Origin of the sequence: Mesorhizobium sp. PUT5 (assembly GCF_052216645.1) — a bacterium.
Taxonomy (GTDB): Bacteria; Pseudomonadota; Alphaproteobacteria; order Rhizobiales; family Rhizobiaceae; genus Mesorhizobium.
This window is the reverse complement of the sequence record NZ_JBQOSO010000003.1, coordinates 618,706-732,877: the sequence shown is the minus strand read 5'-3', so window position 1 is coordinate 732,877 and position 114,172 is coordinate 618,706. Positions and strand designations below refer to the sequence as shown.

Annotated in this window: 98 protein-coding genes, 11 pseudogenes and 1 other annotated feature (2 of these 110 running past the window's edge); of the genes and pseudogenes, 49 read left to right on the top strand and 60 right to left on the bottom strand. The window is 65.3% G+C overall.

What is annotated here, in order from left to right; all coding sequences use genetic code 11:
* Both wecB and ACTDI4_RS05040 read right to left on the bottom strand, forming a co-directional pair.
* Positions 1-565, bottom strand: the 5' portion of a protein-coding gene (gene wecB, locus ACTDI4_RS05045) for a non-hydrolyzing UDP-N-acetylglucosamine 2-epimerase (RefSeq protein WP_442840106.1). The gene continues 548 nt to the left of window position 1, outside the view; the window shows 565 of its 1,113 coding nt (coding positions 1-565); its start codon is at positions 563-565; its stop codon lies beyond the left edge, outside the window.
* Positions 562-2,685, bottom strand: a complete 2,124-nt coding sequence (locus tag ACTDI4_RS05040; protein WP_442840105.1) for a bi-domain-containing oxidoreductase — start codon at positions 2,683-2,685, stop codon at positions 562-564. The genes wecB and ACTDI4_RS05040 overlap by 4 nt, the downstream gene beginning before the upstream one ends.
* A 104-nt stretch (positions 2,686-2,789) precedes the next feature.
* On the opposite strand from ACTDI4_RS05040, the gene ACTDI4_RS05035 reads away from it, so the two are divergent.
* Positions 2,790-4,133 (top strand): DUF2793 domain-containing protein, encoded by a 1,344-nt coding sequence (locus tag ACTDI4_RS05035; RefSeq protein ID WP_442840104.1) that lies wholly within the window; start codon positions 2,790-2,792, stop codon positions 4,131-4,133.
* On the opposite strand, the gene ACTDI4_RS05030 is transcribed toward ACTDI4_RS05035, so the two are convergent.
* The 4 genes from ACTDI4_RS05030 to pgi all read right to left on the bottom strand — a co-directional run bounded on the left by ACTDI4_RS05030 (position 4,094) and on the right by pgi (position 8,631).
* A complete protein-coding gene (locus tag ACTDI4_RS05030; protein ID WP_442840103.1) occupies positions 4,094-5,389 on the bottom strand; it encodes a hypothetical protein in 1,296 nt (431 codons plus the stop codon). The two genes, ACTDI4_RS05035 and ACTDI4_RS05030, sit on opposite strands and share 40 nt — an antisense overlap.
* Positions 5,390-5,504: 115 nt before the next feature.
* Positions 5,505-6,023: a transcription termination/antitermination protein NusG gene (gene nusG / locus ACTDI4_RS05025; RefSeq protein ID WP_442840102.1), complete on the bottom strand. Its 519-nt coding sequence runs from the start codon at positions 6,021-6,023 to the stop codon at positions 5,505-5,507.
* A 226-nt stretch (positions 6,024-6,249) separates the two neighbouring features.
* Positions 6,250-6,972 (bottom strand): HAD family hydrolase, encoded by a 723-nt coding sequence (locus ACTDI4_RS05020; protein ID WP_442840101.1) that lies wholly within the window; start codon positions 6,970-6,972, stop codon positions 6,250-6,252.
* Positions 6,973-6,987: 15 nt separating this feature from the next.
* Positions 6,988-8,631, bottom strand: a complete 1,644-nt coding sequence (gene pgi / locus ACTDI4_RS05015) for a glucose-6-phosphate isomerase (protein WP_442840100.1) — start codon at positions 8,629-8,631, stop codon at positions 6,988-6,990.
* Between the two features lie 254 nt (positions 8,632-8,885).
* On the opposite strand from pgi, the gene pdxR reads away from it, so the two are divergent.
* The gene (gene pdxR / locus ACTDI4_RS05010) at positions 8,886-10,376 is read left to right on the top strand and encodes a MocR-like pyridoxine biosynthesis transcription factor PdxR (RefSeq protein ID WP_442840099.1); all 1,491 of its coding nucleotides are present in this window, start codon (positions 8,886-8,888) and stop codon (positions 10,374-10,376) included.
* A gap of 190 nt (positions 10,377-10,566) precedes the next feature.
* Entirely contained in the window at positions 10,567-12,156 is a 1,590-nt protein-coding gene (locus ACTDI4_RS05005) for a trimethylamine methyltransferase family protein (protein WP_442840098.1), read from the top strand.
* Positions 12,157-12,209: 53 nt separating this feature from the next.
* On the opposite strand, the gene ACTDI4_RS05000 is transcribed toward ACTDI4_RS05005, so the two are convergent.
* Positions 12,210-14,015, bottom strand: coding sequence for an IlvD/Edd family dehydratase (locus tag ACTDI4_RS05000; RefSeq protein ID WP_442840097.1), 1,806 nt, complete (start codon positions 14,013-14,015; stop codon positions 12,210-12,212).
* A 170-nt stretch (positions 14,016-14,185) separates the two neighbouring features.
* On the opposite strand from ACTDI4_RS05000, the gene ACTDI4_RS04995 reads away from it, so the two are divergent.
* Positions 14,186-14,650: an SRPBCC family protein gene (locus tag ACTDI4_RS04995; RefSeq protein WP_442840096.1), complete on the top strand. Its 465-nt coding sequence runs from the start codon at positions 14,186-14,188 to the stop codon at positions 14,648-14,650.
* A 50-nt stretch (positions 14,651-14,700) separates the two neighbouring features.
* Here ACTDI4_RS04995 and ACTDI4_RS04990 read toward each other — a convergent pair whose 3' ends face one another.
* The 3 genes from ACTDI4_RS04990 to ACTDI4_RS04980 form a co-directional block, all read right to left on the bottom strand.
* Positions 14,701-15,873 carry a P-loop NTPase gene (locus tag ACTDI4_RS04990; protein ID WP_442840095.1) on the bottom strand — a complete coding sequence of 391 codons (1,173 nt, stop codon included), beginning with the start codon at positions 15,871-15,873 and terminating at the stop codon, positions 14,701-14,703.
* A gap of 79 nt (positions 15,874-15,952) precedes the next feature.
* Positions 15,953-16,957: an anion permease gene (locus tag ACTDI4_RS04985; protein ID WP_442840094.1), complete on the bottom strand. Its 1,005-nt coding sequence runs from the start codon at positions 16,955-16,957 to the stop codon at positions 15,953-15,955.
* Positions 16,958-16,966: 9 nt separating this feature from the next.
* Entirely contained in the window at positions 16,967-17,608 is a 642-nt protein-coding gene (locus tag ACTDI4_RS04980) for a DUF47 domain-containing protein (protein ID WP_442840093.1), read from the bottom strand.
* 180 nt (positions 17,609-17,788) lie between these two features.
* On the opposite strand from ACTDI4_RS04980, the gene ACTDI4_RS04975 reads away from it, so the two are divergent.
* From ACTDI4_RS04975 to guaA, 10 genes are all read left to right on the top strand, one after another.
* Positions 17,789-18,688 carry a LysR family transcriptional regulator gene (locus tag ACTDI4_RS04975; RefSeq protein ID WP_442840092.1) on the top strand — a complete coding sequence of 300 codons (900 nt, stop codon included), beginning with the start codon at positions 17,789-17,791 and terminating at the stop codon, positions 18,686-18,688.
* A 132-nt stretch (positions 18,689-18,820) separates the two neighbouring features.
* Positions 18,821-19,300, top strand: coding sequence for a formate dehydrogenase subunit gamma (locus tag ACTDI4_RS04970; protein WP_442840091.1), 480 nt, complete (start codon positions 18,821-18,823; stop codon positions 19,298-19,300).
* On the top strand, positions 19,297-20,853 hold the full coding sequence (locus tag ACTDI4_RS04965; protein WP_442840090.1) for a formate dehydrogenase beta subunit: 1,557 nt from the start codon (positions 19,297-19,299) through the stop codon (positions 20,851-20,853). Before ACTDI4_RS04970 ends, ACTDI4_RS04965 begins: the two co-directional genes overlap by 4 nt.
* 10 nt (positions 20,854-20,863) lie before the next feature.
* Complete coding sequence (gene fdhF, locus ACTDI4_RS04960) at positions 20,864-23,734, top strand: formate dehydrogenase subunit alpha (RefSeq protein WP_442840089.1); 2,871 nt, start codon at positions 20,864-20,866, stop codon at positions 23,732-23,734.
* A gap of 57 nt (positions 23,735-23,791) precedes the next feature.
* Positions 23,792-24,562 carry a formate dehydrogenase accessory sulfurtransferase FdhD gene (gene fdhD / locus ACTDI4_RS04955; protein WP_442843267.1) on the top strand — a complete coding sequence of 257 codons (771 nt, stop codon included), beginning with the start codon at positions 23,792-23,794 and terminating at the stop codon, positions 24,560-24,562.
* Positions 24,552-24,854, top strand: coding sequence for a formate dehydrogenase subunit delta (locus tag ACTDI4_RS04950; RefSeq protein WP_442840088.1), 303 nt, complete (start codon positions 24,552-24,554; stop codon positions 24,852-24,854). Before fdhD ends, ACTDI4_RS04950 begins: the two co-directional genes overlap by 11 nt.
* A gap of 173 nt (positions 24,855-25,027) precedes the next feature.
* Positions 25,028-26,317, top strand: coding sequence for an RsmB/NOP family class I SAM-dependent RNA methyltransferase (locus ACTDI4_RS04945; protein WP_442840087.1), 1,290 nt, complete (start codon positions 25,028-25,030; stop codon positions 26,315-26,317).
* Positions 26,318-26,422: 105 nt separating this feature from the next.
* Positions 26,423-26,881 carry a PaaI family thioesterase gene (locus tag ACTDI4_RS04940; protein WP_442840086.1) on the top strand — a complete coding sequence of 153 codons (459 nt, stop codon included), beginning with the start codon at positions 26,423-26,425 and terminating at the stop codon, positions 26,879-26,881.
* 32 nt (positions 26,882-26,913) lie between these two features.
* The gene (locus tag ACTDI4_RS04935; RefSeq protein WP_442840085.1) at positions 26,914-27,576 is read left to right on the top strand and encodes a 5'-methylthioadenosine/S-adenosylhomocysteine nucleosidase; all 663 of its coding nucleotides are present in this window, start codon (positions 26,914-26,916) and stop codon (positions 27,574-27,576) included.
* 47 nt (positions 27,577-27,623) lie between these two features.
* A complete protein-coding gene (guaA, locus tag ACTDI4_RS04930; protein ID WP_442840084.1) occupies positions 27,624-29,180 on the top strand; it encodes a glutamine-hydrolyzing GMP synthase in 1,557 nt (518 codons plus the stop codon).
* Positions 29,181-29,228: 48 nt separating this feature from the next.
* Here guaA and ACTDI4_RS04925 read toward each other — a convergent pair.
* Positions 29,229-29,387 (bottom strand): annotated as a pseudogene (locus ACTDI4_RS04925) (IS66 family transposase); the annotation flags it as partial.
* Between ACTDI4_RS04925 and ACTDI4_RS04920 the strand changes: the two are divergent.
* Positions 29,379-29,630 (top strand): annotated as a pseudogene (locus ACTDI4_RS04920) (helix-turn-helix domain-containing protein); the annotation flags it as partial. The pseudogenes ACTDI4_RS04925 and ACTDI4_RS04920 overlap by 9 nt on opposite strands.
* Before the next feature lie 399 nt (positions 29,631-30,029).
* Here the strand turns inward: ACTDI4_RS04920 and ACTDI4_RS04915 are convergent.
* Complete coding sequence (locus ACTDI4_RS04915) at positions 30,030-31,118, bottom strand: alkene reductase (protein WP_442840083.1); 1,089 nt, start codon at positions 31,116-31,118, stop codon at positions 30,030-30,032.
* Here ACTDI4_RS04915 and ACTDI4_RS04910 point away from each other — a divergent pair.
* Positions 31,108-32,130 (top strand): LysR family transcriptional regulator, encoded by a 1,023-nt coding sequence (locus tag ACTDI4_RS04910; protein WP_442840082.1) that lies wholly within the window; start codon positions 31,108-31,110, stop codon positions 32,128-32,130. The two genes, ACTDI4_RS04915 and ACTDI4_RS04910, sit on opposite strands and share 11 nt — an antisense overlap.
* A gap of 40 nt (positions 32,131-32,170) precedes the next feature.
* Here the strand turns inward: ACTDI4_RS04910 and ACTDI4_RS04905 are convergent, their stop codons facing one another.
* Positions 32,171-33,055 (bottom strand): aldo/keto reductase family oxidoreductase, encoded by an 885-nt coding sequence (locus ACTDI4_RS04905; protein WP_442840081.1) that lies wholly within the window; start codon positions 33,053-33,055, stop codon positions 32,171-32,173.
* Between the two features lie 94 nt (positions 33,056-33,149).
* On the opposite strand from ACTDI4_RS04905, the gene ACTDI4_RS04900 reads away from it, so the two are divergent.
* Positions 33,150-33,998: a LysR substrate-binding domain-containing protein gene (locus tag ACTDI4_RS04900; RefSeq protein ID WP_442840080.1), complete on the top strand. Its 849-nt coding sequence runs from the start codon at positions 33,150-33,152 to the stop codon at positions 33,996-33,998.
* A 117-nt stretch (positions 33,999-34,115) separates the two neighbouring features.
* On the opposite strand, the gene istB (ACTDI4_RS04895) is transcribed toward ACTDI4_RS04900, so the two are convergent.
* A complete protein-coding gene (gene istB, locus ACTDI4_RS04895; RefSeq protein ID WP_442840079.1) occupies positions 34,116-34,844 on the bottom strand; it encodes an IS21-like element helper ATPase IstB in 729 nt (242 codons plus the stop codon).
* A pseudogene (gene istA / locus ACTDI4_RS04890) lies at positions 34,777-36,343 on the bottom strand (IS21 family transposase). Before istA (ACTDI4_RS04890) ends, istB (ACTDI4_RS04895) begins: the two are co-directional and overlap by 68 nt.
* A 104-nt stretch (positions 36,344-36,447) precedes the next feature.
* Here istA (ACTDI4_RS04890) and ACTDI4_RS04885 point away from each other — a divergent pair.
* Positions 36,448-36,552, top strand: a pseudogene (locus ACTDI4_RS04885) (LysR family transcriptional regulator); the annotation flags it as partial.
* A 132-nt stretch (positions 36,553-36,684) separates the two neighbouring features.
* On the opposite strand, the gene ACTDI4_RS04880 reads toward ACTDI4_RS04885, so the two are convergent.
* From ACTDI4_RS04880 to ACTDI4_RS04860, 5 genes are all read right to left on the bottom strand, one after another.
* Positions 36,685-38,001 (bottom strand): epoxide hydrolase family protein, encoded by a 1,317-nt coding sequence (locus tag ACTDI4_RS04880; protein WP_442840078.1) that lies wholly within the window; start codon positions 37,999-38,001, stop codon positions 36,685-36,687.
* 132 nt (positions 38,002-38,133) lie between these two features.
* A complete protein-coding gene (locus ACTDI4_RS04875; RefSeq protein WP_442840077.1) occupies positions 38,134-39,333 on the bottom strand; it encodes an alpha-hydroxy acid oxidase in 1,200 nt (399 codons plus the stop codon).
* 289 nt (positions 39,334-39,622) lie between these two features.
* A complete protein-coding gene (locus tag ACTDI4_RS04870) occupies positions 39,623-40,585 on the bottom strand; it encodes a 2-hydroxyacid dehydrogenase (RefSeq protein ID WP_442840076.1) in 963 nt (320 codons plus the stop codon).
* 22 nt (positions 40,586-40,607) lie between these two features.
* A complete protein-coding gene (locus ACTDI4_RS04865; RefSeq protein ID WP_442840075.1) occupies positions 40,608-41,744 on the bottom strand; it encodes a mandelate racemase/muconate lactonizing enzyme family protein in 1,137 nt (378 codons plus the stop codon).
* 111 nt (positions 41,745-41,855) lie between these two features.
* Positions 41,856-42,626, bottom strand: a complete 771-nt coding sequence (locus ACTDI4_RS04860; protein WP_442840074.1) for a FadR/GntR family transcriptional regulator — start codon at positions 42,624-42,626, stop codon at positions 41,856-41,858.
* Between the two features lie 95 nt (positions 42,627-42,721).
* On the opposite strand from ACTDI4_RS04860, the gene ACTDI4_RS04855 reads away from it, so the two are divergent.
* From ACTDI4_RS04855 to ACTDI4_RS04825, 7 genes and pseudogenes are all read left to right on the top strand, one after another.
* Positions 42,722-43,708 carry a Bug family tripartite tricarboxylate transporter substrate binding protein gene (locus ACTDI4_RS04855; protein WP_442840073.1) on the top strand — a complete coding sequence of 329 codons (987 nt, stop codon included), beginning with the start codon at positions 42,722-42,724 and terminating at the stop codon, positions 43,706-43,708.
* Entirely contained in the window at positions 43,705-44,223 is a 519-nt protein-coding gene (locus tag ACTDI4_RS04850; RefSeq protein WP_442840072.1) for a tripartite tricarboxylate transporter TctB family protein, read from the top strand. Before ACTDI4_RS04855 ends, ACTDI4_RS04850 begins: the two co-directional genes overlap by 4 nt.
* Positions 44,224-45,686: pseudogene (locus ACTDI4_RS04845) on the top strand (tripartite tricarboxylate transporter permease).
* Positions 45,687-45,811: 125 nt separating this feature from the next.
* Positions 45,812-46,546, top strand: coding sequence for a transporter substrate-binding domain-containing protein (locus ACTDI4_RS04840; RefSeq protein ID WP_442840071.1), 735 nt, complete (start codon positions 45,812-45,814; stop codon positions 46,544-46,546).
* On the top strand, positions 46,543-47,403 hold the full coding sequence (locus tag ACTDI4_RS04835) for an HpcH/HpaI aldolase family protein (protein WP_442840070.1): 861 nt from the start codon (positions 46,543-46,545) through the stop codon (positions 47,401-47,403). The genes ACTDI4_RS04840 and ACTDI4_RS04835 overlap by 4 nt, the downstream gene beginning before the upstream one ends.
* The gene (locus ACTDI4_RS04830) at positions 47,403-48,185 is read left to right on the top strand and encodes a 2-keto-4-pentenoate hydratase (RefSeq protein ID WP_442840069.1); all 783 of its coding nucleotides are present in this window, start codon (positions 47,403-47,405) and stop codon (positions 48,183-48,185) included. Before ACTDI4_RS04835 ends, ACTDI4_RS04830 begins: the two co-directional genes overlap by 1 nt.
* Positions 48,186-48,213: 28 nt before the next feature.
* A complete protein-coding gene (locus ACTDI4_RS04825; protein ID WP_442840068.1) occupies positions 48,214-49,314 on the top strand; it encodes an isocitrate/isopropylmalate dehydrogenase family protein in 1,101 nt (366 codons plus the stop codon).
* A gap of 345 nt (positions 49,315-49,659) precedes the next feature.
* Here ACTDI4_RS04825 and ACTDI4_RS04820 read toward each other — a convergent pair.
* Positions 49,660-49,820 (bottom strand): annotated as a pseudogene (locus tag ACTDI4_RS04820) (IS5/IS1182 family transposase); the annotation flags it as partial.
* Between ACTDI4_RS04820 and ACTDI4_RS04815 the strand changes: the two are divergent.
* Positions 49,781-49,984: pseudogene (locus ACTDI4_RS04815) on the top strand (IS3 family transposase); the annotation flags it as partial. The pseudogenes ACTDI4_RS04820 and ACTDI4_RS04815 sit on opposite strands and share 40 nt — an antisense overlap.
* On the opposite strand, the gene ACTDI4_RS04810 reads toward ACTDI4_RS04815, so the two are convergent.
* From ACTDI4_RS04810 to ACTDI4_RS04785, 6 genes are all read right to left on the bottom strand, one after another.
* Entirely contained in the window at positions 49,976-51,148 is a 1,173-nt protein-coding gene (locus ACTDI4_RS04810) for a M20 aminoacylase family protein (RefSeq protein ID WP_442840067.1), read from the bottom strand. The pseudogene ACTDI4_RS04815 and the gene ACTDI4_RS04810 overlap by 9 nt on opposite strands.
* A gap of 65 nt (positions 51,149-51,213) precedes the next feature.
* A complete protein-coding gene (locus ACTDI4_RS04805) occupies positions 51,214-52,014 on the bottom strand; it encodes a transporter substrate-binding domain-containing protein (RefSeq protein WP_442840066.1) in 801 nt (266 codons plus the stop codon).
* Between the two features lie 40 nt (positions 52,015-52,054).
* Positions 52,055-52,786: an amino acid ABC transporter ATP-binding protein gene (locus ACTDI4_RS04800; RefSeq protein ID WP_442840065.1), complete on the bottom strand. Its 732-nt coding sequence runs from the start codon at positions 52,784-52,786 to the stop codon at positions 52,055-52,057.
* Between the two features lie 29 nt (positions 52,787-52,815).
* A protein-coding gene (locus ACTDI4_RS04795; RefSeq protein WP_442843237.1) for an IS5 family transposase occupies positions 52,816-53,570 on the bottom strand; the annotation gives its coding sequence in 2 pieces (ribosomal slippage) (positions 52,816-53,237 and positions 53,237-53,570; 756 coding nt in all).
* A gap of 71 nt (positions 53,571-53,641) precedes the next feature.
* Positions 53,642-54,280 (bottom strand): amino acid ABC transporter permease, encoded by a 639-nt coding sequence (locus ACTDI4_RS04790; protein WP_442840064.1) that lies wholly within the window; start codon positions 54,278-54,280, stop codon positions 53,642-53,644.
* The gene (locus ACTDI4_RS04785; RefSeq protein ID WP_442840063.1) at positions 54,280-54,963 is read right to left on the bottom strand and encodes an amino acid ABC transporter permease; all 684 of its coding nucleotides are present in this window, start codon (positions 54,961-54,963) and stop codon (positions 54,280-54,282) included. Before ACTDI4_RS04785 ends, ACTDI4_RS04790 begins: the two co-directional genes overlap by 1 nt.
* 95 nt (positions 54,964-55,058) lie before the next feature.
* Between ACTDI4_RS04785 and ACTDI4_RS04780 the strand changes: the two genes are divergently transcribed.
* The 4 genes from ACTDI4_RS04780 to ACTDI4_RS04765 are packed head-to-tail and all read left to right on the top strand — an operon-like array spanning position 55,059 to position 57,817.
* The gene (locus ACTDI4_RS04780) at positions 55,059-55,865 is read left to right on the top strand and encodes an SDR family oxidoreductase (RefSeq protein ID WP_442840062.1); all 807 of its coding nucleotides are present in this window, start codon (positions 55,059-55,061) and stop codon (positions 55,863-55,865) included.
* Positions 55,858-56,778: a 3-keto-5-aminohexanoate cleavage protein gene (locus ACTDI4_RS04775; RefSeq protein WP_442840061.1), complete on the top strand. Its 921-nt coding sequence runs from the start codon at positions 55,858-55,860 to the stop codon at positions 56,776-56,778. The genes ACTDI4_RS04780 and ACTDI4_RS04775 overlap by 8 nt, the downstream gene beginning before the upstream one ends.
* Complete coding sequence (locus tag ACTDI4_RS04770; protein ID WP_442840060.1) at positions 56,775-57,164, top strand: acyl-CoA thioesterase; 390 nt, start codon at positions 56,775-56,777, stop codon at positions 57,162-57,164. Before ACTDI4_RS04775 ends, ACTDI4_RS04770 begins: the two co-directional genes overlap by 4 nt.
* Positions 57,165-57,223: 59 nt before the next feature.
* Positions 57,224-57,817, top strand: coding sequence for a TetR/AcrR family transcriptional regulator (locus ACTDI4_RS04765; RefSeq protein ID WP_442840059.1), 594 nt, complete (start codon positions 57,224-57,226; stop codon positions 57,815-57,817).
* An 82-nt stretch (positions 57,818-57,899) separates the two neighbouring features.
* On the opposite strand, the gene ACTDI4_RS04760 is transcribed toward ACTDI4_RS04765, so the two are convergent.
* The 15 genes and pseudogenes from ACTDI4_RS04760 to ACTDI4_RS04690 all read right to left on the bottom strand — a co-directional run bounded on the left by ACTDI4_RS04760 (position 57,900) and on the right by ACTDI4_RS04690 (position 74,134).
* Positions 57,900-58,424: an IS5 family transposase gene (locus ACTDI4_RS04760; protein ID WP_442843266.1), complete on the bottom strand. Its 525-nt coding sequence runs from the start codon at positions 58,422-58,424 to the stop codon at positions 57,900-57,902.
* 38 nt (positions 58,425-58,462) lie between these two features.
* Positions 58,463-58,669, bottom strand: a pseudogene (locus ACTDI4_RS04755) (transposase); the annotation flags it as partial.
* 336 nt (positions 58,670-59,005) lie between these two features.
* A complete protein-coding gene (locus tag ACTDI4_RS04750) occupies positions 59,006-60,376 on the bottom strand; it encodes an aspartate aminotransferase family protein (protein WP_442840058.1) in 1,371 nt (456 codons plus the stop codon).
* A gap of 14 nt (positions 60,377-60,390) precedes the next feature.
* On the bottom strand, positions 60,391-61,884 hold the full coding sequence (locus ACTDI4_RS04745) for an NAD-dependent succinate-semialdehyde dehydrogenase (RefSeq protein ID WP_442840057.1): 1,494 nt from the start codon (positions 61,882-61,884) through the stop codon (positions 60,391-60,393).
* Between the two features lie 121 nt (positions 61,885-62,005).
* A complete protein-coding gene (locus ACTDI4_RS04740; RefSeq protein ID WP_442840056.1) occupies positions 62,006-62,500 on the bottom strand; it encodes an Lrp/AsnC family transcriptional regulator in 495 nt (164 codons plus the stop codon).
* Between the two features lie 46 nt (positions 62,501-62,546).
* Entirely contained in the window at positions 62,547-63,554 is a 1,008-nt protein-coding gene (gene doeB / locus ACTDI4_RS04735) for a N(2)-acetyl-L-2,4-diaminobutanoate deacetylase DoeB (RefSeq protein WP_442840055.1), read from the bottom strand.
* A 2-nt stretch (positions 63,555-63,556) separates the two neighbouring features.
* Entirely contained in the window at positions 63,557-64,750 is a 1,194-nt protein-coding gene (doeA, locus tag ACTDI4_RS04730) for an ectoine hydrolase DoeA (RefSeq protein WP_442840054.1), read from the bottom strand.
* Between the two features lie 36 nt (positions 64,751-64,786).
* Positions 64,787-65,776 (bottom strand): ectoine utilization protein EutC, encoded by a 990-nt coding sequence (eutC, locus tag ACTDI4_RS04725; protein ID WP_442840053.1) that lies wholly within the window; start codon positions 65,774-65,776, stop codon positions 64,787-64,789.
* Positions 65,773-66,759, bottom strand: a complete 987-nt coding sequence (eutB, locus tag ACTDI4_RS04720) for a hydroxyectoine utilization dehydratase EutB (RefSeq protein WP_442840052.1) — start codon at positions 66,757-66,759, stop codon at positions 65,773-65,775. Before eutB ends, eutC begins: the two co-directional genes overlap by 4 nt.
* Positions 66,756-67,283, bottom strand: coding sequence for a sarcosine oxidase subunit gamma (locus tag ACTDI4_RS04715; RefSeq protein WP_442840051.1), 528 nt, complete (start codon positions 67,281-67,283; stop codon positions 66,756-66,758). The genes eutB and ACTDI4_RS04715 overlap by 4 nt, the downstream gene beginning before the upstream one ends.
* Positions 67,276-70,227 (bottom strand): sarcosine oxidase subunit alpha family protein, encoded by a 2,952-nt coding sequence (locus tag ACTDI4_RS04710; RefSeq protein WP_442840050.1) that lies wholly within the window; start codon positions 70,225-70,227, stop codon positions 67,276-67,278. The genes ACTDI4_RS04715 and ACTDI4_RS04710 overlap by 8 nt, the downstream gene beginning before the upstream one ends.
* A complete protein-coding gene (locus ACTDI4_RS04705) occupies positions 70,224-70,490 on the bottom strand; it encodes a sarcosine oxidase subunit delta (protein WP_442840049.1) in 267 nt (88 codons plus the stop codon). The genes ACTDI4_RS04710 and ACTDI4_RS04705 overlap by 4 nt, the downstream gene beginning before the upstream one ends.
* Positions 70,491-70,502: 12 nt before the next feature.
* Positions 70,503-71,759 (bottom strand): sarcosine oxidase subunit beta family protein, encoded by a 1,257-nt coding sequence (locus ACTDI4_RS04700; RefSeq protein ID WP_442840048.1) that lies wholly within the window; start codon positions 71,757-71,759, stop codon positions 70,503-70,505.
* Between the two features lie 9 nt (positions 71,760-71,768).
* Entirely contained in the window at positions 71,769-72,956 is a 1,188-nt protein-coding gene (locus ACTDI4_RS04695) for a M24 family metallopeptidase (RefSeq protein WP_442840047.1), read from the bottom strand.
* Positions 72,957-72,967: 11 nt separating this feature from the next.
* Positions 72,968-74,134 carry a M24 family metallopeptidase gene (locus ACTDI4_RS04690; protein WP_442840046.1) on the bottom strand — a complete coding sequence of 389 codons (1,167 nt, stop codon included), beginning with the start codon at positions 74,132-74,134 and terminating at the stop codon, positions 72,968-72,970.
* A 250-nt stretch (positions 74,135-74,384) separates the two neighbouring features.
* Between ACTDI4_RS04690 and ehuB the strand changes: the two genes are divergently transcribed.
* The 9 genes and pseudogenes from ehuB to istB (ACTDI4_RS04645) all read left to right on the top strand — a co-directional run bounded on the left by ehuB (position 74,385) and on the right by istB (ACTDI4_RS04645) (position 82,163).
* The gene (gene ehuB / locus ACTDI4_RS04685; RefSeq protein WP_442840045.1) at positions 74,385-75,245 is read left to right on the top strand and encodes an ectoine/hydroxyectoine ABC transporter substrate-binding protein EhuB; all 861 of its coding nucleotides are present in this window, start codon (positions 74,385-74,387) and stop codon (positions 75,243-75,245) included.
* Positions 75,246-75,296: 51 nt separating this feature from the next.
* Positions 75,297-76,025 (top strand): ectoine/hydroxyectoine ABC transporter permease subunit EhuC, encoded by a 729-nt coding sequence (ehuC, locus tag ACTDI4_RS04680; protein WP_442840044.1) that lies wholly within the window; start codon positions 75,297-75,299, stop codon positions 76,023-76,025.
* Positions 76,022-76,681, top strand: a complete 660-nt coding sequence (gene ehuD / locus ACTDI4_RS04675) for an ectoine/hydroxyectoine ABC transporter permease subunit EhuD (RefSeq protein ID WP_442840043.1) — start codon at positions 76,022-76,024, stop codon at positions 76,679-76,681. Before ehuC ends, ehuD begins: the two co-directional genes overlap by 4 nt.
* Positions 76,678-77,457 (top strand): ectoine/hydroxyectoine ABC transporter ATP-binding protein EhuA, encoded by a 780-nt coding sequence (ehuA, locus tag ACTDI4_RS04670; protein ID WP_442840042.1) that lies wholly within the window; start codon positions 76,678-76,680, stop codon positions 77,455-77,457. The genes ehuD and ehuA overlap by 4 nt, the downstream gene beginning before the upstream one ends.
* Positions 77,454-78,170, top strand: coding sequence for a GntR family transcriptional regulator (locus ACTDI4_RS04665; protein WP_442840041.1), 717 nt, complete (start codon positions 77,454-77,456; stop codon positions 78,168-78,170). The genes ehuA and ACTDI4_RS04665 overlap by 4 nt, the downstream gene beginning before the upstream one ends.
* Positions 78,171-78,388: 218 nt before the next feature.
* Positions 78,389-79,273 (top strand): universal stress protein, encoded by an 885-nt coding sequence (locus tag ACTDI4_RS04660; RefSeq protein ID WP_442840040.1) that lies wholly within the window; start codon positions 78,389-78,391, stop codon positions 79,271-79,273.
* Positions 79,274-79,508: 235 nt separating this feature from the next.
* A pseudogene (locus tag ACTDI4_RS04655) lies at positions 79,509-79,808 on the top strand (helix-turn-helix domain-containing protein); the annotation flags it as partial.
* 119 nt (positions 79,809-79,927) lie between these two features.
* Positions 79,928-81,496 (top strand): IS21 family transposase, encoded by a 1,569-nt coding sequence (istA, locus tag ACTDI4_RS04650; protein WP_442839288.1) that lies wholly within the window; start codon positions 79,928-79,930, stop codon positions 81,494-81,496.
* Positions 81,429-82,163: an IS21-like element helper ATPase IstB gene (gene istB, locus ACTDI4_RS04645; RefSeq protein WP_442839287.1), complete on the top strand. Its 735-nt coding sequence runs from the start codon at positions 81,429-81,431 to the stop codon at positions 82,161-82,163. Before istA (ACTDI4_RS04650) ends, istB (ACTDI4_RS04645) begins: the two co-directional genes overlap by 68 nt.
* A gap of 153 nt (positions 82,164-82,316) precedes the next feature.
* On the opposite strand, the pseudogene ACTDI4_RS04640 reads toward istB (ACTDI4_RS04645), so the two are convergent.
* Positions 82,317-83,032: pseudogene (locus tag ACTDI4_RS04640) on the bottom strand (IS3 family transposase); the annotation flags it as partial.
* Positions 82,635-82,751 (bottom strand) — a sequence feature (AL1L pseudoknot). (Overlaps the previous pseudogene by 117 nt.)
* A gap of 23 nt (positions 83,033-83,055) precedes the next feature.
* Between ACTDI4_RS04640 and ACTDI4_RS04635 the strand changes: the two are divergent.
* On the top strand, positions 83,056-83,751 hold the full coding sequence (locus ACTDI4_RS04635) for a hypothetical protein (RefSeq protein WP_442840039.1): 696 nt from the start codon (positions 83,056-83,058) through the stop codon (positions 83,749-83,751).
* 200 nt (positions 83,752-83,951) lie between these two features.
* On the opposite strand, the gene ACTDI4_RS04630 is transcribed toward ACTDI4_RS04635, so the two are convergent.
* The 3 genes and pseudogenes from ACTDI4_RS04630 to pyc form a co-directional block, all read right to left on the bottom strand.
* The gene (locus ACTDI4_RS04630) at positions 83,952-84,212 is read right to left on the bottom strand and encodes a DUF2312 domain-containing protein (protein ID WP_442840038.1); all 261 of its coding nucleotides are present in this window, start codon (positions 84,210-84,212) and stop codon (positions 83,952-83,954) included.
* 101 nt (positions 84,213-84,313) lie between these two features.
* Positions 84,314-84,469: pseudogene (locus ACTDI4_RS04625) on the bottom strand (GapR family DNA-binding domain-containing protein); the annotation flags it as partial.
* 179 nt (positions 84,470-84,648) lie between these two features.
* Entirely contained in the window at positions 84,649-88,107 is a 3,459-nt protein-coding gene (gene pyc, locus ACTDI4_RS04620; RefSeq protein WP_442840037.1) for a pyruvate carboxylase, read from the bottom strand.
* A gap of 150 nt (positions 88,108-88,257) precedes the next feature.
* On the opposite strand from pyc, the gene ACTDI4_RS04615 reads away from it, so the two are divergent.
* Positions 88,258-89,691, top strand: a complete 1,434-nt coding sequence (locus ACTDI4_RS04615) for an alginate export family protein (protein ID WP_442840036.1) — start codon at positions 88,258-88,260, stop codon at positions 89,689-89,691.
* Positions 89,692-89,782: 91 nt separating this feature from the next.
* On the top strand, positions 89,783-91,009 hold the full coding sequence (locus ACTDI4_RS04610; RefSeq protein ID WP_442843265.1) for a serine hydrolase domain-containing protein: 1,227 nt from the start codon (positions 89,783-89,785) through the stop codon (positions 91,007-91,009).
* A gap of 25 nt (positions 91,010-91,034) precedes the next feature.
* Here the strand turns inward: ACTDI4_RS04610 and ACTDI4_RS04605 are convergent, their stop codons facing one another.
* A complete protein-coding gene (locus ACTDI4_RS04605) occupies positions 91,035-91,301 on the bottom strand; it encodes a hypothetical protein (RefSeq protein ID WP_442840035.1) in 267 nt (88 codons plus the stop codon).
* 205 nt (positions 91,302-91,506) lie between these two features.
* On the opposite strand from ACTDI4_RS04605, the gene typA reads away from it, so the two are divergent.
* Entirely contained in the window at positions 91,507-93,333 is a 1,827-nt protein-coding gene (gene typA, locus ACTDI4_RS04600) for a translational GTPase TypA (RefSeq protein WP_442840034.1), read from the top strand.
* Positions 93,334-93,436: 103 nt separating this feature from the next.
* Positions 93,437-94,051, top strand: a complete 615-nt coding sequence (locus ACTDI4_RS04595) for a LysE family translocator (RefSeq protein ID WP_442840033.1) — start codon at positions 93,437-93,439, stop codon at positions 94,049-94,051.
* Between the two features lie 326 nt (positions 94,052-94,377).
* Here ACTDI4_RS04595 and ACTDI4_RS04590 read toward each other — a convergent pair whose 3' ends face one another.
* The 8 genes from ACTDI4_RS04590 to ACTDI4_RS04555 form a co-directional block, all read right to left on the bottom strand.
* The gene (locus ACTDI4_RS04590; protein ID WP_442840032.1) at positions 94,378-94,785 is read right to left on the bottom strand and encodes a F0F1 ATP synthase subunit epsilon; all 408 of its coding nucleotides are present in this window, start codon (positions 94,783-94,785) and stop codon (positions 94,378-94,380) included.
* A gap of 5 nt (positions 94,786-94,790) precedes the next feature.
* A complete protein-coding gene (locus tag ACTDI4_RS04585; protein ID WP_442840031.1) occupies positions 94,791-94,985 on the bottom strand; it encodes a glutathione S-transferase in 195 nt (64 codons plus the stop codon).
* Between the two features lie 3 nt (positions 94,986-94,988).
* A complete protein-coding gene (atpD, locus tag ACTDI4_RS04580) occupies positions 94,989-96,536 on the bottom strand; it encodes a F0F1 ATP synthase subunit beta (RefSeq protein ID WP_442840030.1) in 1,548 nt (515 codons plus the stop codon).
* Positions 96,537-96,606: 70 nt separating this feature from the next.
* The gene (locus tag ACTDI4_RS04575) at positions 96,607-97,485 is read right to left on the bottom strand and encodes a F0F1 ATP synthase subunit gamma (RefSeq protein ID WP_442840029.1); all 879 of its coding nucleotides are present in this window, start codon (positions 97,483-97,485) and stop codon (positions 96,607-96,609) included.
* Between the two features lie 30 nt (positions 97,486-97,515).
* Positions 97,516-99,045 (bottom strand): F0F1 ATP synthase subunit alpha, encoded by a 1,530-nt coding sequence (atpA, locus tag ACTDI4_RS04570; RefSeq protein ID WP_442840028.1) that lies wholly within the window; start codon positions 99,043-99,045, stop codon positions 97,516-97,518.
* A complete protein-coding gene (locus tag ACTDI4_RS04565) occupies positions 99,045-99,605 on the bottom strand; it encodes a F0F1 ATP synthase subunit delta (RefSeq protein ID WP_442840027.1) in 561 nt (186 codons plus the stop codon). Before ACTDI4_RS04565 ends, atpA begins: the two co-directional genes overlap by 1 nt.
* 226 nt (positions 99,606-99,831) lie before the next feature.
* A complete protein-coding gene (locus tag ACTDI4_RS04560; RefSeq protein WP_442840026.1) occupies positions 99,832-100,227 on the bottom strand; it encodes an AGROH133_08824 family phage infection protein in 396 nt (131 codons plus the stop codon).
* A gap of 90 nt (positions 100,228-100,317) precedes the next feature.
* Entirely contained in the window at positions 100,318-102,501 is a 2,184-nt protein-coding gene (locus ACTDI4_RS04555; RefSeq protein ID WP_442840025.1) for a primosomal protein N', read from the bottom strand.
* A gap of 90 nt (positions 102,502-102,591) precedes the next feature.
* Here ACTDI4_RS04555 and fsa point away from each other — a divergent pair, with 90 nt between their 5' ends.
* Entirely contained in the window at positions 102,592-103,245 is a 654-nt protein-coding gene (fsa, locus tag ACTDI4_RS04550) for a fructose-6-phosphate aldolase (RefSeq protein WP_442840024.1), read from the top strand.
* Between the two features lie 61 nt (positions 103,246-103,306).
* On the opposite strand, the gene lptE is transcribed toward fsa, so the two are convergent.
* The gene (gene lptE / locus ACTDI4_RS04545; RefSeq protein WP_442840023.1) at positions 103,307-103,873 is read right to left on the bottom strand and encodes an LPS assembly lipoprotein LptE; all 567 of its coding nucleotides are present in this window, start codon (positions 103,871-103,873) and stop codon (positions 103,307-103,309) included.
* Complete coding sequence (leuS, locus tag ACTDI4_RS04540) at positions 103,860-106,487, bottom strand: leucine--tRNA ligase (RefSeq protein ID WP_442840022.1); 2,628 nt, start codon at positions 106,485-106,487, stop codon at positions 103,860-103,862. The genes lptE and leuS overlap by 14 nt, the downstream gene beginning before the upstream one ends.
* 154 nt (positions 106,488-106,641) lie before the next feature.
* On the opposite strand from leuS, the gene ACTDI4_RS04535 reads away from it, so the two are divergent.
* Positions 106,642-107,304, top strand: coding sequence for a YggS family pyridoxal phosphate-dependent enzyme (locus tag ACTDI4_RS04535; protein ID WP_442840021.1), 663 nt, complete (start codon positions 106,642-106,644; stop codon positions 107,302-107,304).
* Between the two features lie 81 nt (positions 107,305-107,385).
* On the opposite strand, the gene ACTDI4_RS04530 is transcribed toward ACTDI4_RS04535, so the two are convergent.
* Entirely contained in the window at positions 107,386-108,492 is a 1,107-nt protein-coding gene (locus tag ACTDI4_RS04530; RefSeq protein ID WP_442840020.1) for a branched-chain amino acid ABC transporter substrate-binding protein, read from the bottom strand.
* 130 nt (positions 108,493-108,622) lie between these two features.
* On the bottom strand, positions 108,623-108,895 hold the full coding sequence (locus ACTDI4_RS04525; protein ID WP_442840019.1) for an usg protein: 273 nt from the start codon (positions 108,893-108,895) through the stop codon (positions 108,623-108,625).
* A gap of 267 nt (positions 108,896-109,162) precedes the next feature.
* Between ACTDI4_RS04525 and acs the strand changes: the two genes are divergently transcribed.
* Positions 109,163-111,118: an acetate--CoA ligase gene (gene acs, locus ACTDI4_RS04520; protein ID WP_442840018.1), complete on the top strand. Its 1,956-nt coding sequence runs from the start codon at positions 109,163-109,165 to the stop codon at positions 111,116-111,118.
* 52 nt (positions 111,119-111,170) lie between these two features.
* On the opposite strand, the gene ACTDI4_RS04515 is transcribed toward acs, so the two are convergent.
* Complete coding sequence (locus tag ACTDI4_RS04515; protein ID WP_442840017.1) at positions 111,171-112,760, bottom strand: peptide chain release factor 3; 1,590 nt, start codon at positions 112,758-112,760, stop codon at positions 111,171-111,173.
* A 142-nt stretch (positions 112,761-112,902) separates the two neighbouring features.
* On the opposite strand from ACTDI4_RS04515, the gene dut reads away from it, so the two are divergent.
* Positions 112,903-113,388, top strand: a complete 486-nt coding sequence (dut, locus tag ACTDI4_RS04510; protein WP_442840016.1) for a dUTP diphosphatase — start codon at positions 112,903-112,905, stop codon at positions 113,386-113,388.
* Positions 113,389-113,505: 117 nt separating this feature from the next.
* Positions 113,506-114,172: the 5' portion of an isocitrate lyase/PEP mutase family protein gene (locus tag ACTDI4_RS04505; RefSeq protein WP_442840015.1), read on the top strand. The gene runs 134 nt beyond the window's last position; 667 of the gene's 801 nt are visible here — the first part of the coding sequence; its start codon is at positions 113,506-113,508; the stop codon falls past the right edge of the window.

Below are 114,172 nucleotides of genomic sequence, written 5' to 3'. Positions count from 1 at the left end.
TTGCCAGCAGCGTGTCGGCCATGGTGTTGCCGACGAAGAAGATGCGCTCCTTCTCCACGCCTTCGCGGACGAGGTTTTCGCCGGCGCTGCGGCTGGTGGTGAAGAACCAGTCGCTGACCGCGTCCACCACCTTGCGGTTGATCTCTTCCGGCATGGTCCTGTCGCCGCAGCGCAGACCGGCCTCGACATGGGCGACCGGGGTCTGCGCCTTCCGTGCGGCGAGGGCGCAGGCCATGGTGGAGGTGACGTCGCCGACGACGAGGCAGAGCCGGCAGGGCTGCGCCAGCAGGAGTTGCTCGTAGCGCACCATGATCGCGGCCGTCTGCTCGGCCTGCGTGCCGGAACGGGCCGCCAGATCGACGTCGGGTCCGGGAACGCCGAGCTGGGCGAAGAAGGTGGCCGACATGCGGGCATCGTGGTGCTGGCCCGTATGCACCAGCCGGTAGCGCAGATGGCCGCCCGCCGCCCGCCGCGTTTCCAGCGCGCGAATGATCGGTGCGACCTTCATGAAATTCGGCCGCGCCCCGGCGACGATATCGATCAACGGCCCTTGCCCGGCGCTCATCGGCGGGCGGCCTCCGCGATCTCGACCGCAGCCCTGCTGACCTCCAGCAGTTCGTCGAAGGCGACAGGCGCTGCCTCGCCGGCCGCGACCGCCTGGACGAAAGCCTCCACGCAGGCGCGGTGCCCCTTGTCCTGCCGCCACAGGGGCATGGTGCGGAAGCCCGGCCAGCCGAAGCCGCGCATGCGCCGGAAATTGTCGAGCCTGATCACGCGGCCGCCGCAGAACACCTCCAGCCGCTCCTTGGGAAAGGCCCTCGGGCCATTGGCGAAATAGTGGACGGTGCCGATTGACCCGTCTGCGAAGGACAGCGCGACGGAGGCGGTGTCTCCCGTCGGCGCCTGCATGGTGTGGATATGGTGCGCGGAGATCGGCGCGCCGGCCAGGAAGCGCAACAGGTCGATGAAATGACAAGCCTCGCCGACGATGCGGCCGCCGCCGGCCTCCGTGTCCTGTGTCCAATGGCCGGGCGGCACGGGCCCGGCATTTACCGTCATCACCATGGCCTTCGGACCGGGCAGACCGTCGAGCAGCGCCTTTGCCCGCCGCGCCTGCGGCGCAAAGCGGCGGTTGAAGCCTGCCATGACGACCGGCGCGAAGCCGGAAGCGGCTGCCTGGGCATGGGTGGCCTCCATCTCCGCAAGCTCTTCGTGCGAGAGCGCCAGCGGCTTTTCCACGAAGACATGCTTGCCGGCTCGCAACGCCCGGCAGACGAGGTCGGCATGGCTGTCATGGCGGGTGGCCACCACCACCGCATCGATTTCGGGATCCTCCAGCAGGGCATCCGCTTCGGTGGTGACGGTCTCGAAACCGAATTTCCGGCCTGCATGTGTGCCGCTGACGCCGGTCCGGCAGGCCACGCCGGCAAGGCGGGCGCCGGCCGCCCTGAAGGCCGGCATCAGCACGGCGGCGGCGTGGCTGCCCGACCCGATGAAGCCGACGCAGGCCTGGCCGCACCCGCGCGCGGCAGGCGTGAGCCGCACAATGCGGCGCATCAGCACCAGGGCCGGAAGCTCCGACGGGTAGTCCAGCAGGATACCGAGCGAGGGCTCGCAACCGGTCACGATATCATAAGCCTTCCGCGCCGCGGCCAGCGGAAAGCGATGCGAGACCAGCGGCTTAACGTCCAGCCGACCGTCAGCCATCATGTCGAGGACGGCCTCGAAGTTGCGCTGCGCGGTCCAGCGCACGAATCCTGCGGGATAGTCCTGGCCGTTCTCCTCATAGGCCGGATCGTGGCGGCCGGGGCCATAGGAGCAGGAGACCTGGAAGGTCAGTTCCTTGTCGTAGAAATCGGCCCGAGACAGCTTGAGCCCGGCAACGCCGACGAGCACGATGCGGCCGCGCTTGCGGCACATGCGGGCGGCCTGTCGCACCGGCTCGCTGCTTGGCGTGGCCGCGGCGATGATGACGGCATCCACCCCGCGCCCGCGCGAAAAGGCGAAAGCCGCAGCCTCGGGATCGGCTCCAGCGGCGGGTTCGACCGTGTGCGCACCGAAGCCGGCCGCCAGCCGTAACCGGGCGGGGTCCGGATCGATGCCGAGCACCCGGCAGCCATGGGCGCGCAGAAGCTGCACCGTCATGAGGCCGACCAGGCCGAGCCCGATCACCACCACGGCCTCGCCGAGCGTCGGCCGCGCAAGCCTTATGCCCTGGAGCGCGACGGCACCCAGAACCGTGAAGGCCGCCTCGTCGTCGGCGACCGTGTCGGGCACTTTCGCGCAGAGATTGGCAACTACGGCAACGGCTTCGGCATGACCGCCCGCACAGGCGACGCGCTCGCCGGGGGCAAGGCCCGACACGGCCGCGCCCACCTCCAGCACCGTGCCGACATTGCAGTAGCCGAGCGGCAGGGGCCGATCGAGCCTCGAAAATACCCGCTCCAGCGTCGGGGCGAGGCCATCGGTCCTGATGCCGTCGAGCGCCTGGCGGACCCTTTCCGGTTGCCGGCGCGCCTTGCCGACAAGGGAGGCTCGGCCGAAATCGACCAGCATGCGCTCCGTGCCCGCCGAGATCAGCGTGTGCGAGGTGCGCACCAGCACCTGCCCGCGTGCAGGCAAGGGACAGGGCACCTCGGCGACCAGGGTTGCGCCGCTGCGCAGCGATTGGAGGATCTGCCTCACCGCGCCCCGGACCCCGATGCCGGGCCGGGATGCCCGTTCGACATGTTCACACCCATGCGCAAAGCCGCACAATGCAAGGCGATGGATAAAGAAGGACCATGTGCATGGAAACGACCGAAAATCTCGCCCTGCCCTACATCCTGCCGGCGCAGGCACAAAAGCATGTCACCCACAACGAAGCGCTGCGGATGCTCGATGCGGTCGTCCATCTGGCGGTGGAAAGCCGCAACCTGGGCAATCCGCCTGTCGCGCCCGTGGAAGGGGAACGCCACATCGTCGCAGACGAAGCTTTTGGCGAATGGGCGGGGAAATCCGCGCGGGTCGCGGCCTTCCAGGACGGCGGCTGGGCATTCTTCGCACCGAACGAAGGCTGGATCGCCTGGGTGAAGGACGAGGGCGCGGCCTTCGTCTTCAACGAGACGGGCTGGGCGCAGTTGTCGAGGGCCGACAGCGTCGCCGCCTTGGGCGTCAACGCGGCCGCCGATGCGACCAACCGGCTCGCGGTCAAGGCCGACGCGGTGCTTTTCAGCCACGACGACGTCACCCCGGGCACCGGCGGCGTGCAGTTCAAGCTCAACAAGGCTTCCGCCGCCGACACGGCCTCTGTGCTCTACCAGACCGGCTGGTCGGGCCGCGCCGAATTCGGCACCGCCGGCGACGACGACTTCCACGTCAAGGTCAGCCCCGACGGGAACGCCTGGTTCGAGGCGCTCGTCATCGACCGCGCCAACGGCGCCGTGCGCATGCCGGCCACGGTGCCTGTTTCGGCGCCCTTCAACCTGCTCAAGGACGGCGGCCGCTTCGGCGGCAGCCCGGAATCGCAGGCGGCCACGGTGGGCGCCTTCACGGTGCCCGCCTATGTTTCCGCCGCCAACGGCGCCGTGCTTTCGGCCGGGCCGAAATTCATCACCAACAACACCGATTACGGCGGCGCCGGCGGCGCGCTGCACGCCGACGTCAAGGCGCTGATCGATAAGCTGAAGGATGCGGCCAACCGGCGCTACGGCGTCGAGTTCCACACGCTGCGCGTCGTCGCCGGCAGCGGCACCTCGACGGCGCGCAGCATCGGCGGCGTCAACTACTATCTGCCGTTCTCGCTGCTGTCGGCGCCGCTGCCGCCGCAATGGGCGTTCAACTGCCACGTACTGGTGCGCTCCGGCAGCCTCGGCCTGACGGTGGGGACGGCCGCGCTCGGCCGCCTGTTCGTCGACGGACAGGAGAAGACGGCCAACCAGCAGGTCCTGCCCGCCGACGGATGGCGGCAGGTGACGCGGCTGTTCGACCGCGCGCCCGATCAGTTCGTCGGCTACGACAACATCTTCCACAATCTGTTCACGACCCCGGCAACCGAGTTCCTGCTTGCCGCGCCGCTGCTGACGCCCGGCGCCATTGCCGTGGCCCCTGGTCTCTACCATGGCGTGGTGCCCAGCCTGGAGACGTGGCGGTAGGCCGCCGCAAACCGACCGGCTTCCCACAGGCGGCCATTGCGGCGCAGGGCCGCCTGCCCCAGCCTCTGCCGATAGAGCCTCCAGCGCGTCTCGATGATGGCGATCAGCACGCCGATGACGATCCACATCTGGATCTGGCGAAAAGCGGCCGAGATGAAGAAATAGACGAGCAGCGCGACGAGACAGAGCCAGGTGGCTTCCGCCTCGCGGTCCCGTCCGCGGAAGGCGGCAACCGATCCGATCCACAGCGGCCGCGCGAAGAACAGGCCGTAGGCGGCAAGGCCGGTGAGCCCCATGGTCATCAGCAGATAGGCGGCGAAATTGTGGATGTAGCCGACAGCGCCGTCGCCGACCGGCGGCAGCATGCCGGAGCGGGTGGCGTCCCACGGCACGCGGAAGCCCAGGCCATTGCCCAGAGCCGGAGCCAGGGCAAAGCTTTCCAGGGCGAAGGCCCGTTCGGCCGCGCGAACCTGGTCGCCCGTCGAAGCCTGCATGCGCTGGACAAAGACCTCGACGAAGCCGGGATTCACCATGAGATACCAGGCAAGGAGCGCGCCAAGCCCGGTAACCGCCGCCAGGCTCCCGGCGCTCCATATCCTTCGCTGCGAAAAGGCGGTGACGGCGGCGACCAGCAGGATCTGCGAGCGATAGCCCGATGCCAGGATGAGGACGAGGAACAGGGCGAGCAGCCCTGCCCGCAATGGCAGAGCGAGGCGCCGCTCGTAAAGAACGAGGATGAAACCGACGAGGCCGAAAGGCACGAGCAGGTCGCCGACCGCGTAGGTCAGCCGCGCAACCTCCCCGCGAACGGCCGCAACAAGGTCCGTGGCGTTCAGTGCGACGATCTGGACGGCCCATGCGGCCGCGGCCAGCAGCAGCGGACCGCTGGCGCGCGCGCTCAACCTCGCCGGCAGGTTCAGATGGACGATATAATAGAGAATGAAAACGAAGGGCACCGCCCCGCGGATGAAGTCTTGCGTCTTTATTTCATTGTTCACGGAGACCAGGAAATTTATCGGCATCCATAGAAATACCATCGCCACCGCCTGCAAGGCCGTGGCGTCGAGCCTGATTGTCCCGTTGAACGAAACACAAAGCGCCAGCAGGAAAAGCGTCAATATGAAAGCGATGGAGTGGGAAGAAAAAGGAGACGGCACGAACGGCATGGTGCCGACCAGAACGAAGAGCACGTGGACGAGGATCGCCTGAGCCGGAACCTTCCCGGTGGCCGGCGCGCTGCTGGCCGCTTCACTCACGGTGCCGATGCCCCCGTGCGCATCGGCACAGCTACCGCACACCGGGTGTAGCCGAGACACCGGGGGCATGCTTCCCGACAGGTGCGCAACGCGCGCCTTATCTCCTACTCCCCCCTTATGCCGGCAACAGATTGGCGGCCGTCGTGCGCACAGGTCTGCACGCGGCCAGAAATTCCATCAAAACGGTGACGCGGCCCCGGTCGTCCAGGTCGACGAGACTGCCTATGCGCCTGGCAAACGGACCCTGCGCCAGTTCCACGCAATCGCCGCGCTTGAACTGGCCGCTGAAATCGATGACGTCTTCACGATCGGCCCTTGCCTGCAGCGCCTCGATGAATCCGGGCTCCACTGCAACCGGGCTGTCGTTGCTGGTGATGATGCACTTCGCGCCGATCGTTCCGTTGACCGAGCGCCAGCGGGCGGCGGTGGACGCCTCCACGAACAGGTATGTCGGAAACAGAGGCATCAGGCGAACAAAGGTTCGACGCGCATGACGAACCGACCTGCGCATGCGCGGAAGAAACACTCGAAAGCCTTGATTGCTCAGATTATCTGCCGCAACCGCTTCTTTCCAAGATTTGGTCGCAACGACGTACCAATCTTTTCTTTCCGCAGGGCACACGAGACGCGACATGCCTACCAAAGGTGCTTGGCACCCCTCCCCCAGTCCGGCATTCTAGCTCACTAAGATTGATTAATATTCACAACAAATTCGAAGCGTCAAGAACGCTCGCTGGGAAGTTGAGGCGGGTTGCACCCACGCGCGGAAGGAGTGGCCCGTTCCGGGCCGCTCGTGATGACGCGATATGGCTGCCGGAAAGCGGCCAAAATCCCGTTCCAAAAAACCGGGCGCCGGTGCGCTACCGGTCGGCCAGATAGAGCGGCAGTTCGGCCACCGAGCCCAGCACGACGTCGGCCATCGGCGCCAGGGAATCGCGCGTGCCGGTGCCCGAGAGCACGCCGATCGCAAGGCCGCAGCCGCCGGCGCGTGCCATCTCCAGGTCGTGGCGGTTGTCACCCACCATGGCGATCTCGGAAGGCTTCAGCCCGGTGAGATCGCAGAAGGCGCGGATCGTATCGGGCGCCGGCTTGGAATTGGCCACCGCGTCGTAGCCGTAGGCGGCGTCGAAAAGCTGGGCGATGCCGAGGGCAGCCAGCGTCTTTTCCGCCCCCGCGGTGGAATCGTTGGTGGCCAATCCCAGCCTGTAGGGGGCGGCATGGAGGGCTGCCAGCGCATCGGCCATGCCCGGCAGCGGAACCGCCATGGCCGAGCCCTGCTCGGCGGTGATGCGATCAAAGCGCGCCAGCGCCTCCTTCTGGGCGGTCGCCGGCAGATGGGGAAACCAGAGCTCGATGATGTCCATGTTGGTGCCGGCGGCAAAGACCGAATCCGGCTTGAAACGCCGGGCCTCGAAATCGAGCCCGGCCGCCGACAGCAACGCGTCGGCGCGGCCGCGATCGCCTTCGGCCGCCTCCATCGCCATCAGGTCCGCTACCACCGACCATGTCGCATCGAAATCGACCAAGGTGCCGTCCTTGTCGAAAAGAATGCCCTTGATCCCCGCCGCTTTGTTCCCCGCCAAGCCGCCTGCTCCCGTCTATCGCGATCCGCACAACCTATGGATATGTTCCACCAGGCCAACGGTGGAGGCATCCCTGTTTCCGGCATCTTCCTTGCCTTCCACGACGGGCAGAAGGCTGGTGGCCAGTTCCTTGCCCAGTTCCACGCCCCATTGGTCGAAGGAGTTGATGTCGTAGAGCGTTCCTTCCACGAATACCCTGTGCTCGTAAAGGGCGATCAGCCGTCCGAGCATGCGCGGGTCGAGCCTGTCGTAGAGGATCGTCACCGAAGGCCGGTTGCCGGAAAAGACCCGGTGCGGGGCGATCCTGTCGACCTCCGCGGGTTTCATGCCCTTGGCCAGCATCTGGGCGCGCGCCTCTTCCAGCGTGCGGCCCTTCATCAGCGCTTCCGATTGGGCCACGCAATTGGCCAGAAGCAGGTCGTGATGATGCTCCAGTCCCGGCTCGTGGCCATGGGCAGCGGCCAGGAACTCGACCGGGATGATGTCGGTTCCCTGGTGCAGAAGCTGGAAGAAGGCGTGCTGGCCGTTGGTGCCCGGCTCGCCCCACACCAGCGGGCCGGTGGGCGTCGGCGCCGCGCCGCCTTCCAGCGTCACGCTCTTGCCGTTCGATTCCATGTCGAGCTGCTGCAGATAGGCCGGCAGCCTGGACAGGCGCTGGTCGTAGGGAATGACCGCGCGCGCCGGATAGCCGCACACCACCCGGTTCCACCAGCCCACCAGCCCGAGCAGCAGGGGCAGGTTCTTCTCCGGCGGCGCGTTCAGGAAATGCGCGTCCATCTCCGCGCCGCCGGCAAGAAAGGCGCGGAAATTCCGCGGGCCGACCGCGATCATGACCGGCAGGCCGATCGCGCCCCACACGGAGTAGCGGCCGCCGACCCAATCCCAGAAACCGAAGACGCGATCCTTTTCGATGCCGAACTTCGCCACAAGGTCGAGCGCGGTGGAGACGGCGGCGAAATGCTTTGCGACGGCGGCCTCGCCGAGCGCCTCCGCCACCCAGCGGCGCGCCGTCTCGGCATTGGTCATGGTCTCGACCGTGGTGAAGGTCTTGGAGGCGATGATGAATAGCGTCGTCTCCGCCGAGAGATCCTTCAGCGTGTCGTGGATATGGGCGCCGTCGATGTTGGACACGTAATGGGCGCGCGGGCCGTCATGGTAGGGCGCCAGCGCAAGCGTGGCCATGGCCGGGCCGAGATCGGAGCCGCCGATGCCGATATTGACCACGTCGGTGATTTTCTTTCCGCTGGCGCCGGCCGCCTTGCCGGAGCGCACCGCGTCGGCGAATGCGGCCATGGAGCCGAGCACGGCCAGCACGTCCGCGTTCACGTCCTGCCCGTCGACGACGAGATCCTTGCGGTCGAGGTCGCGCAGCGCCGTGTGCAGAACGGCTCGGTTCTCGGTGACGTTGATGTGCTTGCCGGAAAACATAGCCGCCCGGCGCCCCGCCACGTCGGCCGCGCGCGCGAGCGCAAACAGCATGTCCATCGTCTTGCTGTCCACCGCGCATTTGGACCAATCAAGCAGCAGGTCGCCATCCGTGGCCGAAAAGCGGGCGAAGCGGCCGGGATCGTCGGCGAAGGCCCGGCGCATGTCCATCGGTGCTGCGGCGCGATGGGCGCGCAGCGCGGCGAGTTGCTTGTCGAAAGCGGCGTGGTCCACGGCGGTCTCCGGACGGTTGAGAGGTGGCTCGGCCCAGCAATGTAGCAGACGAAATGAGGCGGGCGAGGGTCGCGACCGCCACGCGGCCAAAATTAAATCGATTCACGAGCTATGATGGATGCGCCGGAAGCCGGATGGATCACTGGCATAGATCGCTGCGATCAGAAAAATTGATTGGCGCAAATGCTTATGCCACCGATACAGTCGACTGGTCCACGCAAGCAGAAAAGACTGGCCATCGAGGAGGGTTCGTGATGCCACAGAGAAACGACACCGCGATCTGGTCCGGCCTGTTCCGCATTTCGGCGGATTCCGGCCAGACGCTGCAGGCCCAGATCCGCCAGGCCATCGTGGCCGCCATTCTCGACCGGCAGATCGCCGCTTCCATGCCGCTGCCCTCCTGCCGCATCCTGGCGGAAAAGCTCGGCGTCGCGCGCGGCACCGTGGTGCTGGCCTTCCAGCAGCTCGTGGACCAGGGCTTCCTCGTGGCGCGCGAGCGGCGCGGCCACTTCGTCAATCCCGACGTGCTCGCGACCCCGGCCAAGCCGCAGAAGGCCCCCGAACAGCAGAACGAGATCGACTGGAAGGCGCGGCGCCAGATCGCGGCCTCCGACATGCCGCCGCCGGCCAAGCACGAGAACTGGATCAAGTCCTCCTACCCCTTCGTCTACGGCCAGTTCGACCCGGCGCTGTTCCCGACCGCCGAATGGCGCGAATGCAACCGTATGGCGCTCGCCGTGCTGGAAATCCGCAACTGGGCGTCCGACATGGTCGACCGCGACGACCCCCTGCTAATCGAGCAGATCCAGGCGCGGCTTCTGCCGCGGCGCGGCATCTTCGCCAACCCGGACGAGATCATCGTCACGCTCGGCGCCCAGAACGCGCTCTATATGCTGGCCTCCCTGCTGATGGGCAAGGGCTCGAAGGTAGCGATGGAAGACCCCGGCTATCCCGACGCGCGCTCCATCTTCAAGCTGTCCGGCGCCGACGTGCAGCCGGTGCCGGTGGACCAATCGGGTATCGTCACCTCGGCGATCCCCGCCGACGCCGGCTTCGTGTTCGTCACGCCCAGCCATCATTGCCCCACCATGGTGGCGCTGTCGCAGGAGCGGCGGCAGGACCTTCTGGCGCGTGCCGCCCGCAACAACCAGATCATCATCGAGGACGGCTACGACAGCCAGCTCCTCGACGAGGCGCCGCAGCAGGCGCTGAAGAGCATCGACCGTTCGGGGCGCGTCATCTATGTCGGCTCCATGTCGAAGACGCTCGCGCCGGGACTGCGCCTGGGCTACATCGTCGCCTCCGCCGGCCTGATCGCGGAGTTGCGGGCGCTGCGCCGCTTCATGCTGCGCCATCCGCCCGCCAACAACCAGCGCGCGGTGGCGCTGTTCCTCTCGCTCGGCCATCACGAGGCACTGGTGCGGCGGCTTTCCGCCGCCTTCGAGGAGCGGCGCAAGCGCCTGGTACAGGCGATTTCCGCCTTCCTGCCCGAATGGCGGCCGACCGATTCCGCCGGCGGCACCTCGCTGTGGCTGGAAGGGCCGCGCGGCATCGACGCCCGCGACCTGGCGAGCGCGGCGGCCAGCCGCAGCGTCATCATCGAGCCCGGCGACCGCTTCTTCGACCGCAGCGACAAGCCCACGCGCTTCATGCGCCTCGGCTTCTCCTCCATCGCGCTGCAGCATATCGAGCCCGGCATACGCGAACTGGCCACCGCCGCAGGCCGCCGGCCCGCGGCCGCCTGAGGCCTCCCGGCCCTGCTCCAATCCTGCGCCAAGGGCCGGCCGGCCGTGACCGGCTGGCCCATGCGGCGGAAATGGCTGGCCCATGGTCTGTACCAATGGCGGCGTCATAGTCGCGGCTGAGGAAGGAAGCCGCGGGCTGCTGGACCAATCGGCACCGTGCCGGGCTTCACCGGGAAAGGTGGAGGTTTCGATGTCTGTGGTTGCGGAAAAGCAGGAAGCCGCGGCGGATCAACGCGGACGGCGTGCCGGCGGGCGCGAGGCGCGCCGCGCCATGCGGGCGGCGCCGCTGGCCGACGACGTGCGGCCTGTGCGGCCGGGGCTGGAGGGCGGCCGCTATGCGCCGCTGGCCCACAACGATCTGGAGCGCATCCACGAAGCGGTGCTGACGCTGCTGGAGACGGTGGGCTTCGCCAATGCCATCCCGTCCTGCATCGAGGCGCTGACCCGCGTCGGCGCCGTCCACGGCGCGGACGGCCGCATCCGCTTCCCGCGCAACCTGGTGCTCGACACGATCCGCAAGGCGGCCCGCCACTTCACGCTGCACGGGCAGGATCCGAAGCACGACATGCTGATCCAGGGCAAGCGCGTGCACTACGGCACGGCGGGTGCGGCGGTGCATCTGGTCGACGTCGAGAAACGCGAATACCGCGAGTCGCTGCTGCAGGACATCTATGACGCGGCCCGCCTGGTGGACGGGCTCGACAACATCCATTTCTTCCAGCGGCCGATGGTGCCGCGCGACATTCCCGACCCGCTCGATATGGATTTCAACACGCTCTACGCCTGCGTGATGGGCACGTCGAAGCATGTCGGAACCTCGTTCACCGTTCGCGAGAACGTCGCGCCGGCACTGGAAATGCTCTATGCGATCGCCGGCGGCGAGGAGAATTTCCGCGCCCGGCCCTTCGTCTCCAACTCCAACTGCTTCGTCGTGCCGCCGATGAAATTCGCCGAGGACGCCTGCGGCGTGCTCGAAGCCTGCGTGGAAGGCGGCATCCCGATCCTGCTCCTGTCGGCCGGGCAGGCCGGCGCCACGGCACCCGCAGCGATCGCCGGCGCGGTGGTGCAGGCGGTGGCGGAAGTCCTGGCGGGACTGGTCTATGTCAATGCCATAAAGCCCGGGCATCCGGCCATCTTCGGCACCTGGCCCTTCGTCTCGGACCTGCGCACCGGCGCCATGTCCGGCGGCTCGGCCGAGCAGGCGCTGCTGACGGCAGCCTGCGCGCAGATGGCGCAGTTCTATGACCTGCCGGGCGGCTCGGCCGCAGGCATGGCCGATTCCAAGCTGCCCGACATCCAGTCCGGCTTCGAAAAAGGCATAACCGACGTCATGGCCGGGCTGTCGGGGCTCAACCTCGTCTACGAATCGGCCGGCATGCACGCCTCGCTGCTCGGCTTCTGCCTGGAAAGCCTCATCATCGACAACGACATGCTGGGCTATTGCCAGCGCTGCGTGCGCGGCATCGAAGTCACGGACGCGGCCCTTTCGGTCGAGACCATCGCGGACGTCTGCCTGAACGGCCCTGGCCATTATCTCGGCCACGAGCAGACGCTCAAGCTGATGCAGACCGAGTATTTCTATCCGGCCGTGGGCGACCGGTTCTCGCCGAAGGAGTGGAACGAGAAGGGCAAGCCCGACATATTGCAGCGCGCGATCGCCGAGAAGAAGCGCGTGCTGGCGGAGCGCTTCCCTCGGCATGTGCCGCGGGCCGTCGACGACCGCCTGCGCGCCCGCTTCGCCAACCTCATCCAGTTGCCGCGCAGTTCCATGGGCTGGTGAGACCCGGCCTTTCCTCCCCCTCACCCCGAGGGGGAAGGAGGCGACATCGCCGCCTAGTGATTGTCCCGCGGCATCCCCTTCGTGTGGGCGACGTCCTGGTATTTGACCGCCGGCTTCAGCACCATGCCTTCCGAGAACTGGTCGACTATGGCTCGCTGGATCTCCTGCCAGGGCGTCTGGTGCTGCGGATAATGGTAGCCGCCATCGGCGGCGAGCGCGCCGCGCCGCGCCGCAAGCTCCTCGTCGGAAATGAGGATGTCGGCCGTGCCCTTCCTGAGATCGATGCGCACCCGGTCGCCGGTCTTCAGCAGCGCCAGCCCGCCGCCCACGGCCGCCTCCGGCGAGGCGTTGAGGATCGACGGCGTGCCCGACGTGCCCGACTGGCGGCCGTCGCCGATGCAGGGCAGCGAATGGATGCCGCGCTTGATGAGGTAGGCCGGCGGCTGCATGTTCACCACCTCCGCCCCGCCCGGATAGCCGACAGGGCCGGCGCCGCGCATGAACAGGATGGTGTGCTCGTCTATTCCCTCGGCCGGGTCGTCGATGCGGGCGTGGTAGTCCTCCGGCCCGTCGAACACCGCCGCCTTGCCCTCGAACGCCTCCGGGTCCTGGGGGTTCGACAGGTAACGGTCGCGGAACTCCTTGGAGATCACGCTGGTCTTCATGATGGCCGAGTCGAACAGGTTGCCCTTGAGGTTGATGAAGCCTGCCTCCTTCACCAGCGGGTCGGAGACAGGGCGGATGACCTTGGTGTCCATGTTCTCGGCGTTGGCGCAGTTCTCGCCCATGGTCCTGCCGTTGACGGTGCGGGCGCCCGGATGCGGCAGCAGCCCGGCCTTCATCAACTCGGCCACGACCACCGGCACGCCGCCGGCATGGTGATAGTCCTCGCCCAGATATTCGCCGGCCGGCTGGAGGTTGACCAGAAGCGGGATCTTGTGCCCGACGGCCTGCCAGTCGTCGTTGGTGAGCGGCACGCCGAGATGGCGGGCGATGGCGTTGAGGTGGATCGGCGCATTGGTGGAGCCGCCGATGGCGGAGTTGATGACGATGGCGTTCTCGAAGGCTTCGCGCGTCATGATGTCGGACGGCTTCAGGTCCTCGTGCACCATCTCCACGATGCGGCGGCCGGTCTCGTAGGAGATCTGGCCGCGCTCGCGATAGGGCGCGGGGATGGCGGCCGAGCCTGGAAGCTGCATGCCCAGCGCCTCGGCCAGGCTGTTCATCGTGGTGGCGGTGCCCATGGTGTTGCAGTAGCCGGTCGACGGCGCCGAGGAGGCGACGATGTCCATGAACTCGTCATAGTCGATCTCGCCGGCCGAGAGCCGCTGGCGCGACTCCCACACGATAGTGCCGGAGCCGGTGCGCTTGCCCTTGTGCCAGCCGTTAAGCATCGGCCCGACCGACAAGGCGATCGCCGGGATGTTGACGGTGGCCGCCGCCATGAGCAGCGCCGGCGTGGTCTTGTCGCAGCCGACGGTCAGCACCACGCCGTCGATCGGGTAGCCATAGAGAACCTCGACCAGCGACAGATAGGCGAGGTTGCGATCGAGCGAGGCGGTGGGACGCTTGCCCGTCTCCTGGATCGGATGGCAGGGGAACTCGAAGGGGATGCCTCCGGCGGCCTCGATGCCGGCGCGGATGCGCTTGGCAAGCTCCAGATGGTGGCGGTTGCAGGGCGACAGGTCCGATCCGGTCTGGGCGATGCCGATCAGCGGCTTGCCCGATTGCAATTCCGCCCGGGTCAGGCCGAAATTCAGATATCGCTCCAGATAGAGCGCCGTCATGCCAGGATTGTCGGGGTTGTCGAACCATTCCTGCGAGCGGAACTTCTTGGTCCGGGTGGGTGCGCCTGCCATGGGAGAGTCTCCGTATTTGTAAGACAAATGGTTATGGCAAGCGGGGCGCGCAGGCAAGAGGCAGCGCGCCGCAGGGCCGACGCTCCGGGCGCCGCCCCGGACTTTGGTGCGATAGACACAAGCCGTGCCGCAGGCTACGCCTGATCCGCTAGCAAAGGGAGGTTTTTCTCATGGCGTTGGTGATCGAAGGCGAGGAGCGCATCGCCGCCCCCATTCAGAAAGTGTGGGAAGCGCTGAACGACCCGGACGTGCTCAGGGAAAGCATTCCCGGCTGCCAGAGCCTGGAGAAGAAGTCCGACACGGAACTGGCGGCCACCGTGGTTCTCAAGATCGGGCCGATCAAGGCGACCTTCCAGGGAGAGGTCACGCTGTCGAACCTCAACCCGCCGCATTCCTACACCATCCAGGGCGAGGGCAAGGGCGGCATCGCCGGCTTCGCCAAGGGCGGGGCCGACGTTACGCTGAGCGAGGACGGCGCGGACACGACCGTGCTGAAATATGCAGCCAAGGCGGATGTCGGCGGCAAGATCGCCCAGCTCGGCAGCCGGCTGATCGATTCCACCTCGCGCAAGCTGGCGGGACAGTTCTTCTCCACCTTCGGCGAGAAGGTAGGCGGAACAGACGCCACCGCCTGAGGTGCCGCAGGCTCCCGCCATCGAGGGAGCCGCGGGCACGTTGGGGGCAGCTATTCGAACACGATAGACGGCACGGCGCCGTCCGCCGCCGTCTTTTCCTCCTGCAGGCGCTCCCAGACCTTGGCGGCGATGGCGCGGTAGATTTTCGCCTCGGCCCCGTCCGGCTTGGCGGCGACCACGGGGCGGCCCTCGTCGGAGCTTTCGCGGATGCCCATCTCCAGCGGCACCTCACCGAGGAAAGCCACGCCCAGCCGCTCGGCTTCCTTGCGGGCACCGCCGTGGCCGAAGATGTCGTAGCGCTTGCCGGTGTCGGGGGCGATGAAATAGCTCATGTTCTCCACGATGCCGATCACCGGCACGTTGACCTTGCGGAACATGTTGAGCCCTTTGCGGGCGTCGATGAGCGCCAGGTCCTGCGGCGTGGAGACGATGACGGCGCCGGCCAGCGGCACTTGCTGGGCCATGGTGAGTTGGGCATCGCCTGTGCCGGGTGGCATGTCGACCACCAGCACGTCGAGCGGACCCCATTCGACCTCGCGCAGCATCTGCGTCAGCGCCGAGACCACCATGGGCCCGCGCCAGATCATCGGCGTCTCCTCGTCCACGAGGAAGCCCATGGACATGACCTTGAGGCCGTAGTTGAGCATCGGCTTCAGCACCTTGCCGTCGGCGCTTTCGGGCCGGCCGCGAATGCCGAGCAGGCGCGGCATGGAGGGGCCGTAGATGTCGGCGTCGAGCACGCCGACCTTCAGACCGTTGGCGGCGAGGCCCAGCGCGATGTTGACGGCGGTGGTGGACTTGCCGACGCCCCCCTTGCCAGAGGCGACCGCCACGATCGCCTCGATGCCCGGTACGCCGCGCTTGCCGGACGTGCGCGAGGCAGGCGCCGGCGCATGCGAAGGGCGCGCGGGCGGCGGTGCCGCGGGGCGGACGGGGGCCGGGCGCGGCGGCGGGGCGCTTTCCATGCCGCCGCCCTTCTTTTCGGCCGTCAGCGCCACCATGACGCTGGCGACGCCGGGAATGGCCTTGACTACGCGTTCGGCGGCCGCACGCAGCGGTTCCATCTCGTTGGCGCGGGCGGCCGGCACGGTGATGGAGAAAAACACCTTCGCGTCGGCGACGAAGATTTCCGAGACAAGGCCGAGATCGACGATGTTGCCGGTAAAATCCGGGCCGGTCACTGTCCGCAGGCGCTCTATGACGGCTTCCCTGGAGACGGACATGGCGGTTTCCTCATGCTGGCTTGCGGCTATGGGTGACATAGAGCACTTTCCCGGCCGCTCCAAGCGCCAGACCGCGCCTTCAGCCTGCCAGCGACACCATGACATAGACCAGCGCCGAAATCGCGGCTGTGGCCGGAAGCGTGACGACCCAGGCGACGACGATGTTGGCGGCTATGCCCCAGCGCACCGCCGACACGCGCCGCGCGGCGCCGACGCCGACGATGGCGCCGGTGATGGTGTGCGTGGTGGAGACGGGAATGCCGAGCCAGGTCGCGGCAAACAGCGTGATCGCGCCGCCGGTTTCGGCGCAGAAGCCCTGCATGGGGTTCAGCCGCGTGATCTTGGAGCCCATCGTGTGCACGATGCGCCAGCCGCCGAACAGCGTGCCCAGCGCCAGCACGGCCTGGCAGGTCAGCACCACCCATAGCGGCACGTAGAACGTATCGCCGAGCATGCCTTGCGAATACAGCAGCACCGCGATGATGCCCATGGTCTTTTGCGCATCGTTGCCGCCGTGGCCCAGCGAATAGAGCGAGGCCGACACGAACTGCAAGACGCGGAAGGTGCGGTCCACCGCGAAGGGGGTCTGGCGCACGAACAGCCATGAGACCGTCAGGATCAGCACCAGGGCCAGCACGAAGCCCGTCAGGGGTGAAAGCACGATTGCCGACGTGGTCTTCAAAAGCCCCGACCAGACGACCGCGCCGGTGCCGGCCTTGGCCACGCCGGCGCCCACCAGGCCGCCGATCAGGGCGTGGGAGGAACTGGAGGGGATGCCGAGCACCCAGGTGAGGATGTTCCACACGATGGCGCCGGCAAGGGCCGCGAAGATGACCGTCGGGGTGACGGTATCGGCGTCGATGATGCCGGTGCCCAGCGTGTTGGCGACATGCAGGCCGAAGAACAGGAAGGCGATGAAGTTGAAGAATGCCGCCCAGAACACGGCATAATGCGGCCGCAGCACGCGTGTGGAAACGATCGTCGCGATGGAGTTGGCCGCGTCGTGCAGCCCGTTGAGGAAGTCGAAGAACAGCGCGACGGCAATCAGGCCGGCCAGCAGCGGAAGGGCGAGCGTAGCGTCCATGGGCGCGGGTCAGACGTTCTCGATGACGATGCCGTGGATCTCATCGGCCACGTCCTCGAACCGGTCCACGACCTTTTCGAGCTGGCTGTAGATCTCGGCGCCGATCACATAGGCCATGGGATCGGTGGCGCCATGACGGCGGAACAGGTCCTTCAAGCCCTTTTCGTGCAGCGCGTCGGAGCGCTCCTCGGCGCGCGTCACTTCTTCGGTGATGGCCACGAGCTGCTGGGCGTTGGCGTTTGCCTTGGCCAGCAGCGGCACGGCCTTGGCCACGAGCCTGGCCGCATCGGCGATGACGACGCCCATCTCGCGCATGATCGGATCGAATTCCGTCGCCTCGAACAGCCTCACCGTCTTGACCGTCTTGTTCATCATGTCGATGGCGTCGTCCATCGACTGGATCAGGTCCTGTATGTCCGTGCGGTCGAAGGGAGTGATGAAGGACCGCCGCACGGCCAGCATCACCTCGGCCGCAATGACGTCGGCCTCTTTCTCCAGCGCCACGATCCTGTTGCAATTGGCTTCGACGTCCTGGCCGGCCAGAAGCATCTGCAACGCCTCGGCGCCGCCGACGACTGCGCGGGCATGCTGATCGAACAAATCGAAGAAACCATCCTCGTGCGGCAGCAATTTGCGAAACCAGCCCAGCATCTTCTACCTTTCGGCCTTGGTGGAAGGCCTCCCAATAGCCTCCCTCGAGGCAACGGGGAACCATTTGTCGGCAAAAAATACGGGGATGGCGGAAAATATGGGTGGCGCGCATTTGCGGCGAAGGCTTGCGGTCGAGAGCGGATGCCGCGAACCTGCGGATGACAGTCGGGTACCTGGCTCATGATCGACAAGCTGGAATTCTTCATCGCGCTGGCCAGCGAAAAGCATTTCGGGCGGGCGGCGGAAATGTGCGGGGTGACGCAGCCCACCCTTTCGGCCGGCATCAAGCAGCTCGAGGGGCAGCTCGGCGTCATGCTGGTCAAGCGCGGCTCGCGCTTCCAGGGCCTGACGCCGGAGGGCGTGCAGGTGTTGCGCTGGGCGCGGCGCATCGTCGGCGACACGCGTTCCATGAAGGAAGAGATGCGCGCCGCCCGCCACGGCCTGTCGGGCCATATCCGCATCGCCGCCATCCCGACCGCGCTCGCCATGGTGGCGCGGCTGACCACGCCCTTCCGCGAGAAGCACCCCGGCGTCACCTTCTCCATCCTGTCGCGCACCTCCATCGAGGTGCTTACCCTGCTCGGCAATTTCGAGATCGACGCCGGCATCACCTATCTCGACAACGAGCCGCTCGGCCGGGTCGCGAGCGTACCGCTCTACGAGGAGCGCTACCAGCTCATCACCTCGACCGGAAATCCGTTCGCAGACCGCGACCGGGTGACATGGGCCGAAGTCAGCCGTCTGCCGCTGTGCCTGCTCACGCCGGACATGCAGAACCGCCGCATCATCGACCAGCATCTGGCCGAGGCGGGGGTACAGGTGCGGCCGACGCTGGAATCGAATTCGATGATCCTGCTGTTCTCGCATATCCGCACCGGCAAGTGGTCGTCGATCATGCCGCTCAACCTCACGGAAACGCTGGGTTTTTCCGAACCGATCCACGCCATCCCGATCGTCGAGCCGGATGCCAGCCACATGGTCGGGCTGGTGGCCGCCCCGCGCACGCCGCAGACGCCGCTGGTTTCGGCGCTTCTGGACGAAGCGATGGCGCTGGCAAGCGATTTCCGCAGGACGAGCTAGGCTAAAAGGGATTGTCGGCGCATCGATAGAAAATCTCTATCAACTGACGGGACGGCTTTATTGATGTCGCGGGTTTTCTCTGGCTTATTAAGCACTTAGCGAAGCCCCACATACCATCAGGGAGGGCGCTGCATGACAGTGCAGGCCGCAGGTACCGAGATAGCGACGCGCACGGCGTCGATCGTGCAGGAATTCCAGACGCTGGAAGGCCCGCTGCTGCCGATCCTGCACGGCATCCAGGAAGAATTCGGCTACGTGCCGCAAGAGGCGCTGCCGGTGATCGCATCCGCGCTCAACCTGTCGCGCGCCGAGGTGCACGGGGTCGTCAGCTTCTATCACGATTTCCGCCGCGAGCCGGCCGGACGGCATGTGCTCAAGCTGTGCCAGGCCGAATCGTGCCAGGCGATGGGCTCCGATGCGGTCGCCGCCCGCATCAAGCAGCTTCTGGGCATCGACTTCCACGAGACCACGCCCGACGGCGCGGTGACGCTGGAGCCGGTCTACTGCCTGGGCCTGTGCGCCTGCTCGCCCTCGGCCATGCTGGACGGCGAGGTGATCGGCCGGCTGGACGCCGAAAGGATCGACGAGATCGTCGCGGAGGTACGCTCATGATCCCGCGCATCTTCATTCCCGGCGATTCGGGCGCCGTGGCGCTCGGCGCCGACAAGGTGGCCGCAGCCATCGAGAAGGAACTCAAGGAACGCGGCATTGAGGCCAGGATCGTGCGCAACGGCTCGCGCGGTGCCTATTTCCTCGAACCGATGGTGGAGGTGGCCTGCGCCACCGGCCGCACCGCCTACGGACCCGTCAGGCCGGCCGACGTGAAGAGCCTGTTCGACAGCGGCTTCCTGTCCGGAGGCCATCACAAGCGCTGGCTCGGCGCGCCGGACAAGATCCCCTTTCTGGCCGGCCAGACGCGGCTGACCTTCGCCCGCTGCGGCATCATCGACCCGCTGTCGCTCGATCACTACAGGAAGCATGACGGCCTCAGGGGGCTGGAGAAGGCCGTGGCCATGGCGCCGGCCGAGATCGTCGCGCAGGTAACCGAATCGGGCCTGCGCGGACGCGGCGGCGCCGGTTTCCCCACCGGCATCAAATGGAAGACCGTGCTCGATACGAGCGCCCCCCGGAAATACATCGTCTGCAACGCCGACGAAGGCGATTCGGCCACCTTCGCCGACCGCATGATCATGGAAGGCGACCCCTTCGTGCTCATCGAGGGCATGGCGATCGCCGGCATCGCCACCGGCGCCACCAAGGGTTTCGTCTATATCCGCTCGGAATATCCGCACGCGGTCGACAAGATGAGCAAGGCCATCGAGGTCGCCCGCAGGGCCGGCGTGCTCGGGCCCAGCGTGCTGGGTTCGCCGCATGCCTTCGACATGGAAGTGCGCGTCGGCGCCGGCGCCTATGTCTGCGGCGAGGAGACCTCGCTGCTCAACTCGCTGGAGGGCAAGCGCGGCGTTGTGCGCGCCAAGCCGCCGCTGCCGGCGATCGAGGGCCTGTTCGGCAGGCCGACCGTCATCAACAACGTGATCTCGCTGGCGTCCGTGCCAATCGTCATGGACAAGGGCGCCGCCTTCTACAAGGATTTCGGCATGGGCCGCTCGCGCGGCACCATCCCGATCCAGATCGCCGGCAACGTCAAGCGGCCCGGCCTTTATGAGGTCGCTTTCGGCCTGACGCTGGGCCAGATCGTGGACGAGATCGGCGGCGGCACCGCCAGCGGCCGGCCGGTCAAGGCCGTGCAGGTAGGAGGGCCGCTCGGCGCCTATTTCCCGCGCGCCCTGTTCGATACGCCCTTCGACTACGAAGCGTTCGCGGCCAAGGACGGGCTGATCGGCCATGCCGGCATCACCGTGTTCGACGACACCGCCGACATGCTGAAGCAGGCGCGCTTCGCCATGGAGTTCTGCGCCGTCGAAAGCTGCGGCAAGTGCACGCCCTGCCGGGTCGGTGCGGTGCGCGGCGTGGAGACGCTCGACAAGCTTGCCCATGGAATCGAGCCGGACAAGCAACTCGCGCTGGTCACGGATCTGTGCAACACGATGAAATTCGGATCGCTTTGCGCGCTGGGCGGTTTCACCCCATATCCCGTTATGAGCGCGCTGACCCACTTCCCTGAAGACTTCAAGCCAGCGCCCGTCGCCGAAGCAGCGGAATAGGAGGACCGACATGGGTCTCATCACCGAAATCGACTTCGGCACGCCGGAATCGAATGCCGAACAGCAGGTCACGCTGATCGTCGACGGCAAGGCCGTGACTGTGCCGGCGGGCACCTCCATCATGCGCGCCTCCATGGAGGCCGGCATCGAGATCCCGAAGCTGTGCGCCACCGACATGCTGGACTCCTTCGGCTCCTGCCGGGTCTGCCTGGTGGAGATCGAGGGCCGCAACGGCACGCCCGCCTCCTGTACCACGCCGGTGGGAGAGGGCATGGTGGTGCACACCCAGTCGGACCGGCTTTCGGCGCTGCGGCACGGAGTGATGGAGCTTTACGCCTCCGACCACGCCATCGGTCGCGGCGAGCAGGCCGGCACCGGCGCCAGCGAGTTCGACAAGGTGGCCGCCCAGGTGGGCCTCGGCGAGAACCGCTACGGCACCGACGGCCGCAATCATGTCGCTCCCGGCAACGGCACGCTGAATGTCGACTACCTCGCCCGCGACACCACCAATCCCTATTTCGAATATGATCCGGCGCAGTGCATCGTGTGTTCGCGCTGCGTGCGCGCCTGTGAGGAGGTGCAGGGCACCTTCGCGCTGACCATCGAGGGCCGCGGCTTCGAAAGCCGCATGGTGGCCTCGATGAACGAGGACTTCATCGAATCCGAATGCGTGTCCTGCGGCGCCTGCGTGCAGGCATGCCCGACGGATGCGTTGCGCGAGAAGTCGATCCTGGAAAAGGGTTTGCCGGAGCGCTCGGTCGTCACCACCTGCGCTTATTGCGGCGTCGGCTGCTCGTTCAAGGCCGAGGTCAAGGGCGACGAGGTCGTTCGCATGATGCCCTATAAGGCCGGCCAGGCCAATCATGGCCATAGCTGCGTGAAGGGCCGCTTCGCCTATGGCTACGCCACCCACAAGGACCGCGTCCTCAGCCCGATGATCCGCGAGAAGGTCACCGACCCCTGGCGCGAGGTGAGCTGGGAAGAGGCGCTGACCCACACCGCCAACGAATTCCGCCGCATCCAGTACCAATACGGGCGCGGCGCCGTGGGCGGCATCACCTCCTCGCGCTGCACCAACGAGGAGACCTATCTCGTCCAGAAGCTGGTGCGCCAGGGTTTCGGCAACAACAATGTCGATACCTGCGCGCGCGTATGCCATTCGCCGACCGGCTATGGGCTGGGCCAGACCTTCGGCACGTCGGCGGGCACGCAGGATTTCGATTCCGTCGAGCACACCGACGTTATCTTGCTGATCGGGGCCAACCCGACCGACGCGCATCCCGTCTTCGGCTCGCGCATGAAGAAGCGCATCCGCGAGGGCGCCAAGGTGATCGTCATCGACCCGCGCCGCACCGACCTGGTGCGCTCCGTGCATGTCGAGGCGTCCTATCACGTGCCGCTGCGACCCGGCACCAACGTCGCCGTGCTGACGGCGCTCGCCCATGTCATCGTCACGGAGGGGCTGTTCAACGAAGCCTTCATCCGCGAGCGCTGCGACTGGAGCGAATTCCAGGACTGGGCATCCTTCGTGGCCCTGCCGGAAAACAGCCCGGAGGCGGTCGGGAAGCTCGCGAATGTCGATCCCGAACTGATCCGCGGCGCGGCCCGCCTCTACGCCACCGGTGGCAATGCGGCGATCTATTACGGCCTCGGCGTGACCGAGCACAGCCAGGGCTCGACCTCGGTGATGGCCATCGCCAACCTTGCCATGGCCACCGGCAATATCGGCCGGCCGGGCGTGGGCGTGAACCCGCTGCGCGGCCAGAACAACGTGCAGGGCTCGTGCGACATGGGCTCGTTCCCCCACGAATTGCCCGGCTACCGCCACATCTCCGGCGATGCGGTGCGCGAGATCTACGAGAGCCTGTGGGGCGTGAAGCTGGACGAAGAGCCCGGCCTGCGCATTCCCAACATGCTGGACGCGGCCGTGGACGGTTCCTTCAAGGGGCTCTACGTGCAGGGCGAGGACATCCTCCAGTCCGACCCCGACACCAAGCATGTGGCCGCCGGGCTCGCCGCCATGGAATGCGTGGTCGTGCACGACCTGTTCCTCAACGAGACCGCCAACTACGCCCATGTCTTCCTGCCCGGCTCCACCTTCCTGGAGAAGGACGGAACCTTCACCAACGCCGAGCGCCGCATCAACCTGGTGCGCAAGGTGCTGGAGCCCAAGGCCCGCTATGCCGACTGGGAGGCCACGCAGGAACTGGCCCGTGCCCTCGGGCTCGACTGGAACTACACCCATCCCGCGCAGATCATGGAAGAAATCGCGGCGACGACGCCCAGCTTCGCCGGCGTCTCCTTCGACCTCATCGACCGCGTCGGCTCGGTGCAGTGGCCCTGCAACGAGAAGGCGCCGCTCGGCACGCCGATCATGCATGTCGACGGCTTCGTGCGCGGCAGGGGCAAGTTCATCCGCACCGAATATGTGGCGACCGACGAGAAGACCGGCCCGCGCTTCCCGCTGCTTCTCACCACCGGACGGATTCTGTCGCAATACAATGTCGGGGCCCAGACGAGGCGCACCGGCAACGTGGCCTGGCACGGCGAGGACCGGCTGGAAATCCATCCGCACGACGCGGAGGATCGCGGCATCCGCGACGGCGACTGGGTGCGGCTCGCCTCGCGCTCCGGTTCCACCACCTTGCGCGCGCAGATCACCGACCGCGTGTCGCCGGGCGTCGTCTACACCACGTTCCATCACCCCGACACGCAGGCCAATGTGGTGACCACGGACTTTTCCGACTGGGCCACCAACTGTCCCGAATACAAGGTCACCGCCGTGCAGGTGGCGCCTTCCAACGGGCCGAGCGACTGGCAGCTCGAGTATAACGAGCAGGCGCGGCAGAGCCGCCGCGTCTCGCTGGAAGCGGCGGAGTAGGTCGTGGCGCGGCCCCCCGTCACCACCACGCAGCGCCTGGCGCGCCGTGCCGGAGGCATGGCCGCGGCTGCGCGCATGGTGCCGGAGGAAACCCCGGTGGCGCTCAGCTATGCCGGCACCACCCATGCGGTGATGATGGCGAGCCCAGCCGACCTCGAGGATTTCGCGCTCGGCTTCTCGCTGACGGAGGGCATCGTGGCCGGGCCGGACGAGATCGAGACTATCGAGGTGCAGGACCTCGGCGCCGGCATCGACATCCAGATCCGGCTGAAGGACCAGGCCAACACGCGTTTCCAGGCGCGGCGGCGGCGGCTCGCCGGCCCGGTGGGCTGCGGCCTGTGCGGCATCGAATCCATCGAGGAGGCGATGCGCGCAGTGGCACCGGTCGCCGCCTCGAAGCTCGCGCTCACCGCGAAAGACGTTGCTCTCGCGGTGCGGCTGCTTTCCCGCCAGCAGAAGCTGCATGAAGAGACCGGCGCCGTGCACGCCGCCGGCTTCTACGTGCCCGGCAAGGGCGTGGTCGCGGCGCGCGAGGATGTCGGCCGCCACAATGCGCTGGACAAGCTGGCCGGCGCGCTGGCCAGGGGCGGCATCGACGGCGCTTCCGGCGCGGTGGTGATCACCAGCCGCGTGTCCGTCGAGATGGTGCAGAAGACGGCGGCGCTTGGAGCGCCGGTCGTCATCGCCGTGTCGGCGCCGACGGCGCTGGCCGTGCGCACGGCCGAGGCCGCCGGAATGACGCTGGTGGCGCTGGTGCGCGGGGACGAGTTCGATATCTTTTCGCGCCCCGAACGGGTGAACTGCGAGGTTTCCAGGCATGTCGCATGACGAGGACCACATCCTGTCCACGAAGGAAAAGCTGGTGATGATGGCCAACCAGATCGCCACCTTCTTCCGCTCCAAGCCGCACGAGGAAGGCGTGGCCGGCGTGGCCGAGCATATCAACAAGTTCTGGGAACCCAGGATGCGGCGCCAGTTCTTCGAGATGATCGACGCCGGCGGCAAGGGCTTCCAGCCGCTGGTGCTTGAGGCTGCGTCCAGGATCAGGCGTCCCAAGCCGGAAGCTCCGCCGCCCGGCAGGGCCGCCGGCGCGCCGGGAGCGGCGATGCCGCAGGCATAGGCGCCCTCTCCTGCTGAAGCTCTGCGCGCCACGGCCGGTGGCGCGCGGACGATCCCAGCGCGGCAGCGGAAGGCTGTTCCAAACCCGCCCCCCGGCATCCGGAGCTTGTGTCGGCCGCCGCCTGGCGCTACTCAAGCGCCAATTCGGGTACGCCGACATAGGGATCACCAAAGATGCGACTTGGCGGGCGGCTGGCTGCGGCCATGGAAGTGCTGGAAGATATCGGCCGACGTCATCGCCCCGCGGCCGATGCGCTCAAGGACTGGGCGCTGTCGCATCGCTTCGCCGGCGGCGGCGACCGCGCGGCGATCGGCAACATCGTCTATGACGGCCTGCGCCGCAAGCGCTCGGCCGCCTGGCTGTTCGGCGAGGACACCGCGCGCGCGGTGGCATTCGGCGCGCTTCTGCTGGAGTGGGGCAAGGCGCCCGAGGCGCTGAATACGGCGATGCAGGAAGACAAGTTCGCCCCGCCTCTGCTGACGGAGACCGAACTTGCCAGGCTTGCCGAAGCCAGGCTTGCCGAAGCCCCGCCGGCCGAGCGCGCCGACTGCCCGGACTGGTGCGCGCCCCTGCTGGAAGGCGCCTTCGGACAGGACTGGGTGCAGGAGGGAGCGGCGCTCGCCCAGCGCCCGCCGCTCGACCTTCGCGTGAACACGCTGAAGGCAAGCCGCGAGCAGGTGCTGGCGGAACTGCGCGACACCGGCTGCCAGCCGACCGAACTCGCCCCGCACGGCATCCGCATCGCGCCGATCGAAGGCGACGGCCGCCATCCCAATGTCCAGGCCGAGACGGCCTTCCAGCAGGGCTGGTTCGAGGTGCAGGACCAGGGCTCGCAGATCGCCGGCGAGCTTGCCGGTGCCGCCCCAGGCATGCAGGTGCTGGACTATTGTGCCGGCGCAGGCGGCAAGGCGCTGGCATTGTCTGCGGCAATGCAGAACCGCGGCCAGATCTTCGCGCATGATGCGGAAAGGCAAAGGCTGGCGCCGTTGTTCGAGCGCATGCGCCGCGCCGGCAGCCGCAACATCCAGGTGATCTCGCGGCCGGGCGAGCTTGCCGGGCTGGACGCCCGCATGGACCTGGTGCTGATCGACGCGCCCTGCACCGGCAGCGGCACATGGCGCCGCCGGCCCGACGCCAAATGGCGGCTGACGCGCAAGCAGCTCGACATCCGCATGACCGAGCAGGCCGCAATCCTCGACACCGCCGAGGCCTTCGTGAAGCCGGGCGGGCTGCTGGCCTACGTCACCTGCTCGGTGTTTGCCGAGGAGAACGACGCGCAGATCGCAGCCTTCCGCGCCCGGGCGCCGCAGTTCGAGGCGGTCGACCACCATGGCCTGTGGAACGAGAAATTCCCGGGCCACCCGGCGGCGGCGCGCATCGACGGCCAGGGCGGCATTGCGCTTTCGCCCGCGCGCAGCGGCACGGACGGCTTCTATTTCTGCGCTCTGCGCCGGCGGGGCTGATCCTGCGCGGCTTGCTGCGCTGCAACATAATCATTGCCGGCCGGCGCCGGCTCTGCGATAAGCCGGCTACCGGGCAGTCTGCCCAATGGCGCAAGGGCGAGGACAATGGCAGCCAAGATCGTACCGGCCGCGGACTATGAGGAGCGCGTGCGCGCCTCCTTCGCGCGCCAGCAGGCCATGGCCACCATCGGCGCGGAGCTGACGCTGGTGACGCCTGGCATCGTCGAGATCGAGATGCCCTATTCGCCGGCACTGACGCAGCAACACGGCTTCCTGCATGCCGGTGTCATCTCCACCGCGCTGGATTCGGCCTGCGGCTACGCCGCCTTCTCCCTGATGCCCGAGAATTCGGGCGTGCTCACCATCGAGTTCAAGGTCAACCTTTTGGCGCCGGGCCGCGGCGAGCGCTTCCTGTTCCGCGGCTCGGTGACGAAGCCCGGCCGCACCATCGTGGTCGCCGACGGCCAGGCCTATGCGATCGCCGCAGACGGCGAGGCCCGGCTGATCGCCACCATGACCGGCACGATGATGACCGTCCTGGGAAGAGAGGGCATAGAGGGATAAGCAGCGATGCGCGGGCCCGGAGACGTCGACCGATGAGCGCGACCAGCCGTCCTGAAAAACCCGTCACCATCGCCGGCAGGTCCGTGCTGTTCGTCATGGCGGCGGAGGCCGAATACGGGCCGCATCTGCAGCGGCTCTTCGTCCCGCTTATGACCGGGGTGGGTCCGGTCGAGGCCGGCGTGGGGCTCGGCGCCAGACTGGCGCAACTGGCCGCCGCCAGGGCGCTGCCAGACCTCGTGGTGTCGCTCGGCTCCGCCGGCTCCCGCAGGCTGGAACAGGCGCAGATCTACCAAGCCGTGTCGGTTTCCTATCGCGACATGGATGCCTCTGCGCTCGGCATCGAAAAGGGTGTCACACCCTTTCTCGGCCTGCCGGCCACTCTGCCGCTGCCCCACCGCATTCCCGGCATCGCCGAAGCCACGCTCTCGACGGGCGCGGCGATCGTCTCCGGCGCGGCCTATGATGCGATCGGCGAGGACATGGTCGACATGGAAACCTTCGCCTGCCTGCGCGCCTGCCAGCTTTTCGACGTGCCGCTGGTGGCCTTGCGCGGCATTTCGGACGGTGCGGCCGAACTCGGGCATGTTGACGACTGGACCGCCTATCTCCACATCATCGACGAGCGGCTGGCGGCCGCAATCGGCCTGCTGGAAGAGGCGCTCGCCTGTGGCGCCATCCGCCTCGCCGAACGATGAATGCCATACCCATTGCACCCGCCTGCGTTCTTCTTTAAAGCCTCGCCATGACGACACATCCCGACTCCATTCTCATCATCGACTTCGGCAGCCAGGTCACGCAGCTCATCGCCAGGCGCGTGCGCGAGGCCGGCGTCTACAGCGAAATCGTGCCGTTCCAGTCGGCGCAAGACGCCTTCGCGCGCATCCGCCCCCGTGCGGTCATCCTGTCCGGCAGCCCGCATTCCACCATCGACATCGGCAGCCCGCGCGCGCCGCAGGCGATCTTCGAAGCCGGCATTCCCGTGCTCGGCATCTGCTATGGCGAGCAGACCATGTGCGCCCAGCTCGGCGGCAAGGTGGAGGCCGGCCACCATCGAGAGTTCGGCCGCGCCTTCCTGGAGATCCAGGACGACTGCACCCTGTTCGACGGCATCTGGGCCAAGGGTACCCGCCACCAGGTGTGGATGAGCCATGGCGACCGAGTGACGGCGCTGCCGCCCGGCTTCCGCATCGTCGGCACCTCTCCCGGCGCGCCGTTTGCGGCCATCGCCGACGAGAAGCGCAAATTCTACGCCGTGCAGTTCCACCCCGAAGTGGTGCACACGCCGGACGGCGCCCGGCTCCTGGCCAATTTCGTCCACAACATCGCCGGGCTGAAGGGCGACTGGTCGATGGCCGCCTATCGCGAGCAGGCGGTGGCTTCCATCCGCAGCCAGGTGGGCAAGGGCAAGGTGATCTGCGCGCTGTCGGGCGGGGTCGATTCCTCGGTGGCCGCGCTGCTGGTGCACGAGGCCGTGGGCGACCAGTTGACCTGCATCCTCGTGGACCACGGGCTGATGCGCAAGAACGAGGCGGCGGACGTGGTGGCCATGTTCCGCCAGCACTATAACCTGCCGCTGATGCTGGTCGACGCCTCGGATCGCTTCATCGACGCCCTGGAGGGCGAAACCGATCCCGAGAAGAAGCGCAAGACCATCGGGCGCCTGTTCATCGAGGTGTTCGAGGAGGAGGCGAAGAAGCTGGGCGGCGCCGACTTCCTGGCCCAGGGCACGCTCTATCCCGACGTGATCGAAAGCGTGTCCTTCACCGGCGGCCCGTCCGCCACGATCAAGTCGCATCACAATGTCGGCGGCCTGCCGGACCGCATGAACATGAAGCTGGTGGAGCCGCTGCGCGAACTGTTCAAGGACGAGGTGCGCGCACTCGGCAAGGAACTGGGCCTGCCCGAAAGCTTCATCGGCCGCCACCCCTTCCCCGGCCCGGGCCTGGCGATCCGCTGTCCCGGCGGGGTGACGCGCGAGAAGCTCGACATTCTGCGCGAGGCCGACGCCGTCTATCTGGACGAGATCCGCAAGGCGGGGCTCTACGACGCCATCTGGCAGGCTTTCGCGGTGCTGCTGCCGGTGCAGACGGTGGGCGTGATGGGCGACGGGCGCACCTACGAATATGTGTGCGCGCTGCGGGCGGTGACCTCGGTGGACGGCATGACGGCCGATTTCTACCCCTACGACATGGCCTTCCTGGGCGCCGCCGCCACGCGCATCATCAACGAGGTCAAGGGCATCAACCGCGTGGTCTATGACGTGACGAGCAAGCCACCCGGCACAATCGAGTGGGAATGATTCAGGGAATGCTATGCGCAAGATCGTTGAGCGCAGAGCACCTGCACCCCAGCCGGCAAGCGTTGAACGGTCGAGGTTGACGCCCAGGCGGGCGTAGATTTGGGCCTGACGATGCAGGGGCAGATGGTCGGCATCCTTCGACACCAGCACATGAGCCACCGTGGCCTCTGTCGGAATGCCGCCCTCAACGAGGCGGCCTGGAGCGGGCGGGGGCGAGGAAAAATGAAATACCCCGCCTGCGAAAAGCTTGAGATCATCCGACTCGTCGAGCAGTCGCATCTGCCGGCATGCCGCGCGCTGGAAAAGCTTGGCATTCCCAGCACTACCTTCCATCGTTGGTACGATCGTTTCCTGACCGGCGGCGTCAACGCGCCCGAGGATCGCAAATCTCGGCCAGGGCGTGTCTGGAACCGCATTCCCGAGATTGTGCGCGAGCGGGTCATCGAGCTGACCCCTCCGGCCGTGCAGACCAGCCTTACCTCTTGTCAGGAGACCCACCCAAACTACCAGCCGCTGGATGCGTTCGCTGATGAAGTGATGACACTGCTCGCGCAGCAGCCAGGCGGGCGCGTCAAACTCAGGCCTGATACGAAGGGGGAGCCGACCGGTTTCGGCCGCTCGCTCTCCTGAGTATCGCAATCGTCAGACGAACGGCGGTTTTGACCTCCTTCAAGCCTACATCGGCCCGCCCTTGCCACCCAAGTCAGATATCGCTGCAAATGAGCGCTGGTGCTGGAGCCGTCTATCCAGCATTGCCGAACGACCGCCGCAACATCAGATCTCGGTTCGCTCGGCGAGAAAGAGTGCATCCTTGACGTTGACACCGCAATCCGACAGCTTTCCGGCAACTCAGGCCGCCAAGGACGGTGCCTGCGCGCGCTCGTCGAGCGTTGGATAGTCGATGTAACCCTTGGCGCCACCACCATAAAGGGTCGTCGGGTCAAGTTCGTTCAGCGGCGCGTCAAGCCGATAGCGCTCCACGAAATCCGGATTGGCGAGCGCCCAGCGCCCGACCGGCGCCACATCGGCAATGCCGGCCTCGATATCCGCCGCAACGGCATCGAGCGGACGGCTGCCGCGCGAAACCAGCAGGGCATTCGGCCAGAGCCGGCGGATGTCGGCAAGCAGTTTCTCGTCCTTGCCCTGCGACACATGCAGATAGGCGAGGTCGAGCCTGGCCAGTTCCGGCACCAGATGGCGGTAGAGAGCGGGCCCATTCGGACCCTCTTCGATCCCGCCAAGCGTTGATCCGGGGGAGATGCGGATGCCGATCCGCTCGGGGCCGATCGCCCCTACCACGGCGCGCGCCACCTCAACCGCGAAACGCGCCCTGTTCTCGATCCCGCCGCCAAAACGATCTTTCCGGACATTGGCATTGGGGGCGAAGAATTGCTGGACCAGATAGCCGTTGGCCGCGTGGATCTCGACGCCGTCCGCACCGGCGGCGATCGCCTGCCGGGCCGCATGGGCAAAATCACGCACCGTTTCGTTGATCTCGATGGTGGAGAGTGCACGCGGTTGCGGTATGTCGAGCATGCCGCTTGCAGTGAATATCTTTTCCCCGAACGCAATCGCGGAAGGCGCCACCGGCTGGCGGTGATGCGGGGTGTTGTTGGGATGCGAAACCCGGCCGACATGCATCAACTGGATGACAAGATGGCCGCCATTGGCGTGCACGGCGTCTGCAACGCGGCGCCAGCCCGCGACATGTGCCTCCGTGTAGATACCGGGCGTATTCAGATAGCCCTGACCGTCGTCCGAAGGCTGGGCGCCTCCGGTAATGATGAGGCCGAGCGAAGCGCGCTGCGAGAAATAGTCGGCCGCGAAATCGCCCGGCGTGCCGTCCGGCTTGTCGCGGCTGCGGGTCATGGGCGCCATGGCGAAACGGTGCTTCAGAACCATGCTGCCGATGCGGATCGGGTCCCAGATGCTGGTCATGATCGTCTCCTTCTTTGGGCCGGCGGTTTCGATGTGTCGGCTTGGAATCTATCTAGGCCGTTCCATATTTGTTATGAAGTTGCTGCGATCTGGACAGGGTGTATCGATTATGAGCCAATGGGATCTGCAGGCGCTGGAGGCTTTCAACGCGGTCGTCCAGACCGGCGGCATCGGCAAGGCCGCCCGTTCACTCGAACGGCCCAAGGCGACGCTGTCGCGCCAGGTCCGCGCACTTGAACAGAGCTTGGGCGTTCGCCTGTTCGACCGCGACAACCGCATGCTGACGCCGACCGCCGAGGGACAGCTCCTGTACGAACGAACCATCGCCGTGCTGCACGATCTAGCGGAAGCACGCCAGTTGCTGCTCGATGGGAACGTACATCCGCGTGGGCCGCTCCGGGTCAGCGCGCCGGTGCTGCTGTCGCACATATTTCTCGGCAGGCTCAGCGCCCGCTTTACCGCGCGATACCCCGACGTGCGGCTCGAAATCACCGCCGAGGACCGGACCGTCGATCCGGTCGAGGAAGGTTATGACGTTGTGATCCGCGTCAATCCTGCGCCGGATACGGAACTGGTCGGCCGTTGCTTCGGCCGTGACGAGTCGTTGGTGCTGGCGCCGCCCGGATGGGAGCGGCCGCCGGTCGGCGAAGCCGAGCCGGTGCCGATTGATGCCGTGGTGAACAGCACATTGCCCCTTGCACCCGTATGGCGATGCGTCGATGCCGCAGGCGTGCTGATCATCGAGGCGCGGCCGAAGCTGCGCCTGTCGTCGCTCTTGATGATGCGCGATGCGGTGCGCGAGGGTGCGGGCATCGCGCAACTTCCTCTTTCTCTCACCTACGAGGATTTGGAGGCCGGACGATTGGTAAACTGGGGACGCGTGTCCGATAGGCCGGTGGAACTTTGGGTGCTGCACCATTCGCGGCGGCTGGCGAGCCTGAAGATCGCGGCCTTCATCGATTTCATCTGCGAAGCCTTCCCCAACCGTGCGCTCGTCGGCTTGCGGGAGTGAGGCATCTCGGCCACATTCGCAACCATGATGTCGGCTGCGTTCAAGCGGCCGCGTCGCTGACGGCGGCCACACGATCCAGTTCGTCGACCGCGTCATCCGGCAGATCCAGCTCCGCTGAGGCGAGATTCTCGCGCAGGTGAGCAACGGAAGACGTGCCTGGAATCAGCAGGATGTTGGGCGCGCGGCGAAGCAGCCAGGCAAGCGCGACCTGCATGGGCGTGACCTCGAGCCCATCCGCGACACCGAACAGGGTTGACGATTGCAGCGGGCTGAACCCTCCAAGCGGAAAGAACGGCACATAGGCGATGCCGTCACGGGCGAGATCGTCGATCAGACGGTCGTCGGCACGGTGCGCGACATTGTACAGGTTCTGCACGCAGACGATCTCGGCGATCTTGCGCCCTTCGGCGACCTGTGCAGGCGTCACGTTGCTCAGCCCGATATGGCGCACCAGCCCCTGCCGCTGGAGGTCGGCCAGAACGGCGAGCGGCGCCTCGATGGATCCTTCCGCCGGGGCAAGCGCATCGAACATGATGCGCAGGTTGACCACATCGAGCGCGTCAAGCCCGAGATTACGCAGATTGTCGTGCACGGCCCGGACCAGTTCGTCGGGCGAGAAAGCCGGGAGCCATGACGCATCTTCCCCCCGCCGGGCGCCGATCTTGGTGACGATGACAAGATCGTCGGGATAACGCGCCAGCGCCTCCCGGATCAGACGATTGGTGACGTGAGGGCCATACATATCGCTTGTGTCGATGTGGTTCACGCCCGACGCCACGGCTTCGCGCAAAACGGCCAAGGCCGAGGCGTGATCCCGGGGCGGACCGAACACGTCCGGTCCTGCCAGTTGCATGGCGCCGTAACCGAGCCGCTTCACGGATCGATTGCCCAGCGCGAAGGTACCGGATTGGTCGACAATGGACATGACTATCTCCTTTTCAAGACGAACCAAAGATAGGCCCTGTGTTTGCGCGCGATAATCCGGCATAATCCACACAGCCTGTGCGGACTTACGAACGATGAAGATCGACCTGGGAGACTTGAACGCCTTCGTGACGGTTGCGCGTGCCGGCGGCTTTCGCGACGGCGCGCGCACCAGCGGCGTCAGCGCATCGGGCTTGAGCGAGGCGGTACGTCGCCTTGAAACCGGACTGGGCGTAAGGCTGCTCAACCGCACCACACGAAGCATCGCCCCGACGGAAGCGGGCAAGGGGCTACTGGACCGGCTCGGGCCGGCGTTGACCGAGGTTGAAGCCGCCCTGGATGCGGTGAACAGTTCCCGCGACCGGCCGGCCGGCGCACTCAAGCTCAACGTGCCGGTCAGCGCGGCGCGGCTGGTGCTGCCCGACATCGTTCCGCCGTTCCTCGCCGCCTATCCCGATATCCGGCTGGAGATCGTCACCGAGGAAAGCTTCGTCGATGTGCTCGCCGCCGGCTGTGATGCCGGCATCCGTTACGACGAGCGGCTCGAACAGGATATGATTGCGGTGCCGATCGGACCGCGTACCCAGCGCTTTGCCTGCGCCGCCTCGCCAACCTATCTCGACCGCCATGGGCGGCTGGAACATCCCCGTGACCTGCTGGCCCATGCCTGCCTGTGCTGGCGCTTTCCCAGCGGCGCCACGCTGCCATGGGAGTTCGAGAAACACGGCGAATTGGTGCGGGTCGATCCGGCCGGACCGCTGATTGTGCGGGCGGGCGGAGCGACCGATTTCGCCGTCGATGCAGCCATCGCAGGAACCGGCATCATATATCTGTTCGAGGACTGGCTGCGCCCGCATCTCGACAGCGGGGCGCTCGAAGGCGTCCTTGGGCCCTGGTGGCAGGCCTTTTCCGGCCCGTTTCTGTCAAACGGCTTGCAAAACTGACCCCCTATCGGCGTCCAATTTTGACCCCCCGTGTGTAGCGCGCGGCGGTCAGCGCTCGCCGGGCGAAGTGGGTCAGGGTTGCGCAGCCCGGCGAGTGCGGATCGGTTTGATGGGTGATCAGGCGCGGTTCTTGAAGCGCCAGGATTCGTTTCCGGTCTCGATGATCTCGCAGTGATGGGTGAGGCGGTCGAGCAGTGCTGTCGTCATCTTGGCGTCGCCGAACACGGCCGGCCATTCTCCGAAGGCCAGGTTGGTGGTGACGATGATTGAAGTTCGCTCGTAGAGCTTGCTGATCAGGTGGAAGAGCAATTGCCCGCCGGCTTGCGCGAACGGGAGATAGCCGAGTTCATCGAGCACGACGAAGTCAAGCCGGGTGAGGTAATCGGCGATGCGGCCCTGCTTGCCGCCGCGGTGCTCGGTCTCGAGACGGTTGACGAGATCGACGACGTTGAAGAAGCGGCCGCGCGAGCCGTTGCGTATCAGGGATCGGGCAATGGCGATTGCCAGATGCGACTTGCCGGTTCCGGTGCCGCCGATGAGAACGGCGTTGCGCTGGTCGGCAACGAAGGTTCCGTTGGCGAGGTCTCGGATCAGCGCCTCGTTGACCGGCGTGCCGTCGAAGTCGAACTCCTCGATATCCTTGGCCAGCGGCAGCTTGGCAACGGTGAGCTGGTATTTGATGGAGCGCGCCTGCTTCTCGGCGATCTCGGCCGAGAGAAGGTCGCCGACGATCCGCGGCGGCTCGTGCTGGCGCTTGATGCCCGTCGCCATCACCTCGTCATAGGCGCCGCGCATGCCGTAGAGCTTCAACGTGCCCATCAGATCCAGAACCTGTGTGCGTTCCATCAGCTTGCCCTCCTGAGGCTGTCATATCGGGCGCAGTCGGCCTGCGGCTCATGCTGCAGGCGGAGTGCGTCCGGGGTGAGAATGGTGACGGCCGGCGCCGGGTCGCGGCGACGCGCCAGTATGTTGATGACGACAGCGGATGAGCAGACGTTCTGGTCGAGCGCTTCCTGGCAGGCGGCCTCCACGGCGTCGATGCCGTCGGTCAGCACCGCGGCGAGGATCGCCACCATCTGCCGGTCGCCGTCATGCGCCGCCTTCAATTTGCGTCGGATACGCTCCATGGCCGAGGGCAGAACCCAGTCCTGGAATGGCGCGCCGTTGCGTAAGGCGCCGGGCTTGCGGGCCAAGACCGGAACGTAATGCCAGGGATCGTAGATCGTCTCGCCGCGACCGAAGGAACGAGCATGCTCGGCGACGACCACGCCGTCCTGGCGAATGACGATGCGATCGGCATAGGCATGGATCTCGACCGGGCGGCCGATAGCCGTCGACAGAACCGAGTATTTGTTGTTGTCGAAGCGAACCGTGCAGGTTTTGGACACCGAGGCTGGCACCGCATGGAACCCGTCGAAAGGGCCGCGATAGTCGACGAGCTTGCCACGCTCTTCCTCGAACACGTCCCAGATCCTGCGCTCAGGCTGGTCGACGTGACGGTGCGCCTTGGTGTAGGCGACACATTTGTCGAGCAGCCAGGCGTTGAGTTCCTCATAAGAGCTGAACCGCAGCCGCGGAGTGAAGAAACGCTCGCGCACCAGCCCGACCTGGTTCTCGACCTGGCCCTTCTCCCAGCCAGACGCCGGCGTGCAGGCAACGGGCTGGACGAGAAAGTGGCTGCACATCTGCAGGAAGCGGCGATTGTATTGCCGATCCTTGCCGACGAACACCGTCTCCACCGCCGTCTTCATGTTGTCGTAGATGCCGCGGGTGCAGGCGCCGCCGAAGAAGGCAAAGGCCCGGTCGTGGGCATCGAACACCATCTCCTGCGTCTCGCGCGGATAAGCTCTGACGAACATCATGCGGCTGTGGCAGAGCCGGACATGGGCGACCTTCACGGTCACCGTCACGCCCCTGATCAGGACGATCTCGTGGCTCCAGTCGAACTGGTAGGCCTCGCCCGGCGCGAAGAACAGCGGCACATAGGCATCCGCCGTCGCCGATCCCTGCGCCTTCGCCCAGTTCCTCGCGTATCGACGGACGGCGTCATAGCCGCCTTGATAGCCGAGGCTGCAAAGTTCTTCGTAGATCCGGATCAGCGTCAGCTGCTCGCGCGCCGCCTTGCTACGATTGCCATTCAAGAACCCGTCGAGTTGATCCTGCCACGGACCGATCTTCGGCATCGGCTGCCGCTCGCGCTCGTAGGAGAAGGACGTCTCATCAGACCTGAGAATCTTCCGAACCGTGTTCCGCGACACGTGCAGCTCGCGGCAGATCCGCTTGAGCGACCATCCTTGCACATGGAATGCGCGCCGAACTCGGGCAATCGTATCCACTGACTTCATCCCCACACCATCCGCTCGCTACGACGAGCTGATGGTCGCAAATCAAAGCATCAGGGGGGTCAAAATTGGACGCCGATTCCCCAGCTTAGGGGGTCAATTTTGCACGCCGATTCACACCGTTTCTCTACTACCCCGGACGGCGCCTCGTGCCGCCGCCGCTCAGGGCCTTCATAGACTTCGTCAAGGTATCGGCTGCCGATCGCAGATGATTTAAGATTGCGCGAATAGACAACGCTGCGTGGCGGGTGGCCCGCTCCGCGCAATAAGCCGAACGCGCGGCGGTTTCTGCTTCGCGCAATTGGGACGTTCCGCCGCAAATGCTGCAAGGTTCAGGCGCGCGCCTATCGTCTCAGGGGCCTGAAGAACGCCCGGATATCCTGCGCCAGCAATTCAGGCTGTTCCATCGCAGCGAAGTGGCCTCCCCTCGGCATTTTGGTCCAGCGGACGACTTTATGGGCGCGTTCGACCCATGACCGTGGCGGCATGGGCAACTCACGCGGGAACAAAGCCACGCCCAGAGGCGGTTCTACGCGCTCGCCCGGCTTGAAGTGAAGCGGGTCGAGGAGGTTCTCCTTGTACATACGAATTGCAGCGTCGACCGTGCCGCTGAACCAATAGAGCGAGATGTCGGCAAGCAGTTCGTCAAAACTGAAGATCTGCTCGACATCGCCATCACAGTCGCTCCAGGCACGAAACTTCTCGACGATCCAGGCCGCGAGACCAGCCGGCGAATCATTGAGGGAATAGGCCAGCGTCTGCGGTTTGGTTCCGTGCAGATGCGCATACGCACCTTCGATAGCCACCCATGCCGCAGCCCCGTCGAGAAAAGACTGTTCTTCGGCAGTGACGGCCGGCAGGCCCTCCCCGAGAGGAGGTCGATAGCCGCCTGAAATATAGTTGAGGTGGAACCCCACGACGGACTCCCGGAAACGACGTGCCAGCCAGGTCGAAACCCCGGCTCCGATGTCGCCTCCTTGAGCGCCAAAGCGCGCATAGCCGAGGCCACTCATGAGACCGAACCACAGTTCGGCCGCGCGGGACGACGAGAAACCATGCCGATCCGGTGCCTGCGAGAATCCGTAGCCGGGCAATGAGGGCACGACCACATGGAACGCATCGTTCGGATCGCCGCCATGCGCTCCTGGATCGGCCAGAAGCGGGATGATCTTCTCCATCTCGATGAAGGAGCCCGGCCACCCATGCGTCATGACAAGCGGCAAGGGTTCCGGCCCGTTTCCCGGCTGATGAACGAAGTGGATTGACAATCCGTCGATCACCGCCCGGAATTGCGGCAGCCTGTTGAGGCGGGCCTCCTGCGCCCTCCAATCGAATTGCGACCGCCAGTAGTTTATCAGGCGCTCCATGAAGGTGAGGCAGGCGCCATCTTCCCACCCTTCAGCATCAAGTGAATGCGGCAGTCGAACACTCTCAAGGCGTCGCCTGAGATCGGCAAGCAACCATTCGTCGACATGAATATTGAAGGGCTGAACGTCCACAATTGCACACAGAAGATGAGTCTCACCTGACTCCTTCAACAGTTTGTACTCTTGATCACGTTGTGAAGCTACCCTCAGCGTTTCCATCAACCAGGGATAAGGCTGGGTCTCACGGGTGCTCACACATATACGTCGATCATTCTCGAAATATTGCGCCTTCACGATCCTGAAGCGGGCCGTGTCCCGCTGATGATGTAGGAAGCCGCGCGCGGAGCCGCCGGCGTAGCGCTGCGCGCGGCTGGCAGTGATGCTGGCGGGGCGATGTCACCCAAGCACACTACCCGAATGCCCGACTTATGCTTCTGCGTACGGTTGTCGATCATGGCGGCAGATTTGTGCCCGTTCGATATCGCCGATGTCCGACACGCCCATCAATGACATGGTGTTGTCCAACTCTTCCCTTAAGATTTCGATGGCACGTACAAGGCCTGCTTCGCCACCCGCCGCCAGCCCCCATAGATAGCTGCGCCCGATACTGCAGGTGGTAGCACCCAGAGCACGCGAAATGAAAATGTCGGCGCCGCGTGATACACCGCCGTCGACAATCACTTCAGCCTTGCCGTCGACAGCAGCAACGATGTCGGGAATCGCATCGATCACGGCCGGAACGGCGTCGAGTTGCCGTCCGCCATGGTTGGAGACCATGACCGCATCCGCACCCACATCGACGGCAAGCTTCGCGTCTTCGGGATGAAGAATGCCTTTGACCACAAGCGGTCCATCCCACATCTTGCGGAAGATCGCAACATTGTCCCAAGTTATCGTGGGATCGAACAGCGCCCGGTCCCGCCTGACGATACTGGCCAAGCCCGTGGTGCCAGGCTCTTCGAAATTTCCGAAACGGGGCCGGGAGCGCATGGCGCCCATGACCCACTTGGGATGAGTGGCGAGGTCCAGCACGTTCGAAAGCCGCGGCCGCAGCGGAAAGGTGAAGCCGTTCTTCTCGTCCCGTGCACGCCGGCCGTGAACCGCAAGGTCCATGGTGACGCAAAGCACGCGGTACTTTGCTTTCCTGGCGCGTTCGACCAGTGAGAACATCCAGTCCTGATCCTTCAGAAAGTAGATCTGGAACCATCGGTCGGCGTCGGGAGCGATTTCGGCGACCTCCTCCAGCGACGCGATCGAGTTGGTGGAGAGATAAAGCGGAATGCCCGCCGCCGCCGCGGCCCGCATGGCATGAAGCTCTCCGTTCGGCCAGTACATGCCGGCAAGACCCGTAGGTGCTATGAGAAGCGGCATCTCGGCATCTCGACCGAGCATCGAGGTCTCGAGGTTTCGCCGGCTGACGTCCTTTGCCACACGCGGGCGGAACTGCCAGCGCCGGAAGGCGGCGGCATTGTCGCGCAGGGTGATCTCTTCGCCCGCTGCACCGTCGATGAAATCGAAGAACGCCTTCGGCAGGCGGCGCCGGGAAAGCTCTCGCAGATCGGAGATGGAGTAGGCGCGGTCAACTGCGCTCGGTCGCCGATTTGTTGTCTGAGCGGCGTCGGTCACTCAAATCTCCCTTCTCGTTCTTGCATGGCAGAGGCCCGTTTACCTGGTGGTCGGTCGCCCTATTGCCGGTTTAGGATCGATTGGGCACAGAGCCCAACTCACCTCGGGTCGATGCCTTTTGGCTATCGTTGTGTTGCGTCTCCTTCTTTCGGGCGCAACCTAGAACCCTACGCCCCTCCACACGCGCGTTGCATGCGGGCCGACCCAAGGTGTCCTGCAAGGCAGAGGCAGAAGATTGCCGGAAAGGTGACAGGCAGATCTGTTCGTACATCACCGACATGCCGTATGCTTAGGAGGTGTGTACGAAAGCCGGGCTCAGGGCCGGGCTTCCGTCCAGGAGTGCGGTGACATTTGCGATGCAAAGTTCCCAGGCGCTACGCCGTGCCTCAGCCGTGCAGCCGGCCATGTGCGGCGACAGGACGGCGTTCGGCATCGAGAACAGTGCCTCGGGTACTTCCGGTTCGAATTCGAACACGTCCAACCCGACAGCGCCGATGTGGCCCGAAACCAGCGCGCCGACCAAATCATCCATCTTGACCACAGGTCCGCGCGACACGTTGATCAGTACGGAGCCAGGCTTCATGCGGGCCAGCGCCTTGGCGTCGATCAGGTGGTGGGTGTCTTCGTTCAGCGGGCAATGAAGACTGACGATATCCGACTGGGTTAGAAGTTCGTCGAGTGGGAGCCATCCCGGTACACCAGTGTGCTTCCGACCATGATGGCTGACGACGAGGCCGAAAGCCTCGGCCCGCTTGGCCACTTCGCGGCCGATATGGCCAAAACCGACGATCCCGAGGCGCTTGCCGGTGAGTGACATACCATCCCAACGGCCGCCCGGCTTCCAGCCATCGCGCGCCCAGGCGCCAGAGCGGACATAGCGATCCGCCTCGATCAGTTGACGCGTCGCCGCCAGCAGCAGGCCAATGGCGTGATTGGCCGTGTCGCTGGCAAATGCATCGGGGCAATTGGTCCCTTGCACGTTGCGCTTGCGCATTTCCGATACGTTCATGTTGTTGAATCCCGCCGCAGCATTTGCGACGAGGCGGAGTCTGGGCGCCCGGTCCAGAAGCTCCGCGTCGATACGCAGTTCCCCCTGGTTGACGATGGCAATAGCCTCGTCAACTGCGGCGAGTACCTCTTTGCGAGGCATCGCCCTGGCCTGATCGGTGCCTTGCACGAGAGTGGCTCTGGCCGACAGTTCGCGGAGCAGGTCGTCGGGGTAGCGACTCGTGATGACGATGGTGGGTTTCATGGAGGTCACGTCTCCGGAGGGTTCAAGCGGCTTTGCGGTAGCGTTCGAGTACGCTGCGGTTGATCTCGACACCCAATCCCGGACCTTCTGGAACGGCAACCCATCCGTTTTCGTGTTCGATCCGGTCAACTAACAGTTCAGCCCGAACCGGATGCGCCGTGCGGTCGAATTCCAGCATCGGTTCCTGTGGCACCAGAGACGGAGGCGTCAGGTCAGGCAGGACCGACAGCAGGTGTAGCCCTGCGGCGATGGCAATTCCCGTACCCCAAACATGTGGCGCGAAGCGGATGCCGAAGGCGCCCGCCATGTCGGCAATCTTCTTACATTCGGAGAGGCCGCCTGCCGAGCAGATGTCGGGCTGGACGATGTCGATGGCCCGCCGGACCATGATGTCACGGAAGCCGTATCGGGTGAATTCGCATTCGCCGCCGGCTAGCGGAATGGTGAGAGCCCGCTTGACCTCGATATGGCCGGCGATGTCCTCAGGCGGGATGGGCTCCTCAAACCAGCCGATGTCGAGATGCTCGACCTTGCGGCCGAGGCTGATAGCCGAGACCGCGTCATAAGCGTGATTGGCGTCGATCATCAGCCCGATATCGGGACCGATCGCCTGCCGCACGGCCTCCACTGCCTTGCGGTCGGTCTCGATGCCGAACCCGACCTTGAGTTTGACGGCACCGAAACCTTCGGCGCAGTAGCCCATGGCCTCTTCGGCCAGGTAGTCGACCGGGTCACCGGATTCGCGCCGGTAAAGGCCCGTGGCATAGGCGGCCACGGACTTGCGTTGCCAACCGCCGAGCAGGGCGTGAATCGGCTGGTTCAGGAACTTACCCTTGATATCCCAAAGCGCGATGTCGACGCCGCTCAGGCCTTGGATGACTGATCCCTTCTGCCCATGGTCCCGGTAAGACGCGTAGAGCTCTTTCCAGATCCACTCGGTCCGCATCGGGTCCTGGCCGATCAGAAAGGGGCGGAAATGCTTGATGACGGCAGCGTTGATGGCCGCAGGGCCGTACGATTCCCCCCAGCCGACAATGCCGGTATCCGTCACGACCTCCACGATAAGCGACGCGCGTTTTGCATACCAGGCGCGAGAATATGAGAAAGGCTGATCCAATTCGGCCTCGAGGACATGCGTCCGGATATCCGCGATCTTCAAGGTTGCCTCTCCTGTACAAGTCAATTTCTTAGCCCGACAACGGGCAATAAGTATGATGATTGAGGAGGAGTGTCAATGCGCGCCGGCGTGACTGCTGGGCGGTCGCACCCTTCAGCGCGCACTGCTTTTGTTGGGCGCCTGCGTCTCTTGCCAGGCTGCCACTTGCCGCGCCTCAGTGTCTTTGAGGTGCCGTTCCATGGCTGCGGCGGCGTCCTTGCTGCTTCCCGAGATGATGGCATGGAGAATCGCGAAATGTAGCGGAGCGGAGACAGAACGGTTTGCTGCCGGATCCCTGTTGGTCACCCGCAGTGAGGTGACCATGGCCGTCCGAATCACATGGGCGACGGGCAGCAGAAAACGGTTGTGGGCAGCATGCAGGCAGGCAACGTGAAAGGCGAGGTCCGCCTCAAAGAATGCCTCCACCGAATCTCCAGCGTTTTCCATTGCTTCGCAGGCCGCGAGGATCGCTGCAATATCTTCGCGCGTGGCCGATTCTGCAGCCAAGGCCGCCGCCTGAGGTTCGATGATCCAGCGGAACTTCATGAGATCCTCCAGGTCGCTGCGCAGATCTTGGGGAGGACTGGCATCGGTGTGCAGCCAGGACAGCACGTCAGGGTCGAGTTGACTCCACTCTATGCGTGGCTGAACCACCGTGCCGAGCCGCGGCCGCGCCTTCAGCAGACCCTTGCCTGACAGGACGTTGATCGCTTCGCGCAGGACCGTTCTGCTCACGCCGTAGCGCTTCAGAAGCAAGTCTTCAGGTGGAAGAGCCTCGCCCGGCTTCAAAGTTCCTCCGACGATCTGCTCTCCCAGCGAATCGACGAGCTTCTGGCGGAGATTGCGCTGAGGGCGTCCGGAAGGGCCTTGACTCTCATTCATCATATTATAACGTCTGCTGGCTATCTTATTTATATACACACGTTACACCAGATCGCACGGACATGCGATAGGAGTGACGAAAGGGGAGGAGGAATATTATGACCCACCAGACTCGCCGCGATTTTCTCAAGCTGATCGCATTGGCCGCGCCAAGCTTGGCGCTGACGAACAAGCTTGCTGCACAAGAGGCATGGCCGCAGCACCCCGTTCAGGTAGTGATGGGATTTGGCGCCGGCGGCGGTGCCGATTCGATGGCACGGCCGATCTTCCAAAGTGTTTCGGAATCCCTTGGCGAGCAGTTCGTCATTCAGAACAGGACGGGCGGCAACTCGGTCGTGGCCGCGCAGGCGGTGCTACAGAAAGCTGCGGACGGCTATTTGTTCTTTCTCAACGGCCTGCAGCAGCTCGTGAACCCGGTGCTCATCGAGGACCTACCCTTCGATTACGCCACCAGCTTCGTGCCGGTGACCCAGATGTGCCGCTTCCCGCAGACTTTTGCGGTGGCGGCGAACGCGCCCTGGAAGACCATGAACGAGCTAATCGAATATGCGCGCGAGAACCCCGGTAAGGTCCGCTACGGCACCGCGGGCATCGGCGGCATCCCCCACATTCTGGGCGAGCTTCTCCAACTCACGACCCACGTCAAGATGGAGAACGTACCCTATACCAGCGGTCCTGACATCGCGGCGGACGTCGCGGGCGGCCGGCTCGACATGTCGATCCTGACTACCTCGACCGTTGGTCCGATGGCGCGCGAAGGCAGGGTGCGCGTGCTTGCCGTTGGTAGCGAAAGCCGTTCGAAACTCTATCCCGAGGTTCCGACCATGGCCGAGATCGGTTACGGGGATGCCAACCTCTCCGATTGGACTGGGCTTTTCGCTCCGGCTGGCACGCCAGACGACATCGTGGTGCATCTGCAGCGCGCCGTGGCCGAAGCGGTGAAAGACCCCAGCGTGCTGGACCGAGTCGAAGCTCAGGGGACGGTGCTGGTCGGTTCTTCGACCGAAGACTTCGTCGCTTTCCTGAAGAGCCAGGACGAGTTGGTTCGTCACGTGATCAAAGAGGCGAACATCTCGCTGCAATGACGATTGTCCTGCTTGGCCGGCAATCCGCAACAGCGTATGAAGTGTTTGGAAGAGGCATGAGACATCCTCGGATTGACTATCCCGATCTGATCGGGGGCGCGCTGCTGATGACATTGGGGCTCGCCCTGGCAATTTACAGCATGGCGCACTACCGATTGGGAACCGTCAGCCGGATGGGACCCGGCATGTATCCCGTGGCGATAGGGGTGCTGCTCACCTTTCTGGGTCTTTGCATCGCGGCGCCCGCCCTCGTGCGCGGGCACCGTGCGGTGCCCGTCCTCGACTTTCGCCCGATCTGCTGTTCGCTTGGCGGAATTGCCGTTTTCGCGGTGATGGTGGTGCCGTTTGGGTTGGTGCCTGCGGTGGCCGCTTCGACGTCGGTGTCATCGCTCGGCGATAACAAGCTCGGCGCCGTCGGGATCGCAGCGCTGGCTGCCGGACTTTCGGTGCTGGCGGCACTCATCTTCAAGGTCGCGCTGGCATTGCCTATCCCACTCTGGAACTGGCCTTTCTGAATGGAAACCCTTACCTCTTCCTCCGCCAGCATCGTGCTCGGCTTATCGACGGCGCTTATGCCGGGCAACTTGCTCATGTGCCTGATGGGCGTGCTCATGGGTATGTTTGTGGGCGTAATCCCCGGTGTCGGTTCACTGGCGGCGATCGCGCTACTGCTGCCCGTGACTTATCACTTCGAACCGACGGGAGCGCTGATCCTTCTGGCCGGCGTCTACTATGGCGCAGCCTACGGCGGCTCCATCACCTCAATCCTTCTGAACATACCGGGCACGCCCTCTTCGGCGGCGGCCTGTCTCGACGGCTATCCGATGGCCACGCAGGGTCGGGCGGGCGCCGCGCTCATGGCGAATGTCCTTGCGGCGTTTTTTGGCGGCAGTGTTGGCATCATTCTGCTGATCCTGTTCTCGCCCATCATCGTGGCATTTGCCCTGAAATTCGGGCCCGCGGAGTATTTCTCGATCATCATGCTCGGCCTCGTTGCAGCCTCGGCGGTGTCGGGAACGGTGATCAAGGCTATCGCGATGGCGGTCCTGGGCATGGCCTTCGGCGCGGTTGGCACGGATGTCTACACCGGTGGGCCGCGCCTAGTTTTTGGCGTGTTCGAGCTTTCAGATGGCGTGAGCCTTGTGGCGCTTGCATTGGGCCTCTTCGGCATCTCGGAAATCATATTGAGTATCCGCGGCGCAAGTTCGGCACGCGTCGTGGGCGGCAAGATCACCCTGAGATCCATGAAGCCCTCCCGGGATGATCTGCGTCGTTCGTTCTTTCCCGCAGTCCGCGGCAGCGCCATCGGCAGCTTCTTTGGCTCGCCCGCGATCCAAGCCGCTTCGGCAGGGGGGCAATCGAGGGCGTGGTGGCGCCAGAAGCGGCCAACAACGCCTCCGACCAGAGTGCTTTCATCCCAACCCTCACGCTGGGCATACCGGGCACGCCGACCATGGCCATCATCCTCGGCGCGCTGATGATCCACGGGTTGACCCCGGGGCCAGCGCTGATGGTCGACAAGCCCGACATCTTCTGGGGGCTGGTGATGAGCTTTTGGGTCGGAAACCTGCTCCTGCTCATCATCAACATTCCCCTGATCGGCGTCTGGGTGAAGATCCTCTCGATCCCCTATCCGGTGATGTATCCCTCGGTGCTGATGTTCATCTGCGCGGGCACCTACAGCGTCAATCTCTCGACCTTCGAGGTGCTGGAATGCCTGGGCTTCGGGGCGATCGGCTATGTCATGCGTATTTTCGACTTCCCCGCTGCGCCCCTCCTGCTGGGGTTCATCCTGGGGCCGATGCTGGAAGAACAGTTCCGGCGGGCGATGCTGCTCTCGGGGGGAGACTTCATGACCTTCGTCGAAACCCCCATCAGCCTCTTTTTCCTGCTGGCCACGGTTTTTGTCCTGCTCTGGGGACTGATCGGCATGGCGCGGGGGCGGCGGATCAAACCGGCCAAGCTCAACGATATTTGATCGGTTGCAGCGGGTGTCGGCGACCGGGACGCAGCCGGAAATCAGAGGCGTCGCACATATTGCGGGGCCGCGATGACGGCTGACCCGCAAAGCCACCCTGGAGGTACCGTAGGCGCAAAATGAACATGACAACCAACATCGCCGACGTGCTTGCGCCGACCGGCCGCCTGCGCGCCGCCATCAACCATTCGAATACGGTTCTGGCGCAACATGATCCCGACAGCGGGGAAGTCTCGGGCGTCACGGTCGAGTTGGCCGGGCGACTGGCCGACCGGCTCGGCGTACCCCTGTCGCTTTTGCCGTTCGGGACTGCCGCCGCCTCGTTCGCCGCGGTGACCGGCGGCGAAGCGGACCTCGCGTTTCTCGCAATCGATGCCAAACGTGCCGCGGCCGTTCACTTTACCGCGCCCTATGTGCGGATCGAAGGCACCTATGTCGTGCCGCCCGACGGCCCGGTCAGGCCCGGGGATGCTGATAGTGCCGGAATGCGCATCGCGGTTGTCTCAGGCAGCGCCCTTGACCTTCATCTGTCGCGAAACATCCGGCACGCCGAAATCCTGGGCTTCGAGAACGATGCCGCGGCGGTTTCGGCCATCCTGTCGGGCAGAGCGGATATTTTTGCGGGCGTGCGCACGCTTCTTGCGGCGCTGCTGCCGTCCCTGCCTGGCCACCGCGTCCTGGAAGGGCGGTTCATGACCATCGACCAGGCAGCGTGCATGCCGATCGACCGGGTGTCGGGATTTGCCGCGCTCGATATCTTCGTCGAAGAGATGAAAGCAACAGGCATGATCGAAGATGCCATACAGCGTAGTGGCCAGTCCCCTGATCTTGCTGTGGCCGCCGGGGCGGGTCTGCGATGAGCGGCGGCGGCGGACGGCAGATGGAAACCGGTGGTGCCAATCTCGGCCTGCGCAATCCGGTATTGGAACGCCTTGCGGCGGATGAACTGGCCATCGGGCTGGTGACCCGGCTGGCCCGCTCGGGCGAGATCGCGCGGATCGCGCTGACCAGCGGCTACGACTTCCTATTCATCGACATCCAGCACTCGATCTATTCGCTCGAGACCATCTCGCATATCGCCCAGGCCGCGCAGGCCAGGGGCGTTGCGCCTTTTGCGCGCGCTCGGAGCTGCCGCGACGCCGATGTGCCCGCGCTGCTCGATTGCGGACTTTCCGGAATCGTGTTTCCCGATGTCAACACGGCGGCAGACGCACGCCGCGCTGTCTCGGCCTGTAAATTTGCCCCCATCGGGACCCGCTCCGTGACCGGACCCTGTGCGGCGGTGGATTACCGCAAGGCAGAGCCCGCCGAGCTGATCGCCGCGCTCAATGCCACCACCGTTGTCGTCTGCATGATCGAATCTCGCGAGGGCGTCGCCAATGTAGAGGAGATCTGCGCGGTCGAAGGGGTCGATGCCGTGTTGATTGGTTGCACCGATCTGCTGGCCGACATGGGCAAGCCGGGCCGCCTCGATGATCCGGAGCTTGCCGAGGCTTTGGCCCACGCGATTTCCGCTGCCCGGGCAGCGGGGGTCCACGTCGGTGTCGGCGGCGACAATGATCTGGGCCGGAATGCCGGCTATATCAGACAGGGCGCGCGGCTCTTCACAACCCAGTCCGATATCGCGCTCCTGTTGGCCGGCGGGACGGAAGCGGTGAGTGGCCTGCGCGCTCTGCAACCGTCCCCTTCTGCGGATTTCAGGGGAGAGCGGCCCTGATGCCAGACCTGTCTTATGTGGCGGATGCCTTCATCGAGACCCGGCGCGCGCGTCCACGATGGGTTCCGCCCCTGCAGGGCCTGCTGCCCAAGACGCAAACCGATGGTTATTTGATCCAGGCTGCCGTTGCCGACAAGCTGACCGACCACGGCATCCGTTGCCTCGGTTACAAGGTTGGCTCGGCTTCGGCAGGAGGGCAGCGGGAATGGGGGATCAGCGAGCCCGTCTATGGCGCGATCTTTGAGGATACCTGCGACACCTCGCTGTCAGACGCCCTGGGCCGCGACTACGCTCGCCCGATGGTCGAGTGCGAGATTGCCGTGCGGCTATCACGCGACCTGCCCGCAAAAGCTAGAGCGGAGGAAGTGCGCGCGGCGTTCGATTGGGCGCGGCTGGCCTGCGAGGTCATCGACATGCGCCCGCCGGAGCCAAAAGCCGTGAGCGTGCCTACCCTACTTGCGGATGGATTTTTCAACGCGGGTTTCGTGCTGGGGCCTTCAACGGAGGACTGGCGCGCACGTGACCTGGCCCGGCTCGACGGTGAGATCGAGGTGGACGGAGACCGCTTTGTCGGAAGTTCCGGCCCGGTGCTGGACCCGGTCACGTCGGTGCGATGGCTCGCAGGCGCGCTGGGCCGGATCGGTCGTGGGCTCAAGGCCGGTGATATCGTGCTGACCGGATCGCTCGTGCCTCCGGTTCCGGTTCCAGCCAGGCCCCAATCGCTGTCGCTCGCTATCGAAGGGTTCGGGCGGATGACGCTTGCAGATGGTGCGACACGATAGTGCCAGACCGGATAGAAAAAGGAAGATCATGAACAGTTACGACATCGCCGTGATTCACGGAGACGGCATCGGCCCCGAGGTTTGTGGATCGGCCATAGAGGTTCTGGAGGCCGCTTTCGGCGGCACGTCCCCGCTGATCTTCCGCGAATGGCCGGGCGGGGCGGGCCATTATCTGGAAACCGGTGATGGCGCACCCGAGGCAACCATGCAGGGCTGTGAAAGGGCGCATGCCATCCTGCATGGCGCGGCCGGCATTCCGGGGGTGCTGAAGCCCGACGGCACTGAGGCCGGCGTCGATATCGGCCTCAATATGCGGACCCGCCTCGACCTCTACGTCAATATCCGGACAGTGAAGTTGCTTCCCGGCGTGCCGCCGCGCCTGGTCGGCGTCAAGCCGGGCGAGATCGACTACCGCATCATCCGCGAGAATACCGAAGGGCTATATGCCAGTCGCGGTGCGGGCGCGGTGGTGCGCGGAGAGACGGCGGTCGACATGATGATCATGACACGCAAAGGGGTCGAGCGCGTCTGTCGAGCGGGATTCGAACTGGCCCGCAAGACCGATGGCGCGCCGGCCGACGGCAAACGCCGCGTGACCTGCTGCGACAAGGCCAATGTCTTGCGCAGCATGGCATTTTTCCGTAGCGTCTTCGACGAAGTTGCAGCCGACTATCCCGACGTCGAGGCCGACTACAGCTATGTCGATGCCATGACGGTGCATCTCATGGAGCGGCCAGGGCACTACAACGTCATCGTCACAGAGAATTTGTTCGGCGACATCATTTCGGACGTCGGTGCGGCGACGGTGGGGGGCATGGGCATGTCGCCCAGCGCCGAGTTGGGCAACAGCCACGGCTTTTTTCAGGCGGCGCACGGCTCGGCGCCGACCATTGCAGGGCAAGGCATCGCGAACCCCTACGGAACCATTCTCTCGGCGAGCACGATGCTGAATTGGCTTGCGGAAAGGCACGCCGACGGAGCTCTGGCGGAGGCCGCCGCGAGGATAGAGATGGGCGCCGCCGCGGCGCTCAGGAATGGCGTCCGCACGCGCGACATCGGCGGGCAGGCCTCCACGAACGAGGTCACGCAGGCGGTGATTTCGGCGCTTAGAAGACCTTTGCGTGAGTAGGGATTTGCCTGCAAGGTCAATTGATTACGTCTGACAAGATCAGAGGAGATAATTTCTGTAGTGCCCTCGCGGATTTTCTCTAGGCACACGGCTGAGAGGACGGGATGGGTTTGCTATCGGTCGCTGGATCTCAAGCGTCTTTGGCGCCAAGGATTGCGGCGGCCCGCCCGGGCACTGTAACATTAACCGTAGGTCGACTTGGCGGTGCGAAGATTGGATACGACCAGACTTGCCCGTGAGCCGCTTTATCGCCGCCACCGACTTCCGAAGTAATCGCCTACGCCGTTTGGCGCTATTTTCGTTTTCCACTGAGGGCTCGCCTGCGACCGTCACAGATCGCATGGTTTTTGTGGTCCGGCTACCGCGCGATCGGCCGATCGCCTGTGCATCCGCCCTCCTTTTGCCCCGACTGCGGCACGATGGGCTTTGGCCGCAATGGAATCGATGGCATGGAAATCCTCCTGCGGCGAGATCCGCCACAGCGCCTCGAACAGGTCACGCCAGACCTTTCCGACCGCACTCATCGCTCGCATACCAGGCCCCGGCAAACTGCGCCGGGACCATCGCCGCAACGGGCTCCAACGCTGCGCCAGATGAAGGCTTCGCGTTTGCGCGGGTTGCTTACACCGCGCCCATTGGCGTACTCAAAACTGCTGAGGCTCTAATCGCGGTCTGTCGACAAGGCGCGCAGCGCCAATGCGACCCACCAGCGTGCGCCGATGGTCAGGATGCGGTCGTTGAAATCGAACCGCGAACTATGAAGCACGCGACCGCCATCAGTCGAACCCGCGCCCAGCCACAGATAAGCGCCCGGCCTGGCCTGCAGCATGAAGGCGAAATCCTCCGAGGCCATCGAAGGAAACGGCAGTTCGATCACGCTTTCGCTGGTCACGATATCGGTTGCGGCGGCCATGGCGATGCCGATTTCGCGAACGGAATTGATCGTCGCCGGATATCGCGGCTGATAGTGCAGCTCAACGCTTATGCCGAAGCTGTCGGCCACGCCAGCAACGATTGCCCGCATGCGCTCCTGGATGATGCTTTGGAGGCCGGTGTCGAGATGGCGCGTGCAGCCCCGCAACACGGCCTGTGCCGGCAGCACGTTCCAACTGTCGCCGCCGTGGATCTGGGTGACGGAAACCACCGCCGTCTGCAATGGATCGACGGCCCGCGCCACGATCGACTGCAGTTGGGACTGGATATGGCTGGCGGCCAGCAGGACATCCTGCCCCATATGGGGCATGGCGGCATGTGCGCCCCGGCCCGACAGATTGATCTCGAATGTGTCGAAGGCGGCCATCTGTGCTCCCGGCCGCCCGGCAAACTGCCCCTCGGGCAAGCCCGGCCAATTGTGCAGGCCATAGACTTCGCGCATCGGGAAAGCCTCGAAGAGACCGTCCCGCATCATGGCCGCCGCCCCGGCCTCCCCCTCTTCGGCAGGCTGGAAAATGAAATTGATCGTACCGGCAAACTCGCCATGCGCGGCAAACCACCGCGCCGCGGCGAGCAGCATGACGATGTGGCCATCATGGCCGCAGGCATGCATGCTGCCGGCATTGAGCGAAGCATATGGCAGACCGGTTTGCTCGGTCACCGGCAACCCGTCCATGTCGGCCCGCAGGCCGATCGATGGCCCCTCTCCGCGCGCAATGCTGGCCACCACGCCGGTGCCACCCAGCCCACGATGGGGCGCATAGCCGAAACGTATCAGTTGCTCGGCAATGAAGTTGGCCGTCCAGTGTTCCTGATAGGCCAGTTCGGGGTGCCGGTGCAGCCGGTGGCGCCAGTCGATGAGTTCGTCTTCGATAGTCGGGAAATAGTCGCCGGGGGACACGGTCTGCTCCACATGCGAGAACGCCCCGGCGGAACCGAGGCGTCCAATCGGTCAAAGCCGAAAGATCAGGGCACTTCGTCGACGGATGCCGGCAGATCCGGCAAGGCGCCACCCAGCCAGGTCTCATAGAGGCTGGGCAGGGCGCCGTCCGCCAGTGTTTCGGCAATTACCTCATTGAGGCGGTCGCGCAGGGCGGGACTGTCCTTGCTGACCCCGATGCCGGCATAGGTGCTTGCCATGACGAACTTGATTTCCAGATGGCGATCCGGGTTCTGCTCGATGATGGCGCGGGCAATAAGTTCGCCGGTCGGCACCATGTCCACCTGGTCGGTAGCCAGGGCAACAGCAGAGGTCGCATCGTCGTCGAAGCGCATGATATTGGTGCCCGCCGGCGCGGCATTGGTGACCAGCGGGTCCATCATCGTACCGCGCGTCACACCAACCCGGTAGGCGCCGATATCATCAGCCGAGCTGATCTTGACGCTTTCGGGCGCCAGCATCACCGTCTGGAACACCAGGTAGGGGCGGGTGAAGTCGATCGCCTTGCGGCGTTCCGGGGTAATGCCGATCGTGGCGACCACCGCATCGACCCGGTTGGACAACAGGTAGGGAACCCGGTTGGCGCCCGTTAGCACCACAAGTTCCAAGTCGACGCCGAGCCGCTCGGCCAGCAGCCTTGCCACGTCGATGTCGTAGCCGACCGGCTCGTTGTTGTCGTCGATGGCGCTATAGGGCGGCACGTCGTTCTGCACGCCCACGATGATCTTTTTGCGGGCCAGAATCTCATTGAGATCGGCAGCGAAGGTGGGGGTGGCCAGGCCGGCAAATACGGCTGCCAGTCCCAATGCGGCGATAATCTTGAACATGTATGGCGTCCCTTTCTGTATGTCTGTGATTGTCGGCAGCTCAGGCAATGACCGGGGCGAGAAACCGTTGGAGTTCCGGCGTCTGCGGATTACTGACGATTTCGTTGGCAGGACCGATTTCGTGGATGCGTCCCTCATGCATGAAGGCCACCCGGCTGGCGGCTTTGCGGGCAAAGGCGATTTCGTGGGTAACCAGGACCATGGTGAGCCCTTCGCCCGCCAGGTCACCGAGCACCTTGAGCACTTCGCCTACCAGTTCAGGATCGAGCGCTGCGGTCACTTCATCCAGCAGCAGGATTTCCGGACGCACCGCCAGAGCGCGGGCAATGGCGACGCGCTGCTGCTGTCCGCCGGACAGATCGCGGGGATAGGCATTGTGCTTGCCGGACAGGCCGACGCGGCCCAGCATTTCATGGGCGATGTCGAGACTTGCCTTGCGCTGAAGCTTGCCGACGATACGCGGGGCAAGCGCCACATTGTCCTCGGCGCTCAGGTGGGGGAACAGATTGTAACTCTGGAACACCATGGCAACGCGTTTGCGCAACTGGCGGAGTGAGCGCTTGTCATAGGTAACGGTCTGACCATCGACCCGCACCGCGCCGCCATTGATCTTTTCGAGACCGTTGAGGCAGCGCAGCAGGGTGCTCTTGCCTGAGCCGCTCCGGCCGATGATGGCCAGCACTTCGCCTGCCTCGATCGACAGCGAGACGTCCTTGATGACCGCATGAGCCCCGTATGCTTTGGAAAGGTGGTCGATTTCGATCAGTGACATCGCGACTCGCTAGGCTCAGGACTCGTTGATCAGAGCCAGAAGATTACGGCTGCTGCGATACAGATGGCGGACATGAAGGTGTGGGCGCAGCGGTCATAGCGGGTGTGGATGCGGCGCCAGTCCTTGAGCCTGCCGAACATGTTCTCGATCTTGTGGCGACGGCGGTAGAGGACGGTGTCGTGCGGGATCGGCACGTTGCGGTTGGCTCTGGACGGGATGCAGGCGGCGATGCCTCGATCGGCCAGGGCCGTGCGGAACCAGTCGGCGTCGTAGCCCTTGTCGCCGAGCAAGGCTGCGGCTTTCGGGAAAGCATCGATCATCAGCGCCGCGCCTTTGTAGTCGCTCATCTGCCCTTCGCTGAGCAGCATGATGAGCGGTCGACCAAGACCATCGCACACAGCATGCAGCTTGGAGTTCAGGCCGCCCCTGGTTCGCCCGATGCGTCGGGGAACAGCCCCTTTTTAAGCAGGCTTGCGGCCGTTCGATGCGCCTTCAAATGGGTGGCGTCGATCATCAGTTGATCGGGCTTGCCGCCTTTTGCCGCCAATTCGGCAAATATCCGGTTGAAGACGCCGAGCCGGCTCCAGCGGATGAAGCGGTTGTAGATCGTCTTGTGGGGACCGTATTCCCGGGGCGCGTCACGCCACCGCAGCCCGTTCCTGATCACGAAGATGATGCCACTGACGATCCGACGATCATCGACCCTCGGCACACCGTGAGACCGTGGAAAATGTCGCTCGATCCGTCGCATCTGCGCGTCCGACAGCCAGATCAAATCACTCATTGCAGCGCCTCCTCGCGCCACAATGAATCAACTGATCGTCACATCCGCAACCATTTTAATAGGTCCTGAACCTAGAGTTTGACCTGTTCAAGGCGCTTGCTGAGGAATGACAGGGGCAGGTTGATCGCCAGATAGATCAGGGCAACCAAACCGAAAACTCTGAAGCTGTCGAAAGTGGAGCCGTTGATCACTTGGCCGGCGCGCATCAACTCGACATAGCCCACCATCGAGGCAACAGAGGTGCCTTTGACCAATTGCACGATGAAGCCAATAGTGGCCGGCATCGAAATACGGATGGCTTGCGGTAGAATGGCGTAACGCAGCCGCTCGATCGCGGTGAAGCCCAGCGCGTCGGCCGCTTCCCATTGCTGGGTCGGAATGGCCTGGATGGCGCCGCGCCAGATCTCGCCCAGAAAAGCCCCCGCGAACAGCGACAGGCCGATCGAGCACGCCATCAGCGGCGAGACGTTTACGCCGCCCCCTGCAATGCCGAAATAGACCATGAAGATCACCACGACCAGCGGCACGCCCTGGAAGACGCGCACCAGCGAACCGGCGGCGATGCGCAAGATCAGGTTGGGCGATTGGCGCAGGATGGCGAGCACCAGTCCCAGAATAGAGCCGAAGAATAGCGAGATCGCGGTCAGCAGAATGGTCCAGCCGGCAGCGCCGAGGATGAACCAGACGTGGTTGAGGGTAAATTCGCGCATCACAGTATGCCCCTCCTCGCCAGGTCGACCTTCGCCCAGTTGCCGGTGACGGCGCGGGTCAGCAAGGCGAACACGCCGGCAAACGCCGCCGAGATCGTGAAGTAGATCACCGCAATGGCCACATAGACCTCGAAGGGCCGGAAACTGCTTGATGCCAAGTTGCTCGCCTCATAGGTGAGCTCTGGGATAGCAATTGCCGACAGCAGGCTGGTGTTGAGCATAATGATGATGAACTGCCCGCTCAATGCCGGCAGCGTGGCGCGCAACATCGGCCGAGCGATGACGTAACGGAACATCTGGACGGCCGAAAAGCTCATCGACTCGCCCGCTTCGATCATCCCGCGCGGCACGCCCATCAGTCCCGACCGCAGGATTTCCACCGTATAAGCCAACGAGTTGAAGGTGACGATGATGATCGCGGCAACGAACGAACTCATGCTGAATCCCAGCTTGGCCAGACCGAAATACAGAAAGAATGCCTGTACCAGGAAGGGCGTGTTGCGGACGATCTCGACAAAGATCGCAGTGGGCCGCGAGACGGCATTACCATAGGCCAGTCGCCCGACGATCAGCAGCATGGCCAGCGCCAACCCGGCTGCATAGCCGGCCACCGCATAGAGGATCGTCTTAAGCGCCCCGCTGAGGAGCAAGGGCAAACCGGCCCAGACCGCTTCGAAATTCACGCGCCGGCCTCCCCGCTTCGTGTCGCAATACTCTCCTTGACGAAACCGTCATCGTCAAGCAAAAAGATTACGACTGAAATGTTTAAGGCAGGGCGATGCGGAACGAACTTACCCCCGGATTCTACGTAGTGACTGCGGGAGGCTCGGGGATCGGACTAGCGGTCGCGCAGGAAATCGCGGCGCGTGGTGGCACGCCGGTTGTTATCGATCCCGGCCTGAACGCGGAGCATTTGCCTGGCGATTGGCTCGCCTACGCAGCAGATGCGGCCGATTCGGCAGCGCTTAGCGGCATTGTCGCGGACATGGTGGCCGCGGGCCGGCCGGTGCTCGGCCTAGTCAACAATGCTGGCATTGCAGGGCCGACGGCCTTGCTGGAGGATACGACGCTGGCTGAATGGGACCGCGTCGTTCGGGTCAATCTGCTCGCGGCGGTCAACTGCCTACATAACATTATACCTATAATGAAAAGCCAGCGGCAAGGTGCCGTGGTGATGGTGAGCTCTGCCGCCACGACCAACGGCTTTCCGCTGCGCTCGCCCTATGTGGCGACCAAGGCTGCGATCGAGGCGCTCTCAGGCACCATGGCCATGGAACTGGGCCCCTGGAGCATTCGCTGCAATGTCGTCTTGCCCGGCATCGTGGCCGGCGACCGGGTCGAGGCCATCATCGCCAGCCAGGCTGCGCGCCGGGGCCTGGAGTTGGAGGCGGCCCGGCAGGAATTCACCAGCCGCACGTCGATGAAGACCATGGTCGAGGGTGGCGACATTGCCGAGGCCATCTGCTTCCTGTTGTCGGAGCGCGCCCGTTTCATCAGCGGCCAGAAGCTCGGCATCTGCGGCAATTTCGAAGGCTATTCGAGCGAAATGATCACCCACCTGTCCAAGGATGTCTCCCATGCTTAGCCTTAACAAGGCCATCATCACCTGCGCGGTGACTGGTTCGGTCCATACCCCAACCATGTCGCCTTACTTGCCGATCTCGCCAGAGGAGATTTCCGAAGCCGCGATTGGCGCGGCCGAGGCAGGGGCAGCGGTGGTGCACTTGCATGCCCGCCTGCCCGATGGTCGCCCGACTGCGGATCCGGCGGTGTTCGAGCAGTTCGTGCCCCAGATTCGCTCCGCCACGGATGCCGTCATCAATATCTCCACCGGCGGCGCGCCGGGCATGACCATGGATGAGCGGCTGGCCGCCGCCCGTGCGCTTCGCCCGGAACTGGTTTCACTCAATATGGGCTCGATCAATTTCGGCTTTCACCAAATGGCGGCGCGCTACAGCGAGTGGAAGCATGAATGGGAGAAGGAATTCCTGCTCTCCTCCCGCGAAAAATATTCGGTCAATTCTTTTGCGGTACTCGAATCCATCGTAGGTGAACTGGGTGCCAATGGCACGGTATTCGAATTCGAATGCTACGACATCGGGCACCTCTACAATCTCAAATATCTGGAGGATATCGGCGTAGCCAAGGGCCCGTTCATGATTCAGTTCATCTTCGGATTCATGGGCGGCATCGGCGTTCATCCCAGCCATCTGGAGCATTTCTACGAGACGGCAGAGCGCCTGTTCGGTGACCGCTACTACATGTCGGTCCTTGCCGCCGGAAAGCAGCAGATGCGGTTCGGCATCATGTCGGCCAGTCGCGGGGGCGGTGTGCGGGTGGGGCTCGAGGACTCGCTCTATATCGCGCCTCGCCAATTGGCCAAAACCAATGCCGAGCAGGTCACGCTGATCCGCGAAGTGCTGGAAAAGCTGCATATTCCGGTGGCCACGCCGGACGAGGCGCGCGTCGCATTGGCGTTGCGAGGGCGCGCGCAGTGACCATATCCGAAGGCCGGCAATGGACGAGTGGGGCGCGCCTGCGCTTTGCCGATCTGGATGGCCTCGGCCACGTCAATAGCCTGAGTCTGGCGGCACTCGTCGAGGATGGACGCATGCGCATCATCCTCAACATGCCGATGACCCCGCGTAGCGAGTTCATGCTGGTGTCGCTCACCATGCATTATTTGGCCCCGGCCGGGATCGACCACGATGTCAAGGTGACCACCATGCTGGCGAGGGTCGGCCGGTCGAGCTTTACCTTGTCCCACACGCTAGAGCAGGCAAGCACTTGCCTTGCGCGAGCCGAGTCTGTTGTGGTCCATGTGGATCAAGAGGCCCGCAAAAGCCTTCCATTGAGCGAGGAGCAGCTGCAATTTCTACAGTAGCCAAAGGGCCAGCCGCGAACGAGCCGTCGCGCAAACGCGCCAGCCAGGCCCGCAGCCTGATGACCAAACAGGCGCTGATCACCGCCACGATCGAGTGCCTGTGGGAGCGCGGCTATGCAGGGGCGACCATTGCAGAAATCTCGCGCAAGGCCGATGTCACCCATGGCGCGCACCTGCATCATTTCGGAACGCGGGAAGAACTCATCGCGGCGGCGGTTGACGCCCTGTTCCAGCGGATGATCGGTGAGTTCGAACTACGCTTTTCCAAGCTCCCCAGCGGCATCGAGGCGCGAACGGAAGCAGCGCTGGAGCACTTCCGGGAGCTGGCGATCGGCCAATTATTCGGCGTTGTCGGCGAGTTGTTGAATGAGGCCCGTACCAACAAAGGCATGGCCTCGCAAATGCGCCGCTATGGCGCGTCGCAGCGCATGCAACAGCGGCAGATGTATATCAAGATATTCGGACCCGCCGCCGTGGAGGACCCTCAGATCTTCTATTGGCTGGACACCACATTTGCCGTGTATCTGCGCGGGCTTTCCGTGCTGCAGGCAACCCGAACACCGAAGGAAATCGAAGAGCAATGGCAGAGATGGAAGGAATTTGTCCTGCCCCAGATTACTGCCCGCCTGATCCTGATCGGTGAGAATTCTTAGCCCGCCGCCAAAAATAGCGCCTGCCTGCTGACGCTCACCAGAAGTGAGCCCATTCCGGCCTATCCTGTGGCGGTAGCGGAGACTAGGCCGTGTGGACGAATTTGAGCAAGCATAGGCCGGCAGCGAAGCTGACGATCGAGCGGAAATTCCGTGCGGTCTTTTCGCATCGCAGAGCGACGCGCTTGAAGCGCTTGAGCCGCCCGAAGCCTTGCTCGATACGAGCGCGCGCCTTGTAGAGCGTCTTGGCGAAGAAAGCCTGCGGGTTCTTCTCATTGGCCTTGTGCGGGATCACCGGGGCGATGCCGCGAGCCCGCGCGGCGGCGCGATTGGCCTTGCTGGAATAGCCTTTGTCGCCCAGTGCGGCGCGTGGGGTGATGTCCGGCCCTATGTCGAGCAGGGTCTCGAAGCGGGTTGTGTCCGCAACCTGACCGCCGGTTAGATCGAACGCGATGATGTCGCCCGAATTGTCCGCCTTGGCGTGGATTTTGGTCGTGAACCCGCCACGCGAGCGTCCGAGCGCCTGGCCTTGCTGCCCCCCTTTGCGCCGGCCGCCGAGATATGGGCGCGGACAATGGTGGAATCGAACATCTGGATCAAATGGGCCGATGCGCTCATCTCGGCCAGCGTGTCGAAGAAGGCTTCGAACACGCCGGCCTTGCTCAGCCGGTCAAAACGCTTCCACACCGAGTTCCAATGGCCGAAGCGCTCCGGCAGCGCCCGCCAGCGCACATTCTCCACCGTGAAGAAGTGCATCGCTTCCAGAAACAACCGGTCGTCCGCAGCCTTGCGGCCTCGCCGTGGCAGGCAAGCGCGGAAAACCTCCAGCGTGTTCGCCCAATCCGTTTCCGTCATCCTCGTGGACATCGCCGACCTCCAAATCAGTCGGCAACCTATGAATCACACCGGATTCGTCCCCGGAACCCCAAAAACTATACCTGAGTCAATTCGTCCACACAGCCTAGGTCGACGGTCACATCAATGCATTCGCCTTCTTCAGTGCCGTGTGGCGGCGATCGCTCGTCTACGACAACGACCGCCGTCCGGTCTCCAAGATCCTCTCCAGCGGCACACGCAAATGAACGGCGCTGTTCGGTGGCTTCCTGTCATATAACGACCGGTAATGATTCAGGCCCATCCGAAAGCGGCAGAGTTCGCGCCAGGAGCCAGTACAAACAGGCTGGAACCCGGCTAAAGCACGGATTTCACCGCGTCCGCCGTTCTTTCAACGACAATGTCGGCCTCTTCCCTGGTCAGGCAAAGCGGCGGGGCGAAGCCGAGGATGTCGCCTTGCGGCATGGCGCGGCCGATGACGCCGCGCTCGGCCAGAGCGGCCGCCACCTGCGGACCGACCTTGCGCGAAGGATCGAAGAACCTGCGCTCATCCCTGTCCTCGACGAACTCCAGCGCCGCCAGCATGCCTTCGCCGCGCACTTCGCCGACGTTCTTGTGGTCGCTGAGGGCCTTGGCGAGCTGGGCGTTGAAGTAGGCCCCGGTTTCGCCGGCATTCTTCACCAGGTCCAACTCGTCGATCAGTTCCAGATTGGCAACGCCGGCGGCCGCGCAGATCGGGTGCGCCGAATAGGTCCAGCCATGGCCGATCGGGCCGAGCTTGTCGGAACCCTCCACAAGCACCTTCCACATCTTCTCGCCCACGATGACGCCCGACAGCGGCGCATAGGCCGAGGTCAGGCCCTTGGCGATGGTGATCAGGTCCGGCTGCATGCCGTAATGGTCGGAGCCGAACATGGTGCCGAGACGGCCGAAGCCGGTCACCACCTCGTCGGCGACGAGAAGAATGTCGTATTTCTTCAGCACCGCCTGGATCCTGGTCCAGTAGCCCACCGGCGGCGGCACGATGCCGCCCGTGCCGAGAACCGGCTCGCCGATGAAGGCCGCGATGGTCTCGGGCCCCTGCGCCACGATCAGCTTTTCCAGCTCGTCCGCGCAATGCTGCGAGAACTGCTCCTGCGACATGGAGCGGTCGGCGCGTCGGTAGTGATAAGGGGCCTCGGTGTGCAGGATCGGCGCGCGCGGCAGGTCGAAGGCGTTGTGGAAACCGGCCAGTCCAGTCAGCGAGCCGGTCATGACGCCCGAGCCGTGATAGCCGCGCCAGCGGGATATGATCTTCTTCTTTTCCGGCCGGCCGAGCACATTGTTGTAGTACCAGATCAGCTTGATGTTGGTCTCGTTGGCGTCCGAACCGGAGAGGCCGAAATAGACGCGGCTCATGCCCTTGGGCGCACGGTCGATGATCATCTTGGAAAGGGTGATGGAGGCTTCGGTGCCGTGGCCGACATAGGCATGGTAGTAGGCCAGTTCGCTGGCCTGCGCGGCGATCGCGTCGGCGATCTTCTTGCGCCCGTAGCCGACATTGACGCAGTAGAGCCCGGCAAAGGCGTCCAGGCTCGTCCTGCCGCTGGTATCGGTGATGTAGACGCCCTCGCCGCCGCCGATCACCCGGGTCGGCATTTCCCCGCGCGCGTGCATGCCCATATGGGTGGACGGATGAAAGAAGTGGTCGCGGTCCCAGGCGGCGAGTTCGTTCGAGCGGTTGGGCATGTCGGTACTCCGGGTCAGGCTGCGTGGATGCAGGTATATTTGAGATCGGTGAAGGTTTCGAGGCCGTGGCGCGAACCCTCGCGGCCGAGGCCGGATTGCTTGACGCCGCCGAAGGGCACGGGAGCGCCGGTGACCTTGACCCGGTTGACCGCCACCATGCCGTAGTCGAGGACACGGGAGAGGCGCTGCTGCCGGGCTCCGTTCTCGGTCACCGCATAGGCTATCAGGCCGTATTCGGTGGCGTTGGCGCGGGCGACGACTTCTTCCTCGGTGTCGAAGCTGGCCACTGCCGCCACCGGGCCGAAAGTCTCCTCGCGCATGATGAGTGCCTCGTCCGGCACGTCGGCCAGCAGGGTCGGCCGATAAAACAGCGGGCCGGTCTCGTGCGGCGCACCACCCTCAAGGCAGCGCGCCCCCCTTGCAAGGGCATCCCGCACCTGGTTGTCCACCCGGGCCACGGCGCGCGCATGCATCAGCGGGCCGATGTCGGTTTCGGGCTCGAGGCCGGGGCCGACCTTCAGCGCGGCGATGCGCGCGGCGAAAGCCCGGCAGAAGCGGTCATAGATGCCCTTCTGCACATAGATGCGGTTGGCCGCCAGGCAGTCCTGGCCCGACGTCGCAAATTTCGCGTCCAGCGCGATGGCCGCCGCGCGTTCGACATCGGCGTCGTCGAACACGATCAGCGGCGCATGGCCGCCAAGCTCCATGACCAGCCGCTTCATGGTGGGGGCGCATTGCGCGGCGATCAGCCGGCCTATTTCGGTGGAGCCGGTGAAGCTCATGGCCCGCACCCGCGCATCCGCACAGAACCGCCCGACGATTATGGCTGCGTCCCCCGTCACCACGTTGAGGACACCGGCGGGCAGGCCGGCTCGCTCGCCGAGCTCGGCCAGCGCCAGCGCCGACAAGGGTGTGTGCGATGAGGGATGCGCCACCACGGTGCAACCGGCGGCAAGAGCGGCCGCGGCCTTGCGGGTGAGCATCGCGGACGGGAAGTTCCATGGCGTGACCACGCCGACGACGCCGAGCGGCTGGCGCCGGACCACCATCTCCGCATCGGGCAGGTGGCCGGTGATGCTCTCGGCATTCACCCGGTTGGCCTCCTCGGCATACCATTCCACGAAGGAGGCGGCGTAGTCGATCTCGCCCTGCGCTTCCTTGAGCGGCTTGCCCTGCTCCAGCGTCATCAGCAGAGCCAGGTCGTCCCGTGCGGCCACGATCAGTTCGAACCAACGGCGCAGGATGGCGGCCCGCTGGCGGGGCAGCAGACCGCGCCATTCCGCAAAGGCGCGCTGGGCGGCATCGACGGCCTTGCCGGCATCGTCCGCCTCCAGCCCGGCCACCCAGGCCACGGCGGCGCCGGTGGCGGGATCGGTTACCTCGAAGCGCTGCGCGGCCGCGCCGGCGATCCAGCGCCCGTCGACATAGGCGAGCTCGCGCAGCAGCCGTCGGTCTGAAAGACCGTCAAGGCCCTGATGCCGAACCAGGGGGGCAAACAGCACCGACATTGGGGACCTCCTCCTCAACCTTTCCGGAGGATTCTGGCCGGTGGAGAAAGAGGAAGTAGCCAAACATGCCGGCCGGGAGGGCGATCCGGGCTAAAACCGGACGCCAAAGCGCAGAAACGGTCTATTCCTTCGCGTCGGGCACGAGTTCGGCCACCGGCAGCACGGTTTCGTCCTTCACCGTCTTGATGACGATATAGGTAAAATAGCGGTCGATGCCGAGTTCGCGCTCGAGCAGCCCGTCGACCAGGCGCTGATAGGCGTCGATGTCGCGCGCCATGATCTTCAGCAGATAGTCCACCCCGCCGCCCACCGACCAGCAGGCGACGATCTCCGGAATGGCCCGGACAGCGCGTTCGAACCGGTCGAAGTCGGCCTGCCGGTGGGTCGCCAGCGTCACCTCCATCAGCACGGTGGCGATGGGCGCGACGGCGCGCATGGCGATCCTGGCATGATAGCCCGAGACGATGCCCGCCTTCTCCAGCTTGCGCAGCCGCAACCAGCAGGGCGTGGGCGACAGCCCGACCTCTTCGGCCAGCGCAAGCTTGGTGATGCGCCCGTCCCGCTGGACCGCATCCAGTATCCTGAGGTCGATCGCGTCGAGCCGGATGCCGGACATCAGCACAGGCCCCGGCCAAATACAGAGCGAATTGCCGGCGTGCCGGTCATTCGACCTCCACGGCGACCACGCTCGCGCAATCACCGGCCTTGACCAAGCCGGGAAAATGACGCGCGGTCAATATTCCCGACAGCTTCGCCCTGATTTCCTGCGGCGCAGCGCCGGTGCGCCCGACCTGGTGGATGCGCGCCACCACCTGCCCTTCGCTGACCGTTTCGCCGAGATCGGCCATGGTCTCGATCAGGCCGTCCTCCTCGGCAAAGCAGAAACAGTCGCCGGAGGGCATGTCCAGCCAGCGGGTCGGCTGACTGTCGATCCCGCCGGCCAGGATGCCGGCATGCTTCAGCACATTGACCGCGCCACGGCGGGCGATGCGCACGCTGGCTGCGGTGGAGGTGCCGCCGCCGCCAAGCTCCGTGGTGACGAAGACCTTGCCCATTTCCTCCGCGGCAGTGTCGTACATGCCGACCGCGTCGATCTCGAGCATACGCATCGACCAGGGGGCCGAGAACGCTTCGACCGCGGCAAGCGCCTTCGTGGTCAGCGCCTCGTCCGGCAGGACGTGCGCGGCGCAGAAGGGCAGGAAATCCAGCGTCTTGCCGCCGGAATGGAAGTCCAGAACCAGGTCGGCGCGAGGCAGGAGTTCCCGCTGGAAATAGTCGGCGATCTTTTCGGTGACGGTGCCGTCGGGTCGGCCGGGGAAGGAACGGTTCATGTTGCCGCGGTCGATGGGCGAGGTGCGGGTCGCCGCGCGGAACGCCGGATAGTTCATCGCCGGCACGATGATGACGGCGCCGGAGACATCCTGCTGTCTCAGCCTTCCGGCCAGATCGAACAAGGCGAGCGGTCCCTCATATTCGTCGCCATGGTTGCCGCCGGTCAGCAGCGCGGTGGGGCCGGGGCCGTTACGGATAACCGCTATCGGGATCATCACCGACCCCCAGGCCGAATCGTCGCGGCTGTAGGGCAGGCGCAGATGGCCGTGGCGAACGCCGTCGCCATCCAGGTCGATGGTGGGCGAGATAGGCGAAGGCCGCATGGGCTTGGACGTCATGCTCAGTCCTTCACGACAAGCTTGCGGGGAACATCGGCCAGGCATTCCACTCCGGTTTCGGTGATGAGAATCGATTCGGTGATCTCCAGACCCATCGTATCGAGCCACAGGCCGGTCATGAAGTGGAACGTCATGCCGGGCCTCAGTTCCGTGCGGTCGCCGGGGCGCAGGCTCATGGTGCGCTCGCCCCAGTCGGGAGGATAGGAAAGGCCGATCGAGTAGCCGGTGCGGCTGTCCTTGACGATGCCGTATTTCTTCAGCACGGCGAAGAAGGCGCTGGCGATGTCCTCGCAGGCGTTGCCCGGCTTTGCAGCGGCAAGTCCCGCTTCCATGCCCTCCAGCGTGGCCTTCTCCGCGTCGAGGAAGGCCTGCGTCGGCTTGCCCAGGAACACGGTGCGCGAGAGCGGGCAATGATAGCGCCGATAGCAGCCGGCGATCTCGAAGAAAGTGCCTTCATTCGCCTTCAGCGGCTTGTCGTCCCACGTCAAATGGGGGGCGGAGGCGTCCGCGCCCGAGGGCAGCAGCGGCACCAGCGCGGGATAGTCACCGCCGATCCTGCCGTCGGCGCGTTCCACGCCGCGTATGCCGGCATCGTAGATCTCGGCGACGAGATCGTTCTTGCGCATGCCCACCTCGACCTTGTCGGCGATGCGCCGGTGCATGGCCTCCACGATGCGCGCGGCCTTGCGCATGTAGTCGATCTCGGCCGGGCTCTTGATCGCGCGCTGCCAGTTCACCAGCCCCGTGGCATCCTTGAGACGGGCATTCGGCAGGTGCTTCTGCAACGACAGATAGGCGGCCGCGGAGAACCAGTAATTGTCCAGCTCGACGCCGATTGAGAGCCTGTCCCAGCGCCGTTCCGCCAGAACCTCGGCCAGCCGGTCCATCGGGTGCCGTTCGGTCGACTGCACATAGTGGTCGGCATAGGGCACGATGCTGGCATCGCTCAGATAGGAGGTGCGGCGCGCGCCGTTGGCGTCCTGCCCGCGCCCGTACCAGACCGGCTCGCCGTCCGGCGGCACGATCACCGCCTGATGCACATAGAAGGACCAGCCATCATAGCCGGTCAGCCAGTGTATGTTGGAGGGGTCGCTGACGATCAGGAGATCGATGCCCTTCGCCTCCATCGCGCGGCGGGTCCTGGCCAGCCGCTCGTCATATTCCTCAAGGCTGAATCGAAGGTTCGAAGCGGTCATGAATGGTGCATCCGTGGCTGTCGGTTTCTTCCGGCTTCAGCTTTCGAAGGCCGTGCCGGCATTGGCTGCCCGCGCGCGGTCGCGCGCCAGCGTCGCTATTGCAGTATCCTGCACGCCCGTCCCCGTAAGGTCGGCGAGCGTGATGTCTTCCCGAGTGCGGCGGCCAAACGCGGTTCCGGCAATGACGGCGCCGAGCTCTGCCAGGTCGTCGGTTTCCCGCCCCTCTCCGGCGGCGATGGCATGGTGCAGTTCGCCCAGAACCCGCGTCTGCCTGAGACTGTCGGCCACATAGCGGGCGCGGGCGAACGCCCTGGGATCGATCTCGTTCTTGTGCTCGGAATCCGAACCCATTGCGGTCACATGTTGTCCGGGCCGCAGCCAGTCAGCCGAAAGGATGGGCTGTTCGGCCGGCGTGGCGGTGACGACAATGTCCGCGTCTTCTGCCGCCTGGCGGGCATCTGCCACCGCCTCCACGGCGATATCCAGCAAGCCGCTCAGTTCCGCCGCGGCGGCATTTGCCTTGGCCGCGTCGCGCGCCCAGATGCGCGCGCGCCGGATCGGCCGCACCAGCATCAGCGCTTCGAGCTGCAGCTTGGCCTGGACGCCCGCGCCGAAAATTGCCGCGACCGAGGCATCCGGCCGTGCCAGATGCTTCGCCGCGACCGCGCCGGCGGCAGCGGTGCGGATGTCGGTCAGATAGCCATTGTCCAGGAGCAGCGCCTCCACCAGTCCGGTGCGCGCCGACAACAGCACCATCATGCCGTTGAGGCTGGGCAGGCCGAGCTTGGGATTGTCGAAGAAGCCGGGGCTGATCTTGATGGCGAAGCCGTCTATGCCGGGCACATAGGCGGTCTTGACGTCCACCTCGCCGCGATGCTCGGGAATGTCGAGGCGAAGGACCGGCGGCATGGCCACCGGCAGGGTGGCCAGCGCGCGAAAAGCGTTCTCCACGCATGCGACGGCATCGGCGTCGAGCCGCACGATGCGGCGCAGCTCGGCTTCGGTCAGGATCGTCATCCGGCTCATGCGTCGCCTCCCTCTTTCCATGTGCCGCATACGATGCTGCGGTGCAGTTCCATGTCGATGTTGCGCCCCGAAACGAGCACGACGGTGCTGTCCCGTGGCTTCGCCTTGCCCGCCAGGATCGCCGCGATGCCGACGGCGCCGGCGCCTTCGACTACCTCACGCTCCGCTTCATAAGCGTGCCTTATCCCGGCCGCGATCTCCGCCTCTGTGAGCAGCACGACATCATCGAGCAGGCTCCGGCACATGTCGAAGGTGAAGCGGTTGGCAAGGCCGATGCCCCCGCCAAGCGAATCCGCCAGGGTGGGCAATTCCTCCACCTGCACGGGCCGGCCCGCGTCCAGGCTCGCCTTCATGGCGGCGCCCCGCTGCATCGAGACGCCGATCACGCGCGTGGAAGGCGAAAGGCCCTTCACCGCGGCGGCGACGCCGGATGCCAGCCCGCCGCCGGAAAGCGGCACCAGAACGGTCTCCATATCCGGCACCGCCTCCACCATTTCCAGTCCGGCGGTGCCCTGCCCGGCGATCACGTCGGCATTGTCGAAAGGCGGCACCATGACGAGCCCCTCCTCCGCCACCAGCCGGTCGACCTCCTGCTGGGCATCGTCCTGGCTGTTGCCGACGATGCGGATGTCGGCGCCGAGCCGCCGTATTTCGGAAACCTTGTTCTGCGGCACCAGATGCGACATGCAGATCACCGCGCGCACACCTTCCAGCCGGGCGGCATGGGCAAGCGCGCGGCCATGATTGCCGGTGGAAGCAGCCATCACGCCGCGCCGCTTTTCCTGCCCGCTCAGCCGCGCCACCGCATTTGAGGCGCCGCGCAGCTTGAAGCTGCCGGTCGTCTGGCGGTGCTCCAGCTTGAGGAAGACGGGAACGCCGGCAATCTCCGACAGGGACGCCGAGGCGACGGCGGGCGTGGGCTCGATCTTGCCGGCGATCCGCGCGCGTGCGGCTTCGATGTCTGCCAGCGTGATCGCGCTCATTCCGCAGCCTCCATCCTCTCGCGCACCTGATAGGGAGTTGCCACTTCCGCCACCCAGTCCGCCAGGCTCTGCGCGAAACTGCGCGGCACGACCAGGTCGCAGGCGTCGGGCGCGATGCGTAGCGCGAGCACCGGCACGCGGTGGAATCCGGTCTGCACGGCCCGGCCCGGCCCGCCCTGCGGTGCGGCCCAATCGACCGCGATGCAAGCTGCGAGGATATCGAACACATGGCGGCCGCTCAGGCTCAGCCGCATGCGGCCTTCGCCAAGGGCGACCGTGCAGCCCAATTCGGGATCGAGCGAGAGCGGCGGGAATGCCCCCTCGCCCACCAGCCAGAGGCGGCGGGGGGCGATGCGGATGGCCTGCCATCGGCCCAGTTGCACCGTCTCGCCCACGCCGGCGGGCAGCGCGCCGCCCAACTGGCGCGACAGTTCGGCCTCGAACGCTGCCAAAGCCGCCGGCCAGCCCTCCACCTGCAGGACAGGACAAGGCTCAACCGTCATGTGGAAGTCCGCTTCAGCCATGGAGCCGCGCTCCCTCCGGATCGAGAAAGACCGGCGAGACGACACGGGCGCGCACGGCCTCGCCTCTCATGGCGTGCACTGCCACCACCTCCTCGCCTTCCACAGCGGCATCGCCGGCAAGCAGGCCAAGGCCGACATAGATGCCGAGCGTCGGGCTGTAGGTCACGGAGGTGATCCGGCCCCGGCCATGGCCCTTTCGGGCTTCATCCGGTCGGAAGAGGACGGCGCCGCCGGTGAGGCGCTTGCCCGCCTCCAGACATTCCAGGCCGACCAGCCGCTGCCGGCCGGGCGCCATTAAGGCGGGGCGGCGGCGCAGCACGTCACCCACGAAGCCGGCGCGCTTTCCGACCATGCGGCCCAGGCCCAGATCGTCGAGCGTGGTGCGGCCGTCGATCTCCGGACCGGCCACATGGCCTTTTTCGACCCGCAGCGCGCCCAGCGCCTCGACCCCGTAGGGCTTCAAGCCGAAAGGCTCGCCCGCTTCCAGCAGGCGGCGCCAGAGCGCCTCGCCGGCACTCGCACCCACATAGACCTCATAGGCCCGCTCGCCAGAATAGCTCAGCCGCAGGATGCGCAGCGCGCGGCCGTCGAATGCGCTCTCCGCCAGCCCCATATGCGGCGCCGCCGCATCGGAGACGTCGAGGCCGGGGAATGCGGCGGCCAGTATGGCCCGGCTGTTCGGTCCGGCGACGGACATCGCCGCCCATTCATCGGTCACCGAGGTGACGGCGACGCGCAGGTCCGGCCAGGCCGTGTCCAGCAGGAATTCAAGTCGCGACATCACGTCGGCGGCCTTGGACGTCGATGTGGTCATGAAGAAGCGATGCTCGCCGAGACGCGTCGTGGTGCCGTCGTCGAGGACGATGCCGTCGTCGCGCAGCATGACGCCGTAGCGCGCGCGGCCGACCGCCAGCTTCGCGAAGCCGTTGGCATAGACGCGATCGAGGAAGATGGCCGCGTCCGGTCCCTGCACGTCGATCTTGCCGAGCGTGGAAATGTCCATCAGCCCGGCCGCTTCGCGCACCAGCCGCATCTCGGCGACATAGGCTTCGTTCACGTCGTGGCCCGAGGCACGGTAGAAATAGGGGCGCATCCACAGCCCCACCTCCAGCATGTCCGCGCCGTTTTCGATATGCCAGCCATGCAGCGGCGTTCGGCGGAACGGCTTGAAATGGCGGCCGACGGCGCGGCCGGCAAGCGCGCCGAGCGCGACCGGCGTGTAAGGCGGGCGGAATGTGGTGGTGCCGACGGCAGGAACCGCAGCGTCCCGCAGCGCCGCCATGGCGGAAAGCGCGGCGAAATTGCTGGTCTTGCCCTGGTCGGTGCCCATGCCGAGCGTGGTGTAGCGTTTCAGGTGCTCGACCGATTCATAGCCCTCGCGATGGGCAAGCGCGACGTCGTGCGTGGTGACGTCCATCTGGAAGTCGACGAAGGCCTTGCCGCGCGCCGCTTTGGGCGCATGGCGGAAGGCGGCCGTCGCCGGCTCAGGAGCGCCGAACGGCAAAGGCCCCGGAACGGCCGCGGATTTTCCGCAGAAGGATGCCGCCTCAATGCCCGCGCGATGGCCCGCCTCGATCGCTTCCGCCGTGCCGAAGCCACCCGTCATCGCCCCGGCGGCGAACAGGGCGGAAGGAAGGCTACCCGGAACGAAGGCGTCGATCTCGTCGCGGTAGACGGGCTTGGTGCCGAGATGCGAGGCGAGATGGACGGTGGGCGACCAGCCGCCGGACATGCAGACCAGATCGCATTCTGTCGGCTCCTCCGATCCGGCCTTGGCGAGCCTGGCGCCCGTCACCGCATGGCGGCCGCGAATGTCGGCAACGCGCGTGCCGATGCGGACCGTGACGCCGAGCCGCGCGGCCCGCGCCGTCAGCTCCGCCGCCAAGCGGGAGCGCATGTCCGCCACCAAAACTTCCGCCCCCGCTTCGGCCAGGTCGAAGGCCGCGCGCCAGGCGCCGTCGTTCGCCGCGGCGACCACTACTTTTTTGCCCGGCAGGACCGCGAAGCGGTTGAGATAGGCGCGTGCGGCCGAAGCGAGCATGACGCCCGGCCGGTCATTGTTGGAAAACACCAGCGGCCGCTCGATGGCCCCGGCGGCAAAGACGATCGCGCCGGCATGCAGGATGGTGAGCACCTGCCTGGCCGCCCCCGCCGCCTGGCTCTCGCCATGCTGTCGCGAGACGAGGCCCAGAACCCGCCCGTCAAAGCTGCCGAAGGCGGTCGTGCGCGGCATCAAGGTGACGTTGGAAAGACCGGCAAGCTCGGTCTCCATGGCCTTCAGCCAGGAAGCTTCCTCGCCGGCCGAACGCGCCGAGAGAAGCTGCCCGCCCAACAGGAAATCCTGCTCGATCAGCGCCACCTTTGCCCCGGCCGCGGAAGCGGCGCGAGCAGCCGACAGGCCCGCCGGGCCGGCGCCGACTATCGCCACATCGGCGAAGGCGTGGCGCACCTCGTAGCTGTCGGGGTCGGGCTCTGTGCCGGCCTTTCCAAGTCCGGCCGCCTTGCGGATGAAATGCTCGTAGAACATCCAGGCCCGTCGCGTCGGCCCCATGAAGGTCTTGTAGTAGAAGCCGGCGGAAAGGAACGGCGCGAACAGGCCGTTCATGCCCTGCAGGTCGAAGGCGAGCGAGGGCCAGCGGTTCTGGCTTTGCGCAGCCAGGCCCGGCGCCAGCTCCAGCGTGGTCGCGGGCAGGTTCGGCTCGCGCCGGCCGCCGGCGCCGAGCGTGACCAGCGCGTTCGGCTCCTCTGGGCCGGCACAGAAGATGCCGCGCGGCCGATGATATTTGAAGCTGCGGCCGACGACGGTGACGCCGTTGGCAAGCAGCGCGGAAGCGAGCGTGTCGCCGGCGAAGCCGGTCAGACTGCGCCCGTCGAAGCTGAATTCGATCGGCTTTGTGCGGTCTATGCGGCCGCCTTCGGCCAGGCGTCTGACGTTGGTGTTCATGCCGGTGACTTCCTGGCGAAGGCGACGGAGGAGATTGCGTGGCTTAGCGTGTCGCGCTCCACCACGAGCCATTGCCGGCAGCCGAGAACATGCTGCCAGTATTCCCGGTGCAGACCCGGCGCATTTTCGCGGACGAAGACGTAGCGGTACCAAGCCTCGAAATCCGGATCGTCATGCGCCGGCCGCGCCACGGAGGCGTCGCCGGCATAGCGGAATTCGTCATGGTCGCGCACGCCGCAGCAGGGGCATTCGATGCGAAGCATGGGTGCGCGCTCCTATTGCAGCCAGGCGAACGGGCCGACGCCGGCCTCATCCAGCGTGGCGCCCGTGCGGAAGCGGTCGAGACCGTAGGCGGCGCTGAGCGGATGGGGCTCGCCGGTGGCGATGGTATGCGCGAAGCACCAGCCGGAGGCGGGCGTGGCCTTGAACCCGCCATAGCACCAGCCGCCATTGAGATAGAGCCCTTCCACCGGCGTCGGGCAGATGATCGGGCTGGCGTCCGGCGTCATGTCCATGACCCCGCCCCAGTGGCGCAGCAGCCGCACCCGAGAGATGCACGGCATCAGCGCCACGGCAGCCTCCGCGACCTCGCGCACCATGCCGAGATTGCCGCGCTGGGCGTAGGAATTGTAGCCGTCGAGGCTGCCGCCGAACACCAGTCCGCCCTTGTCGGACTGGCTGACGTAGAAATGGTCCGCGCCATAGGCGACGACATGGTCGACCAGCGGCTTCAGCGGCTCGGTGACGAAGGCCTGCAGCACATGGCTTTCGATGGGAAGCTCCAGCCCCGCCTTGCGGCCGAGCACGGAGGTGTGGCCGGCCACCGCCAGCCCGACCTTGCCGGCCGAAATCGCTCCCTTCATGGTCTCCACGCCCACGATGCGCTCGCCCTCGTACAGAAAGCCCGTCACCTGGCAGTTCTGGATGATGTCGACGCCGTGGCCGTCGGCGGCGCGCGCATAGCCCCAGGCGACGGCATCATGCCGGGCGGTGCCGGCGCGGCCCTGCATGATCGCGCCGTGGATCGGGAAGCGTGCGGTTTCCGAATAGTCGAGATAGGGCACGAGGCGGCGCACATCCTCGCGGCGGAGGATTTCGGCGTCGATGCCGTTGAGCCGCATGATGTTGGCGCGATGGCCGAAAGCGTCGAGCTGATCGGCCGAATGGGCCGTGACGATTTGCCCGCGCTGCGAGAACATCACGTTGAAGTTCAGCGCCTGCGTCATGCCCTCCCACAGCTTCATCGAGAATTTGTAGAACTGGGTGTTGCCGTCGAGCAGGTAGTTGGAACGCACGATCGTGGTGTTGCGGCCGACATTGCCGCCGCCGACATAGCCCTTCTCCAGAACGGCCACGTTGCGGATGCCGTGGTTTTCGGCGAGGTAGAAGGCGGTCGCCAGCCCGTGGCCGCCGCCGCCGACGATGATGACGTCATAGGAGCGCCTGGGCTCCGGCGCGCGCCAGGCGCGCTGCCAGTGTCTGTGCCCGGACAGGCCGTTGCGCAGGAGGGACAGGGCCGAATAGCGGCGCATAGAGATTTCCTACTTGATGAAAAGGCGCCGCGGAAAATCGCAGAAAGCCTCGACGCCGGTCTCGGTGATGCGGATCGATTCCGAGATGGCGATGCCCCAGTCGTCCAGCCAAAGACCCGGCATGAAATGGATCGTCATGTTCGGTTCCAGCACGGTCTCGTCGACCGCGCGCAGCGAGATGGTGCGCTCGCCCCAGTCGGGCGGATAGCCGAGGCCGATGGAATAGCCGCAGCGCGAGTCCTTGAAGAAGCCGTGCCGTTCGATCGTGCTGGTCCAGGCGGCATGCACGTCGCGCGAACCGGCGCCGGGCCTCGCCACGGCAAGCGCGGCCTCCAGACCCTCCACCACGACATCGGCGGCCTTGCGCATCCGGTCCGGCGGCGTGCCGAGATGGATCGTTCGCGTCAGCGGCACGTGATAGTGGCGCCTGACACCGGCGATCTCGACCGTCGTGCCGGCCGGCGAGGCGAAGGGGGCATCGCTCCAGGTCAGGTGCGGGCAGGAGGTGCCTATTCCAGTGGGCATCAGCGGCGCGATGGCGGCATAGTCGCCGCCATGGTCCTGCGTTCCACGCGTCGCCGTGGCGAGGATTTCGGCGGCCGCGTCGCACTGCCGGATCCGGTCGTCGATCACCTCGATCGCCCGCGCCATCGTCTTTTCGGCGATGCGCGCGGCCTGCCGCATCAGCGCGATCTCGGCATCGGACTTCACCGCACGGACCCAGTTGACCATAGGACCGACATCGAGGAAGCGGGCATTGGGCAACTCGCTTTTCAGCACGGCAAGCGACTTGGCGGTGAAATAGAAGGAATCCTCCTCCACCCCGATCCGGGCCCGCTCCAGCCCCCGCTCGCGCATCACCTTCGCCACCACCTGCAACGGGTGCCGGGCATTCGACTGAACATGGTCGTCGGAATAGCCGACGATGTTACCTTCGGGCAGGATTGTGGTCAGCCTCGCGCCGTTGACGTCCTGGCCACGGCCGATCCAGACCGGTTCGGGAAGATCCTGCGCAACCAGCACCCCCTGATGGACGTAGAAGGACCAACCGTCATAGCCGGTGAGATAGTTGAGGTTCGCCGGCTCAGAAACATAGAGCGCGTCGAGCCCGGCCGCGGCCATGCGCTGCTTGGTGCAGGCCAGCCGGAAGGCGAACTCCTCGCGGCTGAAGGGTGTGTTGTTTGCGCCGAACTGCATCGCCGGTTCCTTCAGCGTATGGTCACGCCCGAGGGCGTCCTGGTCAGCACCTCGGCGCCGGAGGGGCCGAGGAGAACCGCGTTGGAGATGAAGAAGTCGCCCCGCCCCGTGCCCATCAGCCAGGACAGCACATGGAAGCTCATGCCGGTCTTGAGCACGATGTCGCTGTCGTGACGCAGGCCCGTGACCTTGTTGCCGCCGGTCCAGCTCGGGGGGCAGCCGATGCCGACCATGTATCCGCAGTGATGGCGCCGGTAATGGGCGAGGCCGGCACGGTCCACCACGCCCTGCCATGCCGCGTAGACGTCGCGAAAGAGAATGCCGTCGCGCATGGTGCCCACGACGGCGTCGAAGGCGTCGGCCGTCACGGCCGCCATCTCGTCGGTCTCCCTGGGGGCGTGGCCAACATGGACCAGCCGGCCCAGCGGCGCATGATAGCGGGCGACGCAGCCGCTGAGTTCGAAGAAGACGGCATCCCCCGCGGCGAAGCGGTCGCCGCTCCAGGTGGTGTGCTCTTCGCCGAGGCGCCGCGTGGAGCGGATGAACGGCCCGAAGCCGGCAAAGGTGCCGCCGGCCTCGATCATCGCCCGCTCCGCTTCCGCCGCGACATGGCGCTCGCTCGCGCCTTCGGCCACGGCCGCGATCCCGGCCATGGCGCCGGCGTCCGACACCCTCGCCGCAGCGCGCATCAGTTCCTGCTCGGCAGGGCTCTTGACCATGCGGATATGGTCGACGATGCCCGAGGCGTCGACCCAGCGCGAAGCCGCCAGCTTCTGCTTCAGCATCTCTGCGAGCCCGTGCGGCAGTCCCGAGGACCATGACTCGATCCCGACCGAGCCGAGCCGGCCGGGAAGCGCGCGCGCCAGCGCGTCGACCACGGTTTCGTCGTCGCGGTGCCCCTCGAAACGCGCATTGCCCACCTGGTTCGCGACGGTGACCTTCTCCATCGCCCGCGTCGCCAGGACCATCTCGCCCTCGGCCGGAACCGCCAGCACATGCGGCGCGAAATAGCCCCAGTGGTCGAGGCCCGTCAGATAGAAGATGTTCTCGGGCGCGGAGAGGAGCAGCGTGTCGATGCCCTGGCGGGCCATGGCCTGCCTGACAGCCTGCCGCCGCCTGTCGAACTCGTCCGGCGCGAAGTAGGGCGCGGCCGGTTCCCTGCGGATCTTTTCAAGCATGACCAACCCCCTTGCCGGGGTCGCATGGCCCGGGCCGCTGTCACCCGTCGAGCGGGCTGATATGTTGTGTACAACTGGCGCGAATATCCAGGTATATCGTGGGGCATGTCAAGCGCATTCGTGTTTTTTGATGGAATGATGTGCACATCTATTGTGCCCTCCGGAAAAATCTGCAACGATGCGTGCGAGCCGTTCGAATGCCGGATAAGGGGCCGGGGACGGCATATCCAGGAACAACGGGAGCAAGATGATGACGATCACCGCTATTTCGCGACGCACCCTGCTGGGGTTGGGCACGGCCATCGCCGCGCTCTACGCAACCGGGGCCGCCCAGGCCGAATCGACGCTGGAGCGCGCCAAGGCAGACGGCTACATCCGCGTCGGCTTCGCCAACGAGGCGCCGTTCGGTTTCGCCACGCCCGACGGCAAGCTCACCGGCGAGGCGCCCGAAGTGGCCAAGGCCGTGCTGGCCAGGATGGGCATCAAGCAGGTCGACGGCGTGCTGACTGAATTCGGCTCGCTCATCCCCGGCCTGAAGGCCGGCCGCTTCGACATCATCGCCGCGGGCATGTTCATCAATCCCAAGCGCTGCGCCGAGATCAATTTCTCCGAGCCGTCCTACGGCATCGGACAGGCCATGCTGGTGGTGAAGGGCAACCCCAAGGGCGTGAAGGACTATTCCTCGATCAAGGACAACCCCGACCTCAAGCTCGCCGTCATGGCCGGCGCCGTCGAGGTCGGCTACGCGAAGGATGCGGGCGTGAGCGAGGGCCAGCTCGTCGTGCTGCCCGACCAGTCGAGCCTGGTCGCCGCTGTCCAGTCCGGCCGCGCGGACGCCGCGGCGCTCACCGCGCTGTCGATCGCGGACATGGCCAAGAAGGCCGACGGCGTGGAATCCACCACACCGTTCGGCGAGGTGGCCGGCAAGTCGGTCAAGGGTCATGGCGGCTTCGGCTTCCGCAAGGACGATACCGATCTGCTGGAGGCCTTCAACGCCGAGCTGAAGAAGTTCATCGGCTCGCCCGAGCACATCGCGCTGGTGGAGCCGCTGGGCTTCGGCAAGGACTACCTGCCGAACAAGACCACTGCGGAACTCTGCGCCGGCGAGTAGGCTGTCCCTGACGGACGGCGAGGAACGCCGTCCCCCAGTTCGGAGACGCAGATGGGTATCGGCACGCTAGCCGGCATAGCGATCGCGGCTATCGCAGCGATCGCTCTATTGGCCACAAACAGCGACTATGGCATGTTCCTGCCGGGGCTGCTGGAAGGAACTGTGCTCACGCTGAAGATCGCCGTGCTCGGCAGCTTGCTTGCCGTGGCGATGGGCGTGCTTGCCGCGCTTGCCCGTCTCTACGGACCGGCGCCCCTGCGCTGGCTCGCGACCGTCTATGTCGAGATATTCCGCGGCACCTCCGCGCTCGTGCAGCTCTTCTGGCTGTTTTTCGTGCTGCCGCAGTTCGGCCTCATGATGGACGCCCTCACGGTCGCGATCCTGGCGCTGGGCCTGAATGTCGGCGCCTATGGCTCCGAGGTGGTGCGCGGCGCGATCCAGTCGGTGGCGCGCGGCCAGTGGGAGGCGACGGTCGCGCTGAACATGAGCCCGGCGCAGGCGCTGCGCCGCATCATCCTGCCGCAGGCCTTCGTCGCCATGATCCCGCCCTGGGGCAACCTGTTCATAGAACTGCTCAAGTCCACGGCGCTGGTATCGCTCATCACGCTGGGCGATCTTACCTTCAAGGCGCAGCAGATGAACCAGGCCACGCTGAAGACCGTGCCCATCTTCACGCTGGTGCTGCTGATCTATCTTGTCATGTCCCTCGTCATCACCATCTTCATGCGCCTTCTGGAACGGCGCGCTTCCAGGGGTCTGGCCCGCGGGAGGGCGGCGTGATGTGGGACTGGTCCTTCACACTTGAAATCCTTCCGGTGCTTGCCCGTGCCGCGGTCATCACCATCGAGGCCACGCTGCTCGGCTTTGCGCTCGCCGCATCCCTCGGCCTCGCGCTCGCGGTGCTGCGTATCGCCGTTCCGTGGACCGGCACGGCCATATCGGTGCTGGTTGAGCTGATCCGCTCGACGCCGCTGCTCATCCAGATATTCTTCCTCTTCTTCGTCTTCCCGAAATTCGGGGTCGTGCTCGACGCCTTTACCGCCGGAGTGCTGGCCATCGGCGTCCACTATGCCGCCTACTGCTCCGAGGTCTATCGCGCCGGCTTCGAGAACGTGCCGCGCGGCCAGTGGGAAGCTTCGATCGCCCTCAACCTGTCGCAGTGGACGACGTTCCGCGACATCATCATCCCGCAGGTCATCCCGCCCATCGTGCCGGCGCTCGGCAACTATCTGGTCGCCCTGTTCAAGGAGACGCCGCTTCTGTCGGCCATCGCCGTGCTGGAACTGATGCAGACCGCCAAGATCATCGGTTCCGAAACCTTCCGCTACACGGAGCCGATCACGCTGGTGGGCCTGTTCTTCCTGGCGATGAGCCTCGTCTCCGCCGCCTTCATCCGCGCTTTCGAGCGCCTGCTCATCCGGAGGACAATGCGATGACGGAACAGCCGATGGTCCGCTTCGACAACGTCTCGAAACGCTATGGCGCGTTGACGGTTCTGGACGGCCTCAATCTGGAGATCGCCCGCGGCGAGAAGGTCTCCATCATCGGCCCGTCCGGCTCGGGCAAGACCACCGTGCTGCGCATGCTCATGACGCTCGAGGCGATCAATGACGGCGTCATCTGGGTGGAGGGCGAGCCGCTGACCCATATGGAGAGGAAAGGCAAGCTGGTGCCGGCGGACCTGGCGCATATCCGCCGCATCCGGGCCAAGATCGGCATGGTCTTCCAGTCCTTCAACCTGTTCCCGCACATGACGGCGATGGCGAATTGCATCGAGGCCCCGATCACCGTGCTCGGCATGAAGCGGGCGGAGGCGGAGGCGCGCGCGGCCGAGCTTCTGGACATGGTGGGCCTGTCGCAGAAGAAGGATCACTATCCTTCCCAGCTTTCCGGCGGGCAGCAGCAGCGCGTGGCGATCGCGCGCGCGCTCGCCATGCGGCCCAAGGTGATGCTGTTCGACGAGGTGACCTCGGCGCTCGATCCGGAACTTGTCGGCGAAGTGCTGCAGGTGATAAGGCGGATCGGTCGCGAGCACGACCTGACCATGCTGATGGTCACCCATCAGATGGGTTTCGCCAAGGAGTTCTCCGATCGGGTCTGCTTCTTCTATCAGGGCAAGATCTGCGAGCAGGGACCTCCGAACGAGCTGTTCGGCGCGCCGAAGAATGAGCGGACGCGGCAGTTCCTGCACGCCGTCCTGGAGGCTGGATGACGCTTGACACCAATATGAAGGCCGAGGCCGCCGCGCCACGCCCGCTTTCCGCCCGGGAACGGTCCGAGCGCATCTATCGCATCCTTCGCGACCGCATCTGCCTGCTGGACTATGCGCCCGGAAGCTTCCTGTCGGAGGAGGAACTGGCGCAGGAATTCGAGATCAGCCGAACGCCCGTGCGGCGGGTGCTGGCACGGCTCGAAGCCGAGGGTCTCGTCCAGTCCGTGCATGGGGTGGGCACCATCGTCACGGACGTCGATATCGAGGAACTGCAGCAGGTCTATCATCTGCGCATGGAACTGGCCGAGATGATCGGCCGGCTTTCCCCGGTTCCCCGCACCGCGGGGGATCTCGACCGTATCCGCGACCTTATCAGGCAATGCGACGAAGCCATGGCTGCGCCCGATCAACGCGCGTTCCTGCGCCTCAACATGGATTTTTTCTACGAGCTGACCGCCCTGACCGGAAACCAGCCGCTGCGGGAGATCAGCGAGCGCCTGTATTTCCAGGTGGCGCGCGTGGTCCTCAAGATGATGCCGCAACTGGGCCTCATCGAGGAATTCAGCGCCTTCCGCAGGGAGATGGCCGAAATATTGGCGGCGGCCGAGATCGGCGACTGGGCGTCCATCGGCCATATCCGGCGCGCGCATATTTCCATGAGCTTCCGGCGCATGATGCTGCATCGCAATTCCGCCGCGCAAGCTCCCGGTTAGGACAGGGTTCACCCGAAACCCAGGTATCCAGGTATCCAGGTGATGCAGATGGGAACGACAGGCGACATGGGCCGCGACAGGATCGTCTTCCGGCGGAAGACGCGCATTGCCAATGCACTGAACCGGTACTACGCTTGCCGCTGATAACTCCTGCTGCGCCAGCGGCAGCGGATTGCATCTGGTGACGCTTTTCCTCACAGGCGGAAGGAGCAGGCACCATGGCCCAGGACAAATCCGATCGACAATCGCCGCGGTCGCGAGGCGCGGAGGCTCTGCCGTCAACGGATCGCCGATACCCGCCGAAGGTGCTGGTGCTGCTGCCGGATCAATTCAGCGCCCGCGCCTGTCTCGAACTCGGCGAGGCGGCGGCCAATGCCGTCGGCGGTTCGATGCGCACGGTTCATATCGGGGCCGATCCGATGGCCATGCTGGCCTCGGCCGAAGAGATCGACATCCAACTGCTTCGGGAGACCCATGAAGGAACGGCCGGCGAGCGGCTCGCCCGCATAAGAGCCGTTTTCGACGACTGGCGCCGAGAGGCGCCGGGCCGGGAGCGGGTCGAATGGCATGACCATTCCGGCGAGGTCGACCGCTGCGTGGTTGCCGAATGCGCCGACGCCGATCTCGTGGTCACGCCCCGTACCGGCAATCTGGACGCGCGCGATGTGGTTCATTCAGTGCTTTTCCAGAGCCACCGGCTCGCATTGCTGCCACCCTACCGGCCGAGGCCGGTAGGCTTCCTGCGCCATGTCGTGATCGGATGGAAGCCGGACGAGCACGCCCTGCGCGCTGTGCAGGCGGCCCGCTCGTGGCTGGCCGCAGCTCCCAGGGTCACGGTGGTATGCGTCGACGACGGCAGCCAAGCCTATCGCCACGCTGCCGCGCAACGCCTGGCGGAAATGGACATCAAAGCGGAAATCGTCGGCATCGATTCCGGCCCGGAGGCGGTCGCCGATGCGCTTGCCGGCTACGCGAACGCGATCGGAGCTTCGTGCCTCCTGACCGGCGCATACCGGCACGGCCAGTTGCTGGAGATGCTCCTGGGCCGGGTGACTCGCTCCCTGCTCGCGCATGCGGAAATACCGCTTTTGATGATGCATTGAAGGCCGCGCCCCCCGTGAACCGCAACGGCAGGGGCCAGACCCGAGGAAGACTGACAGGCGGCTGTCTAAGGGCAGCCAAGCATCAGGTGCTGCCCAATGTCGAGCCGTGATCTCTCAAGGGACAGCGGCAACCTCGAAGACTAGAGCGGATTTCGACCGTTATGAATCGAGAGTGGATTCCCTCGGAGCGTAATTTCTGATTCAGGATCCGTGCTGGTGATGGAGGCCGGCATGGATGGGCCAACCTCTTTCGATGGATTTGCGTTCGCGGCTTCTGGCGGCGGTTGATGATGGTATGAGCTGCCGTGCGGCAGCCGCTCGCTTTGGCGTTGCACCATCGACGGCGATCCGCTGGCAGGCGCAGCGCCGGGAAACTGGCGACTTTTCTCCCAAACCACAGGGCGGCGATATGCGGTCACGCCGGATCGAGGAGCGTGGGGCGGACATCCTGGCGATTTGGGAAGCGCGCAGGGACACCTCGCTTGAGGAACTGCGCCTGGCGCTGATCGAGATCGGCTTGCACGTCTCGATCGCCGGGTGTGATTTTTCGTGGAATGAGGACCCTGTTTGAGGGGTAATTTTCGTCCAAACGGGACCCCTTAACGTGGGGTCATCAAAGTGCCTCCGGTTTGATCGGAGGCATTTGTGTTTTGGATGTTGGTTGTGGAGACGATTGCAAAGATACGCCGGCTGTCGCTGGTGCAGGGGAAGTCGATCAAGGCGATCTGCCGGGAGCTGAAGATCTCGCGGAAAGTGGTCCGCAAGGTGCTGCGCTCGGACGAGACGGAGTTCCGGTACGAGCGCAAGCATCAGTCCTATCCTCGCATGGGGGCCTGGCGCGAGAAGCTGGACGGGCTCCTGTCGGCGAATGCAGCGAAGCCGCAGCGGGAACGGCTGACGCTGATCCGGATCTTCGAGGAGCTTCGCGGCCTCGGCTATGACGGCAGCTACAGCTCAGTGTGGCGGCATGCGCAGGATTGGGAAGAGCAACGCGGCAGCGCCGCGGCCGAGGCCTATATCCCGCTGAGCTTTGCGCCCGGCGAAGCCTATCAGTTCGACTGGAGTCACGAGGTCGTCCTGCTGGACGGCGTGACGGTTACGGTGAAGGTGGCGCACATGCGGCTCTGTCATAGCCGCATGTTCTTTGTTCGGGCGTATCCGCGCGAGACGCAGGAGATGGTGTTCGACGCCCATGATCGGGCCTTCGCCTTCTTCCGCGGAACCTGCACGCGCGGCATCTACGACAACATGAAGACGGCGGTGGACGCGATCTTCATCGGCAAGGATCGCCGCTACAACCGCCGCTTCGCGCAGATGTGCGGACATTACCTTGTCGAACCGGAAGCTTGCACGCCGGCGTCGGGTTGGGAGAAGGGCCAGGTCGAGAACCAGGTCGGGCTGGTGCGCGAGCGCTTCTTCACGCCGCGGCTGCGCTTCAAGACGCTGGAGGACCTGAACGGCTGGCTGGCCGACAAATGCGTCTCCTACGCCAAGGCGCACCGGCACCCCGAACAGGACGGCCGCACGATCTGGGAGGTGTTCGAGGAGGAGCGCGGCAGCTTCATCCCCTATGCCGGGCGCTTCGACGGCTTCCACTGCATTCCCGCCTCGGTGTCGAAGACCTGCACGGTGCGCTTCGACAACAACAAATACTCGGTGCTGTCGAGCGCCGTCGGCCGGCCGGTCGAGATCCATGCCTATGCCGATCGGATCGTCATCCGCCAGGACGGCGTGGTCGTGGGCGAACATGCCCGCTGCTTCGGCCGCAACGAGGTGATCTACGACCCTTGGCATTACGTCCCGGTGCTGGCCCGCAAGCCCGGTGGACTGCGCAACGGCGCACCGTTCAAGAATTGGGTTCTGCCGTCGGCCATGGAGAAGGTGCGCCGCAAGCTCAAGGCCGCCGATGACGGCGACCGGCAGATGGTGTCGATCCTCACCTGTGTGCTGAGCGACGGATTGAACGCGGTCGAGGCGGCCTGTCAGGAGGCGCTCGATCACGGCGTCTCGTCGGCGGCGGTGATCCTCAACATCCTGGCCCGCCGCCGCGACCCGGCGCCGGGCACGATCCTTTCCATTCCCCAGGCGCTGAAGCTGGCTCACGAGCCGATCGCCGACTGCGCCCGCTATGACCGTCTAAGGAGAGCAGATAATCATGGAACGCACCGAGGTTCTGGAACTGATGGGCACGCTGAAGCTCTACGGGATGCGATCAGCCTATGACGAGATCATGGGCGTCGCCATCAAGCGGCAGCACGAACCTCCGAAGATCGTCGGCGATCTGCTGCAGGCCGAGATATCGGAGAAGCAGGCCCGCTCCATCAAATACCAGCTCACCGTCGCCAAGCTGCCATTGGCCAAGGACGTCGATGACTTCGACTTCACCGGCACGCCCGTCAACGAGAGCCTGATCCGCGATCTTGCCGGCGGAGCCTTTGTCGCCGATCAGCGTAACGTCGTCCTGGTCGGCGGCACCGGCACGGGCAAATCCCATCTAGCCATCGCCATTGCCCGGGCGCTTATCCGCAACGGCGCGCGCGGCCGCTTCTTCAATGTCGTCGACCTGGTCAACAGGCTGGAGACCGAGACCCGTGCCGGCCGCCAGGGGCGCATTGCCGATCACCTGACCCGGCTCGACTTCGTCGTGCTCGATGAACTGGGCTATCTGCCCTTCGCCCAGGCCGGCGGGCAGTTGCTCTTCCATCTCGTCTCGAAACTCTACGAGCGCACCAGCGTCATCATCACCACCAATCTGGCGTTCGGCGAATGGCCCACCGTCTTCGGCGACGCCAAGATGACCACTGCGCTGCTCGATCGCCTGACGCATCACTGCGAGATCGTCGAGACCGGAAACGAATCCTGGCGCTTCAAGAGCCGCTCTCAAAGCTAAAGCCAAAAACCAACGAACCGCACCCGATCAGGCTGTGCAACCCCGACCAGCTTCGCCTGATCGGGCGCTAACCGCCGTGCCCTTCATCAACCCCAAAACCGGGGTCCCTTTTGCACGAAAATACAGGGTCCCGATTCCACGGTCATTGACAATGTTCGGGGCCGGCGCGTGGAAGACCCGGTTCACGCGGTCAAGCGGGCACGGCGCGGCCTTGTCCTGCACCGTGGTGCGGATCGGCTTGCCGCGAATGACGCCGTGAAGGCCGAGGTCGGCCATCAACCGCTCGACCGTGCAGCGCGCGACATCAAAGCCCTCGCGCAGCATCTGCCGCCAGACCTTCCTCGCGCCGTAGACCTCGAAGTTCTCGGCGAAGACGCGCTCGATCTCCGGCTTCAGCGCGAGGTCCCGCTTCGCCCGCGTCGACAGCTTCTCGGGATCGGCGCGCTTGGCGACATGATCGTGGTAGGTCGACGGGGCGACCGGCAGCACCCTGCAGATCGGCTCGACCCCATGCGCCTCGCGGTGATCGTCGATGAACGCGATCATCGTTTGAATGGGCGGTCGAGCTCCGCCTGGGCAAAATAAGCGCTCGCCTTGCGCAGTATCTCGTTGGCCTGCCGAAGCTCCCGGTTCTCCCGCTCAAGAGCCTTCATCTTCTCGGCCATGTCTGTCGGAACGCCGGCTCGCTTGCCAGCATTAATCTCGGCCTTCTTCACCCAATCCAGCAGCGTGTGCGCCGAGCAGCCGATCTTTGCCGCTATCGACTGGCAGGCAGTCCAGCGCGAAGAATGATCAGCCTCGTGATCGAATACCAACCGCACCGCACGCTCGCGCACCTCAGGGGAAAACTTGTTCGTCGTTTTGCTCATCATGGCTCCATCCTATTGGGAAGTTGGAGCCTCCGGCAAACCCGGGGCGGTTCAAGATCCTATCCGGCGGCGCTTACAAGCTTGCCAAGTCTGCGAGACAGGACCCGGAGATATTCAATCCCAACTTCGTGAAGCTGAATTCCCGCGTCATCGAACAGTATGTACGATTCCGCGCCCGTCTAGACGGGAGCGGATCGGAATGGTCGGGGCCGGTCGCCACGACGATCCGCGGTGACAGGAACCTTATGACATATCTCAAGCTTCGCGACGCCGAGTCGAAGCGCCCCGGCCGACCAAAGCGGCCGACGCCGCTGTCGAGAAGGGCTGACGACATCATCGACCGCATCGATTCCATTCATGACCAAGCCCTTCTGCGGGAGGTTCTCGCCAAGGGGCGCGAGGCGAAGAGGCAGTTGGACATCATTGTCGCCGCGCTCAGGAAACACCCCGAGATCGATGTCGAAGCGCTTAGGGAAGGACGGTATATGCCACGGAAAGTCGACGGCCCCCTGGCGCAATCCGCCGTCAGCGCCGACGACACAAAGCTAATCCGGAAGCTAGCTACCCGGCTTCGGGACAATGACGAGCTCGAGGAATTCGACCTGGTTCATCGCAGTGGGCGGGTGAAAATGAGTCAGGGCGCAGGCCTCGACCTAATCTACCCCGAGGAGATGAGGCTTATTGAACGGCTAGCGGGTCTCGAAGGCACAGCGGTATGATGGAGAACCAGGCTGCGGCACAACTGGTATGGGATCGAACTGAGTCGAACAGTACGGACTTGGCCCTGCGTGAAGATGACATTGGTTCCGATGGCCGAATGCAGGTGCCATGGATCGCCGAAAGCCGACCCCGCAGCTTTGCCGCGGGGCCAAACATGTCGTCGTTTCGCCGAGCTTTCATCCGCTTAGATTTGTAGCGGTCATGCCATCCCGAGAGCGGCCATGTAGAGGTCGAGGATCGCCTCGGCCTCTTGCCGTTCAGCTTGATCCTGCTTGCGCATTCTGACGAGCTGCCTGACCGCCTTCACGTCGAATCCGGTGCCCTTACATTCAGCGTACACCTCCTTGATATCGTCGGCGATCGTCTTCTTTTCTTCTTCGAGCCGCTCGATACGTTCAATGAATGCGCGGAGCTGGCCTGCTGCCACGGTTTGGCTGCTGTCGGTGACTTCGTCTGCCATGTCGTCATTTCCTATTTCGGGGAGAAGGCGTGTCGTCTAAGTCGACGAAGTGTTGCCCACATAAATCATTGATATAATTGCTAGGCGACAAGTTTTAGGGGCGACCCGAAGCCCGTGCCCTTGGCCTCGGCATAGACGTCCTTGATGTCGTCGGAGATCGTCTTCTTCTCCTCCTCCAGGCGCTCGATGCGCTCGATGAAGGCGCGCAACTGGCCGGCGGCAACGGTCTGGCTGGTTTCGGTGATGTCGTCGGCCATCTGATTCTCCATAGGGTTTTCCCGGCAGCCGACTCGGACGGCGGCGGCCTGTTTTTCGCGAGGTTCGATGCCCGACCGGCAGACGAGGGTCAAGGCGTTATGTGCCGCACCGGCAAAGCTGCCGCCGGGCGGGGCGACGGCGCAACAATGGACGGACGCCCGTGCCGGGCACTCCGAAATCAGCCGAAGACGATCAGCAGATCCTTGGCGTCGATCTGGTCGCCGGGTCGCACCAGCACTTCCGAAACCGTGCCGTCGCGCTCGGCGTGCAGCGCCGTCTCCATCTTCATCGCCTCGATGGACAAAAGCACGTCGCCGGCCTTGACCGCCTGCCCGGCCGCCACCGCCACCGCCGAGACCACGCCCGGCATCGGCGCGCCGACATGCCCCTCGTTGGCGGCTTCGGCCTTGCGGCGCACCTTGGCGGCGGAGGCGCCGTGGATGCGGTCCGGCACCTTGATCCGGCGCGGCTGGCCGTTCAGTTCGAAGAACACGGTAGCCATGCCGTTCTCGTCGGTCTCGCCGGTGGTGAGGCAGCGGATCACCAGCGTCTTGCCCCTCTCGATCTCGACGAAGATCTCGTCCTCGGGCTTCATGCCGTAGAAATAGTTGGGCGTCGGCAGCACGCTGACCGGCCCATAGGTATCCTGCGCGGCGGCGAAATCGGAAAACACCTTCGGATACATCAGCCAGGAGGCGAACTCGTATTCGGAAAGCGGGCGCCCCAGCTTTTCCTCGATCTCCCTGCGGCTCTTTTCCAGGTCGGCCGGCTTGAGCAGCGAGCCGGGACGGACCGTGATCGGCTTCTCGCCCTTCAGTGCCTTCTTCTGCAGGGCTTTCGGCCATCCGCCCGGCGGCTGGCCGAGATCGCCGCGCAGCATGGAAACGACCGAATCGGGGAAGGCGATGTCCCTGGCCGGGTTCTCCACATCGGCGACGGCGAGGTCCTGGGAGACCATCATCAGCGCCATGTCGCCCACCACTTTGGACGACGGCGTGACCTTGACGATGTCGCCGAACATCAGGTTGGCGTCGTGATAGGCCTGCGCCACCTCGTGCCATCGCGTCTCCAGTCCGAGTGCGCGCGCCTGTTCCTTCAGGTTGGTGAACTGGCCGCCCGGCATTTCGTGCAGATAGACCTCCGAGGCAGGGCCCTTCAGGTCGTTCTCGAAGGCGGCATACTGATTGCGCACCGCCTCCCAGTAGAAGGACAGCTTCCTGACCCAGCCCATGTCCAGGCCGGGGTCGCGCTCGGTGCCCTTCAGCGCCTCCACGATGGAACCGAGGCAGGGCTGCGAGGTGTTGCCGGAAAGCGAATCCATCGCCGCGTCGACGGCATCTACGCCCGCCTCGACCGCCGCCAGCACCGTCGCCGCCGACAGGCCGGAGGTGTCGTGCGTGTGGAAGTGGATGGGCAGGTCGGTCGCCCCGCGCAGCGCCGAAAACAGCGCCTTTGCGGCTGCGGGCTTCAAGAGGCCGGCCATGTCCTTGACGGCGATGATATGGGCGCCGGCCGCCTCCAGTTCGTTGGCCAGACCGACGTAATATTTCAGGTCGTATTTGGCGCGGGCCGGATCGAGGATGTCGCCGGTGTAGCAGATGGCGGCTTCGATCAGCTTGCCCTCGGCGCCGATGGCGTCCATGGCGACCCGCATGTTCTCCACCCAGTTCAGGCAGTCGAACACGCGGAACAGATCGATGCCGCCCGAAGCCGCCTGACGCACGAAATGCTGCACCACATTATCGGGATAGTTGGTGTAGCCGACGCCGTTGGCGCCGCGCAGCAGCATCTGGAGAAGGATATTGGGCGCGGCTTCGCGTATCTGCGCCAGCCGCTCCCACGGGTCCTCGGTGAGGAAGCGCATGGCCACGTCGAAGGTGGCGCCGCCCCAGCACTCGAGCGACAGGAGTTGCGGCAGCGCCCGCGCATAGGTGCCAGCAATGCGGGCAATGTCGTGCGTGCGCATGCGCGTGGCCAACAGCGACTGGTGGCCGTCGCGCATGGTGGTGTCGGTGACCAGCACCTCGGGGCGCGCGCGCAGCCACTGGCCGAACTTCTCCGGGCCGAGTTGGTCGAGCTTCTGGCGGGTGCCGTCCGGAACGGGCCCGGTGAACCACGGAACGACGGGAGCCGCCGCGTCCGGCTTCGGACGGGCGCGGCCGCGCGCTTCGGGGTGACCGTTGATGGTGACGTCCGCCAGATAGTTCAGCAGCTTCGTGGCGCGGTCCTGCCGCTTGACCTGGGCAAACAGTTCCGGCGTCGAATCGATGAAGCGGGTGGTGTAGGAATTGTCCTGGAACCGCGGATGCGTGATGATCGCTTCCAGGAAGGTGAGGTTGGTGGAAACGCCGCGGATACGGAATTCGCGCAGCGCGCGGTGCATGCGGTGGATCGCCTCGTCCGGCGTCCTGCCGGAGGCAGTCACCTTCACCAGCAGCGGATCGTAGTAGCGCGTGATGATGGCGCCGGAATAGGCCGTGCCGCCGTCCAGACGAATGCCGAAGCCGGCCGCCGAGCGGTAGCCGGTGATGCGGCCGTAGTCGGGAATGAAGTTCTGCTCCGGGTCCTCGGTGGTGATGCGGCACTGGAGCGCGTGGCCGTTGAGGCGGATGTCGTCCTGTGCCGGCACACCCGATTCCGGCGTGCCGATGGCGGCGCCGTCGAGGATATGGATCTGCGCCTTGACGATGTCGATGCTCGTCACCTGCTCGGTGACGGTATGCTCGACCTGGATGCGCGGATTGACCTCGATGAAGTAGAACCTGCCCGTGTCGGCATCCATCAGGAACTCGACGGTGCCGGCGCCGATATAGCTCGTCTCCCGGGCGATCTTGAGCGCGTGGTCGCACAGTTCCCGGCGCTGCGCGTCGTTAAGGTAGGGCGCGGGCGCGCGCTCCACCACCTTCTGGTTGCGACGCTGGACGGAGCAGTCGCGCTCGAACAGATGCACGACATTGCCATGCGTGTCGCCCAGCACCTGCACCTCGACATGACGGGCGCGCTCGACCAGCTTTTCCAGATAGACCTCGTCCTTGCCGAAGGCAGCCTTGGCCTCGCGCTTGCCCTCTATGACCTCGCGGTCGAGATCGGCCTCGGAACGGATGACACGCATGCCGCGCCCTCCCCCGCCCCAGGAGGCCTTGAGAATCAGCGGATAGCCGATCCCGGCGGCCAGCCGCTTCACTTCGCCCATGTCGTCGGGCAGCGGATCGGTGGCCGGAACCACCGGCACGCCGACCTCGACGGCCAGGTTGCGGGCGGCCACCTTGTTGCCCAGCCGGCGCATCGTCTCCGGCTTGGGGCCGATGAAGATGATGCCGTTTTCGGCGCAGGCTTCGGCGAATTCCGGGCTTTCGGAAAGCAGCCCGTAGCCGGGATGGATGGCATCGGCGCCCGAGAGCTTCGCCACGCGCATGATTTCGTCGATCGACAGGTAGCTCTCGATCGGCCCCATGTCCTTGGACAGCCACGGCCCGCGCCCGACCTGGTAGCTCTCGTCCGCCTTGAAGCGGTGCAGCGAGTATTTGTCCTCCTCGGCCCAGATCGCCACCGTTTTGAGGCCCAGCTCGCTGGCCGCGCGAAAGACGCGGATGGCGATTTCGGATCGGTTGGCGACGAGGATCTTCGTGATGGCCAAGGACGCGCGCTCCACATTTACCGGGGACAGAAAGGCGGCAAATGTTTAGCGCGAAAATGCTGCAGTGCAACCAAAAACACGTCTGACTGGACCTGCGTCTTGATCTAGTTCAAGCTTGGCGGATGCCCGGCTGGATTTCGGATGCGAGGGATGCGGATTTGCGGCGGCGTCAAGGTCGTATTGCTCTCCGGTGGCCTTCTGGCGGCCGAACGGGCCCATGCCGACGACCCCATGGTCCTGCTTGATCGAGACGGCCTCATCGTGCGCGCGCATCTTCAGGCCGGCGTGAACGTGGTGGCGGAACGAAACCTGTTCTGGGACTACGCCGACACATTCGCACCGTCAGCGGGCTTCAATTCCAACGCCAACTGGCTTGAGGGCTATGTCAAGCCCAGCCTCAGCTTCACGCAGGATCTCGGCGGCCTGGCCGCCTACGGCAAGGTTTCGGCGGTTGCCTCCGGCACGCTCGGCATCGACGCCTACGACACCGGCAACACCGGCCGCATAACGCTTGAGGAGGGCTATCTCGGGCTACGCTCGAACGAGCCGAGCAGCCCCTCCTACGACATTTCGCTCGGGCCGCGCGAGTTCAAGGCGGGCACTGGCATGCTGCTTGCCAATGGCGGTTCCAGCGGCTTCGAGCGCGGGGCGCTCAAGCTCGGCCCGCGCAAGGCGTGGGAAGCCGCCGCTATAGGCCGTTTCGGCTTCGACGATTTCACCGGCACGGCATTCTACCTCGACGCAAACGAACGTTCCGACACCGACACCAACACCCAGATCGTCGGCGCGGATTTTCGCTATCAGCCGGATGACACCACCTTTGCCGGGGCAACGCTTGGCCATGTGCTGGCCTCGTCGGCTCCCTATCCGAAGGCCGCGCCCGGCGGCGTCGGCGCGCCGAGCGTGCTGCCCGACGCGCGCGACGGCCTGAATTTCGTCAATTTGTATGGCCGGACCAATCCGTTCGGCGAAAGTCTCGACGGCTTTTTCGTCGCCGGCGATTTCGCCTACGAGCAGAATGACCGCATCGACATGCAGGCGTGGGCCGCCCGTGTCCAGATCGGCTATACGTTTACCGAATATTCGTGGGCGCCGACGCTGACGTATTCCTATCAGACGTTTTCAGGCGATGATCCGGCGACGGCGAAACTCGAACGCTTCGATCCGCTGTTCTACGAAGGCAGCCCGAGCGCCTGGGCGACCGGCTCGAAATCTTCGATGGTGTTCATCAACTCCAACGTCAATGCGCACCAGATCAGCCTGCGGGTCACGCCGACGCAGCGCGATACGTTCACCCTGCGCTATGCCTATATCAGCGCCAACGAGTTGCGCAGCCCGATCCAGTTCGGCCAGGCGACACGGGTGGAAAACGCCAACGGCGTGCCGAACCCGATCGCCGGCGTCACCGCCAAGCATCTCTCGGACGATGTCTTCCTCGAATACAATCGCGTCCTGAACCCCAACACCTATCTCACCGCCGGGTTCAGCGTTTCCTTTCCCGGGCCGGGAGCAGACTCGGTGGTCAACGCCAGTTCGGCGCCGGTCTGGACAGGAGGGTTCGTCAATGTCGTGGTCGATTTCTGAGCCGCGCAGGTTCCTCGCAGGCGCGATCGCCGCCATCGCGCTCGGCGCGATGACGATGCCCGCGCGCTCACAGACGCAGGAGGACAAGCCGATGTCGGCCGAAGCGTCCGATCCGGTGAAACTGGGCTGGATGATCGGCGCGCCGCCGCCGCCGGACAAGATCATCCGCTTTTCCGATCCCGACTATTTCAGCTTTCCCAAGCTGCGCTGGACGGTCTGCCATTTCCGCCAGTTGATGCCGACGGTCGGCGTCAGCCGCGGTCTCGGCGCGCCGATCCCGTTCGAGCGCAAGATCGACGACAGGATCGACGCCGTGACGTTCACGCCGCTGGGCGGCGGCGCGCCGATGACCTGGGCGCAGTCGCTCTCTGCCAACTACACCGACGGCATCGTCGTCCTGCATGACGGCGTGATCGTCTATGAGCGTTATGCCGGTTGCCTGGACGACGCCGGCAAGCATGGCGCCATGTCGGTGACGAAATCGCTGACCGGTCTGCTGGGCGAGATGCTGGTGGCCGAAGGCAAGCTCGATGAGACCGCGAAAGTCGCCACGATCGTGCCGGAACTGGCGAAAAGCGCATTCGGCGATGCCACCGCCAGGCAAGTGCTCGATATGACGACCGGGCTTCGCTACAGCGAGGATTATTCCGATCCTGACGCCGACGTCTGGCGCCACGGCGCGGCGGGCAACCCGCTGCCCAAGCCCGAAGGTTACACCGGGCCACGGAGCTATTTCGAGTATCTGGAAACTGTGGCCAAGGAAGGCGAGCATGGTGCAGCCTTCGGTTACAAGACCATAAACACCGATGCGCTCGGCTGGATAATCGCACGAGTGACCGGCAAATCCGTCGCCGACCTGCTTGCGGAACGGATTTGGGGCCAGATGGGCGCCGAGCAGGACGCCTATTATACTGTGGATTCCATCGGCACGCCGTTTGCCGGCGGCGGACTCAACGCGGGCCTGAGCGACCTTGCGCGTATCGGGCAACTGATGCTCGACGACGGCGTGTTCGATGGCCGGCGCCTCATCCCGAAGGCGGCGATAGACAGCATCCGCGCCGGCGGCGACAAGGCTGCTTTCTCGAAAGCCGGCTACACGCTCCTGGATGGCTGGAGCTATCGCGGCATGTGGTGGGTGACCCACAATGAGGATGGCGCGTTCATGGCCCGCGGTGTCCACGGCCAGGCGATTTATGTCGATCCGAAAGCCCGCATGGTCATCGCGCGTTTTGCTTCTACGCCGCAGGCGGGCAACGCCGCCAACGACCCCACTTCCTTGCCTGCCTACGATGCGGTCGCAAAATACCTGATGAAATGACGGGCCGCGCGGGCGCCGGGCGGCTTCAGCGCGGATAGCATTGCGCGGGAATTTGCGGCCACACCGCCTTGTCGCAGCCGGCGTCGGCTTGACGCTGCCTGAAGGTCGCGCTTACCGGTCCGGTCACCACCGGGTCGACGCCGTCCGGCGCGTCGGGGAAGAGCTGTTGTGCCGCCGTTGCCGCAGCGCGATCGTTGCCATGGGTGGCTGCGGAACGCGCGGCGGCCGAGGCCAGCAGAACGGCGAGCGCCGCGCAGGCGAAGGCAGGTGCGGTTCGGTCGAACTTGCGCATCATGGGATGTCGATTGCCCCGCTTCAAAGCTGCCACGATTGGTTAACGGAACGCTACGCTTGAAGGCTTAACAAATGGTGATTCAGCATTCGCGCGCGCCGCCCCTTTCGCAACTGCGGAAAAACATGTATGAGCCGCCCATTAGAACGATGCGGCGCCCAGCCTGCAACATCTGGGCTTGCTGCCAGCAAATCCAGAGAAACATATGAAACTTCGCAATATCGCGATCATCGCGCATGTCGACCATGGCAAGACGACCTTGGTCGACGCGCTGCTCAAGCAATCCGGCTCCGTCCGCGACAACCAGCGCGTCGCCGAACGCGTCATGGATTCGGGCGACATCGAAAAGGAGCGCGGCATCACCATCCTGGCCAAGGCCACCTCGGTGGAATGGAAGGATACGCGCATCAACATCGTGGACACGCCCGGCCACGCCGATTTCGGCGGCGAGGTCGAGCGCATCCTCAACATGGTGGACGGCGCCATCGTGCTGGTGGACGCTGCCGAAGGCCCGATGCCGCAGACCAAGTTCGTGGTCGGCAAGGCGCTGAAGGTCGGGCTCAAGCCGATCGTCGCCGTCAACAAGATCGACCGGCCGGACGCGCGCCACGTCGAGGTCATCAACGAGGTGTTCGACCTGTTCGCGGCGCTCGACGCCACCGACGAGCAGCTCGACTTCCCCATCATGTACGGCTCGGGCCGCGACGGCTGGATGGCCGAGAACCCGGAAGGCCCCAAGGATCAGGGTCTCGCGCCGCTGTTCGACCTGGTGCTCAGGCATGTGCCGGAGCCCAAGGTGGCGGATGGTCCGTTCCGCATGATCGGCACCATCCTTGAAGCCAACCCGTTCCTGGGCCGCATCATCACCGGCCGCATCGAGGCCGGTACGCTGAAGCCCAACCAGCCGGTCAAGGTGCTGCACCATGACGGCACGCTGCTGGAAAACGGCCGCGTCTCCAAGATCCTCGCCTTCCGCGGCATCGAGCGCCAGCCGATCGACGAAGCGCAGGCCGGCGACATCGTCGCCATTGCGGGCCTTTCCAAGGGAACCGTCGCCGATACGTTCTGCGACCCCGGCGTCACGGAACCCATGACGGCCCAGCCGATCGATCCGCCGACCGTGACCATGAGCTTCCTGGTCAACGATTCCCCGCTTGCCGGCACCGAAGGCGACAAGGTGACCAGCCGCGTCATCCGCGACCGCCTGTTCAAGGAAGCGGAAGGCAACGTCGCCCTGAAGATCGAGGAATCCGCAGACAAGGACTCCTTCTATGTGTCCGGCCGCGGCGAGCTGCAGCTCGCGGTCCTGATCGAGACCATGCGCCGCGAAGGCTTCGAGCTTGCGGTGTCGCGGCCGCGCGTCGTCATGCAGAAGGACGAGAACGGCCAGTTGCTCGAGCCCGTCGAGGAAGTGGTCATCGACGTGGACGAGGAGCATGCCGGCGTGGTCGTGCAGAAGATGAGCGAGCGCAAGGCCGAGATGATCGAGCTGCGGCCCTCCGGCGGCGACCGCCAGCGGCTGGTGTTCCATGCTCCCACGCGCGGCCTGATCGGCTACCAGTCGGAGTTGCTGACCGACACGCGCGGCACGGCCGTGATGAACCGGCTGTTCCACTCCTACCAGCCCTACAAGGGCGAACTGCCCGGCCGTACCAATGGCGTGCTGATCTCCAACGAACAGGGCGAGGCGGTGGCCTATGCGCTGTGGAACCTGGAGGACCGCGGCCCGATGGTGATCGATCCGGGCGTCAAGGTCTACCAGGGCATGATCATCGGCATCCACAGCCGCGACAACGATCTCGAAGTGAACGTGCTGAAGGGCAAGAAGCTCACCAACATCCGCGCCGCCGGCAAGGACGAGGCGGTGAAGCTGACCCCGCCGATCCGCATGACGCTGGAGCGCGCGCTGGCCTGGATCCAGGACGACGAACTGGTCGAGGTGACGCCCAAGACCATCCGCCTGCGCAAGCTCTATCTCGACCCCAACGAGCGCAAGCGCTTCGAGAAGCAGAAGGTGGCGGGGGCGGCCTGAACCAACGCTTCCGGCGCGGCGACATCTTTGCCGCGCCGCTTTCACGGGTTAGGGTCAGAACCTGTTAATTTGGTTGGAATGGCGTTCAACGAAGGCCTGGCCGATGCACCTGACCTCGCTCCTCATCTTCGCAGCCGCGCTGCTGGTGGCCGCCGGCTCGCCCGGCCCCTCCATCGCGGCTCTCGTCGCGCGGGTCATCTCCAGGGGCTTTCGCGACGTCTTTCCCTTCCTTGCCGCCATGTGGATCGGCGAGGCGATCTGGCTCTCCTTCGCCGTCTTCGGCCTGGCGGTGGTGGCGCAGACCTTCCACTACGCCTTCGTCGCCGTGAAATGGATCGGCGTTGCCTATCTGGCCTGGCTGGCGTGGAAAATGTGGAGCGCGCCGGTCGAGGCCGGGACGAACGACCTGCCCAGCGAGGATTCCCCGTTCAAGCTGTTTTTCGCCGGCATGGCCGTGACGCTCGGCAATCCCAAGATCATGATGTTTTATCTGGCGCTGCTGCCGACCATCATAGACCTGCATGCGGTCTCGGTCGTCGGCTGGCTCGAACTGACGCTCACCATGGCAGTGGTGCTCGTCGCCATCGACCTTTCCTGGGTGCTGGCGGCAGCACAGGCTCGGCGCCTGCTCAAGAGCCCGCGCGCCATGCGGGCGGCCAACCGCATCGGCGCCTGCACGATGGCAGGTGCGGCGGCTGCCATCGCCGCACGGTCGTGATCGACGCTCCGGTCCGTCCCGGCGCCATCGCCTGGACGTCCCGGCCGGTTCCGCCTTTCCAGCCGGATTAAGCCTTCCTTCACCATCCCGCCGCATGATCCTGCCTGCGGCGATGTTTCGAGTGGCGCCGCGCGGTGCTCAGGCAACAGGGACCCGCACGTGCCTAAGGTGCGGGTCCTCCGCCCTTTTTGCCACCGGTCATGCGTAAACGACGGACCAAGGCGCATGGCCACCTCGGCATATCCGAGCCACAAAAAAAGCCGGGAAACCCCGGCTTTTCAACGCTTCGCGGAGGCCCCTCGACGGCCGCCGATGCCACGGCCTGCTCAGGCGGGCAGGATAGCGCCTTCCAGCGTGGTGAGCTGGTGCAGGAACTGCTCGGCCTTAGTGCGGGCCGCATCGTCCTTGGCATCCGACAGGTCTTCCCTGGCTTCCTGGATGCGGCGGGCAATGTCGGCGCGATCGATGTCCTTGACCGAAACGGCCGATTCAGCCAGCAGCGTGCAGCCCGTGGGCAGGATGTCGGCGAAGCCGCCGAACACGACATAGCGTTCGGCCTCGCCCGAAGCCGGCTTCACGGTCACCACGCCGGGCTTGATCGTGGTCATGACCGGCGCATGCTTGGCCATGATCGTCATCTCGCCTTCGGCGCCCGGAATGACCACGGATTCGACCTGGGTCGAAACCAGCAGGCGTTCCGGCGAGACCAGTTCGAATTGGAAGGATTCAGCCATGGTGCCTATGCCTTTGGTGCCTTGAGCAACGACGCCTCGAAATGCGAGAGCGCCGCTGCGAATTTGTCCCGGCAGCCGGGATTGCAGAAACCGACCGTCCGGCCTTTGTAGACGGTCAACGAATCAGCCGAGACCGGCTTGCCCGACCATGGGCAGGTTTCGTTGACCGCATCCTCGAGCCGGAGGTCGCGATCCGGCATGAATCAGGCAGCTTCCGCCGCGAGCTTCTGCGCCTTCTCGACTGCTTCCTCGATGTTGCCAACCATGTAGAAGGCAGCTTCGGGAAGGTGGTCGTAGTCGCCGTTGCAGAGGCCCTTGAAACCCTTGATGGTGTCCGCGAGGTTGACCAGCTTGCCGGGCGAGCCCGTGAACACTTCGGCCACGAAGAACGGCTGCGACAGGAAGCGCTCGATCTTGCGGGCGCGCGCCACCGTCATCTTGTCCTCTTCCGACAGTTCGTCCATGCCCAGGATGGCGATGATGTCCTGCAGCGACTTGTAGCGCTGGAGGATGGACTGCACCTGGCGGGCCACCTCGTAGTGCTCCTCGCCGACGATCATCGGGTCGAGCATGCGCGAGGTGGAGTCGAGCGGGTCGACGGCCGGATAGATGCCCTTCTCGGCGATGGCGCGGTTGAGAACCGTGGTGGCGTCGAGGTGGGCGAAGGAAGTCGCCGGCGCCGGGTCGGTCAGGTCGTCGGCCGGCACGTAGATGGCCTGCACCGAGGTGATCGAACCCTTGGTGGTGGTGGTGATGCGTTCCTGCAGCGCGCCCATGTCGGTGGCCAGCGTCGGCTGGTAGCCCACCGCCGACGGGATGCGGCCGAGCAGAGCCGACACTTCCGAGCCCGCCTGGGTGAAGCGGAAGATGTTGTCCACGAAGAACAGCACGTCCTGGCCCTGGTCGCGGAAATATTCGGCAACGGTGAGGCCGGTCAGGCCGACGCGCGCGCGCGCGCCGGGCGGCTCGTTCATCTGACCGTAGACGAGCGCGGCCTTGGAACCTTCGCCGCCGCCCTTCTTGTTAACGCCCGACTCGATGAACTCGTGATAGAGGTCGTTGCCCTCACGGGTACGCTCGCCGACGCCGGCGAACACCGAGAAGCCGCCGTGGGCCTTGGCAACGTTGTTGATGAGTTCCTGGATCAGCACCGTCTTGCCGACGCCGGCGCCGCCGAACAGGCCGATCTTGCCGCCACGGGCATAGGGCGCGAGCAGGTCGAGCACCTTGATGCCGGTGACGAGGATCTGCGCTTCCGTCAACTGGTCGACATATTCCGGGGCCGGCTGGTGGATGGCGCGGTATTCGGTGGCGTTGACCGGGCCGGCTTCGTCCACGGGCTCGCCGATGACGTTGATGATGCGGCCGAGCATGCCCGGGCCGACAGGAACCGAGATCGGCGCGCCGGTGTCGGTCACGTCCTGGCCGCGCACCAGACCCTCGGTGGAGTCCATGGCGATGCAGCGCACGGTGTTCTCACCGAGGTGCTGGGCAACCTCGAACACCAGGCGGTGGCCGACATTGACGGTTTCCAGCGCGTTCAGGATGGCCGGCAGGTGACCTTCCTCGAACTGCACGTCGACGACGGCGCCGATGACCTGGCGGACCTTGCCGACGGCCCCGGATGCCTTTGCCGCCGAAGCGGTCTTCGCAGCCGCTGTCCTGGCCGATGCGGCCTTCGCGGGCGCTGCCTTCTTGGCAGGCGCGGCCTTGGCCGCCGCTGCCGGTTTCGGGGTCGCTGCTTTCGCCATGTCTTTACCCTTTTCCGTACGTTTGTTCACATGGTTCCGATCGAAGGCCGCAAGGCCTTCCCGGCCATGCTTAGAGCGCCTCGGCGCCCGAAATGATCTCGATCAGTTCCTTGGTGATCTGTGCCTGCCGCTGGCGGTTGTAGGTGATCGACAGCTTGTTGATCATGTCGCCGGCATTGCGCGTGGCATTGTCCATCGCCGTCATCTTGGCGCCCATCTCGCCGGCCGCATTCTCCAGCAGCGCGCGGAAGATCTGCACGGCGATGTTGCGCGGGATCAGGTCGGACAAAATCTCGCCCGGCTCGGGTTCGTATTCGTAGACGGCGCCGCCGTCCGCCGGCTCGCCGCTTTCGACATGACCGGCGGGGATGATCTGCTGCGCCGTCGGCACCTGGCTGATGACCGACTTGAACTGCGAATAGAACAGCGTGCAGACATCGAAGCCGCCCTCGTTGAAGAGGGAGATGACCTTCCTGGCGATCGCGTCGGCGTTGACGAAGCCGAGCGTCTTGACCTCGCGCAGGTCGACGCGCTCGATGATGTTGGCCGCGAAATCGCGCCGCAGGATGTCGAAGCCCTTCTTGCCGACGCAGATGATCTTGACCGTCTTGCCATCGGCGATGAGATGCCGGGCATGATCGCGGGCAAGACGCGAAATCTGGCTGTTGAAGCCGCCGCACAGACCGCGCTCGGCGGTGCAGACGACAAGCAGATGCACGTCGTCCCTGCCGGTGCCGGTCATCAGGGCCGGCGCGTCGCCGCCCCCGCCGACCGCCTGCGCGATATTGGCCAGGACCGCACCCATGCGCTCCGAATAGGGCCTTGCAGCCTCGGCCGCCTCCTGGGCGCGGCGCAGCTTCGCCGCGGCGACCATCTGCATCGCCTTGGTGATCTTCTGCGTCGCCTTGACCGAGGCGATCCGGTTACGAAGGTCTTTTAGCGAAGCCATGCCTGCTACCCGATCCCGTCCTCAGTCAGTTCAAGCGAAGGTCTTGGCGTAGGCGTCGATCTCGGCCTTGAGCTTGCCGCGCAGATCGTCCGACAGGGCTTTCTCGTCGCGGATGGCGTCCAGAACCGCCTTGCCGGCCGTGCGCATATGCGCCAGCAGGCCCTGCTCGAAGCGGCCGACATCGTTGACGGCCAGCTTGTCGAGATAGCCGTTGACACCGGCGAAGATCACCGAGACCTGCTCTTCCGTCTTCAGCGGCGAGAATTGCGGCTGCTTCAGAAGCTCGGTCAGGCGCGCGCCGCGGTTGAGAAGGCGCTGCGTGGCGGCATCGAGGTCGGAGCCGAACTGCGCAAACGCCGCCATCTCGCGGTACTGGGCAAGCTCGCCCTTGATGGAGCCGGCGACCTGCTTCATCGCCTTGATCTGGGCGGACGAACCGACGCGCGACACCGACAGGCCGACGTTCACGGCCGGGCGGATGCCCTGGAAGAACAGGTTGGTCTCCAGGAAGATCTGGCCGTCGGTGATGGAAATGACGTTGGTCGGAATGTAGGCCGACACGTCGTTGGCCTGCGTCTCGATGACCGGCAGCGCCGTCAGCGAACCGTTGCCGTTGTCGTCGTTGAGCTTGGCCGCGCGCTCCAGAAGGCGCGAATGCAGGTAGAACACGTCGCCCGGATAGGCCTCGCGCCCCGGAGGACGGCGCAGCAGCAGCGACATCTGGCGGTAGGCCACGGCCTGCTTGGACAGGTCGTCATAGCCGATCAGCGCGTGCTGGCCGTTGTCGCGGAAATACTCGCCCATGGCGCAACCGGCGAACGGCGCCAGGAACTGCATCGGAGCCGGATCGGAAGCGGTGGCGGCGACGATGATGGAATATTCGAGCGCACCGCGCTCCTCCAGCACCTTCACGAACTGCGCGACGGTCGAGCGCTTCTGGCCGACGGCGACGTAGACGCAGAAGAGCTTCTCGGAATCCGGGCCGTTGTCGTGGATGGCCTTCTGGTTGAGGATGGTGTCGAGGATGATCGCGGTCTTGCCGGTCTGGCGGTCGCCGATGACCAGCTCGCGCTGGCCGCGGCCCACCGGGATGAGCGCGTCGATGGCCTTGAGGCCGGTGGACATCGGCTCATGCACCGACTTGCGCGGAATGATGCCCGGGGCCTTCACGTCGACCCGGCGGCGCTCGGCGGCCTTGATCGGGCCCTTGCCGTCGATCGGGTTGCCGAGAGCGTCCACCACGCGGCCGAGCAGGCCGGGGCCGACCGGCACGTTGACGATGGCGCCGGTGCGCTTGACGGTGTCGCCTTCCTTGATGTCGCGGTCGTTACCGAAGATGACGACGCCGACATTGTCGGTCTCGAGGTTCAGCGCCATGCCGCGGATGCCGCCGGGGAACTCGACCATCTCGCCGGCCTGGACGTTGTCGAGGCCGTAGACGCGGGCGATGCCGTCACCGACGGAGAGCACCTGACCGACTTCGGAGACCTCGGCCTCCTTGCCGAAATTCTTGATCTGATCCTTGAGAATTGCGGAGATTTCCGCGGCGCGGATGTCCATCAGCCGACCTCTTTCAGTGCAAGCTTGAGCGAATTGAGTTTGGTTTTGAGCGATGTGTCGATCTGGCGCGAGCCCATCCTGACCACCAGCCCGCCGAGCAGCGAGGGATCGACGGTGACGGCGACCGAAACGTCCTTGCCGGCAACGCCCTTCAGCGCGGCCTTCAGTTCGCTGACCTGGGCAGCCGTCAGCTCATGGGCGGAAGAAACCTCCGCCAAAGCCTCGCCGCGATGCTCGGCGGCGATCTTGCGGAAGCCGGCGATCATGCCCGGCACGGCGAACAGGCGGCGGTTGGCGGCCACAACGCGCAGGAAATTGCCGACCAGCCCGGTGATCTTGGCCTTGTCGGCGACGGCGGCGATGGCGCGCGCCTGGTCCTCGGCGGCGAAAACGGGGCTCTCGATCAGCCGCCGCAGGTCCTCGCTGCCGTCCAGCAGCGCCTCGAAGCGGCCAAGGTCAGCCTCGACCTTGGCGACCGACTTGGATTCGAGCGCAAGCTCGAACAGTGAGTGCGCGTAGCGTTCTGCGACACCGGAAATTGGCGAGGAGGACTGGGCCACGGTCCGTCTTTTCTCTCATCTGACAGGCCGCAGATTGTTGGCGCGAGCGAAAACTCTGGCTAAATCTTTGACCTTGGTTCGATTTTTCCAAGCGCGAGGGAGCGGCTTCCGCTACCCCCGGCCGAAAGTCGATTGCCGTCTAGCACAGGCCTTCCAAGACCGCAATGCACCCGCCGAAATGGTTTTCAGGCACTTTTGTCGCATGCGGCAGGACATCACGCCGCAGTCACGGCACGAAACCGAAGGCGAAAGCGAGCGGAAGGGCGGCCAACACCAGCTCGATCGCCACGAACGCCCAGTTGTAGGGCGTGTTGGCGCCGTCCGACATCATCGACAGCACGCGGCCGAAAGCTGTGAACAACCACGAAAAGCCGAGCGCCATATAGAGCAGCGGCTGGGCCAGAAGCACGCAGCACAGGCCGACGCCGAGATAGAAGCCGGACATGCGGCCGCGGCCCTCGGCGATGGCGGCCGGCTTTTCAGGCCTGGGCTGCAGGCGCAGCAGCTTGAAGCACACGCCCGGCGCGAAGAAGAGCGCCAGCCCGAAGACCAGCGTGGCCACGGCGCTGGCCCATGCCAGCCATTCGCCCTGGCTGACCGGCCACGGAAACGAAATCCCCATCTGCTCCCTCCGAACCGCTCGGGCATTGGTTAACCATAGTAGCGGGTCGCTGCGCCAGCGCCATATCCAAAGCACGTTGCGGCGCACGACTCACAGGAAGCTCTGCGGATCGATGTCCACCTGCACGCGCACGGAGCCGCGCGCCTTCGGCCCCTCGGCCAGCATGCGCCGCACGAAGCCCTGCATGTCGGCGCGGCGCTCGCCATGCACCAGCAGGCGGAAACGGTGGCGTCCGCCGACCAGGGCAAGCGGTGCCTCGGCCGGGCCCAGCACGAAAATATCGGCCGCCTCCGGCGCCGCGCGGCGCAGCGCGCGCGCGTGGGTCTCGGCCTCGCCGCGCGTGTCGGCGCTGACGATCACACCCGCCAGCCGACCGAAGGGCGGCAGCCCGGCGCGCTCGCGCTCGGCGATCTCGCGTCGGTAGAAGGCCTCCGCATCGCCCGAGACGATGGCCCGCATCACCGGATGGTCCGGCTGCCAGGTCTGCAGCAGGCCATGGCTCTTCTTTCCCGTTCGCCCGGCGCGGCCGGTCACCTGGCTGAGAAGCTGGAACGTGCGTTCGGCCGCGCGCGGGTCGCCATTGGCTAGGCCGAGATCGGCATCCACCACGCCCACCAGCGTCATGTTCGGGAAATTGTGCCCCTTGGCCACGAGCTGCGTGCCGATGACGATGTCGGCCTCGCCCTTGGCGATGGCCTCCAGTTCCAGCCGCAACCGCTTCACGCCGCCCAGAAGATCGGAGGAGAGCACGATGGTGCGGGCCTCGGGAAAATGCTGCACCGCCTCCTCGGCGATACGCTCCACCCCCGGCCCGCAGGCGGCGAGATGATCGAACGTGCCGCATTCGGGGCAGGCCTCCGGCCTCTTTTCGGCATGGCCGCAATGGTGGCAGACGAGCTGGCCGCGAAAGCGGTGCTCCACCAGCCAGGCCGAGCAGACCGGGCAGCCGAAGCGGTGGCCACAGACGCGGCACAGCGTCAGCGGGGCATAGCCGCGCCGGTTGAGGAACAGCAGCGACTGCTCGCCCCTTTGCAGCGTGGCCTTGACCTCATCCAGCAGCACGGGGGACAGAAAACCGCCGCGCGCGGGCGGGGCGCGGCGCAGGTCGACCGCCTTCAGGTCGGGCAAGGCGGCATCGGCGAAGCGGCCTTTCAGCACCGCGCGCCGGTAGCGGCCCTGGTCGGCGTTCACCCGGCTTTCCACCGAGGGCGTGGCCGAGGCCAGCACCACCGGGAAGCCGCCGATATGGGCGCGCACCACCGCCATGTCGCGGGCGTTGTAGAAGACGCGGTCCTCCTGCTTGTAAGCGGGGTCGTGCTCCTCGTCCACGACGATCAGGCCGAGGTCGCCGAAGGGCAGGAACAGCGCCGAGCGCGCGCCGGCCACCACCCGCACGCGCCCCTCCGCCACCTGGCGCCACACCCGCTCGCGCATGCGCGGCGCGAGATCGGAATGCCATTCGGCCGGCTTGGCGCCGAAGCGGTCCTGGAAGCGCTCCAGGAAGGCGTGGGTCAGCGCGATCTCGGGCAGCAGGATCAGCACCTGCCTGCCCTTTTCCAGCGCCGCGGCCACCGCCTCGAAATAGACCTCCGTCTTGCCCGACCCGGTGACGCCGTCGAGCAGCGTGACACCGAAGGCTCCTTCCGCCGCAGCCTCGCGCAGCGTCCTTGCCGCATCTTCCTGGTCCGGCGTCAGTTCGGGGCAGGCATAGGCGGGATCGGGAGCGGCCACCACGGGGCGCGGCGGGATCATCACCGTCTCGAACACGCCCTGCGCCTTCAGCCCGTCGATGACGGTGGAGGACACGCCGGCGGCATGCGCGAGGCCGGAGCGTGTCCAGGCCAGCCCGTCGGCGGCGGTTTCCAGCACACGCCCACGCGCCGCCGTCATCCGGTCCGGCACGGCCTCGGTGCGCTGCATTCCCTCGATCCATGGCTCGGGGTCGAAGGCTTCCGGCGCGCGCAGCAGCATCCTGGCCACCATGCCGGGGGCGGACAAGGTGTACTGCGCCACCCAGTCGACGAAACGGCGCGTCGGCTCGTCGATCGGGGGGCAGTCGAACACCTCTTCGATGGCGCGCAGGCGCTTGGCGTCGATGCGCTCGACCGCGCCGTCCCAGACGATTCCCGCGACCTGGCGCGGACCGAGCGGCACGCGCACGATGGAACCCGGCACCACACGCATTCCTGAAGGAACCGCATAGGTATAGGGACGTTCAGCCGGCATCGGCACGAGCACCGGCACGGCCGGAGCGGAGGGCGAATCTCGCATCATGATGCGTGACCTTGCCCCGACTTTGGTCTAGAGCAAAGCACGGTATCCGCGCCTAGATGAAGGCACGACATCACTCCCAAGGAGACAGACATGAAATTCTTCGTCGATACGGCCGATGTGAACGAAATCCGCGAGCTGAACGAGATGGGCCTGCTCGACGGCGTGACCACCAACCCCTCGCTCATCCTGAAGTCCGGCGGCAACATCATGGAGGTGACGAAGCAGATCTGCGAGATCGTCGACGGACCGGTCTCGGCCGAGGTCACGGCCACCGAATATGCGCAGATGATGAAGGAAGCGGAGGTCCTGGCCAAGATCGCCGACAACATCGCCATCAAGGTGCCGCTGACGCTGGATGGGCTGAAGGCCTGCCGCGCCCTGCGCGCCGATGGCCACATGGTCAACGTGACGCTCTGCTTCTCGGCCAACCAGGCGCTGCTTGCCGCCAAGGCCGGCGCCTCCTTCATCTCGCCCTTCATCGGCCGCCTCGACGACATGGGCTTCGACGGCATGGACGTCATCGCCGAGATCCGCCACATCTACGACAATTACGGCTTCGAAACCGAGATCCTGGCCGCCTCGATCCGCAGCACCGACCATGTCAAGCGCGCCGCGCTGATCGGCGCCGACATCGCGACCATTCCGCCGGCGACGCTCAAGGCACTGGTCAAGCATCCGCTGACCGACAAGGGGCTGGAGATGTTCCTGGCCGACTGGGCCAAGACCGGCCAGAAGATCGGCTGACCTTTTCGCCCCGGCCGGCGGCCGAACCAGCGGCTGCCGGCGGGGAAATCGGCCAAGGGGCTCAGCGCTTCCTGGCCAGATCCTGCGCCAGCGCCAGGCGCAGCAATTCCGCCAGTTCGCGCGCGGCGCGGTTCTCCGCATCGATCTGGGCGCGGTAGGTGGCGAATTCCTGCGAAGGCCTGTCGAAGGCCGAGGCGATCGAGCGCTTGCCGCTGGCGATCTTCTCGCCCGTCTTGGCGTCGGTCAGCGTGTAGTTCGCCGTCAGCGTCACCGTGCCGGCGGTGGGCTGGTCCTGATCGGTCGCCACCTGCACGACGGCGGAGGATTCGACAAGCTCGCTTACGCCAAGATCCAGCGAATAGGCCGGCGCGTCGGTGCGCTGAGCGCCGCCGTTCAGCGCGAAGATGAGGTTGTTGCGGACCTGCTGGGCATAGCGCGTGGAGACCGGCTTGACCGCGATGGAGGCAAGTTCGGCCTGCGCCCCGGACTGCGAGGCGGAAGAGAGCGGCGCGTTGGAATAGAGCGGCCGCACCTGGCAGCCGGCGAGGAGCACGGCCGCGAAGCCGGAAAGCATGGCCAGGCGCAGGACGCGAGCCGCACCCGGCCCGGCTTTCTCAGGCAACGACATTGACGATCCTCTGCGGCACGACGATGACCTTGCGCGGCGCCCTGCCCTCCAACGCTTTCTGAATAGCGTCCAGCGCCAGTGCCGCCTTTTCGACCGCAGCTTGATCTGCGTCGCGCGAAATTGTCAAATCCCCGCGCTTCTTGCCGTTGATCTGCACCGGATAGGTGAACTCGTTGTCCACCACCAGAGCAGGGTCGAATTCGGGCCACGGCCGCTCGGCCACCAGGTCCGCGGCGCCCAGCGCATGCCAGCATTCCTCCGCCAGGTGCGGCATCATCGGCGCGGCCATGGCGATCAGGAACTCGAGCCCCTGCCGCACCGCCGGCCCACGCTCGGCGCGGCCTTCCGCCACCGCGGCCACCTGCGGGGACAACAGGTTGGTGAGCTCGTAGAGACGCGCCACCGCCCGGTTGAAATGCAGCCGTTCCAGGTCCTCGCCCACGGCCTTGACGATCTTGTGCACGGCGCGCGAAACCGCCAGCGCCTCGCCTTCGGCGCCGGCCTGCGGCGCCACGTCCTTCAGCACCGGCACCGCGTCGGACACCAGGCGCCAGACGCGCTGCACGAAGCGGTGCGCGCCTTCCACGCCGGCCTCGGTCCAGATCACGTCGCGCTCGGGCGGCGAGTCCGACAGCATGAACCAGCGTGCCGTGTCGGCGCCGTAGCTGGCGATGATGTCGTCGGGATCGACCACGTTCTTCTTCGACTTCGACATCTTCTCGATGGAGCCGATCGCGACCGGCGTGCCGTCGGAAAGCAGGCTTGCCTTGCGCTGGCCGTCGACCTCCTCGATCCTGATCTCGGCGGGCGTCACCCAGCCCTGCGGGCCCTTGTAGGTCTCGTGCACCACCATGCCTTGGGTGAACAGGCCCTCGAACGGCTCCTCGACCGCGTTGACATGGCCGGTCGCCTTCATGGCGCGCGTGAAGAAGCGCGAATAGAGCAGGTGCAGGATCGCGTGCTCGATGCCGCCAATATACTGGTTGACCGGCAGCCAGCCGTTCCGGCCGTCGACATAGGCAAGGTCGGTCGGCTCCGCCTCGTCGTGCGGGTCGGTGAAACGGGCGAAATACCAGGACGAATCCACGAATGTGTCCATCGTGTCGGTATCGCGCCGCGCCGCGCCGCCGCATTTCGGACAGGCGACATGCTTCCAGGTCGGATGGTGGTCGAGCGGATTGCCCGGCTTGTCGAAGGAGACGTCGGTGGGCAGTTCCACCGGAAGCTGGTCCTGCGGCACCGGCACGGCGCCGCAGGCATCGCAATGGATGACCGGGATCGGGCAGCCCCAATAGCGCTGGCGCGAGATCAGCCAGTCGCGCAGCCGGAACTGCACCTTGCGCCTGGCCTGCGGGCGGCCGTCCAGCATGGTGGTTTCGAGGCGGCGCGCGACTTCGTCGAAGGCGGCCTGCGGGCTCATGCCGTCCAGGAAGCGCGAATTGATCATCGCGCCGTCGTCCACATAGGCTTCCTCGGTGATCTGGAAAGCAGCGGCGTCGACGCCCTCAGGCTTCACCACCGGCGTCACCGGCAGGCCGTATTTGTTGGCGAAGTCGAGGTCGCGCTGGTCGTGCGCCGGGCAGCCGAAGACGGCGCCGGTGCCATAGTCCATCAGCACGAAATTGGCGACATAGACCGGCAGCGTCCACTCCGGATCGAAGGGATGGACGACGCGGATGCCGGTGTCGAAGCCCTTCTTCTCGGCCGTTTCCAGCGTCGCCACCGAAGTGCCCATATGGTGCACCTCGTCGATGAAGGCGGCGATCTGCGGATTGCCTTCCGCGGCCTTCTTCGCCAGCGGATGGTCGGCCGACACGGCCATGAAGGAGGCGCCGAAGATGGTGTCGGGGCGGGTGGTGTAGACCTCCAACTCGGTCTGGCCGGCCGGGGCGGTGTCTTCCGCCAGCCGCCAGCGCAGCAGAAGCCCTTCCGAGCGGCCGATCCAGTTCTGCTGCATGGTGCGGACCTTTTCCGGCCAGCGATCCAGCTTGTCCAGTCCGTCCAGCAGGTCCTGCGACCTGGAGGTGATCTTGAGGAACCATTGCGTCAGGTCGCGCTGCTCGACCGGCGCGCCGGAGCGCCAGCCCTTGCCGTCGATGACCTGCTCGTTGGCCAGCACGGTCATGTCGACCGGGTCCCAATTGACCTTGGCCGCCTTGCGCTCCACCAGCCCGGCCTTCCAGAAGTCGAGGAACATCTTCTGCTGGTGGCGATAGTAGGAGGGATCGCAGGTGGCCAGTTCACGCGACCAGTCGAGCGACAGGCCCATCGTCTTCAACTGGCCCTTCATCGTCTCGATATTGGCATAGGTCCAGTCGCGCGGGTTGACCTTGTTGTCGCGCGCCGCGTTCTCGGCCGGCAGGCCGAAGGCGTCCCAGCCCATGGGGTGCAGCACGTTGAAGCCCCTGGCGCGCTTGTAACGGGCCACGACGTCGCCCATCGTGTAGTTGCGCACATGGCCCATATGGATGCGTCCCGACGGATAGGGGAACATCTCCAGCACATAGTATTTCGGCCGCGGATCGTCGTTCTTCGCCTCGAAGAGCTTGTCGACCTCCCAGGCCTTCTGCCATTTCGGCTCTGAAGCGCGGGGATTGTATCGTTCGGTTGCCATGGCCGGTTTTTCACTTACAAAGCGTGCGGAACACCGTCGGCGGCTGCCGGCGGTTCTGGAACATGGTCCGGGTCTTCACCACGCTTTGGGAGACCCGTCAACCATATGGGCCGGAACGCCCGGCAAAAACCTCTGGTACAGGACGTGACGAGACATGAATGACGCGGTCGCGCAACTTGCAACGGTCAGGGCCGGCATCGCCGCCGCAGCGCGCGAGGCGAAGCGCCCGGAAGGCTCGGTGACGCTGGTGGCCGTGTCCAAGACCTTCGACGCCGACGCCATCCGCCCGGTGCTCGACGCCGGCCAACGCGTCTTCGGCGAGAACCGGGTGCAGGAAGCGCAGGCAAAATGGCCGGCGCTGCGGCAGGAGTTTGCCGACATAGAGCTGCACCTCATCGGCCCGCTTCAGTCCAACAAGGCCCGGGAGGCCGTGGCGCTGTTCGACGTCATCGAGACGGTCGACCGCGAGAAGATCGCCGCCGAACTGGCCAGGGAGATCGCCAGGCAGGGCCGCGCACCGAAACTCTACGTGCAGGTCAACACCGGTTCCGAGCCGCAGAAGGCCGGCATCGAGCCCAGGCAGGCGGTGGAATTCGTGGAGCGCTGCCGCCAGGTGCACGGCCTGGCCGTGGAAGGGCTGATGTGCATTCCGCCGGCGGACGAGAACCCCGGCCCGCATTTCGCGCTGCTGGAGAAGCTGGCGCGGCAGGCCGGCGTGGAGAAGCTGTCCATGGGCATGTCGGGCGACTACGAGACGGCGGTCGCCTTCGGCGCCACCAGCGTGCGCGTCGGCTCGGCGATCTTCGGCAGCCGCTGAGGCCGCGGGCAACGTCGCCCGCCCATGCAAAAAGGCCGGAGCATTGCCCCGGCCTCTTCGAAGACCATGAACGGCCCGACCTCAGTCGGCGGAGACGATCTTGCCGTCTTCCCACTTGAACAGGGAGAAGCTCGGCGAGGAGAGATCGCCGTTCTCGGCATAGGTCAGCTTGCCGATGGCGGTCTCGATCGGCTGGCCGTCCTTCAGCGCGGCGGCGACGGCGGCGGTGTCGTCGGCCTTGCCGGCCTTCTCGATGCCGGCCTTCAGCACCTGCACGGCGGCATAGGCGTTGAGCGTGAAGGCCTCCGGCGGAATACCCTTTTCCTTCAGCACGGCCACGGCCTCGGCCGAATCCGGGTTCTTCAGCGCGTCGGAAGCGTTGGTGAACAGCGTGCCCGCCGCCGCCTGGTTGCCGATGGCCCAGTATTCGGTGTTGGACAGGCCCTCGCCGCCGATGATCTGCGCCTTCACGCCGCCATCCGCGAGCTGGCGGGCGAGCAGGCCGCCCTCAGGGTGATAGCCGCCGAAATAGATCACCTCGGCGCCGTCCTTCTTCAGGCGGCCGACGACGGCGGAATAGTCCTTCTCGCCGGGGGTGATGCCTTCATACATGACTTCGGTGACGCCGCCCTTGTTCAGCACGGCCTTGAACGCGTCGGCCAGACCTTTGCCGTAGGTGCCCTTGTCGTGGATGATGGCGACCTTCTTGTCCTTCAGGTGCCCGAGCACGTAGTTGGCGGCGACCTCGGCCTGCTGGTCGTCGCGGCCGCAGGTGCGCAGCACATTGGCGAGGCCGCGGTTGGTGAGGTCCGGCGAAGTGGCCGTGGGCGTGACCATCAGCACGCCGTTCTCGGCGAAGACGTCGGAGACCGCCATGGCGACGCCCGAGGTGACCGGGCCCACCGCGTAGTGGATGCCGTCGCCGACCAGGTTGTTGGCCGCGGAAACGCCCTGCTTGGGATCGCCCGCGTCGTCGGCGAGCTTGAGCACGACCTTCTCGCCCAGGATGCCGCCATTCTTGTTGATGGTGTCCACCGCGGCTTCCGCGCCGTTCTTGACCTGATCGCCATAGGCCGCGACAGGGCCGGTCAGCGGAGCGACGAGGCCGATGGTGATGTCGGCCCAGGCGGCGGGTGCGAATGCAAGGGTTGCTGCGACCGCGACACCGGCAAGCAGTTTCGTCTTCATGGCCATTTCTCCTCAAGCGGCCGGCCCTTCTGGCCGGCGGAAAGCTTGGCCATAGCCGTTCGAGGCTGCATTGGCAATCAGCGGGCACATGCCAGCCCACCCGGCCGGACTGCCGCGCCGGAGGGAGAATTCAGTGAAGCAGCAGTTCTCCGTCCACCTTGCGCCACTCGTTCGGCGCGATCAGCCGGTTGTGGGTGAAGCAGACCGAATGCAGCGGGCCTTCGAGCCTGGCCTTCCAGAACTCGATGAAGCCCAGCAGCACCGGAAATTTCGGGGCGATGTCGTAGTCCTGCCAGATATAGGTCTGGAGCAGGCCGGGATGGTCCGGGAAATGGTAGAGGATGCGGGCGGTGGTGAGCCCGTAGCCCTCCAGCATGAGCTGCGTTTCGCGATGATCGTGCATGGCTGCCCTCGCTAGCGTCCGTGCCTGTCCTCCCGGGCAGATGGTGCGCTCCCATGGTTAATTCATCATTGAAACGCGCGATGCGCCGCCGGGTTGCGGCGGAAGCAACGGCGAATTGCCGGGCCGGCCGTGCGTCATCACGCCGCGCAATCCAACGTCTAATATTGCCGCAGGCGGCGAACTGTTAATAATGGCCGCGGGTTCGCGGCGCCGCCGCGGCAGTTTCTGTCGCCGCTCAGGCGCGCCAGTTTGGGAGGAATGCAAGAAATGTCCGATGTTCATGTCCACCGCGTGCAGGCGGCGTGGAAGAAGAATGCACTGATCGACAACGAGACCTACCTGAAGTGGTATGCCGACTCGGTCGAGAACCCGGACGAATTCTGGGGCAAGCACGGCAAGCGCATCGACTGGTTCAAACCTTACACGAAGGTGAAGAACGCTTCCTTCGACGGCGACGTGTCGATCAAGTGGTTCGAGGACGGCGAGACCAACGTTTCCTATAATTGCATCGACCGGCACCTGGAAAAGCGCGGCGACCAGACGGCGATCATCTGGGAAGGCGACAACCCCGACGAGGCAAAGAAGGTCACCTACAAGGGGTTGCACGAGCAGGTCTGCCGCTTCGCCAATGTGCTGAAGAAACATGGCGTCGGGAAAGGCGACCGGGTCACCATCTACATGCCGATGATCCTGGAGGCGGCCTATGCGATGTTTGCCTGCACGCGCATCGGCGCCGTCCATTCGGTGGTGTTCGGCGGCTTCTCGCCGGAGGCGCTGGCCGGCCGCATCGAGGACTGCAAGTCCCACTTCGTCATCACCGCAGACGAGGGCCTGCGGGCCGGACGGCACATCCCGCTGAAGGACAATACCGACAAGGCGATCGACATCGCGGCCAAGGCCGGGACCAAAGTCGACAAGGTGGTGGTGGTGCGCCGCACCGGCGGCAAGGTCGACTGGGTGGAAGGCCGCGACGTCTGGCTGCATGAAGAGGCGGCCGCGGTGGAGGCCGACTGCAAGCCGGAATCGATGAAGGCGGAGGACCCGTTGTTCATCCTCTACACCTCGGGCTCCACCGGCAAGCCGAAGGGCGTGCTGCATACCACCGGCGGCTATCTCGTCTACGTATCGATGACCCACCAGTACGTCTTCGACTATCATGACGGCGACATCTACTGGTGCACGGCCGATGTCGGCTGGGTGACGGGCCACTCCTACATTCTCTACGGGCCGCTCGCCAACGGCGCCACCACGCTGATGTTCGAGGGCGTACCGAACTACCCCACCCCGTCGCGCTTCTGGGAGATCGTCGACAAATACAAGGTCAACATCTTCTACACGGCGCCGACCGCCATCCGCGCGCTGCGCGGCGCGGGCGACGAATGGGTGACGAAGTCGTCCCGGAAGAGCCTGCGCATTCTCGGCTCGGTCGGCGAGCCGATCAACCCGGAAGCATGGGAGTGGTACTTCAACGTCGTCGGCGAGCAGCGCTGCCCGGTGGTCGACACCTGGTGGCAGACCGAGAACGGCGGCATCCTGATCGCGCCGCTTCCGGGCGCCACCGACCTCAAGGCCGGCTCGGCGACACGGCCGCTGTTCGGCGTCGTGCCCGAGATCGTCGATAATGACGGCAACACCGTCGAGGGCGAAGGCGCCGGCAATCTGTGCATCAAGGAGCCGTGGCCGGGCATCATGCGCACCGTGTTCGGCGACCACAAGCGTTTCGTCGAGACATACTTCTCCACCTACAAGGGCAGGTATTTCACCGGCGACGGCTGCCGCCGCGACGAGGACGGCTACTACTGGATCACCGGCCGCGTCGACGACGTCATCAACGTGTCGGGCCACCGCATGGGCACGGCTGAGGTGGAATCGGCGCTGGTGGCGCACGACAAGGTGTCGGAAGCGGCCGTGGTCGGCTATCCGCACGACATCAAGGGCCAGGGGATCTACTGCTACGTCACCCTCGTCGAGGGCGAGGCGTCGAGCGACGAACTGCGCAAGGAACTGATCCAGCACGTGCGCAAGGAGATCGGGCCGATCGCCGCGCCCGACAAGATCCAGTTCGCGCCGGCCCTGCCCAAGACGCGCTCCGCCAAGATCATGCGCCGCATCCTGCGCAAGATCGCCGAGGACGATTTCGGCTCGCTCGGCGACACGTCCACGCTGGCCGATCCCTCTGTGGTCGACGACCTGATCGCCAACCGCCAGAACCGTAGGGCATAGGCACGACGCCCGCGCGGCTCCGGGACAGAGATCCCGGAGCCCGGCAGGCTGCTCAGGCCGCGTCCCGGACCTGATAGTCCTTGACCGCGGCGAAGCGGATCGCCTTCCAGCGCTCCGCCTCGTAGTTCAGCGAAAACTCGTGCTGGGCCAGAAACACCGCGTCGTCGTCCAGATCGCGGGCGATGTCGCCACGATGGCTCTCGATGAAGCGCTGCAGGTCGGCCTGGTCGTCGGCGTCGATCCAGCGGCAGACCGAGAAGCGCGACATCTCGAAATCGACGGGAAGCGAATATTCGACGGCAAGCCGCTCCTTCAGCACGTCGATCTGCAGCGCGCCCACCACGCCGACGATGGCCGGAGAGCCGTCCTCGGGCTGGAAGAGCTGCACCACGCCCTCCTCGGCCATCTGCTGCAGCGCGTCCTTGAGCTTCTTGGCCTTCATGGCGTCGCCCAGGCGCACGCGGCGCAGGATTTCCGGCGCGAAGTTGGGCACGCCGCGAAACAGGATGTCCTCGCCTTCTGTCAGCGTGTCGCCGATGCGCAGCGTGCCGTGGTTGGGAATGCCCACCACGTCGCCGGCATAGGCCTCGTCGGCGGTGATGCGCGAGCGGGCGAAGAAGAATTGCGGCGCCGAAAGGCTGATCGGCTTGCCGGTGCGCACCAGCTTGGCCTTCATGCCGCGCTGCAGCGTGCCGGAGCAGACGCGCACGAAGGCGATGCGGTCGCGGTGGTTGGGGTCCATGTTGGCCTGGATCTTGAAGACGAAGGAGGTCATCTTGTCCTCCGTCGCCTCCACCTTGCGCGCGTCGGCCTCCTGCGCCCGCGGCGGTGGCCCGTAGGCGCCCAGCGCCTCGATCAGGTCGCGCACCCCGAAATTCCGCAGCGCCGAGCCGAAATAGACCGGGGTGAGGTGGCCCTGGCGGAAGGCCTCCAGATCGAACGGGCGGCAGGCCTCGCGCGCCAGTTCCAGTTCCTCGATGAAGGCGGGGCGGTCGTTTTCGGGCAGAAGACCGGCAGCCCAGTTGGAGTCCGGCCCGTGCACCGGCGTGCGCTCCTTTTCGTCGTCGCCGCGACGCACTGCGTTTTCGGCCAGGTGGTAGGTGCCGGCGAAGGTCTTGCCCTGGCCGATCGGCCAGGTGATGGGCGCGGTGTCCAGCGCCAGCTTCTGCTCGATCTCGTCCAGGATCTCGAAGATGTCGCGCGCGTCCCGGTCCATCTTGTTGACGAAGGTCACGATGGGGATGTCGCGCATGCGGCAGACCTCGAACAGCTTCAGCGTGCGCGGCTCGATGCCCCTGGCGGCATCGATCACCATGACGGCGCTGTCGACGGCGGACAGGGTTCTGTAGGTGTCGTCGGCGAAATCCTCGTGGCCCGGCGTGTCGAGCAGGTTGAAGACATGGTCGCCATATTCGAAGGTCATGACCGAGGTCACGACCGAGATGCCGCGCTCGCGCTCGATCTTCATCCAGTCCGAGCGGGTCTGGATCTTGTCCTTCTTGGCCTTGACCTCGCCGGCAAGCTGGATGGCGCCGCCGAACAAAAGCAGCTTCTCCGTCAGCGTGGTCTTGCCGGCGTCCGGATGCGCGATGATCGCGAAGGTGCGGCGGCGCGCCACCGCGTCGGCGATTGTCTCTTCCATGTGCTGGAGCCCTTTTCGGATTGGGCGGGCTTTTAACAGCGCAGGGCCGCACTGTCACCTCATCATCGGCCGATCCTGAAACCGGTTGAAACCGGCGCCCCGCGATTGACCCGGCGCCCAAACCCGCCGATAGGATTGCCTCATGCCCAAGCCCGCTTCCCCCTCCTCCGTCATCGGCCCCACGGTGGGCTTCGTGCGCCTGCCGCATGGCCAGGACCTGCCGCTACCCGCCTATGAGAGCGCCGGCGCCGCCGGCATGGACCTGCGCGCGGCCGTGCCCGAAGACCGGCCGCTGCTCATCCTGCCCGGCCGCCGCGCGCTGGTGCCCACCGGGCTGGTCATGGAAATCCCGGAAGGGCTGGAGGGACAGGTCAGGCCGCGCTCGGGCCTTGCCTTCAAGCATGGGGTGACCTGCCTCAATTCGCCCGGCACCATCGACAGCGACTATCGCGGCGAGGTGAAGGTGCTGCTGGTCAACCTCGGCGACGAGGACTTCTATGTCGAGCGCGGCATGCGCATAGCCCAGATCGTCTTCGCCCCCGTCGTGCAGGCGCGGATCGAGGAGCGCAACCTGGCCGGCAGCACGACGCGCGGCGCCGGCGGCTTCGGCTCGACGGGAACGGCCTGAACCGGGCTGCGGCACGGCTGGGCGCAAGCACGCCCTGAGCCAATCGGCTCCATTTGCGGGGCGGCCCCGGCGCGGATAGGATCGCGGCACGATCTTCCGTTGACAGGACGCCATTCCATGGACAAGGGTCAGATTTTCCGCCAGCTCCACGCCGACACCTTCGTCGTCCCCAACCCCTGGGACGTGGGCACGGCCAAGCTTCTCGCCGCCTTCGGCTTCAAGGCGCTGGCCACCACCAGCGCCGGCTACGCCTTCTCGCGCGGCCTGCCCGACGGCGGCGTCGGCTTCGAGGCGATGATCCATCATTGCCGCGAGCTGGCGGCCGCCACCGACCTACCGGTTTCGGCCGACCTCGAAAAGGGCAAGGGCGACAGCCCCGAGCGCGCCGCCGAAACCATCTTCGCCGCCGACGCCGCCGGCCTAGCCGGCTGCTCGATCGAGGATTTCTCCGGCGACGCCGACCAGCCGATCTACGATTTCTCGCACGCGGTGGAGCGCGTGGCGGCGGCCGTGGAGGCGGCGCGCGCGCTCAAGCGCGATTTCGTCTTCACCGCCCGGGCGGAGAACTTCCTGCACGGCCGTCCCGATCTCGATGACACCATCAAGCGCCTGCAGGCGTTCGAGAAGGCCGGCGCCGACGTGCTCTACGCGCCCGGCCTCACCGACATCGAGACCGTGCGGACCATCTGCTCTTCCGTGTCGAAGCCGGTCAACGTGCTGGCGGTGCCCGCCTTCACCGTGGCGGCGCTGGCCGAGGCCGGCGCCAAACGCATCTCGCTCGGCT

Coding starts and splice junctions, on each gene's coding strand:
- ACTDI4_RS05035 (WP_442840104.1), top strand. CDS start 2,790: ATGGAAACGACCGAAAATCTCGCCCTGCCCTACATCCTGCCGGCGCAG.
- nusG (WP_442840102.1), bottom strand. CDS start 6,023: ATGTCGCGTCTCGTGTGCCCTGCGGAAAGAAAAGATTGGTACGTCGTT.
- pdxR (WP_442840099.1), top strand. CDS start 8,886: ATGCCACAGAGAAACGACACCGCGATCTGGTCCGGCCTGTTCCGCATT.
- ACTDI4_RS05005 (WP_442840098.1), top strand. CDS start 10,567: ATGTCTGTGGTTGCGGAAAAGCAGGAAGCCGCGGCGGATCAACGCGGA.
- ACTDI4_RS05000 (WP_442840097.1), bottom strand. CDS start 14,015: ATGGCAGGCGCACCCACCCGGACCAAGAAGTTCCGCTCGCAGGAATGG.
- ACTDI4_RS04995 (WP_442840096.1), top strand. CDS start 14,186: ATGGCGTTGGTGATCGAAGGCGAGGAGCGCATCGCCGCCCCCATTCAG.
- ACTDI4_RS04990 (WP_442840095.1), bottom strand. CDS start 15,873: ATGTCCGTCTCCAGGGAAGCCGTCATAGAGCGCCTGCGGACAGTGACC.
- ACTDI4_RS04985 (WP_442840094.1), bottom strand. CDS start 16,957: ATGGACGCTACGCTCGCCCTTCCGCTGCTGGCCGGCCTGATTGCCGTC.
- ACTDI4_RS04980 (WP_442840093.1), bottom strand. CDS start 17,608: ATGCTGGGCTGGTTTCGCAAATTGCTGCCGCACGAGGATGGTTTCTTC.
- ACTDI4_RS04975 (WP_442840092.1), top strand. CDS start 17,789: ATGATCGACAAGCTGGAATTCTTCATCGCGCTGGCCAGCGAAAAGCAT.
- ACTDI4_RS04970 (WP_442840091.1), top strand. CDS start 18,821: ATGACAGTGCAGGCCGCAGGTACCGAGATAGCGACGCGCACGGCGTCG.
- ACTDI4_RS04965 (WP_442840090.1), top strand. CDS start 19,297: ATGATCCCGCGCATCTTCATTCCCGGCGATTCGGGCGCCGTGGCGCTC.
- fdhF (WP_442840089.1), top strand. CDS start 20,864: ATGGGTCTCATCACCGAAATCGACTTCGGCACGCCGGAATCGAATGCC.
- fdhD (WP_442843267.1), top strand. CDS start 23,792: ATGGCCGCGGCTGCGCGCATGGTGCCGGAGGAAACCCCGGTGGCGCTC.
- ACTDI4_RS04950 (WP_442840088.1), top strand. CDS start 24,552: ATGTCGCATGACGAGGACCACATCCTGTCCACGAAGGAAAAGCTGGTG.
- ACTDI4_RS04945 (WP_442840087.1), top strand. CDS start 25,028: ATGCGACTTGGCGGGCGGCTGGCTGCGGCCATGGAAGTGCTGGAAGAT.
- ACTDI4_RS04940 (WP_442840086.1), top strand. CDS start 26,423: ATGGCAGCCAAGATCGTACCGGCCGCGGACTATGAGGAGCGCGTGCGC.
- ACTDI4_RS04935 (WP_442840085.1), top strand. CDS start 26,914: ATGAGCGCGACCAGCCGTCCTGAAAAACCCGTCACCATCGCCGGCAGG.
- guaA (WP_442840084.1), top strand. CDS start 27,624: ATGACGACACATCCCGACTCCATTCTCATCATCGACTTCGGCAGCCAG.
- ACTDI4_RS04910 (WP_442840082.1), top strand. CDS start 31,108: ATGCTGGTCATGATCGTCTCCTTCTTTGGGCCGGCGGTTTCGATGTGT.
- ACTDI4_RS04915 (WP_442840083.1), bottom strand. CDS start 31,118: ATGACCAGCATCTGGGACCCGATCCGCATCGGCAGCATGGTTCTGAAG.
- ACTDI4_RS04905 (WP_442840081.1), bottom strand. CDS start 33,055: ATGTCCATTGTCGACCAATCCGGTACCTTCGCGCTGGGCAATCGATCC.
- ACTDI4_RS04900 (WP_442840080.1), top strand. CDS start 33,150: ATGAAGATCGACCTGGGAGACTTGAACGCCTTCGTGACGGTTGCGCGT.
- istB (WP_442840079.1), bottom strand. CDS start 34,844: ATGGAACGCACACAGGTTCTGGATCTGATGGGCACGTTGAAGCTCTAC.
- ACTDI4_RS04870 (WP_442840076.1), bottom strand. CDS start 40,585: ATGAAACCCACCATCGTCATCACGAGTCGCTACCCCGACGACCTGCTC.
- ACTDI4_RS04860 (WP_442840074.1), bottom strand. CDS start 42,626: ATGATGAATGAGAGTCAAGGCCCTTCCGGACGCCCTCAGCGCAATCTC.
- ACTDI4_RS04855 (WP_442840073.1), top strand. CDS start 42,722: ATGACCCACCAGACTCGCCGCGATTTTCTCAAGCTGATCGCATTGGCC.
- ACTDI4_RS04850 (WP_442840072.1), top strand. CDS start 43,705: ATGACGATTGTCCTGCTTGGCCGGCAATCCGCAACAGCGTATGAAGTG.
- ACTDI4_RS04840 (WP_442840071.1), top strand. CDS start 45,812: ATGACAACCAACATCGCCGACGTGCTTGCGCCGACCGGCCGCCTGCGC.
- ACTDI4_RS04835 (WP_442840070.1), top strand. CDS start 46,543: ATGAGCGGCGGCGGCGGACGGCAGATGGAAACCGGTGGTGCCAATCTC.
- ACTDI4_RS04830 (WP_442840069.1), top strand. CDS start 47,403: ATGCCAGACCTGTCTTATGTGGCGGATGCCTTCATCGAGACCCGGCGC.
- ACTDI4_RS04825 (WP_442840068.1), top strand. CDS start 48,214: ATGAACAGTTACGACATCGCCGTGATTCACGGAGACGGCATCGGCCCC.
- ACTDI4_RS04805 (WP_442840066.1), bottom strand. CDS start 52,014: ATGTTCAAGATTATCGCCGCATTGGGACTGGCAGCCGTATTTGCCGGC.
- ACTDI4_RS04800 (WP_442840065.1), bottom strand. CDS start 52,786: ATGTCACTGATCGAAATCGACCACCTTTCCAAAGCATACGGGGCTCAT.
- ACTDI4_RS04790 (WP_442840064.1), bottom strand. CDS start 54,280: ATGCGCGAATTTACCCTCAACCACGTCTGGTTCATCCTCGGCGCTGCC.
- ACTDI4_RS04780 (WP_442840062.1), top strand. CDS start 55,059: ATGCGGAACGAACTTACCCCCGGATTCTACGTAGTGACTGCGGGAGGC.
- ACTDI4_RS04775 (WP_442840061.1), top strand. CDS start 55,858: ATGCTTAGCCTTAACAAGGCCATCATCACCTGCGCGGTGACTGGTTCG.
- ACTDI4_RS04765 (WP_442840059.1), top strand. CDS start 57,224: ATGACCAAACAGGCGCTGATCACCGCCACGATCGAGTGCCTGTGGGAG.
- ACTDI4_RS04750 (WP_442840058.1), bottom strand. CDS start 60,376: ATGCCCAACCGCTCGAACGAACTCGCCGCCTGGGACCGCGACCACTTC.
- ACTDI4_RS04745 (WP_442840057.1), bottom strand. CDS start 61,884: ATGTCGGTGCTGTTTGCCCCCCTGGTTCGGCATCAGGGCCTTGACGGT.
- ACTDI4_RS04740 (WP_442840056.1), bottom strand. CDS start 62,500: ATGTCCGGCATCCGGCTCGACGCGATCGACCTCAGGATACTGGATGCG.
- doeB (WP_442840055.1), bottom strand. CDS start 63,554: ATGACGTCCAAGCCCATGCGGCCTTCGCCTATCTCGCCCACCATCGAC.
- doeA (WP_442840054.1), bottom strand. CDS start 64,750: ATGACCGCTTCGAACCTTCGATTCAGCCTTGAGGAATATGACGAGCGG.
- eutC (WP_442840053.1), bottom strand. CDS start 65,776: ATGAGCCGGATGACGATCCTGACCGAAGCCGAGCTGCGCCGCATCGTG.
- eutB (WP_442840052.1), bottom strand. CDS start 66,759: ATGAGCGCGATCACGCTGGCAGACATCGAAGCCGCACGCGCGCGGATC.
- ACTDI4_RS04715 (WP_442840051.1), bottom strand. CDS start 67,283: ATGGCTGAAGCGGACTTCCACATGACGGTTGAGCCTTGTCCTGTCCTG.
- ACTDI4_RS04710 (WP_442840050.1), bottom strand. CDS start 70,227: ATGAACACCAACGTCAGACGCCTGGCCGAAGGCGGCCGCATAGACCGC.
- ACTDI4_RS04705 (WP_442840049.1), bottom strand. CDS start 70,490: ATGCTTCGCATCGAATGCCCCTGCTGCGGCGTGCGCGACCATGACGAA.
- ACTDI4_RS04700 (WP_442840048.1), bottom strand. CDS start 71,759: ATGCGCCGCTATTCGGCCCTGTCCCTCCTGCGCAACGGCCTGTCCGGG.
- ACTDI4_RS04695 (WP_442840047.1), bottom strand. CDS start 72,956: ATGCAGTTCGGCGCAAACAACACACCCTTCAGCCGCGAGGAGTTCGCC.
- ACTDI4_RS04690 (WP_442840046.1), bottom strand. CDS start 74,134: ATGCTTGAAAAGATCCGCAGGGAACCGGCCGCGCCCTACTTCGCGCCG.
- ehuB (WP_442840045.1), top strand. CDS start 74,385: ATGACGATCACCGCTATTTCGCGACGCACCCTGCTGGGGTTGGGCACG.
- ehuC (WP_442840044.1), top strand. CDS start 75,297: ATGGGTATCGGCACGCTAGCCGGCATAGCGATCGCGGCTATCGCAGCG.
- ehuA (WP_442840042.1), top strand. CDS start 76,678: ATGACGGAACAGCCGATGGTCCGCTTCGACAACGTCTCGAAACGCTAT.
- ACTDI4_RS04665 (WP_442840041.1), top strand. CDS start 77,454: ATGACGCTTGACACCAATATGAAGGCCGAGGCCGCCGCGCCACGCCCG.
- ACTDI4_RS04660 (WP_442840040.1), top strand. CDS start 78,389: ATGGCCCAGGACAAATCCGATCGACAATCGCCGCGGTCGCGAGGCGCG.
- istA (WP_442839288.1), top strand. CDS start 79,928: ATGTTGGTTGTGGAGACGATTGCAAAGATACGCCGGCTGTCGCTGGTG.
- istB (WP_442839287.1), top strand. CDS start 81,429: ATGGAACGCACCGAGGTTCTGGAACTGATGGGCACGCTGAAGCTCTAC.
- ACTDI4_RS04630 (WP_442840038.1), bottom strand. CDS start 84,212: ATGGCAGACGAAGTCACCGACAGCAGCCAAACCGTGGCAGCAGGCCAG.
- ACTDI4_RS04615 (WP_442840036.1), top strand. CDS start 88,258: ATGCGGATTTGCGGCGGCGTCAAGGTCGTATTGCTCTCCGGTGGCCTT.
- ACTDI4_RS04610 (WP_442843265.1), top strand. CDS start 89,783: ATGTCGGCCGAAGCGTCCGATCCGGTGAAACTGGGCTGGATGATCGGC.
- ACTDI4_RS04605 (WP_442840035.1), bottom strand. CDS start 91,301: ATGCGCAAGTTCGACCGAACCGCACCTGCCTTCGCCTGCGCGGCGCTC.
- typA (WP_442840034.1), top strand. CDS start 91,507: ATGAAACTTCGCAATATCGCGATCATCGCGCATGTCGACCATGGCAAG.
- ACTDI4_RS04595 (WP_442840033.1), top strand. CDS start 93,437: ATGCACCTGACCTCGCTCCTCATCTTCGCAGCCGCGCTGCTGGTGGCC.
- ACTDI4_RS04590 (WP_442840032.1), bottom strand. CDS start 94,785: ATGGCTGAATCCTTCCAATTCGAACTGGTCTCGCCGGAACGCCTGCTG.
- ACTDI4_RS04585 (WP_442840031.1), bottom strand. CDS start 94,985: ATGCCGGATCGCGACCTCCGGCTCGAGGATGCGGTCAACGAAACCTGC.
- atpD (WP_442840030.1), bottom strand. CDS start 96,536: ATGGCGAAAGCAGCGACCCCGAAACCGGCAGCGGCGGCCAAGGCCGCG.
- ACTDI4_RS04575 (WP_442840029.1), bottom strand. CDS start 97,485: ATGGCTTCGCTAAAAGACCTTCGTAACCGGATCGCCTCGGTCAAGGCG.
- atpA (WP_442840028.1), bottom strand. CDS start 99,045: ATGGACATCCGCGCCGCGGAAATCTCCGCAATTCTCAAGGATCAGATC.
- ACTDI4_RS04560 (WP_442840026.1), bottom strand. CDS start 100,227: ATGGGGATTTCGTTTCCGTGGCCGGTCAGCCAGGGCGAATGGCTGGCA.
- ACTDI4_RS04555 (WP_442840025.1), bottom strand. CDS start 102,501: ATGATGCGAGATTCGCCCTCCGCTCCGGCCGTGCCGGTGCTCGTGCCG.
- fsa (WP_442840024.1), top strand. CDS start 102,592: ATGAAATTCTTCGTCGATACGGCCGATGTGAACGAAATCCGCGAGCTG.
- lptE (WP_442840023.1), bottom strand. CDS start 103,873: ATGTCGTTGCCTGAGAAAGCCGGGCCGGGTGCGGCTCGCGTCCTGCGC.
- leuS (WP_442840022.1), bottom strand. CDS start 106,487: ATGGCAACCGAACGATACAATCCCCGCGCTTCAGAGCCGAAATGGCAG.
- ACTDI4_RS04535 (WP_442840021.1), top strand. CDS start 106,642: ATGAATGACGCGGTCGCGCAACTTGCAACGGTCAGGGCCGGCATCGCC.
- ACTDI4_RS04530 (WP_442840020.1), bottom strand. CDS start 108,492: ATGAAGACGAAACTGCTTGCCGGTGTCGCGGTCGCAGCAACCCTTGCA.
- ACTDI4_RS04525 (WP_442840019.1), bottom strand. CDS start 108,895: ATGCACGATCATCGCGAAACGCAGCTCATGCTGGAGGGCTACGGGCTC.
- acs (WP_442840018.1), top strand. CDS start 109,163: ATGTCCGATGTTCATGTCCACCGCGTGCAGGCGGCGTGGAAGAAGAAT.
- ACTDI4_RS04515 (WP_442840017.1), bottom strand. CDS start 112,760: ATGGAAGAGACAATCGCCGACGCGGTGGCGCGCCGCCGCACCTTCGCG.
- dut (WP_442840016.1), top strand. CDS start 112,903: ATGCCCAAGCCCGCTTCCCCCTCCTCCGTCATCGGCCCCACGGTGGGC.